At 65.8% G+C, this 114634-nt stretch carries 102 protein-coding genes, 1 tRNA gene, 1 pseudogene and 1 riboswitch (1 of these 105 running past the window's edge); of the genes and pseudogenes, 50 read left to right on the top strand and 54 right to left on the bottom strand.

Annotation, left to right across the window (positions count from 1 at the left end; genetic code table 11):
* Positions 1 to 82: 82 nt before the first annotated feature.
* Complete coding sequence (locus CFB39_RS01305; protein WP_089471974.1) at positions 83 to 814, bottom strand: glutathione S-transferase family protein; 732 nt, start codon at positions 812 to 814, stop codon at positions 83 to 85.
* A gap of 40 nt (positions 815 to 854) precedes the next feature.
* Between CFB39_RS01305 and CFB39_RS01300 the strand changes: the two genes are divergently transcribed.
* From CFB39_RS01300 to CFB39_RS39150, 13 genes are all read left to right on the top strand, one after another.
* Positions 855 to 1829: a LysR substrate-binding domain-containing protein gene (locus CFB39_RS01300; protein ID WP_089471973.1), complete on the top strand. Its 975-nt coding sequence runs from the start codon at positions 855 to 857 to the stop codon at positions 1827 to 1829.
* Between the two features lie 194 nt (positions 1830 to 2023).
* Complete coding sequence (locus tag CFB39_RS01295) at positions 2024 to 3364, top strand: MFS transporter (protein WP_089471972.1); 1341 nt, start codon at positions 2024 to 2026, stop codon at positions 3362 to 3364.
* A 62-nt stretch (positions 3365 to 3426) separates the two neighbouring features.
* Positions 3427 to 4824, top strand: a complete 1398-nt coding sequence (locus CFB39_RS01290; protein WP_089471971.1) for an enolase C-terminal domain-like protein — start codon at positions 3427 to 3429, stop codon at positions 4822 to 4824.
* 126 nt (positions 4825 to 4950) lie between these two features.
* Positions 4951 to 5262, top strand: coding sequence for a hypothetical protein (locus CFB39_RS01285; protein WP_089455411.1), 312 nt, complete (start codon positions 4951 to 4953; stop codon positions 5260 to 5262).
* A gap of 673 nt (positions 5263 to 5935) precedes the next feature.
* On the top strand, positions 5936 to 8626 hold the full coding sequence (locus CFB39_RS01280) for a type VI secretion system Vgr family protein (RefSeq protein WP_089471970.1): 2691 nt from the start codon (positions 5936 to 5938) through the stop codon (positions 8624 to 8626).
* A gap of 32 nt (positions 8627 to 8658) precedes the next feature.
* The gene (locus CFB39_RS01275) at positions 8659 to 10605 is read left to right on the top strand and encodes a triacylglycerol lipase (protein WP_089471969.1); all 1947 of its coding nucleotides are present in this window, start codon (positions 8659 to 8661) and stop codon (positions 10603 to 10605) included.
* A gap of 77 nt (positions 10606 to 10682) precedes the next feature.
* Entirely contained in the window at positions 10683 to 11642 is a 960-nt protein-coding gene (locus tag CFB39_RS01270; protein WP_179257633.1) for a T6SS immunity protein Tli4 family protein, read from the top strand.
* Between the two features lie 13 nt (positions 11643 to 11655).
* On the top strand, positions 11656 to 11943 hold the full coding sequence (locus tag CFB39_RS01265) for a PAAR domain-containing protein (protein ID WP_089471967.1): 288 nt from the start codon (positions 11656 to 11658) through the stop codon (positions 11941 to 11943).
* Between the two features lie 892 nt (positions 11944 to 12835).
* Entirely contained in the window at positions 12836 to 13114 is a 279-nt protein-coding gene (locus tag CFB39_RS39160) for a hypothetical protein (protein WP_144030221.1), read from the top strand.
* Between the two features lie 313 nt (positions 13115 to 13427).
* On the top strand, positions 13428 to 13874 hold the full coding sequence (locus tag CFB39_RS01260) for a hypothetical protein (RefSeq protein WP_089471966.1): 447 nt from the start codon (positions 13428 to 13430) through the stop codon (positions 13872 to 13874).
* 13 nt (positions 13875 to 13887) lie between these two features.
* Positions 13888 to 14835, top strand: coding sequence for a helix-turn-helix domain-containing protein (locus CFB39_RS01255; RefSeq protein WP_089471965.1), 948 nt, complete (start codon positions 13888 to 13890; stop codon positions 14833 to 14835).
* Between the two features lie 152 nt (positions 14836 to 14987).
* Positions 14988 to 15203, top strand: coding sequence for a hypothetical protein (locus CFB39_RS39155; protein WP_144030220.1), 216 nt, complete (start codon positions 14988 to 14990; stop codon positions 15201 to 15203).
* Positions 15204 to 15364: 161 nt separating this feature from the next.
* Complete coding sequence (locus tag CFB39_RS39150) at positions 15365 to 15829, top strand: hypothetical protein (RefSeq protein ID WP_144030219.1); 465 nt, start codon at positions 15365 to 15367, stop codon at positions 15827 to 15829.
* Positions 15830 to 16484: 655 nt separating this feature from the next.
* Here the strand turns inward: CFB39_RS39150 and CFB39_RS39145 are convergent.
* On the bottom strand, positions 16485 to 16901 hold the full coding sequence (locus CFB39_RS39145; protein ID WP_144030218.1) for a hypothetical protein: 417 nt from the start codon (positions 16899 to 16901) through the stop codon (positions 16485 to 16487).
* Positions 16902 to 17080: 179 nt separating this feature from the next.
* Here CFB39_RS39145 and CFB39_RS01245 point away from each other — a divergent pair, with 179 nt between their 5' ends.
* The 4 genes from CFB39_RS01245 to CFB39_RS01230 all read left to right on the top strand — a co-directional run bounded on the left by CFB39_RS01245 (position 17081) and on the right by CFB39_RS01230 (position 23284).
* Positions 17081 to 17509, top strand: coding sequence for a transcriptional regulator (locus CFB39_RS01245; protein ID WP_089471963.1), 429 nt, complete (start codon positions 17081 to 17083; stop codon positions 17507 to 17509).
* Positions 17510 to 17923: 414 nt separating this feature from the next.
* Positions 17924 to 18505 (top strand): recombinase family protein, encoded by a 582-nt coding sequence (locus CFB39_RS01240; protein WP_089472001.1) that lies wholly within the window; start codon positions 17924 to 17926, stop codon positions 18503 to 18505.
* Between the two features lie 563 nt (positions 18506 to 19068).
* The gene (locus CFB39_RS01235; protein WP_089471962.1) at positions 19069 to 20715 is read left to right on the top strand and encodes a hypothetical protein; all 1647 of its coding nucleotides are present in this window, start codon (positions 19069 to 19071) and stop codon (positions 20713 to 20715) included.
* Entirely contained in the window at positions 20708 to 23284 is a 2577-nt protein-coding gene (locus CFB39_RS01230) for a hypothetical protein (protein ID WP_089471961.1), read from the top strand. Before CFB39_RS01235 ends, CFB39_RS01230 begins: the two co-directional genes overlap by 8 nt.
* 111 nt (positions 23285 to 23395) lie before the next feature.
* Here CFB39_RS01230 and CFB39_RS01225 read toward each other — a convergent pair whose 3' ends face one another.
* From CFB39_RS01225 to CFB39_RS01170, 12 genes are all read right to left on the bottom strand, one after another.
* Positions 23396 to 24112 (bottom strand): M48 family metallopeptidase, encoded by a 717-nt coding sequence (locus CFB39_RS01225; protein ID WP_179257632.1) that lies wholly within the window; start codon positions 24110 to 24112, stop codon positions 23396 to 23398.
* Positions 24112 to 27264, bottom strand: coding sequence for a type I restriction endonuclease subunit R (locus CFB39_RS01220; protein ID WP_089471959.1), 3153 nt, complete (start codon positions 27262 to 27264; stop codon positions 24112 to 24114). Before CFB39_RS01220 ends, CFB39_RS01225 begins: the two co-directional genes overlap by 1 nt.
* Before the next feature lie 32 nt (positions 27265 to 27296).
* On the bottom strand, positions 27297 to 28628 hold the full coding sequence (locus CFB39_RS01215; protein ID WP_089471958.1) for a restriction endonuclease subunit S: 1332 nt from the start codon (positions 28626 to 28628) through the stop codon (positions 27297 to 27299).
* Entirely contained in the window at positions 28619 to 31129 is a 2511-nt protein-coding gene (locus tag CFB39_RS01210) for a class I SAM-dependent DNA methyltransferase (RefSeq protein WP_089471957.1), read from the bottom strand. Before CFB39_RS01210 ends, CFB39_RS01215 begins: the two co-directional genes overlap by 10 nt.
* Positions 31130 to 31301: 172 nt before the next feature.
* Positions 31302 to 31610 (bottom strand): helix-turn-helix transcriptional regulator, encoded by a 309-nt coding sequence (locus CFB39_RS01205; protein ID WP_089472000.1) that lies wholly within the window; start codon positions 31608 to 31610, stop codon positions 31302 to 31304.
* A gap of 85 nt (positions 31611 to 31695) precedes the next feature.
* Entirely contained in the window at positions 31696 to 32715 is a 1020-nt protein-coding gene (locus tag CFB39_RS01200) for a hypothetical protein (protein ID WP_089471956.1), read from the bottom strand.
* A 375-nt stretch (positions 32716 to 33090) separates the two neighbouring features.
* Positions 33091 to 34302 carry an integrase arm-type DNA-binding domain-containing protein gene (locus CFB39_RS01195; protein WP_089471955.1) on the bottom strand — a complete coding sequence of 404 codons (1212 nt, stop codon included), beginning with the start codon at positions 34300 to 34302 and terminating at the stop codon, positions 33091 to 33093.
* A 175-nt stretch (positions 34303 to 34477) separates the two neighbouring features.
* A tRNA-Ala gene (locus tag CFB39_RS01190) sits at positions 34478 to 34553 on the bottom strand.
* A gap of 66 nt (positions 34554 to 34619) precedes the next feature.
* Positions 34620 to 34982, bottom strand: a complete 363-nt coding sequence (locus CFB39_RS01185) for a c-type cytochrome (RefSeq protein ID WP_089471954.1) — start codon at positions 34980 to 34982, stop codon at positions 34620 to 34622.
* Positions 34979 to 35779: a BON domain-containing protein gene (locus CFB39_RS01180; RefSeq protein WP_089424297.1), complete on the bottom strand. Its 801-nt coding sequence runs from the start codon at positions 35777 to 35779 to the stop codon at positions 34979 to 34981. The genes CFB39_RS01185 and CFB39_RS01180 overlap by 4 nt, the downstream gene beginning before the upstream one ends.
* Positions 35780 to 35796: 17 nt before the next feature.
* Positions 35797 to 36381, bottom strand: coding sequence for an SIS domain-containing protein (locus CFB39_RS01175; protein WP_069246887.1), 585 nt, complete (start codon positions 36379 to 36381; stop codon positions 35797 to 35799).
* A gap of 126 nt (positions 36382 to 36507) precedes the next feature.
* Positions 36508 to 36936 carry a YraN family protein gene (locus CFB39_RS01170; RefSeq protein WP_179257634.1) on the bottom strand — a complete coding sequence of 143 codons (429 nt, stop codon included), beginning with the start codon at positions 36934 to 36936 and terminating at the stop codon, positions 36508 to 36510.
* A 46-nt stretch (positions 36937 to 36982) separates the two neighbouring features.
* On the opposite strand from CFB39_RS01170, the gene rsmI reads away from it, so the two are divergent.
* Positions 36983 to 37864: a 16S rRNA (cytidine(1402)-2'-O)-methyltransferase gene (gene rsmI, locus CFB39_RS01165; RefSeq protein ID WP_089471952.1), complete on the top strand. Its 882-nt coding sequence runs from the start codon at positions 36983 to 36985 to the stop codon at positions 37862 to 37864.
* A 108-nt stretch (positions 37865 to 37972) separates the two neighbouring features.
* Here the strand turns inward: rsmI and CFB39_RS01160 are convergent, their stop codons facing one another.
* The gene (locus CFB39_RS01160; RefSeq protein WP_089424296.1) at positions 37973 to 38581 is read right to left on the bottom strand and encodes a septal ring lytic transglycosylase RlpA family protein; all 609 of its coding nucleotides are present in this window, start codon (positions 38579 to 38581) and stop codon (positions 37973 to 37975) included.
* Between the two features lie 657 nt (positions 38582 to 39238).
* Between CFB39_RS01160 and CFB39_RS01155 the strand changes: the two genes are divergently transcribed.
* The 3 genes from CFB39_RS01155 to CFB39_RS01145 all read left to right on the top strand — a co-directional run bounded on the left by CFB39_RS01155 (position 39239) and on the right by CFB39_RS01145 (position 41089).
* Positions 39239 to 39883, top strand: coding sequence for an MBL fold metallo-hydrolase (locus CFB39_RS01155; protein WP_043185095.1), 645 nt, complete (start codon positions 39239 to 39241; stop codon positions 39881 to 39883).
* On the top strand, positions 39880 to 40539 hold the full coding sequence (locus tag CFB39_RS01150; RefSeq protein ID WP_089471951.1) for an exonuclease: 660 nt from the start codon (positions 39880 to 39882) through the stop codon (positions 40537 to 40539). The genes CFB39_RS01155 and CFB39_RS01150 overlap by 4 nt, the downstream gene beginning before the upstream one ends.
* Before the next feature lie 79 nt (positions 40540 to 40618).
* Positions 40619 to 41089 (top strand): Lrp/AsnC family transcriptional regulator, encoded by a 471-nt coding sequence (locus CFB39_RS01145; protein ID WP_011882933.1) that lies wholly within the window; start codon positions 40619 to 40621, stop codon positions 41087 to 41089.
* A 48-nt stretch (positions 41090 to 41137) separates the two neighbouring features.
* On the opposite strand, the gene CFB39_RS01140 is transcribed toward CFB39_RS01145, so the two are convergent.
* The 3 genes from CFB39_RS01140 to CFB39_RS01130 all read right to left on the bottom strand — a co-directional run bounded on the left by CFB39_RS01140 (position 41138) and on the right by CFB39_RS01130 (position 43855).
* Positions 41138 to 42295 (bottom strand): cation diffusion facilitator family transporter, encoded by a 1158-nt coding sequence (locus tag CFB39_RS01140; protein ID WP_089471950.1) that lies wholly within the window; start codon positions 42293 to 42295, stop codon positions 41138 to 41140.
* Positions 42296 to 42536: 241 nt separating this feature from the next.
* Positions 42537 to 42830 (bottom strand): H-NS family nucleoid-associated regulatory protein, encoded by a 294-nt coding sequence (locus CFB39_RS01135; RefSeq protein ID WP_006491875.1) that lies wholly within the window; start codon positions 42828 to 42830, stop codon positions 42537 to 42539.
* A 365-nt stretch (positions 42831 to 43195) separates the two neighbouring features.
* The gene (locus tag CFB39_RS01130; protein WP_089471949.1) at positions 43196 to 43855 is read right to left on the bottom strand and encodes a HugZ family protein; all 660 of its coding nucleotides are present in this window, start codon (positions 43853 to 43855) and stop codon (positions 43196 to 43198) included.
* A gap of 249 nt (positions 43856 to 44104) precedes the next feature.
* Between CFB39_RS01130 and CFB39_RS01125 the strand changes: the two genes are divergently transcribed.
* Complete coding sequence (locus CFB39_RS01125) at positions 44105 to 45322, top strand: MFS transporter (RefSeq protein ID WP_179257631.1); 1218 nt, start codon at positions 44105 to 44107, stop codon at positions 45320 to 45322.
* Between the two features lie 91 nt (positions 45323 to 45413).
* Here CFB39_RS01125 and CFB39_RS01120 read toward each other — a convergent pair whose 3' ends face one another.
* Complete coding sequence (locus CFB39_RS01120) at positions 45414 to 46556, bottom strand: branched-chain amino acid ABC transporter substrate-binding protein (RefSeq protein WP_089430459.1); 1143 nt, start codon at positions 46554 to 46556, stop codon at positions 45414 to 45416.
* 416 nt (positions 46557 to 46972) lie between these two features.
* Positions 46973 to 48052 carry a nitronate monooxygenase family protein gene (locus tag CFB39_RS01115; protein WP_089471948.1) on the bottom strand — a complete coding sequence of 360 codons (1080 nt, stop codon included), beginning with the start codon at positions 48050 to 48052 and terminating at the stop codon, positions 46973 to 46975.
* A gap of 223 nt (positions 48053 to 48275) precedes the next feature.
* On the opposite strand from CFB39_RS01115, the gene CFB39_RS01110 reads away from it, so the two are divergent.
* Positions 48276 to 48968 (top strand): dienelactone hydrolase family protein, encoded by a 693-nt coding sequence (locus tag CFB39_RS01110; protein ID WP_089471947.1) that lies wholly within the window; start codon positions 48276 to 48278, stop codon positions 48966 to 48968.
* A gap of 81 nt (positions 48969 to 49049) precedes the next feature.
* Positions 49050 to 50528, top strand: a complete 1479-nt coding sequence (locus CFB39_RS01105; RefSeq protein ID WP_089471998.1) for an amidase — start codon at positions 49050 to 49052, stop codon at positions 50526 to 50528.
* An 88-nt stretch (positions 50529 to 50616) separates the two neighbouring features.
* Here the strand turns inward: CFB39_RS01105 and metF are convergent, their stop codons facing one another.
* The 9 genes from metF to CFB39_RS01060 form a co-directional block, all read right to left on the bottom strand.
* Positions 50617 to 51447, bottom strand: a complete 831-nt coding sequence (metF, locus tag CFB39_RS01100) for a methylenetetrahydrofolate reductase [NAD(P)H] (RefSeq protein ID WP_089424248.1) — start codon at positions 51445 to 51447, stop codon at positions 50617 to 50619.
* Between the two features lie 27 nt (positions 51448 to 51474).
* Positions 51475 to 51828 carry a phage holin family protein gene (locus CFB39_RS01095; RefSeq protein WP_006477367.1) on the bottom strand — a complete coding sequence of 118 codons (354 nt, stop codon included), beginning with the start codon at positions 51826 to 51828 and terminating at the stop codon, positions 51475 to 51477.
* A 162-nt stretch (positions 51829 to 51990) separates the two neighbouring features.
* A complete protein-coding gene (gene ahcY / locus CFB39_RS01090) occupies positions 51991 to 53409 on the bottom strand; it encodes an adenosylhomocysteinase (protein ID WP_069246874.1) in 1419 nt (472 codons plus the stop codon).
* Positions 53410 to 53441: 32 nt separating this feature from the next.
* Positions 53442 to 53557: riboswitch (S-adenosyl-L-homocysteine riboswitch) on the bottom strand.
* Positions 53558 to 53665: 108 nt separating this feature from the next.
* Complete coding sequence (locus tag CFB39_RS01085) at positions 53666 to 54400, bottom strand: RNA polymerase sigma factor FliA (protein ID WP_006484033.1); 735 nt, start codon at positions 54398 to 54400, stop codon at positions 53666 to 53668.
* Positions 54401 to 54422: 22 nt separating this feature from the next.
* The gene (locus tag CFB39_RS01080) at positions 54423 to 55241 is read right to left on the bottom strand and encodes a flagellar biosynthesis protein FlhG (protein ID WP_089471946.1); all 819 of its coding nucleotides are present in this window, start codon (positions 55239 to 55241) and stop codon (positions 54423 to 54425) included.
* Positions 55234 to 56973, bottom strand: a complete 1740-nt coding sequence (gene flhF, locus CFB39_RS01075) for a flagellar biosynthesis protein FlhF (protein ID WP_089471945.1) — start codon at positions 56971 to 56973, stop codon at positions 55234 to 55236. Before flhF ends, CFB39_RS01080 begins: the two co-directional genes overlap by 8 nt.
* Positions 56970 to 59069: a flagellar biosynthesis protein FlhA gene (gene flhA / locus CFB39_RS01070; protein ID WP_089471944.1), complete on the bottom strand. Its 2100-nt coding sequence runs from the start codon at positions 59067 to 59069 to the stop codon at positions 56970 to 56972. The genes flhF and flhA overlap by 4 nt, the downstream gene beginning before the upstream one ends.
* On the bottom strand, positions 59066 to 60262 hold the full coding sequence (gene flhB, locus CFB39_RS01065; RefSeq protein WP_089471943.1) for a flagellar biosynthesis protein FlhB: 1197 nt from the start codon (positions 60260 to 60262) through the stop codon (positions 59066 to 59068). Before flhB ends, flhA begins: the two co-directional genes overlap by 4 nt.
* Before the next feature lie 348 nt (positions 60263 to 60610).
* Entirely contained in the window at positions 60611 to 60991 is a 381-nt protein-coding gene (locus CFB39_RS01060; protein ID WP_089424243.1) for a DUF805 domain-containing protein, read from the bottom strand.
* Between the two features lie 176 nt (positions 60992 to 61167).
* Between CFB39_RS01060 and CFB39_RS01055 the strand changes: the two genes are divergently transcribed.
* Positions 61168 to 61776 carry a hypothetical protein gene (locus CFB39_RS01055; RefSeq protein WP_144030216.1) on the top strand — a complete coding sequence of 203 codons (609 nt, stop codon included), beginning with the start codon at positions 61168 to 61170 and terminating at the stop codon, positions 61774 to 61776.
* A gap of 82 nt (positions 61777 to 61858) precedes the next feature.
* Here the strand turns inward: CFB39_RS01055 and CFB39_RS01050 are convergent, their stop codons facing one another.
* The 16 genes and pseudogenes from CFB39_RS01050 to flhD all read right to left on the bottom strand — a co-directional run bounded on the left by CFB39_RS01050 (position 61859) and on the right by flhD (position 76835).
* Positions 61859 to 62356 carry a VOC family protein gene (locus CFB39_RS01050; protein WP_089424241.1) on the bottom strand — a complete coding sequence of 166 codons (498 nt, stop codon included), beginning with the start codon at positions 62354 to 62356 and terminating at the stop codon, positions 61859 to 61861.
* A gap of 167 nt (positions 62357 to 62523) precedes the next feature.
* Positions 62524 to 63771: a DUF3443 family protein gene (locus CFB39_RS01045; protein WP_089471941.1), complete on the bottom strand. Its 1248-nt coding sequence runs from the start codon at positions 63769 to 63771 to the stop codon at positions 62524 to 62526.
* 16 nt (positions 63772 to 63787) lie between these two features.
* Positions 63788 to 64291 carry a DUF2844 domain-containing protein gene (locus tag CFB39_RS01040; RefSeq protein ID WP_089424239.1) on the bottom strand — a complete coding sequence of 168 codons (504 nt, stop codon included), beginning with the start codon at positions 64289 to 64291 and terminating at the stop codon, positions 63788 to 63790.
* Between the two features lie 262 nt (positions 64292 to 64553).
* Positions 64554 to 65285, bottom strand: coding sequence for a protein phosphatase CheZ (gene cheZ / locus CFB39_RS01035; protein ID WP_089424238.1), 732 nt, complete (start codon positions 65283 to 65285; stop codon positions 64554 to 64556).
* 1 nt (position 65286) lies between these two features.
* Positions 65287 to 65682, bottom strand: coding sequence for a chemotaxis response regulator CheY (gene cheY, locus CFB39_RS01030; RefSeq protein ID WP_039346818.1), 396 nt, complete (start codon positions 65680 to 65682; stop codon positions 65287 to 65289).
* Positions 65683 to 65749: 67 nt separating this feature from the next.
* Complete coding sequence (locus tag CFB39_RS01025; RefSeq protein ID WP_089424237.1) at positions 65750 to 66841, bottom strand: chemotaxis response regulator protein-glutamate methylesterase; 1092 nt, start codon at positions 66839 to 66841, stop codon at positions 65750 to 65752.
* Positions 66838 to 67563: a chemoreceptor glutamine deamidase CheD gene (gene cheD / locus CFB39_RS01020; protein ID WP_089424236.1), complete on the bottom strand. Its 726-nt coding sequence runs from the start codon at positions 67561 to 67563 to the stop codon at positions 66838 to 66840. The genes CFB39_RS01025 and cheD overlap by 4 nt, the downstream gene beginning before the upstream one ends.
* Positions 67560 to 68543 carry a CheR family methyltransferase gene (locus CFB39_RS01015; protein ID WP_089471940.1) on the bottom strand — a complete coding sequence of 328 codons (984 nt, stop codon included), beginning with the start codon at positions 68541 to 68543 and terminating at the stop codon, positions 67560 to 67562. The genes cheD and CFB39_RS01015 overlap by 4 nt, the downstream gene beginning before the upstream one ends.
* 3 nt (positions 68544 to 68546) lie before the next feature.
* The gene (locus CFB39_RS01010; RefSeq protein WP_089471939.1) at positions 68547 to 70514 is read right to left on the bottom strand and encodes a methyl-accepting chemotaxis protein; all 1968 of its coding nucleotides are present in this window, start codon (positions 70512 to 70514) and stop codon (positions 68547 to 68549) included.
* Positions 70515 to 70551: 37 nt separating this feature from the next.
* Positions 70552 to 71067: a chemotaxis protein CheW gene (gene cheW / locus CFB39_RS01005; protein WP_043185043.1), complete on the bottom strand. Its 516-nt coding sequence runs from the start codon at positions 71065 to 71067 to the stop codon at positions 70552 to 70554.
* A 51-nt stretch (positions 71068 to 71118) separates the two neighbouring features.
* A pseudogene (cheA, locus tag CFB39_RS01000) lies at positions 71119 to 73364 on the bottom strand (chemotaxis protein CheA).
* A gap of 33 nt (positions 73365 to 73397) precedes the next feature.
* Positions 73398 to 73775, bottom strand: coding sequence for a response regulator (locus CFB39_RS00995; RefSeq protein WP_011350594.1), 378 nt, complete (start codon positions 73773 to 73775; stop codon positions 73398 to 73400).
* Positions 73776 to 73799: 24 nt separating this feature from the next.
* The gene (motB, locus tag CFB39_RS00990) at positions 73800 to 74825 is read right to left on the bottom strand and encodes a flagellar motor protein MotB (protein ID WP_039346832.1); all 1026 of its coding nucleotides are present in this window, start codon (positions 74823 to 74825) and stop codon (positions 73800 to 73802) included.
* A gap of 13 nt (positions 74826 to 74838) precedes the next feature.
* Positions 74839 to 75699 (bottom strand): flagellar motor stator protein MotA, encoded by an 861-nt coding sequence (motA, locus tag CFB39_RS00985; RefSeq protein ID WP_011350592.1) that lies wholly within the window; start codon positions 75697 to 75699, stop codon positions 74839 to 74841.
* Between the two features lie 168 nt (positions 75700 to 75867).
* A complete protein-coding gene (gene flhC / locus CFB39_RS00980) occupies positions 75868 to 76422 on the bottom strand; it encodes a flagellar transcriptional regulator FlhC (protein ID WP_011350591.1) in 555 nt (184 codons plus the stop codon).
* A gap of 92 nt (positions 76423 to 76514) precedes the next feature.
* Positions 76515 to 76835, bottom strand: a complete 321-nt coding sequence (flhD, locus tag CFB39_RS40680; protein WP_254600254.1) for a flagellar transcriptional regulator FlhD — start codon at positions 76833 to 76835, stop codon at positions 76515 to 76517.
* A 663-nt stretch (positions 76836 to 77498) separates the two neighbouring features.
* Between flhD and CFB39_RS00965 the strand changes: the two genes are divergently transcribed.
* The gene (locus CFB39_RS00965) at positions 77499 to 78563 is read left to right on the top strand and encodes a glycosyltransferase family 4 protein (protein ID WP_089471938.1); all 1065 of its coding nucleotides are present in this window, start codon (positions 77499 to 77501) and stop codon (positions 78561 to 78563) included.
* A gap of 105 nt (positions 78564 to 78668) precedes the next feature.
* Here CFB39_RS00965 and CFB39_RS00960 read toward each other — a convergent pair whose 3' ends face one another.
* Positions 78669 to 78965 (bottom strand): H-NS histone family protein, encoded by a 297-nt coding sequence (locus tag CFB39_RS00960; RefSeq protein WP_021162849.1) that lies wholly within the window; start codon positions 78963 to 78965, stop codon positions 78669 to 78671.
* A gap of 300 nt (positions 78966 to 79265) precedes the next feature.
* Here CFB39_RS00960 and aqpZ point away from each other — a divergent pair, with 300 nt between their 5' ends.
* On the top strand, positions 79266 to 80009 hold the full coding sequence (aqpZ, locus tag CFB39_RS00955; protein ID WP_089424232.1) for an aquaporin Z: 744 nt from the start codon (positions 79266 to 79268) through the stop codon (positions 80007 to 80009).
* 118 nt (positions 80010 to 80127) lie between these two features.
* Here the strand turns inward: aqpZ and CFB39_RS00950 are convergent, their stop codons facing one another.
* A complete protein-coding gene (locus tag CFB39_RS00950; protein WP_089460305.1) occupies positions 80128 to 80952 on the bottom strand; it encodes a Cof-type HAD-IIB family hydrolase in 825 nt (274 codons plus the stop codon).
* Between the two features lie 136 nt (positions 80953 to 81088).
* Positions 81089 to 81970 carry a BadF/BadG/BcrA/BcrD ATPase family protein gene (locus CFB39_RS00945; protein ID WP_089471937.1) on the bottom strand — a complete coding sequence of 294 codons (882 nt, stop codon included), beginning with the start codon at positions 81968 to 81970 and terminating at the stop codon, positions 81089 to 81091.
* Between the two features lie 142 nt (positions 81971 to 82112).
* Between CFB39_RS00945 and CFB39_RS00940 the strand changes: the two genes are divergently transcribed.
* Complete coding sequence (locus tag CFB39_RS00940; RefSeq protein WP_089471936.1) at positions 82113 to 82715, top strand: DNA-3-methyladenine glycosylase I; 603 nt, start codon at positions 82113 to 82115, stop codon at positions 82713 to 82715.
* Between the two features lie 129 nt (positions 82716 to 82844).
* Here CFB39_RS00940 and CFB39_RS00935 read toward each other — a convergent pair whose 3' ends face one another.
* Positions 82845 to 84080, bottom strand: a complete 1236-nt coding sequence (locus CFB39_RS00935; protein WP_089471935.1) for a PepSY domain-containing protein — start codon at positions 84078 to 84080, stop codon at positions 82845 to 82847.
* Between the two features lie 226 nt (positions 84081 to 84306).
* Between CFB39_RS00935 and CFB39_RS00925 the strand changes: the two genes are divergently transcribed.
* Entirely contained in the window at positions 84307 to 86430 is a 2124-nt protein-coding gene (locus tag CFB39_RS00925) for a TonB-dependent siderophore receptor (RefSeq protein ID WP_089471933.1), read from the top strand.
* A 165-nt stretch (positions 86431 to 86595) separates the two neighbouring features.
* On the opposite strand, the gene rpsU is transcribed toward CFB39_RS00925, so the two are convergent.
* A complete protein-coding gene (gene rpsU / locus CFB39_RS00920) occupies positions 86596 to 86808 on the bottom strand; it encodes a 30S ribosomal protein S21 (protein ID WP_006401410.1) in 213 nt (70 codons plus the stop codon).
* Between the two features lie 543 nt (positions 86809 to 87351).
* On the opposite strand from rpsU, the gene CFB39_RS00915 reads away from it, so the two are divergent.
* From CFB39_RS00915 to CFB39_RS00905, 3 genes are all read left to right on the top strand, one after another.
* The gene (locus tag CFB39_RS00915) at positions 87352 to 88170 is read left to right on the top strand and encodes a flagellin domain-containing protein (RefSeq protein WP_011350581.1); all 819 of its coding nucleotides are present in this window, start codon (positions 87352 to 87354) and stop codon (positions 88168 to 88170) included.
* A gap of 193 nt (positions 88171 to 88363) precedes the next feature.
* Positions 88364 to 89782 (top strand): flagellar filament capping protein FliD, encoded by a 1419-nt coding sequence (gene fliD / locus CFB39_RS00910; RefSeq protein ID WP_089471932.1) that lies wholly within the window; start codon positions 88364 to 88366, stop codon positions 89780 to 89782.
* Positions 89783 to 89815: 33 nt separating this feature from the next.
* The gene (locus tag CFB39_RS00905) at positions 89816 to 90112 is read left to right on the top strand and encodes a flagellar protein FliT (protein WP_069246849.1); all 297 of its coding nucleotides are present in this window, start codon (positions 89816 to 89818) and stop codon (positions 90110 to 90112) included.
* Positions 90113 to 90398: 286 nt separating this feature from the next.
* Here CFB39_RS00905 and CFB39_RS00900 read toward each other — a convergent pair whose 3' ends face one another.
* The 3 genes from CFB39_RS00900 to CFB39_RS00890 all read right to left on the bottom strand — a co-directional run bounded on the left by CFB39_RS00900 (position 90399) and on the right by CFB39_RS00890 (position 97109).
* Positions 90399 to 92885 carry a tetratricopeptide repeat protein gene (locus tag CFB39_RS00900; protein ID WP_089471931.1) on the bottom strand — a complete coding sequence of 829 codons (2487 nt, stop codon included), beginning with the start codon at positions 92883 to 92885 and terminating at the stop codon, positions 90399 to 90401.
* Positions 92882 to 95080: a glycosyltransferase family 41 protein gene (locus CFB39_RS00895; RefSeq protein ID WP_089471930.1), complete on the bottom strand. Its 2199-nt coding sequence runs from the start codon at positions 95078 to 95080 to the stop codon at positions 92882 to 92884. The genes CFB39_RS00900 and CFB39_RS00895 overlap by 4 nt, the downstream gene beginning before the upstream one ends.
* Before the next feature lie 241 nt (positions 95081 to 95321).
* Positions 95322 to 97109: a tetratricopeptide repeat protein gene (locus CFB39_RS00890; RefSeq protein WP_089471929.1), complete on the bottom strand. Its 1788-nt coding sequence runs from the start codon at positions 97107 to 97109 to the stop codon at positions 95322 to 95324.
* Positions 97110 to 97515: 406 nt separating this feature from the next.
* On the opposite strand from CFB39_RS00890, the gene CFB39_RS00885 reads away from it, so the two are divergent.
* From CFB39_RS00885 to CFB39_RS00860, 6 genes are read left to right on the top strand one after another with little or no spacing between them, the layout of a single operon-like run.
* Positions 97516 to 98301 (top strand): TylF/MycF/NovP-related O-methyltransferase, encoded by a 786-nt coding sequence (locus CFB39_RS00885; RefSeq protein ID WP_089455378.1) that lies wholly within the window; start codon positions 97516 to 97518, stop codon positions 98299 to 98301.
* Positions 98298 to 99683, top strand: coding sequence for an FAD-binding oxidoreductase (locus CFB39_RS00880; RefSeq protein WP_089471928.1), 1386 nt, complete (start codon positions 98298 to 98300; stop codon positions 99681 to 99683). The genes CFB39_RS00885 and CFB39_RS00880 overlap by 4 nt, the downstream gene beginning before the upstream one ends.
* Positions 99680 to 100402, top strand: coding sequence for a WbqC family protein (locus CFB39_RS00875; RefSeq protein WP_089471927.1), 723 nt, complete (start codon positions 99680 to 99682; stop codon positions 100400 to 100402). Before CFB39_RS00880 ends, CFB39_RS00875 begins: the two co-directional genes overlap by 4 nt.
* Positions 100403 to 100412: 10 nt before the next feature.
* Positions 100413 to 101060, top strand: a complete 648-nt coding sequence (locus tag CFB39_RS00870) for a class I SAM-dependent methyltransferase (RefSeq protein ID WP_089471997.1) — start codon at positions 100413 to 100415, stop codon at positions 101058 to 101060.
* Positions 101061 to 101119: 59 nt separating this feature from the next.
* Positions 101120 to 102277, top strand: coding sequence for a dTDP-4-amino-4,6-dideoxygalactose transaminase (gene rffA, locus CFB39_RS00865; protein ID WP_089460292.1), 1158 nt, complete (start codon positions 101120 to 101122; stop codon positions 102275 to 102277).
* A gap of 2 nt (positions 102278 to 102279) precedes the next feature.
* On the top strand, positions 102280 to 105648 hold the full coding sequence (locus tag CFB39_RS00860) for a glycosyltransferase (RefSeq protein ID WP_089471926.1): 3369 nt from the start codon (positions 102280 to 102282) through the stop codon (positions 105646 to 105648).
* A gap of 70 nt (positions 105649 to 105718) precedes the next feature.
* Here CFB39_RS00860 and CFB39_RS00855 read toward each other — a convergent pair whose 3' ends face one another.
* Positions 105719 to 107266: a TIGR04222 domain-containing membrane protein gene (locus tag CFB39_RS00855; RefSeq protein WP_089471925.1), complete on the bottom strand. Its 1548-nt coding sequence runs from the start codon at positions 107264 to 107266 to the stop codon at positions 105719 to 105721.
* 532 nt (positions 107267 to 107798) lie between these two features.
* Here CFB39_RS00855 and CFB39_RS00850 point away from each other — a divergent pair.
* The 12 genes from CFB39_RS00850 to CFB39_RS00795 all read left to right on the top strand — a co-directional run.
* On the top strand, positions 107799 to 108005 hold the full coding sequence (locus CFB39_RS00850; protein WP_089430443.1) for a tail protein X: 207 nt from the start codon (positions 107799 to 107801) through the stop codon (positions 108003 to 108005).
* 16 nt (positions 108006 to 108021) lie between these two features.
* A complete protein-coding gene (locus tag CFB39_RS00845; protein WP_069246837.1) occupies positions 108022 to 108366 on the top strand; it encodes a putative holin in 345 nt (114 codons plus the stop codon).
* Position 108367: 1 nt separating this feature from the next.
* Complete coding sequence (locus CFB39_RS00840; protein WP_089424212.1) at positions 108368 to 108634, top strand: phage holin family protein; 267 nt, start codon at positions 108368 to 108370, stop codon at positions 108632 to 108634.
* A 3-nt stretch (positions 108635 to 108637) separates the two neighbouring features.
* Positions 108638 to 109483, top strand: coding sequence for an N-acetylmuramidase family protein (locus CFB39_RS00835; protein ID WP_089471924.1), 846 nt, complete (start codon positions 108638 to 108640; stop codon positions 109481 to 109483).
* Positions 109480 to 109920 carry an Rz-like lysis system protein LysB gene (lysB, locus tag CFB39_RS40675; protein ID WP_089424210.1) on the top strand — a complete coding sequence of 147 codons (441 nt, stop codon included), beginning with the start codon at positions 109480 to 109482 and terminating at the stop codon, positions 109918 to 109920. Before CFB39_RS00835 ends, lysB begins: the two co-directional genes overlap by 4 nt.
* Positions 109808 to 110044 carry an Rz1-like lysis system protein LysC gene (lysC, locus tag CFB39_RS40575; protein WP_226207559.1) on the top strand — a complete coding sequence of 79 codons (237 nt, stop codon included), beginning with the start codon at positions 109808 to 109810 and terminating at the stop codon, positions 110042 to 110044. Before lysB ends, lysC begins: the two co-directional genes overlap by 113 nt.
* Complete coding sequence (locus CFB39_RS00820) at positions 110037 to 110486, top strand: phage tail protein (protein WP_089471923.1); 450 nt, start codon at positions 110037 to 110039, stop codon at positions 110484 to 110486. The genes lysC and CFB39_RS00820 overlap by 8 nt, the downstream gene beginning before the upstream one ends.
* Before the next feature lie 672 nt (positions 110487 to 111158).
* A complete protein-coding gene (locus CFB39_RS00815) occupies positions 111159 to 111845 on the top strand; it encodes a phage baseplate assembly protein V (RefSeq protein ID WP_089471922.1) in 687 nt (228 codons plus the stop codon).
* Entirely contained in the window at positions 111842 to 112204 is a 363-nt protein-coding gene (locus CFB39_RS00810; RefSeq protein ID WP_089471921.1) for a GPW/gp25 family protein, read from the top strand. The genes CFB39_RS00815 and CFB39_RS00810 overlap by 4 nt, the downstream gene beginning before the upstream one ends.
* On the top strand, positions 112201 to 113115 hold the full coding sequence (locus CFB39_RS00805; protein WP_089460282.1) for a baseplate J/gp47 family protein: 915 nt from the start codon (positions 112201 to 112203) through the stop codon (positions 113113 to 113115). Before CFB39_RS00810 ends, CFB39_RS00805 begins: the two co-directional genes overlap by 4 nt.
* Positions 113108 to 113650, top strand: a complete 543-nt coding sequence (locus CFB39_RS00800; protein ID WP_089471920.1) for a phage tail protein I — start codon at positions 113108 to 113110, stop codon at positions 113648 to 113650. Before CFB39_RS00805 ends, CFB39_RS00800 begins: the two co-directional genes overlap by 8 nt.
* Positions 113651 to 113656: 6 nt before the next feature.
* Positions 113657 to 114634 carry the 5' end (the start) of a phage tail protein gene (locus CFB39_RS00795; protein ID WP_089471919.1) on the top strand. Its footprint extends 1653 nt past the window's final position, so 978 of the gene's 2631 nt are visible here — the first part of the coding sequence; it begins with the start codon at positions 113657 to 113659; its stop codon lies beyond the right edge, outside the window.

Genomic DNA, 114634 nt, shown 5'->3' with positions numbered 1-114634 from the left:
CGGGTATAAATTGGATGTCAATATTATCCGGGTAAAAAATAGCATCCACGCGTTCCATCCCTTCGGGCGATCACGACGCCGGTCAGATCGTGCGGGCTGGAATCGCGATGTCGCGTGCGCTTGCCAGTGCATCGTCGACCGATACATGCCCTTCGAACGCCGACGATGCCGGCAGCGGCAGGTTTTCCTCGATCGCATGCGCGAACTGCACGCCTGCATCGTCGGCGAGCCGCGCACGCAGTGCGGCGACGCGCGGGAATGCTTCAGGCTCGAACACCGCGTGATAGTCGGCCCAGCGCGCGATCCCGGCGAAGTACGCGTCGGCCAGCGTGCGCCGTGCGCCCAGCAGCCACGGGCCTTCACCACGTTCGAGCATCGCCTCGAGCTGCCGGTGCGCCTTCAGCACCTTGCCGCGGCCGTACGCCTGCAACGCCGCTTTCTCGGCACCTTCGGTGTCGTGTTCGTACACGTACCAGAGCGCACCGAACGCGTTGAAGAACGTCGTGTTCAACCATGCCAGCATCCGGTTCAGCCGGTCGAAATCGGCGCTGCCCTGGCGGAACGCAAGGCCGCTGTCGAGCGCCTGCGCGCCGATATGGCCGAGGATCGCGAGGCTTTCGGTCAGCACGTCGCCGTTCGCGGTCACGAACGCCGGCGTCTCCGCGACGGGGTTCAGCGCGAGGAACGCGTCGCTCGTCACGAGGCCCGGCATCGTGATGCGCGACAGCCGGTACGGGCGGCCGATCCATTCGAGCGCAACGATCGAGCCGAACGAGCAGCCGGCGGGAATGCCGTAGAGAAGGATGGGAGACATCGGGAGAATCCGCAGAAGTTGAACGAGCAGTCATGCTCCCATGACGAACGATGACGCAGTAGCCGCTAAAATTGAAACCCGTCGTTTCTCCATGTGGACGCTCGAAGTGAACCTGAACGATCTCTACCTGTTCGTGCAGGCGGTCGACGCCGGCAGCATGTCGGCCGCCGCGCGCCGGCTCGACCTGCCGAAATCGACGGTCAGCAAACGCGTGGCCGAGCTCGAGCGCACGCTTGGCGCGCGGCTCGTGCATCGCACGTCGCGCAGCTTCCGGCTCACGCCGGTCGGCGCCGAATTCTTCGAACATGCCCGCGCGGCCGTGATCGAGGCCGAAAGCGCGCGCGACGCGGTGCTGCGGCAAGCCGCCGAGCCGGCCGGCGTCGTGCGGATCACGAGCTCGGTGCCGGTCGCGCAGCACATCCTCGCGCCGTGCCTGCCCGCGCTGGCGGTCGCGCACCCGAAGCTGCTGCTGCAGATTCACGCGAGCGACCGCCTCGTCGACATCGCGCAGGAAGGCTTCGACATCGCCGTGCGCAGCCATTTCGCGCCGCTGCCCGATTCCGCGCTCGTGCAACGGCCGCTCGCGGCATCGCCGATCGTCGCCGTGGCGTCACCGGCCTATCTCGCGCGTGCCGGCACACCGGACGCGCCCGCCGATCTCGCGCAGCATGACGGGCTGCAACCGGCCCAGCAGCCGTGGCGGCTGCAACGCGGCGGAGACACCGTCGACGTGACGCCGCGCCTGCGCCTGCAGGCCGACGAATCGACGCTGCTGCTGCAGGCGGCGACCGCCGGCCTCGGCATCGCATGCCTGCCCGACTGGATCGCCGGCGCGGCGCTCGCGTCCGGTGCCCTCGTGCGCGTGTTGCCCGGCTGGCGCGCCGGCACCGTCACGACGACGCTGCTGATGCCGCACCGGCGCGGCCAGTTGCCCGGCGTGCGCGCCGCCGTCGAATTTCTCGCGCAGCACGTGGCGCGCCATCACGGCGCCGCCGCGGAAGACGCATGTGTCTGAGCGATCGATTCAAATCGTGAATCGATCAAGTCAGCAATTGGCATGAAGGCGCAAATTTCGACATGACAGAATGGCCCGGACGCCCTGCCCACCGGCAGCGGCGTCCGGCCTCCGGCCGGCAGCACCCACACGAATGGCGCGCATCGACGCGCCCGCCGCCCGACGGCACCTTCCGCCCTTCGGAGGAGACAGTCATGAATCCGCTTCAAGCGCTGCCGGCGTCCGCGTCGGCAACGGCCCGGCGCACGCGCGTGCGCTGGCTGGTGCTGGCCGTCCTGTTCGCGGTCACGACGATCAACTACGCGGATCGCGCGGCGATCGCGATCGCGGGCCCGAGCCTCGCCCGCGCGCTGCACCTGAGCCACGTGCAGATGGGCTTCATCTTTTCCGCGTTCGGCTGGTCGTACGTGATCGCACAATTGCCGGGCGGCTGGCTGCTCGACCGCTACGGGTCGCGCATCGTCTATGCGTTCAGCATCTTCTTCTGGTCGCTGTTCACGCTGCTGCAGGGCGGAATCGGCTTCTTCGGCGGCGCGGCCGCGTTCGCGCTGCTGTTCGGGCTGCGCTTCCTGGTCGGCGCGGCCGAGGCGCCGTCGTTCCCGGCCAACAGCCGGATCGTGTCCGCATGGTTCCCGGCCGCCGAACGCGGCACCGCGTCGGCGATCTTCAACGCCGCGCAGTACGCGGCGACCGTCGTGTTCGCGCCGCTGATGGGCTGGCTCGTACACGCGTTCGGCTGGCAGTCGGTGTTCGCGGTGATGGGCGTACTCGGCTTCGCGTTCGTCCTGGTGTGGAACCGCACGATGTACGACCCGAAGGACCACCCGAACGTCAACCGCGCGGAGCTCGACTACCTCGCCGCAGGCGGCGCGCTCGTCAACATCGACCAGGCGACCGGCGGACGCGACGGCGGCCCGTCGATGCGCCACGTGAAGGCGCTGCTGAAGAACCGGATGCTGATCGGCGTGTACGTCGCGCAGTACTGCATCAACGCGCTCACGTATTTCTTCATCACGTGGTTTCCCGTCTACCTCGTGCAGGCGCGCGGGATGTCGATCCTCAACGCGGGGCTCGTCGCGTCGATCCCGGCCGTGTGCGGGTTCCTCGGCGGGATTCTCGGCGGCGTCGTGTCCGACGGGCTGCTCAAGCAGGGTCGCTCGCTGTCGGTCGCGCGCAAGGTGCCGATCGTGGTCGGCATGCTGCTGTCGATGTCGATGATCGTCTGCAACTACACCGATTCGCACGTGCTCGTCGTGCTGTTCATGGCGCTGTCGTTCTTCGGCAAGGGGCTCGGCGCGCTCGGCTGGGCCGTCAACGCCGACACCGCGCCGCGCCAGATCGCGGGCTTGAGCGGCGCGCTGCTCAACACGTGCGGCAACCTCTCCAGCATCACGACGCCGATCGCGATCGGCTACATCGTCGACCGCAGCGGCTCGTTCAACGGCGCGCTCGTCTACGTGGTCGCGCACGCGCTCGTCGCCGTGATCTGCTACCTGTTCGTCGTCGGCGAGATCCGCCGCGTCGAGCTTCAATGAACGGCGCGGGCCGCGCCGGCGCAGCCGGCGGCCCGTGCCCCACCGGAACCAGGAGCGAGCCGATGTCCGATTCCCGCCGTGCCGGCACCCCGCACGTCACGCGCATGCAGGTGATTCCCGTCGCCGGCCGCGACAGCATGCTGCTCAACCTGTGCGGCGCGCACGCACCGTACTTCACGCGCAACCTCGTGATCCTCGACGACAGCAGCGGACACAGTGGCGTCGGCGAAGTGCCGGGCGGCGAAGGCATCCGTCATGCGCTCGAGCGCATGACGGATCTCGTGGTCGGCCAGTCGATCGGACGCTACCAGGCGACACTCAATGCAGTGCGCGCGGCACTGTCCGGCGCGGGCGCGGGTGCGGGCCGCACGATCCGGCACGAGGTGACGTCGGCCGGCGAAGCCGCGGTGCTGCGCCAGCCGCACGAGATCAACCTGCGGCTCGACAACGTGATCACCGCGATCGAGGCCGCGCTGCTCGACCTGCTCGGCCAGCATCTCGACGTGCCGGTCGCGGCGCTGCTCGGTGAAGGGCAGCAGCGCGATGCGGTGCCGATGCTCGCGTACCTGTTCTATCTCGGTGATCGCGGCCGCACCGACCTGCCGTATCGCGACGAGGCGCAGGCGTCGGATGCATGGTTCCGGCTGCGCAACGAGGAAGCGCTCACGCCGGCCGCGATCGCGCTGCAGGCCGAGGCCGCGGTCGATCGCTACGGCTTCGCCGATTTCAAGCTGAAGGGCGGCGTGATGGCCGGCGCCGACGAGATGGAAGCGATCGCCGCGATCAAGGCGCGCTTCCCCGACGCCCGCGCGACGCTCGACCCGAACGGCGCGTGGTCGCTCGACGAGGCCGTCGCGCTGTGCCGCGGACAAGGCCACCTGCTCGCGTACGCGGAGGATCCGTGCGGGCCGGAAGGCGGCTATTCGGGCCGCGAGGTGATGGCCGAATTCCGCCGCGCGACGGGAATCCCGACCGCGACCAACATGATCGCGACCGACTGGCGGCAGATGGATCATGCGGTGCGGCTGCAGGCGGTCGACATCCCGCTCGCCGACCCGCATTTCTGGACGATGCAGGGCTCGGTGCGGCTCGCGCAGCTGTGCCGCGACTGGGGGCTCACGTGGGGCTCGCATTCGAACAACCACTTCGACGTGTCGCTCGCGATGTTCACGCATGCGGCGGCGGCCGCGCCCGGCACGATCACCGCGATCGACACGCACTGGATCTGGCAGGAAGGCGATGCGCGGCTTACATGCGAGCCGCTGAAGATCGTCGGCGGCCAGGTGGCCGTGCCGGAGCGGCCGGGGCTCGGGATCGAACTCGACATGGCGCAGGTCGAGGCCGCGCATGCGCTTTATCGGCAAGTCGGCGGCACGGCGCGCGACGACGCGGTCGCGATGCGCTATCTCGTGCCGGGGTGGACGTACGATCCGAAGCGGCCGAGTGTCGGGCGGGGGTGAGGGTGGTGGTGGGCGGCGGCGGGTAGTTGCCAAACACGGCAAACGCCCGCATCCTGCCGGCTGCCTGAATCGGCCTGCACGGCGAACGGTTCGGCTGCCCGTCCACCCGAATAAGAACCGCCCGTCATGACGTCTTCCAATCCGACACCGCGACAGCTCATCGTCTACATCCTGTATTCGGTGCTGGGCCTGCCCGCGAGCATGACCGCCGCTGGCTATGTCGCGCCGCTGATCACGCGGAACGTGTCGAACTTCGAAGGCGGCGCCGGCTACGCAACGTTGTGGTGGCTCATCCTGCTGATCTGCGCGTTCTACGCGCTGTCGTTCGTCATTTTCGCGCTGCTGCGGAAGAGAACGGTGATTCTCGCAGTCGTCACGATGGCGCTCGCCGCGTTGGCGGTGCCGACGTTCAGGCTCGCGCACGAACTGCTGACCTGACTGACCGGCCACCGGTCGACCCACCCCGCCACGTCGAGTGCGGCCCCTGGGTCCGGCCCGCCATCGCGGACCCGCAAAAAGAAAAAGGCCCGATCTTGCAAGACTGGGAGCAAATTCTTGCGAGCAGTAGGACTCACCTCTTTGCACTCCAACCGCTGAAATCAAAAGCATCTGAAAAGCGGACACCGAACAGACGGAAGCTATTCTCTGCACTTTGTCCTAGCTGCTCTGATTTCGCTGCACTTTGTGCACGTGGCACGGCGGCTACCACGGGCGGCATGTCAGAACCACTGCATACGAACTCACCTCCGTTCCATTGCCGCAACGCCCTCATGCCGACTCGCGCCCCTCCCGGAACGCAAGCGCGTCGACGAGCGCTTGCGTCGAGATCGGGGAGGTAGTCTGGGACAGGAGCCTCTCGAGGCAGTGGTTCGGATCAGCGAAATAATCCATGCAACAAGGACACCGCACACTCAGGCACGCCACACACTGGATATTGTGCGAGATCCGTCACACAAACAGGGCTGGTTTGCGCGGGCGTTTATGCCCCGGTCTGCCCCCAAATATCTGTTTCGCGCTTAACTACGCCGAATCCTTTCAATTTCTAATAATCGTCTGGAGTTTTCACCGTAAAATCGCGTGGGAAGTAAAAAACAAACCACTGAGAGGCGGTATGGGCACGCGTGACATAATCGGGGCAATAACCGGCGGATTATCGCAACAGGACCGTCTTCTAAAACTGGACACGCCGGCAGGTCAGAATGTCCTGCTGCCCCACCGCGTGACCGGACGTTCACGGATCGGCCGCGATTATCTCTTCCTGCTCGACTGCGTCTCCACGTCCAGCGATGTTCAGCTCAAAACGCTGATTTCCCAGGCCGTGACCCTCTGGATTCAGCAGGTCGATGGTTCCTATCACCCGTATCATGGCTATGTGCATACGGCCCGTCGGCTTGGAGCGGACGGTGGCCTTACAAGCTATCAGCTCGGTTTTTCCTCGTGGATGCACTTCCTGAGGTTCCGTCGCGACCAGCGGCACTGGCAGGACAAGACCGCGGACGAAATCATTGCAGACGTATTCAATGAACATCCGCAGGCGAAGGGCATGTACCGCTTTGCGCTCTCGAAGCCGTTGCCGGCACGTTCCTATTGCCGGCAGGAGGAGGCCGACTGGAACTTCGTGCACCGGCTCCTGGAGTCGGAAGGTCTATACGGTGTCTGGCAACAAGCCACCGATGGTAAATCGCATACGCTGGTGATCACCGATCGCCTCGACACGATCGAACCGTTGTCACCGGCCACAGTTGAGTTCTATCGTGCGGGCATACACAGCGAGGCCGATGCACTAACTCAATGGGCAGGGACCCGGACGCTGCAATCCGTGTTGTTGTCGACGCGCACCTTCGACTACAAAAATCCTTCGACGCCCTTCAATCCGAAAGCGACGTCGGTGCCGACGATGGCCAACCAGGGCGCGTTACCCGCGCAAGCGGAAGTCTATGAATACACCGGAGGCTACACGTATCCGGAACAGGATCGGGGCGACCATCTGTCGAAGATCCGCATGGAGGAGTGGGAGTCGCAGGCCAAACGCTTTCATGGCATCGGCGGTCTACGTGCCATCGATGCGGGTCGGCGCTTCACGCTGACCGGACATCCGGAGCACGATCATGACGCCGCGGGCCAGAACGAATTCGCGAGCATCGAGGTGGAGTGGACCATCGAGAACAACCTACCGCTCTCCGGACATGAAACGAATTTTCCCCACAGCCTGAGTCATGCGCTGACGCAGGCTCGTGCCGACGACCCCGGCCAGACGTTCGGCGTGAGCCACGCCGACGGATCGACGGGGTTTTACCGGATCGCCATCGAGGCGCAGCGCACGACAGTGCCCTACCGCAGCCCGTTCGAACATCGCAAGCCCGAAGCGAAGCTGGAATCGGCGATCGTGGCAGGCCCCAAAGGCCAGGAATGCTATACCGATGAACTGAACCGTGTGAAGGTGCTGTTCATCTGGGATCGTCTCAACGAAGGTGACGAGCGCGCCTCGTGCTGGGTGCGCATCGCGCAGTCCGACACCGGCGAGGGCTATGGCGGCGTCCACATGCCGCGCGCGGGTGAGGAACTGCTGATCGGGCATATCGGCAACGACATCGACCGCCCGATTGCGCTTCACCGCGTGTACAACGGCAAGGCAAAGCCGCAGTGGCATTCGAACGGCCTGATGTCCGGCTATCAGTCACGGGAGTATGGCGGCGGCGGTGGCTACAACCAACAGGTCATGGACGACTCGACCGGCCAGCCGCGGATGCGCGTGATGAGCAGCCACGGCATGAGCGGCCTGCATCTCGGTTACCAGATCGTCCAGAATGGCAATACCCGGGGCGCCTATGTGGGTAGTGGTTTTACGCTGCGTACCGATAACGCCGGCGCGATTCACGCGGGCGAGGGACTGTACTTCAGTACCCACTCCACCAGCGTCGATGGCCAGCCACTTGATACCAGCCAGCCACGAGAGATCCTGGCACGCGCCGATCTGCTGGTCGAGTCGCTGTCCTCTGCCAGCGCGACGGCCAGGGGCGAGGATCTGAAGCCGGGACGTGAAGCCCTCTCCGCGTTTGCGAAGGCAACCCAGCACAGCAAGGCGGGCGTGTCCAATGGCGGCAGCACGGCCGGCGGCGGGACCGGTAACGCGAACGCCTTTACCAAGCCCATCATGCTCGGATCGAGTCAGGAAAGCATGGGCTTGACCACACGCGCGTCGGCGCAGCTGGTGGCCGACGAACACCTGAATTTGGTGAGCGGCAAGGACACCTACTGGGCGGTCGGCAAATCGCTGGTGGCGGGCGTTGCGGAAAAAATCAGCATCTTCGTCCAGCGCGCCGGCATGAAGCTGATCGCCGGAAAAGGCGCGGTCGATATCCAGGCACTCAGCGATCAGCTACGCCTGCTTTCCGAACTCGGCCTCACGCTCAAGAGCAACAACGGCAGCATCGTGATCGACGCCAAGACCGAGCTGATGCTCAAGTGCGGGGGGTCGTACATCCGGATTACCGCCGAAGGCATCGAAGACGGCACCCGCGGTGCGCGTACCGTCAAGTCGGCGTCGTTCAGCCGGCAGGGGCCCAGTTCGGTGGCCGAGCACATGAACAGCCTTCCGAAGCCGGCGTTCAACGACAAATACATCTTGCGCGACCGCATCACCGGCGATCCGCTCAAGAACCATCCGTACGAGATCGTTCGTGGCGATGGCACACGCCTGAGCGGCGTCACCGACGAACTGGGCCATACGACCGAGCAGAAGAACAACGATATCGAAACCGTGATGATCCGTGCGCTGCGACCGGGCGCCAGCAAAGCCTAGGCGGCACACACAACCTCTATCAGCGAGCATCCATGAGCGAAAATCAGCCTGAGAGTCCCGGCACCCCGGGCCAGGGTTCCGGCGACGACGAGGCCGAACACGAAGTCGTCCGTCTTTCATCGCATACCGATGAAGGGGGCGACTCATATGCCCATGCCACCCTGACGCCGGCCGACGATACGCGCGCCAAGGAGACGTTGCATGACCTACGCCCCATCATCCCGGTGATCTTCATCCCCGGCGTCATGGGCTCCCCCATCGTCACCAAGGATACCGGCGACGAGGCCTTCTTTGCGCCGAACATGGACACGGTCGGTTCGATGCTCGGCGGATTTTTGTCGGTCCTCTTCGGGTGGTTTCAAAGCGCATCGTCGCGAGAGATCCGTTTCGATCCTCTCAAGGTGTCGGTGACGCCGCTCGGACCGATCAACGTGGGCGATGGCAAGACGATCACCGAAAAGGAGGCGCGGCGGCGCGGCTGGGGTTCGGTCTACCGAACCAGTTACCAGCCCGTGCTGCTGTGGCTCGAGCAACAATTGAACAACCCCATGCTGTGCGGCGAGTTGAAAGGTGCCTGGTGCGAGCCCGATCCGAAGGGCGAGACGTGGGCGCTGCATCCGGTGCTGGACACCGCGCCGACGCAATACGGTGCGTACGGAAAAGGCGAGGCGATCGCCGCGGAGTCGCCGGAGTTCAGGCGGTTCGTCAAGTTCCGCTACCGTGTCTACGCAATCGGCTACAACTGGCTGCAGTCGAACGACGATTCGGGGCGCGATGTGGTCAATGGTGTCGATTGTCCCGATCCGCAGACCAAGGGGAAGACACGACTCATGGGCATTACCGAGATCTGCAAGGAGAACGACACGGGCAAGGCCATCATCGTGACGCATTCGATGGGTGGTCTGGTGGCTCGCTTTGCCGTGTTGAACCATGGCGCGGAAGACTCGATCCACGGGGTATTTCACGGCGCACAGCCTGCCACCGGGGCGCCGCTGGCAGCTAAGCGTTACAAGACAGGTGGCGGCCCCGAAGGCGGATTGAACGGATTTATCAACGGCAGCCTGCTCGGACGCGATGCGGACGAATTCATTGCGGTGATGGCGAACGCACCCGGGCCGATGGAGCTGACACCGATGCCGGACTATAACAACGGCACGGCATGGTGGATTTTCGCTCGACCTGACGGAACGGTGCTCATGCAGTTTCCGAAGCATGGCGACGCGCTCCGCGAACTGTATCTCAATGCCGATTGGTACGGATTGCTGCCGAAGGCAGCTCAGCTCGATCCGGGCAAAGTGGTAAGGAAGCGACTCGGCAGGGACGACACCGGCGACAGTGCGCTGGTCGACAATTACGTCTCCACGATGACGCTAGTGGTCGCACGGCAAAGCCAGTTGAAGAATAAGTACCATGGCAACACGTATGTGGCATATTGCAACGGCGGGTTGGATACGCGATCTCCCGCGTCGGGCACGACGACCGAGGCTACCGACAAGGACAAGCCCACTGTCGAGCAAGGAGAGCTGACGAAGAACTTGCTGGCTTGGGGCAACGCCATCTGGACCGGCGACGTTCCGGCCGATGTGCAGGAATCCGAGCTCCGCGCCGCCGAGCTGCTGGACGATTCGGGCAAGGGCCAACTCCGCGTGCGGCTGAAAGAGCGCAACCTGAGCGTCACGTTTACGATGCAGAAGACCAACAAGATCCCCGACGTGAGCGCTACGACCGACTGGAATCGCGTGGCGAGCAAGACCGGCATCATTCGCGGTGACGGCACCGTGCCGGCATGGTCGGCTGACGCGCAGGCGCGTGGCCTGAAGCCCGATGTGCCGGGTGATCCGGCGAACGGCGTGCAGATGGCGTTCGTGCAGGCCGGATATGAGCACATGAAGAGTTACGCGCATCCCTGGACACGCTGGGCGCTCCTCTACAGTATGGTGCAGATCGTGAAGGACATCGACGTGCCGGGAGAGGCATGATGACGCGCTTCGTTCGCATACTTTTTTTGCTTGCGGGTCTGTGTGCCTGCTCCCTTGCGTTTTCCGTGGAACCAACGATGAACAATCCTCTGCTGTCCAAAGTACGTCCGTGGTGCGTCGGTCGCCTCGTGTTCGATCGCCCCGTTTCGAGCGAGATCTCGAACGAAAGCTACTTGTACCGCGGACAAAAACTCGTCACAACGCACGACGTGTCGGTGGAGACCTACGATGCCAAAGTCGCGGCGCGCGAGAAGGAACTGCGCACCAAACAGCGGGTGAATCCCGTCAATCTGGATGAGAAAACGGGGCGCGCATGGCTGGAAATGGCGTTTTCTCCGGTGCAGCACTCGCGGGTTTTCCTCTTCAACGGTGCAGTGGTGAAAGGAGTAGCTCTACCGTTCGATTCGGAAGGTTATCTGTTCGCGAACCGTACGCTCGTCCAAACAACCGGCAGGATCGGGGCGGATGCGATGAACCGAGCCGAAAGCATCTATAACGACACCTACCGCCGCATCAAGGTACGCGACAACTGGGCCGTGCCGACGGAATCGGGTTTCTGCTTCGACGGCGGGATTGTCACCGGACCGTCGACCTACACGGAAGAAGTAAGCCAGTCGTTCGCGCTCATGCCGGGCCGGCCGGCACTGCTAGTGATCAAGTTGCGCGACGCGGTGGAAGAAGATCAAGCCCAGCCGCTCACCAGTAGCCTGCCCGAGTTGCGTGCGAAACTCGATCGCATGCCCGGAAGCTATCGTATCCTGCGACAGGGCAAGCGAACGGTGGCCGGCATGGACGCCGAGGAAGTGCTGTTCGCGCTGAAGGACGGCGACGTCACGGTGTATCGCTTCTACCTGCTCGCGCCGGGGAATCCAGCCACGGTGGCGCAGCCGCACACATCGGTCGAACTGCTGCTGGGCGCGCCCGCGCGTAGCGATCTGCCGCCGGACCGATCCACCTCGCCGGTCGACGAGGCGGGGGCGCTGCAGACGTGGGACACACTGGTGAACAGCCTGCGCGCGCGACCAGGCGCGGTCTGACCGGAGCCCAACGATGCGCCGTTACGATATTGTGAAGGGTGACCTGACGACGGTCGGCGGGATCGTGCAGGGCGGCGACGCGCACGATCTGCTCGGTGGCCGCGAGCAGGCGTACGAGACCGATCCGGTCTGGTGTCCGGTCTGCAAGACCATGGGACATATCCAGTGCGAAGGTCCGCGCGTCTCCACGACCGGACCCGACGGACGGCAGGCGGCACTGAGCGATGATCTGTGTGTCTGCTTGTGTACGCCGCCGCCACGCTTGGTGCCGTCCCAGCAGACGTCGTATGTGGATGCGTAGCGTCGGCGGCGAGTTGCCGATGTCGACAGCGAATGTCGTTGTTTTTCAGCTAGGGAGTCGTGTGATGGTCAGAAAATGGACGGGAATGGTGCTGCTGCTGGCGTGGACGTTGGCTCTCTCGGGTTGCCAGTCGTTCCGGGACTGCGTGCAGGCACTGGGCGGCGGTTGCCACTAATGGAGGTCGGCTCCAGCGTAGCCACGGCGGCTGACGTGACTCCACATCAGATCCAGCAAATACTTGGCCCGAGTGGGTCATTGCAAGTCGCTCACAAACAACAAAGCCGGCTCGAGGCCGGCTTTGTACGCGAAGCATAAGGCTGCACCTTGTAAACAGAAGCATATCTTTGCAACCAGCGCAAAATCATCCTTCCTGTCTCAAGACGATCGAGCCCTTCGAATTCCGTTGGTGGAGCGGAGGAGGATCGAACATCTGGCTAGATGCCCCGAGAATGCTTGATCCATATTTTCCGATCACGCTTGGTTGCCCCCAAAGTTGCCCCCGCCTATCTCCTGCTACTCACACGCACTGGGCGAACGTGTCGGGCTAATCTCAAGTGAGCGCAAGCGCGGTGTTCTTCGCGCGGGCTTCGTAAAGCCCGAGGATTGGGGCGGCTCGGTGGTCAACGCGAACTTCTGACGTGTTCTGATCTTTCAATGCTGACGTATTTCAGGCGCACAGTGCAAGCACATGACCGCCCCATGTGCTTGCATCCAAGTCAAAGTTATGACATCCTAATTATGCATCATCTCACCGCGCCAATGGAGTGGATCACGGTGGACCCGCAATGGGTCACATCCGCACTTCCGGCGCTCAATTCCCTTGAGCATGTTTGATCGCCGGTTGATTGATTAACTGGCGGCGCTTTTGCGCCCCACCATCGGAGCGCATGAAATGGCAGTCACCTTTAACAACAACCGCGCAGGCCACGCTCACGCCGTGGCGTCAGCCCCCCGCAAACGCACCAATGGCCATACGGCACCTAAACCGCCAGCGATCTCACTAGATCAACCGGGCCGCATCCGCGTTGCCAATTTCCAGGCGTTGCTTGGCGGCATCTCGGGTAGCGCGTTCTATCAGCGTCTGAAGTTGGGCCGTATTCCCCAACCCTGTGGAAATGATGGACGTCCGTACTGGCGAACAGAGGTGGTCAAAAAATTTCTCGAAACGTAGACAGCTGGCGCAGTGTTCGTTGATTGAGTCTGTCGCTCGACGTGTTGCCGTGGTCCTCCCATAGCTGTTGAGCGCACGCACGAACACTCCGCGACAGGCCTTATCACCGAGCGCCGTTTTGGAAACCCGCAATGCAAAAGGTGTCGCCGCCTTGCGGCCCGTACACCGACACCGTCGACACAGCGTTCGTCCCGCATGCACGTTCGTCGCAGCTTACTAGAACGTGCACGTCGCGATTCGCGGACCAAGTCCGTCGGCTCCCATCAACCGAGCCAGCGATAGCTCTGAGAGCCGCTAATCAAAGGAGTGAGCAATGTTCCTTTCGGATGCACTAGCCGAACAAGTCGAACTGGTTACAACTAGCCGCCCTGTCCCGGTGGGCGGACCCTGCGTCTACTTTCTTATCGAGGGGGATGAGGTCGTCTATGTTGGCAGTTCGACCGGGTGGGCGGATGAATCGGTCGCCATGCACATGCGCAGTCGCAAAGTGTTCTCGCGCTATACCGTCATTGCTTGTGAGACGGCGGAAGCCGCCGCTGAGGCGAAGTGGCTCTACGTCATGAAGCTTCGGCCGAAGTACAACACGCAACTGGGCAAACTGCCGCCCGAATTGATCAGCCGCAACGGCTTGAAAGCACAAGGTTATCGCTGGCAAGACGTGAAAAAGGCGATGACCTTGGGCCTCATTACCCCCGTTATTGACGACGCTCGCTTAGGCACGATTTTTCGCACAAGTGAAGTTGCGGCCCTCTGCCTCTGACAGCGGACTGATCATGAGCTATCAAGCCACGGATTGGGCTCAAGGGCTGATGCTGCCACGTCGGCAAAAAGCCGTGCTTCTTTGTCTAGCCCATCACCACAACAGAAACACAGGATTGTGTTGCCCTTCGATCGCATTGATCGCTAAGGAAACGGGCAACTCCGAGCGCACTGTAAAACGAGCGCTCGCCGAACTCAAGCATACAGGGCTGATCCATTCGAAGGCGCGTCGACGAGCGGGCGAACCAATCTCGAATAGTTATCAGTTATTGATCAATGCCACCATGGCACCCACTGCCGGGCCAAAGTGCCAATATGGCACCGACCTTGGTGCCATATTGGCCCATAAACAAGGAATATCGGAACAAGGAACAGAAACAGGAACAGCTTTAAATTCCGCGAGCGAAAACCCGCTCGCCGAACCCACTCTCAAAGACACCGGGAACAGCGGACAGGCGAACCCCGAAATGACAACCGCGAAAGACGTGCTGGACAAATTCTCGCTGAAAGGCATTCAGGCGAAAGGCGCGGCGGCTCTGGTGGTGCGCTGGAAGCAGCACATGGCCGAAACCACGGGAGAGTTTCAGGGCGAACTGACGCAAAAAGAGAAGGGCCAGTTGAAGCAGTTCGGCCAGAAGATGGGCGACAAGGCGCTCGTAGCGCTCGACTACGCCATTGCGAATTGGGCAGAGTTCGCGGTGAAGACCAAGAAGGCGGCAGGGCTGCTGACGATCCCTACGAAGCCCCACACGGGCTTTCTGCTGGCGCACGTTGATGTGCTGGCGCAGATGATGTACAAGCCCGCCCAACTGTCTGTTACCACACCCAAGTCGTTTCACAAACCGGCTGCTGTAGTCCATAGTGGTGAGAAGACCCCAGACCCGGCCGACAAGCCGATGACGGAAGCCGAGAAGCAGGCCGCATACGAGAAGGCAATGGCTATTCTGAATTCCAAGAATTAGAGGGCGAACACCCCAATCAGCGGGTAACTGCGCACATGAAGACAATTCTGGACCCGGTTCGACACGATCGGCTGATCGCGAACCTCAACAACTACTATGAGACGGCGAACGTGCAGAGTAAGCTCTGCAACTGATTGCAGCGCCGATAAAACTTGGTGATCGACGTTAGGGTCGTCAAATATTGCGACGAAAAAGCAGCAATCAGGCAGACAATGGAGCCGGTCATGACTACGCAAAAACAGTGTAGCGATCCACGATCGCATCTCGACAAGTACCAGCTGACCCCGAACAAGTTCGACAATGAGCGTCTGCTCCGTCCGGACATCCCGGAAAGCAACGCCGAAACGTTCGAAAACATCTACGCCTGAGCGGACGGTGCCGGAAGACTCCCAGAGTACCCGGAGTGGTACGAGTGGCGCTGAAGAAAAAGCCATCCGGACAGTAGCAGGGTCCGCGAGTAGCCCAAGTAGTTCGCTCTCTTGCACTCAATTGCACGACCGCAACCGCACATCAAGACCGGAATATGGCAATGGAAGCGCCCACCTCCGAACTATCCAAGTTAGCATTTGAGTTCTTCTATCGCTTCTCTCGTTTCGAGTTCGCGCTAAAGGAGAATGGCTATCTGCAAAATGAAAATGAAGGTGCGAAAGCACTGCCGGGCTGGGGCAGGTTGATTGGCAGGTATCATGCCGAATTTCAATTTTCTGAAGCTGCGGCACAATTGCTGACCGCCAGCCCCAAGGAACAATACGTCGGGCACGGAAAGCAACTTGTATGGAAAAAGATTGCAATTGAACCCAACACTCCACAGCTCGCACAAGTGGTTCGCCTGCTTCAAGTAGTCCGCAACAATCTCTTCCATGGAGGAAAGCATGCTGACAGAGATTGGGCCAATCCCGATCGAACTATGTTGCTTTTGGAAAGCTGCCTAACGGTTCTATGGGAGTTAGCTGAGCTAGCAGGAATCACCCACGATTTCGAAGGCTTTTATTAGCCTGTCGCCGAGTCCCCATATGCGCAACGTCAGACAATTCAACCCACATTCGCGCTCCGTCTCCTGAACATTCGATTGGCCCGATCGACCGCGACGCCCAAGTAGACGCACACCGTCAAAATTTCTGCAATCGCCCAAGGTGTCGTTATAACTCGACTCACATACTATCAACGACTATGACGAAGAAGCGCCGAAACGTTACAAGCATCTCAAGGTTAACGATGAATACAAACACCGAGCAGAAGGCAAAGGAGAATCATGTACCGTCAGACGCTCAGGATCCATCTTTCGACCCTGCGGCCTGTGCCTTTGAAATCCTAAAGAGCGCTTTTGAGGCACGTCCTGGGAAAAGGCACCAACTCGGCTCCGATAGTGGCGACAGCTCCAGGCCTTCACGGGGTCGCCTTTTGCACTTGATTGCAAAACAGTGATCGGACAGACCGTAGCCTGGTACGGTGACGACACCGTTAACCTTGTTGTCCTGCGAAATAACAGCGCCATATTGGATGCACTCGGGTGCGCGGGAAATCGGTTCATGCAATCGAGTGCACGGGCCTTTTGACGATGGACGAACCGACCGTCAAATTCCACCGGAAAAAAGAGGCGCAGTTGCACGATCGACGGCACAGTTCATTCCGTCTCGTAACGCGGCGCTCTATCGACAATACTGCGACCAGCTTTCCGCGAGGTCACCGAGTCGGACCTCGTACGAAACATGACCATCGCGTGCGATAAAGCGGCTCAGATGATATCCGTCTCCTAGGTTTCCCCAATCCGCGCGGTAGCCAACTGTGCCACACCTGGCACCATCATGGCCCGCAAACGAAGAAACAACTTCAACGGTACCAGGCGCAATGTAACCGTAGTGCCATTCGAGCGGCGAGGTTCGCTGAATTTCGCGGACAACGTCGGCTTCGCTCATTTGCGCTGATGTGGCCAATTGCTCGGGAACTGCCGCACCCGCACTACTCGCTCCAGCACTATTCCCCTTCATAAAGATACCCAGCGCAACGGCTGCCAAAGGAACGAGCACCACTGCCAGCACAATCTTGTCGAGCGTCTTATAGTCCATAGCTCCCCCGCGGGTGCGATTGAAGCGAAGCCGAGCTTCGCCGCAAGCAGTCCTTCGTCCACAGCTTCGCGCGAAGCACATCGCAACCTCGCGCGCATGATCCCAGTTTAGAACCGTTTGGTTTACATAAACAACTGTTTAGTTTCCAGAGCAAGTTCGGCGTGCCCGAGACTTGCCGAATGCCCGATTTAGACGAAAAGAAGGAGTTTGCGGCCCGCCTCAAGCAGGCCCTGAAGCGCAGCTCGAAGCGCATCGAGACTGCGTCGGAACTGGCTATTCAATTCAACCTTCGCCACCCTGCCGAGCCGATCACTCCTCAAGCTGCTCAGAAATGGCTGATGGGGACCGCCCGGCCGACCGTAGACAAAGTCAAGACGCTTGCCACATGGCTGGATGTTTCCGAGCAGTGGCTTCGGTTCGGCGTCACCGACATGAGGCGCCCCCGCCACTCCCCGCAGCAACAGCAAGAGGAGAAGGCAGTCAAGCCAACGCCTGACGAACTCGAACTACTTGGCCGCTTGCGTCGTCTGTCCGCCTACCAGAGACAGCTCGTCGAAGGCGTGATTGAGCAATTCAGCTTGGACCGGGAAATCTGGAAGGACAATTAAGGGCGATCGCCCGGGCGGATTGAGCTGCGGCGCATGAGCGACACATGCGCCGTGGAGCGCTGCACTTGATTGCAGCGCCAATTTGACGATTGACTCTACCCACAAGCTCCGTCGCGCCAAACGCTCGTGCGAGCGTTGACCGGCGCCCATTGCAGCGGCCTTGCTTGCTTTTGTAACCAATTGCGCCTGCCGTACTTCACGCCAGTTGCCCAGGGACTCGTAACAAGTATTCGGAGCTCCGCGGTGAGTACTAATACGAACGGTTCCGGACTCATGCTCTCATCCGTTCACCAACGAGTGCGAAAACTAGGCATTGAGTTTTCGTACCCCTGTACTAATATTGAAGTAGGTTTTGGTACTCCTGGGCCGTTGCGGCGGCCGTGCAGTCAATTGCAAAACACCGTGAAGGTGATCATGAGTCGCGTTTTCGCCTACTGCCGTGTCAGCACGAACGACCAACACCCCGAAAACCAGATAGCGGAGATCAAGGCAGCAGGCTTCGATGTCGCTGCCAAGCGAACAATCAGCGAACACATTTCTGGCAGCGTGCTCGCAAACGAGCGGCCGGGTTTTCAAAAGCTGCTGGACCGCATCGAAGAGGGCGACGTGCTGGTAGTAACGAAGCTCGATCGACTGGGCCGCAGCGCCATCGACGTACAGCAGACTGTACAGAGACTCGCCGAATTGAGTGTGCGCGTTCACTGCCTAGCGCTCGGTGGAGTAGATCTAACATCTAGCGCAGGGAAGATGACAATGGGCGTCCTAACAGCCGTCGCGCAGTTCGAACGCGATTTGCTCATCGAGCGCACGCAAGCAGGCTTGCAGCGGGTGAAAGCACAAGGCCGCAAGCTAGGCCGCCCGTCGGTACTATCGGATGATCAACAGCAGAATGTACGGCAACGCCTCGCGCAGGGCGCGACGGTCTACGCGCTCGCCAGAGAGTACGGGGTAGCACGACAAGTCATCATGCGCGTGCGTGACCGCGCCGCAGCTTGAGTGCCGGTGGTGAGCCTGCAATTGATTGCATGGCAGTCCCGCTCACCCGGTAGGCGAGCCGCGGCGGCGTGGTTGACGTACCCAAGAGCTCGCGACCTAGGAAACGCCGCTGAACGGGCAACTGGGCGGTGACCCCGAACTTGCCAATTGTTGACGTCCTTCGCTGCCTGCCGACGCGGCCGGCAGTAGCTCATCCAAAGACGATCTAAATCCTTCCGTGCTCGAGCGACTCTTATCGACGATGAAGCGGTCAATGAACGAGTCGTCGACCGACTTCGACTGTATCTCGAAGCCAGCAAGGCATGGATTTCTGTCGACGCCGAAGCACCTCCGGCTGGGGAAGGGGACAGCTTGAACAGCATCAATCAAGCCGTCGTATGGCAGACGATTCGAGACGGGGTAAAACACGAGGCACGCGCGTCCATCGGTCCTTTAGAATTGACAACGTCTGCCGATAACGTAGATGAACCCGGCGAAGCGACGATTGCGCAAACAGAACGGCCCCACTGCGCATGCCAAGTCATTCTGTTCCTCAAATAAATACCACCAAGCGAGAAAGAGAATTGAAAGTCGACACCGCGTGGGTTGAACCTCCGTACTCCATCGGCGGATTGGATCACCTCGGTGCACAGGCGCCGTGCGTCCTTATCTACAGCCAGCTGTTGCCGGGTATCACGAACGTCACTGACCGGGCCCGCTACTACTCCTTCTATCCGTGGCTCATTTGGTCGCTCGCTCAACGCTTTCCGGATGACGAGGACGAGACATCGTTCGTCGAGCGCTTTCGGCGGGCCGATTGCCTGTTCACGCTGATCGCCGAACACCACGCGCAATGCACCGACAAAATTAGCGAGCGTCACGGCGCAGCGATGGTCGGTCGACAGAAGCTGGTCAGCGCGGTACAACGAGTGATCGACGGCGAGACACTGAAGCTCGTCAGGTTCACCGCCAACGACTCCGAAGACCGGTACTTCATGAATCGCATGGGTGGACTTTCGCAGTATTACGCGGGCACGCTGGCCGACTTGCGTGTGCTGGACGGCGGCAGAAAACCGTGGTTTCGATTCACCAAGGAAGTCGGCAAGCCCATTGCCGAAGCCTTTGATGCGTCGGTGCCGGCAGACCTTTTCTGGAACATCCTCGAGCGTGGTGAGGTCGCTGACGTCGACCTTCGGCAGTTGCATACGTTTTGCCCGTGTCATCTTCGAAACGCGGGATCGAGCGAGCGCGAACAACTCACCGACATCTATTTCGACCGGCAGCGTGAGTACGGCGAAGATGGCACGCAGCGCAAGCGTTCGCTGGCACTGATCCAGCGCCTCATCGACAATCTGCCGCCCGGTATCGAGTTCTCCGAATATGTATTCCGGACCGCCGTGTATGGCAACGCGCTGCCTGGCGCAACGGACTGGAGCATCCCGGCAGATCTCGCGTCCACGCGTGAGAACTGGGCCGTCTACGTCCGCAACGATCTGCTATCAGTCGCGGTTCAGACGATCTTCGCCCTTGCCTTGAACAAGTTGTCCCCGCAGACCGCGGGAGAGCGCTACGTGTCCGACACGGTCGAGGCTTTCGCAAAGGCATTCGAGGAATCGGACCACGTGGCTGGCTTCGTTGCCGACACGGGTTGTGCGACATTTGGAGCGTGGCTCTCGGACATCGAATCGGCGTTGCCGGCGCTCGGTGAGTGGTCCGCAGACGGTCACGAGATGCCGCTGTCTCAAAACATGGTGTCGTCCTGGGGGCGAGCAAGCGACGCTGCGTTGCTTGCGTCGGCCATGCGGGTGCTCGCGATCCTCGCCATTCGCGACGATTTAAATCGCCCTCCCTATGAGGGGCTCGCAATCACGCCACAAGCGCTACAGGATTACCCCATCAATCTGTATACGTTCCGGCGCAAAGCCGCGGCATGGCGTGAGATGCCGCTAGGTGACGTAGTCTACGAAGTCGTGGCGTGGTGCATGAATACGCATTTGCGCGTGTCGTTGCGCAAGCTTCATCGCACGAGTTCGGCAACGTTTCGCTTCCGTCCTTCTGAGCGCGGCTTGCAACTGACGGATGGAAACATACCGGCGCCCTCCAATACCACGCCGCGCTTTCGTCAGGCGTTACAGATTTTGATGGACATAGGTGCGGTTGTGCGCGATGACGACAAGCAGACGTCGCTGAGCGCGGAAGGCAAGCAGCTGATGGAGGCCGTCAGTGCCTGATTCGATTTCCCTTTTGAATGTCATCAAGCAAGGCGGATTCGACGCTTCGCTGATCACCTCGTTCAACGCAAGTCTGTCCTTCTACGAGGAGGTCGTGCTGCGTCGTTTGGTGGCGGCAGGCTGTCAGCAGAACATCGTATTGATGGATCACGCGCAATGCAGTTTGAGCTGGCAATCCGAAGCGACCCGCCCGAGGCTCGCAGGCACGGCGTATTCGCTCGTGCCGGTAAGCGTGTCCGGAGCGTTCCATCCGAAGGTCTGCATTTTGGCCGGCAAAAAGAAGGCGGCGGTTCTCGTCGGAAGCCACAATCTGACGCTGTCGGGCTTTGGCTACAATCGGGAGATCACGAACTGGGTACACGTGACCGACCGTACGGATCGGGAAGGCACCGCGTTGCTGGACTCGGTGTGGCAGATGGTGCGCGAATGGATCGAACTTGCACGCAAGCATGTGCCGCCGTCCTTAATCGAAGCTGTGCTTTCCTTTTCCAAAAGCGTGGCACCACTGTCGTCGCCGGGCGAGACTACGACAACCGTCGCGTTGCATCAGCGCCCGGGGGGGCCGTCGCTCATCGAGCAAATCGGGGCGCGCGTGAAAGGCGCAGTTCGCAGTATCGGGGTAACTGGTGCATTCTTCGATAGCGATCTGGCTTTCATCGCGCACCTGCACGAACGCTGGCCGCAGGCCAACGTGGTCGTCGCAATCGATCCGGAAACCGTGCATTTGCCAAGCATACGTGAGGTGCAGGCACGTTTCGTCGACTCGAGGCTTCTCTGGACGAGCACCGGCAATCGCGGCGACAAGTACTTGCATGCGAAGGTGCTTTACATTGAGCAGACGCATAGCGATGGGCACGCACTCATATCCGGAAGCGCTAACCCCAGCCGCCCCGCTTGGATGGGCAGTGGGAACAGCGCGAATGTCGAAGCGGTGGTGATGCGCATAGGCCCGGACGCACAAGCCGCGGCAGAGGCTCTGGGTTTGTGCGGCATGTTCACGTTGCCAGCGCTTTCGGCCAGCGAGCTCGCGGCCACGGCTGCACGAAGTGTCGCCGAAATGCGCGCGACCGATGGATCCGCCGAGCGCTTCTGGATAGGTGTGGCGGCAAGCCCCACCGAACTGCAAATTACGACGCAAAACCCGGCCATTGAGCTTGGCAGTGCTAGCCTGTTGAGCGACAGTCTAGGCGTGATCCAAACAAATATCGCCGTCACTCGGAAGGGAGACGTTCTGATTGTTCCCGTCTCGGTCGACATGAAGTTGGTCCGCGCATGCGACTTGTTCATGGGTAGCGAGCGCGTGGCAAGGGCGATGATCGCGCATCCGCATTTGCTAACGGCGGCGACGCAAACGTCACATCGTCAGGTTCGCGATGCACTAGGTGCATTGGACCCGTCCGGCGAGACCATTTCGGACATGCTCAAAGCGGTCGAAGATGCAATCTTCGATCCGGCCGCCGAAGAGGAAGTGCAGAACGAAGTGCGATCGCGGCGTAGATCGGCGCAAATCGGAACCGCGAATGGCGGGCGGCCCGACACATTCGAAATCAGCGTCAGCGAGCTTCGGCAGGCCCGGAAGCGTCGCCGCCTAGTCGAATCCTCCGATATCGTCACGCTGATCGACCTGCTCGCCCGCAAAATTGGCGAGGAGCTACAGACCCAGCCGAGCGTGCCTATGGACAGGTCGGGCCGAACCGAGGAAGAACAAGTCAATCAGGACGACGACCCGGAGCAATCGGACGACCCGCCGTACGTAGATGCTCAGTCCCAGGCGCTCCAAGATGCCGAGATCGCACGGCGGGTCGCCAGAAAGGTAACGAACCTCATCAACCGGATGCTCCTCAAGCTGACGAAGGCCGACCAATCCGACACCAAGGCAAGGGCGCTCGTTCAACTCATCGCCGTACTTTCGCTCGTGAAAGAGTTGGTGCGCTTCGAACGCTTACCCCGTTGGCGAATGGCGCGCGAGTTCCTCGTTCCCGAGGCCGATCGCCGTCGCTTGCTGGATGAATCCTTGCGGTGCTTGTTCAATTCCAGAACGCGGCTCATCGACACACTGGTGGACGATACGGATTCGGAAGCTGAGGAAGCAATTCAGCTTCGTGTGTTGCTGTTGTGGCTCGCATGGACTAATGGCGACAAGGTCCCAGAATCGCCGGTCAATGCGTTCGACCCAGAAGGTCAGAATGAACAGCTGCGCGCCCAAGCAATGTTCCTCGCCCTCGCCCCCCCTGTTGCCAGCGACGACAACGCAAGCGACGAACTCAGACGCTACACCGCGGCGACGCTTCGTCCCAATCCTTTGGATGCCGCTCGCGTGGACAGATGGATTCGGCTCACCAACGAGTTTGGCCGGTTCTGGAGCACAGACTTGTCCGATGCACCGCGAATCGAAGTAGGCGGTTGTTGCATCGTGGGAGATTGCAGCTATCCTCGTGTCGTCGCTGAAGTCCACGGTGAACAGGTCGGTTTCTGGGACTTCGGGTCCATTCGATCCTTCAAACAGGACTTCGTGATGGCGGTCCAGCCGGAAGCGGCGCTCGTGCCGCAGCTTGAGCGTCAGCGATAGGCCTGCAATTGATTGCATGGCAGCGGTAAGCATTGTTCACGCTGTTGTTGCTCGAGCGTAGAGCCACTAAAGTACAGCCACAGAACTTCGGACCAGGAACAGCGGACTTACTCAATGGTCCCAGTCTTCATGCCTGACAGGCAATCGGTTCAATTCACGCCGCCGCTCCTCCCACTCCGGCATGAAAGTCCGCATAAGTGCCTTGAATCGTTCGTTGTGGGTCGGCTCCAACAGATGTACGAGTTCGTGCACCACGATGTACTCCAGGCATCCGGGCGGCTTCTTGGCAAGCTCCGTGTTAAGGCGTATCGATTTGCGGGCCGGTGAACAACTCCCCCACTTCGTCTTCATGTGCCGGACATAGACGCGAGGTACATCCAGCCCAAGGACTCGGCTCCACTTGGCCACCAGTGTTGCAGCGCGAAACCTGACCTGATCCCTATACCAGCGTGCAAGCAAAGCATCCTTGGTGGCGGCGGCGGCATTCGGCCGAACGACGAGCACCAACGTTCGATGACGCAGCTCGACCGACGAGGCGGATTCCGCCTCGATCAGCTTCAGCAAATAGCGCCGCCCCCAGACGTAATGACTCTCGCGCTCCAGATACTCGCGCGGCGCTTCACGGTCCTGGCCAGCCATGTTCTCGCGTTGCACCTTGATCCACACTAGCTTGGACAGCGCGAAAACACGGACCGTGTCGAGCGCCATGTGCCGTGGCGCCGAAATACGCACCCGCCCCTTGGGCGGCAGTATCGTGAGGTGCACGTTGCGGATGTCTTTGAACACCACTTCCGCCTCGATCTCACCTAAGGTAATGCGTGACGGCATCAGTACTCCCCTTGGGCATTGACGATCACGAAAATGCGTTCGACCTGCTCGGCATCTTGCAGTAGCGCGAACAGAGCCGCCTTGATCGTGTTTTCCTTGGCGGGGTTGCCCCGCCAGCTATCGGGCCGCACCGCCTTGACGGTCTGATCAATACGCAATGCCAGCGTCAACGCGGGATTCGAGGTCTCCGCACCGTAGGATGGCGTTGGCTCTGCTATATGTTGCATGGGCTTTTCCGCCAACCAAGGCTGCAGGTTGTTGTACAGGGCGCGCCGCCCCGGCGTCGTCAGTTCGATGGGTTCGTCCTCTGCTCTGCCCGACTCCACCTGCTGCACCAGTTGAGCAATGCGCTGCAAGTATTGCTCATACTCCTCCGCCTTTTCCTTGCGTTGCTTGATGATGCTGTCCAACAGCGCCGACATGCGCTCGTAGAACGCCGGATCGTTCAAGTGCTCCTTGACGATCTTGCTTCGAACGTTGTTTTCGATCGTCTCAGCAATCGCGTCGCGGCTGCCCGCTAACTCACCCAGCTTGGCTGCGATGGCATCCGCAATACCGGTCTTGACGATCAGGTCCAGCAGACCGACACCCTCGAACGGCGAAATCTGCCGAGGCTCATCGGCCTCGATGTAGGTATCGATCAGGTGCCGCATGTCGGCCTCGTAGGGCTTCAGGTCCAGCGTCTCGCCGCTGGCCTTGCGCACAATCTCGCGCAGTCTCACGTAGTGATCCAGCAGCCCCCGTAGACGGGCGCTATCGGCTTCCGAATATCCTGCAGCGCCCAATTCATCGGCCATGCTCGCCCACGCACGCAACAACGCCACCACACCCTTGTAGAGCATTACCCGCTGCGGCTCGTGCGCCGCCAGGTCTGCAGCGATCTCAGTGTTGCCGCAGAAGTACCGAATGTGCTCCAGCTCGCCGCGGGGCGGCGGCACCGGCTCACACAACAGCGCCAACGCCTCTACCGCGTCGTCCAGTCGCTTGCGACCGGTTTCCAGCCGGGCCTTCATCATGACCTCTGGGTCGGCGCCGCCCGCGCTGTGATCCAGCTCCGAGGTGTAGACGGCAATGGCCTTCTCCACTTTCTTGAACAGGTCCTTATAGTCCACGATGTAGCCGAACTCCTTGTCATCCCCGTCCAGTCGGTTCGTGCGGCAGATGGCCTGGAACAGGCCGTGGTCCTGCATGGACTTGTCAATGTAGAGGTAGCTGCACGGCGGCGCGTCGAAGCCCGTGAGAAGTTTGTCGACTACCACCAACAGTTTCATGTTGGCCGGCTCCTTGGCGAACAGGGCCTTGGCCCATTCCTCGTACGTTTCGGTGGCGCTCATACCGGGCTTAGCTTCTACGCCCTTAAGCAGTTCGGTGTAGATGTTGAAGATGAACTGCTTGTCGCTCTCGGTGTTGGCACCGACTTCTTCGGTGGTCACATCCTTAGCGAGCGGGTTGTACGAGGTGACGATGGCGCATTTGCCCTTGAAACCGGTGCCCGCCGCATTGAAAAGCGTGAAGTACTTGCACGCCTCGTAAATGCTAGACGCCACCAAAATGGCATTGCCTCGTCCGCTGGATAGCCGAGGCTTGCCGAACTTGGTGACGCTGAAGTCGAATTTGATGTCGTCCACCACGCGCTGCATGCGCGAGCGTGAACTCAGCACTTGCTGCATGGTGCCCCACTTGGCCTTGAGCTCGTTCTTCTGCCATGGGTTCAGGTCTTCTGTCGTGGCCTCGAACCAGGCGTCGATCTTCGCAGGTGAACCCAGCCGCTGGTCGATATCGCGCGCTTCATACACCAGGTCCAACACCACCTCATCTTCCACCGCCTCGCTGAACTTGTAGGTGTGGATATAGCCGCCGAACACCTCAAGGCTGGACTGCTTGTCGGCCTTGAGCAGCGGCGTGCCGGTGAAGCCTATGAACACTGCCTCGGGCATCAGCGCCTTCATAACGCGGTGCAGCCGGCCGCTCTGCGTGCGGTGGCATTCGTCCACGAAGACGAATAGCTCGCCCACCGCCATCGCGGGTTGCGCTTCCAGTTCGTGGATAAAAGCCTCGAACTCGCGCTTGTCACGTCCACGCGCTTCCACGCCAAACTTGTGCACTAGCGAGCACAGCAAGCGCGGCGTCGGTTGTGCCAATTGCGTCATCAGATCTCGGCCGCTACGACTGCGGTGCAACTTCTCGCCGGCATCGGTGAACACCCGCTGGATCTGCTTGTCTAACTCATCGCGGTCAGTGACGATCACAACGCGTGCCTGCGGCCGGTTTTCTAGAATCCACCGCGCGAGCAGCACCATCACAATGCTCTTGCCACTGCCCTGTGTATGCCAGAGGATGCCTCCGCGCATTTCGGCCACATGTGCCTGCGCCGCCTTCACGCCGAAATATTGGTGCGCACGTGGCAGCTTCTTCACGCCGCCGTCGAACAGTACGAAATCGTGCATTAGCTCGATCAGCCGCGCCTTAGCACACATCTTAAGCAAGTACTTGTCCAGCTTGAAGCGGCTGTCGTCGGCCTCGTCTTCCTTCCATTTCAAGAACATCTTCTCCGGCGTTTCAATCGTGCCGTAGCGAAGTCCCTCGGAGTCGTTGCCCGCGAAGACGAACTGCACCGTGCTGAAGAAGTCCTGATGGAACATCGGCTGCTGGTTCGATAGGCATTGACGAATGCCATCGCCAACCGACACACGACTGCTCTTTAGCTCAAGCACACCGATGGCGATACCATTGACGTATAGCACTAGGTCGGGACGCCTTGTTCGATCGCCCTTGAGTGTCACCTCTTCTACAATCGTGAAGTCGTTCTCTTCAGGCTCCTGCCAGTCGATCAGTTGCACCGTCTGTGTCGACACACCGGCTTCGGACAGCACCTGCACCCCATAGCGCAGCAGGCCGTAAACGGCTCGGTTGTTCGCATATAGCGTGCGGTGGTGGTTGGCGGCTTCGGTCCGAAGTCGCAACAGTACTGCACTGATCTGCGCCGGCGTGGCACCGCGCTTTTCCAGCCAGGGTGACAGCAGGCCTTCTTCGATATTGCTGTTACCTACACGATCCGACCGATCACCGAGGTAGCGCCACGCAAGTTCGTCGCGAAACAGCGCCACCACGCGGTTCTGAGTGGCTCGTTCGGGTTGTCCGATCGATGTCACGGGAGGCCTCCTCGTTTTTAGCGGCAGTCGTGTCAGGTTCTGAACGGCCTTTTCCGTGTCAGACGGATACGGCCAGTCAATAACTCTTGCATCATGCCCTGCTTAAGCTTGCGAGCCTTGGAGAGCTTTGCACCTATAGCAGAGACGTCAGCATCCATATCCGTCAATGCACGAGCTATCGCCTTCTGCTCATCTTCTGTTGGTGGCAGACGAAAGGCGAATTTGACAAAATCTTTCTGATACAGATGACTGATAGTCGATCCTGCAGCTAGCTGCTCCAAAAAATCAGAAAAGACACTCGAGCACAGCAGATAGTAGAAGAACCGCGGATGAAATGCTTTTGAAATCGGTCGGATGACGAAGACACCGCTGTTAAGAGTGGCCGGCTTCGGTAACTCCGCAACGATCCCAACCTTGCCAATAGTTCCATCTTTTGTTACGAGAACATCATCCATTTGAAGCTGGATGTTCACGTCTTGCTTGTATCGTACGGCGTCTACGTGTTTGCACTCATCCCAGTTGATTTCACCATCATGAATTTCGGTTCCCGTCACCAAGAAAAAATCGCCGCTATCGAGGTACTCCTTTGTCGTCAAACCCTGCCAGCCTATCCGTGCCTTCAGACTCGCGGACTGCCCCAAGACTCTCGCCCCCCATTCTCCAGTAAAACCCGGCAGGCGCTTCCGGCCGGTGAGAAGTTCCTGCATGGCGCCTTGCTTAATCTGACGCTTCTTAGCAAGAAGCAGCGAAAGGTTTTCGATCAGGGAATTTATATCGGAGAGAGCTTCGGCGATAGCCTTTTGTTCGGCCTTCGTCGACGGAAGGGGAACAGGGAACTGTCCCAATGACGTTTTATTAATCGATGCAAGGTTCGTGGTTTGACGCCCAGCCAACATGAAGAATCGACGCGCATGCACTGAGCCCGTCCATGCGCTCAAAAACTCCGGCAATAGCTGCGATCCGCAGCGAACAACGAAAACATGGTTCTGGTGAACACAAGGCTCGAACTCGCCAGTCCAAAGCGCCCCACGCCCGAGCTTATCGAGGTCGCCCCCTTCATTCATCAACATATCGCCCGCCAAGACGGCATATCGCTTGACATCCTCCGGCCGGACCCTCAGTTGACTCATTTCCGAGAGGTCAAGATAGCCATCCTGCACGTTCGCAACACGCAGATAGTGAACGATCACGGGATTGTCTATGACAGCTCCGCTATTCTTTGCGATGCCAGTTCTAATATCGGCCAATTCATGCAGACGAGCGAGTCGCCAATCAGTTGGGAGCAGCCCGACCTCGGTGTGCCGAAAACTTTCTACGTGCTCCGGTGTTAGGCGATGGGCTGCATTCGTTTCCTTCACTTCCATGCGAACCCCATCCTCTCCAGATGCCCGCTCACCCGTGCCTCCAGCTCTACAACACGCGCATTCAATCGCGGCAACGGCGACTCGTATCGCTCGGCCAGCTCCTTGACTCGTTCTGTGAGTTGCTGGCTCAGTCGATCCATTTCACCGTGAACGGCCGCATCTATGGTGGCGAACCATTTGTCGTCCACTACCAGCCGCTGTATCTCGCCCTCGGTAAGCCTAGAGTAATGGGCGTAGGCTGCTGCATCCAACGCGGCATCAGATTCTTTCACGCGTTTTTTCAGCACTGATTCTTCGGCCGCCAGCTTTAGCCAGTCCAGTAGCACGCGCAGTTCATCTGTGACGCCATCCTCGAGTTCGCCATCAACGGCCACACCGCGCTTGCCCCGCTTTGCCGCCTTGATTTCGGTCTTCACCTCGCCCTCGAGTTCGCGCAGCCGATCTTTCACCGATCCCACGTTGATTTTGTCGAAACCGGAGAACGCGGCGTCGTCGCCTCTATGTTCTTCCTCCATCTCAGCCAGCTTAGTGCTCACGACTTCAAGTTTTGCCTGCAGCGCGTCCAGCCCCGCTTGCTCCTTGGCGAAGTAGCGCGACACGATTAGTGACTTCGGCACCAGGTCGCAGGCCCAGCCCTTGTCCTTCTGCTTGCCTTTTTTGTCTGTTTCAATCACGCGATAGGTATGCGCCTTCCAGCCTTCAGTGGCAATCAGATAGCAGTCGTCCTGCATGGTCTCCGCCCAGTAATCCATCAAATGCTGGTAGACCGCATAAGCGTCGATCAACGGTTGACCCAGATAGTGACCAAGAAGATCTTCGGAGAGTTTGGCAATCACTTGCTTGGGCTGGCAACCCGGACGCAAGGCTTTGAGCGACTTCGATTGCCGGCGACGCCAGACCGCAAAATGCGCGTTCATCATGTCAATGAAACCGGCGAATTCCGGGTGACCGTGGATGGTGGATTTGATCGCGGCCTTATCCACCCCCAGATCCAAGTACCCCGGCCTATTGGGTCTGAATAGCGCGTGTCCGAGCTGAGGGCATACAGCCCAGTAACGACTGATCAACCCATCCGGCGCGGTCACGTCGGCTTCGGGTATACCGCCGCGCAGGTGGCCTTCGATATCCTGTCGGTCATCGGGCAACTGGCTGTCGATGTAGCGTGGCAGGTTGAGGTTGTGCTCGTTCTTCTCGATCTCGTGCAAACTCACCTGCCGGGCGTAGCGTGCCACGGTCTGGCGGCGCTGGAAAGCGTCGACGATGCGGTGTATATCCCGCTCGCGCAAGCGATTCTTTGGACCATCCTTCATGAAACCCTGGCTTGCGTCGATCATGAAAATACCCGTGCCGGCAACCACACGCTCGACAGCGCGCGACTTGTCAATGACGATCACGCAGGCCGGTATTCCGGTGCCGTAGAACAGATTAGCCGGCAAGCCAATGATGGCTTCGATGTAGCCCTTGCGGATGAGCGCACGCCGGATGTCGGCCTCGGCATTGCCGCGAAACAGCACCCCATGGGGCAGGATACAAGCGCCGCGGCCGGTGCTCTTGAGCGAGCGCACGATGTGCAGGAGGTAGGCATAGTCGCCCTGCTTGGCCGGCGGCACGCCAAAAGCCGCAAAGCGTTCCCAAGGATCGTTCAGCGGGTCGATGCCGGTACTCCAGCGCTTGTCAGAGAACGGCGGGTTAGCGACAACGTAGTCGAAAACCTTGAGGCTCTCGTTGCCCGCACGACCATCACGAAACTTTGGATCAGCCAGCGTGTTGCCCTGCTTGATCTCGGCGGTCGGATTGTCATGCAAGATCATGTTCATTCGCGCCAGGCCGCTAGTGGCGGAATCCTTTTCTTGGCCATAGAGCGTGAGCTTGCTGTGTGCCGCGTCAGCCACCTTGAGCAGTAGCGAGCCCGAACCGCAGGTCGGGTCATATACGGTGGTCTCGGGCGTTGTCGCGGCTGCACCGATACCCAATACTTGAGCGATCACGCGACTCACTTCAGCCGGCGTATAGAACTGCCCCTTGCTCTTACCACTCTCCGTGGCAAAGTGCTGCATCAGGTATTCGTAGGCGTCTCCAAGGATGTCATCGCCGTCGGCGCGATTCTTAGAGAAGTCGAGCGCCCTGTTCTCGAAGATCGCCACCAAGTCGGTGAGCCGATCCACTATCTCCTTGCCCGTGCCGAGTTTCGCGGCATCGTTGAAATCCGGGAAGTCGGACAATGAGAGTTGAGCGTTGGCAGCCACCAGTGGCGCAATGATCTTCTTGTTGATCTGATCGCCGATATCGCTTTTTCCCTTCAGCGCAACCATATCGGCAAAGCTGGCGCCGGGTGGAATGGTGATCGGCTGATAGCGCTTGCCAGCATACTTGTCACTCACATACTTGATGAACAGCAACACCAATACGTAGTCTTTGTACTGGCTGGCGTCCATACCGCCACGTAGGGCGTCGCAGCTTTGCCAGAGTGATGAGTAAAGTTCAGATTTCTTAAGGGCCATTAATTGCTTTCACTGCAGAAGTGAGCGTCGGTGCGCCGCTCTCTCGGCATTAATCGTCGTGGTGGCATGCATGACATGGCACCACGTATTCACTCAGACGACACGGAGCTCGACGTATGAGGCTTGCCGCCGGCCATCTCATTCATCCCATCGGAACGCGCTTGGAAACGCCTCAGAGCTTTCCGCGCCCCCTCTGAGGCAGATTCGCATCTTGAACTTGCCTTCCCAGAGGATCGTCTTTCAGCAGAAAATCCAAGTCGCTATCCACGCCCAGAACCTGCATGACGGCTAGATACGCCCCAATCGTCACGCCCGCATTGCCCCGCTCGAGGTTACGGAGAGTGACCGCAGTCATTCCTGCCCGTTCAGCGAGATGCTTGGCAGTCAAGCGTCGCCGTAGTCGCGCCATGCGCAAACGGCCGCCGAACTGCTGGATACGTAGCTCAGCGGCTTGTCCAAGCGTGGTAACTTTTTTTGCCATGGACGAAATTATTACATACCTATTGTCGTAATAGAGTAAGAATAATATCGCTTTTAACCCCAAACTAGCGACAAACCTGCGGGACTCAACCTCCAAGATGATCCCGATGCCGCTCCTCAAGCATCGAGTCGACCTGCGCCTGGATGTGCGCATCGAGCTGATTCGCAGACGTATCGATCGCGCTGCGCAGCACTTCGCTCTGGCTCATGAATTCGCAGTACTTTTGCAGCGCCGCGTGCGGATCTTTCTCCGCAGCAAGCGAGGCAGCGCGTCGACGCCACGACGGCACCGGGTCTGTCCGGTGCGGCCACCGGTAGTGCTGCTCGATCCAGCCGACATATCCCGGCATCGACGGGCCGGGCCCCCCGTTTGCAGCAGCGAACGCCTCGCCTTGCTCCGAAAACGCGAACAGCCAGAATTGGCAGTCCAGGATCGCCTGATCCCGGGAGATCCCCATCGGCGGTGCATTGACGGCCAGAAACGTGATCTGCTCGTCAGCGCCCTCGATCGTCTTCTCCATGTCAGCACTTAAGTCATCGATCAGAGTGTCACCTTGAAGAGCGGCGACGACTTCAAGGCGCTCCCACGCGAGTTTGAAGGCGTCACGCGGAGACACGGACCGAAACGTGCCGAGGTACTTCACGGCACGGTGGGGCAAGTGGTCGGTGCTACCGCTCATGAAATACAAGGGCTCATACTGGGCTAGCACCTGACAGGCGAGCCGCCCATAGAAGAGAGCGAGCGCGTGCAGTATGCCCTCGTGACGGGCCCCGCGGTGATAGGCAGTATTGCGAAACCCGTGTAGATATTGCAGCGATTCGGCTAGCTTGTTAGTGATGAGTCCCGTGGTGCGGGCCAGCTTCACCTTGGCGTCGAAATGTGAGCCAAGCGCGGCGGCCACGAGTTTGGGATCGAAGCGGGGTCCGTCATCCGGCCGGTGAAGTTCTGCATCGAGGCGGGTGTCCTGCGCGTGCTGATGCAGCGTGAGTTCGACGACGTTATCGATCAGCATCAACGCAAAGCGATCAAAGTTCCGGTCCTTCAATGTGAGCTGGTCCAGCGCTAGGTCTAACTGATCAAGTTGATCGGCGAGAAACTGAATCACGCGCACCTCCAGAATCCGGCCGGCAACGAGCCGCCGCGTTGCTCGTCACGCTACCACAACAACTACGAGCATCGGGCTTCGTGCGCGAAGCGCCTACACAAAGCACGTGCGTGCTCAAAGACATTTGGGCCCTAAGCTGGACCGCGGCGGCTTGCACAAACACATCGCCACGTCGGTTGCTTTTGGCGCCCCTGGCCGGGCGCCGACCAATCCGTTGCAATTGAGTGCACGCACCATAGCCTGCCAATCCGGTGGGTCAAGGCGAATAGCAAGACAAATGGCTTACGCCGACTGCGCCCCCTTGATTTCCCTGGTCGCGGCGACAGAGTTTGCGAGATACCCAACGCGCCCCCGATCCCAATGCACGCCAAGGAGTCACCCCTGCACCGGCAGCGGGATAACCTGGGCCCCTTGCTTTACTCGGTCCAGGTAGTTGGCCCATTCTTGCATCATCTTCCGCCGTTCCTTGAGGAACCTTGTTCGGTTATACGCAGTGCCGAGGGAATCAGGTACCCGATGAGCCAACTGGTGCTCGATCACTTCCGGCTGGATATGCAGTTCCTCATGCAGGATAGTGCGTGCCATCGCCCGAAACCCATGCCCGGTAATTTCAGTTTTGGTGTCATATCCCATACGTCGCAATGCGGCGTTGACTGCCGCCTCACTCATCGGCTTGCGGGGATCTCGCCCTGGAAAAACATGTTCGCGCCGCCCCGTCAGGTCGTATAGTTCGCGTAGGATCGCCACTGCCTGCGTTGGCAACGGCACGAGCTGCTCTGTCTTGGTCTTGGTTACGAAATAGCGCCATTCAGCCTTATCAAGGTCGAATCCAGACCATTCGGCCCTGCGCAGCTCTCCCGGGCGCACGAACAGAAGCGGGGCCAGTTGCAAGGCGCATTTAACAACGAACGTCCCCTTGAACGCGTCAATGGCCCGGAGCAGCTCGCCTGCCCTAACCGGATCGGTGATGGCCGCGTAGTGCTCATGCTTCACCGGCGGAAGCGCACCCCTCAGGTCGCCAGAAGGATCGCGCTCCGCCCGGCCTGTCGCCACGGCATAACGGAAAATTTGCCCGCAGTTTTGCAACGCCCGGTGGGCGGTGTCTTTTGCGCCACGCTCTTCGATGCGGCGTATCACGCTCAACAACTCGGGGGCAGTAATTTCGGCAATGGGGCGTGAACCGAGCCAAGGGAACACATCCCTTTCGAGTCGCTGAATGATCTTGTCGGAGTGGCTGGCGGCCCAGCCAGGCGCGTGTCTCGCGAACCATTCACGAGCGATCACTTCGAACGAGTTGGCCGCCCGCTCCATGCTCGCCGTCTTTTGGGCTTTCTTGGCGTTGCCCGGATCCACTCCCTGCGTCAGAAGCCTTCTGGCAGCATCCCGGCGCTCCCGAGCGTCCTTCAAACCGACATCCGGGTAGACCCCTAGGGAGATGCGCTTTTCCTTCCCGCCGAAGCGATACTTCAAGCGCCACCATTTGCCCCCCGCGGGAGCGATCTCGAGATAGAGGCCACCGCCATCGAACAGGCGAATCGCTTTTTCGCCCGGCTTGGCGTTCTTGATTCTGACGTCGGTGAGGGCCATGCGGCACCTCCTGGGGGCAAGTGCCTGCGGGGGCAGGTCAGTTATCCCGAATGTTGCCCCCATCGACACCAGGATTCAAAAGGATGTCATTGGATAGTATAGGCGATAAAAAACCCCGTGAGCCTTGCTGGCTACGGGGTTTCAGGATGCAGTCGGATGACCACGAATATATTCTTGGTGGAGCGGAGGAGGATCGAACTCCCGACCTTCGCATTGCGAACGCGACGCTCTCCCAGCTGAGCTACCGCCCCAACAGTCAACCATCATACACACGCATTTCTGCGCTTGGCAATAGGGGTTGAATCGCCCCTGAAACCTTACTTTGACGGCGCGCCAGCCAGCACCCATTCGACCACCGAACGCACGTCGGCATCGCTCATGCGCGGGTGCGCGGGCATCGGAATGGCGCCCCAGACGCCCGAGCCGCCCTCCTTCACCTTCTTCGACAGCTTGGCCACGGCCTGCGGATCGGCCTTGTAGCGGGCGGCGATATCCTTGAACGACGGGCCGACGAGCTTGCGGTCGACCGCGTGGCAGCCCATGCATGCGTTGCCGCGCGCGACCTTCAGGCCGTCACCGACATCCGCATGCGCGACGCCCAGCGCGCCAATCACGAGCGCCGCGGCCGCGGCGCCCTGCACCATCCACTGTTTCATCTGCTTCATCTGCCTGTTCTTCATTGCGCCGGGGCCTTCGGGTTGCCCGGATGCACGTTCGACGAGTTCGAGATCGGTGCGGGCGGCTGCAGCGGCGCGGACTGCACCGACGCGTCGGGCACGGCGCCCACCGTCGCGGTATCCGCCGGCGCGGCGGCAGCCTGCGCGCCGGATGCGCCGCTCGCGGGCGATGCGTTCTGCAGCGCCTGCGCGTCCTGCGGCTTCACGTACTGGAACACCTTCACGACCTTCTCGACGCCCGGCACCTGGCTGGCGGCTTCCGCGCCGCGATTGCCCTCGTCGACCGTCACGAGCCCCATCAGGTAAAGGTTGCCGCGTTCGCTGACGACCTTGTAGTAGTTCGACGAGATACCCTTCGTCGCGATCAGCTCGGACTTCACGCGCCCTTCGAGGTATGAGTCGTTCGCGCGCGACGACAGCGACGACGCCGGCTCGACCGACAGCTCGTTGACGATGCCGTTCACGTTGTTGATACCGCGCACGATTTCCTCGGCGCGCTGCTTCGATGCATCGTTCGGCACTTCGCCCGTCAGCAGCACGCGGCGGTTGAACACCGTCACGTTCACGTGCGACTGGTCGGGCAGCCCGTTGTTGATCTGCGTGAGCGACTTGACCTGGATCTCGCGATCTTCCGTCTGCGCGCCGAGCGTACGGCGATCGGTCGCGATCAGCGCGCCGCCGCCGGCCGCTGCGCCCACGACCCCGAGCACACAACCTTGCAGCGACACGGCGAGGCCCGCCGTCAGCGCAGCGAGCAGCGTGGTTCTGACGAGCGTCTGTTTGACGCGGCTTTGATTCATCGACGGCTCTCCTTCGTTCAATCCTCACCCAGCAGCATCGCGTCGATGCCGTCGCACAGGCAGTGGATGGTCAGCAGATGGACTTCGTGGATGCGCGCCGCGCGAACGGCGGGCACGCTGATCGGAATATCGGTATCGGACAGCGCGGCGGCGACCGCATGGCCGTCGCCGCCCGTCAGCGCGACGACGGTCATCTCGCGCTCGTGCGCTTCGTCGATCGCCGCCAGCACGCGCGGCGACGCGCCGGCCGGATCGAGCACCAGCAGGATGTCGCCGGTCTGGCCGAGCACGCGCACCTGCTGCGCGAACAGCTGATCGGCGGACACCGCGCCCGCGAGGCCGCCCTGCGATGCATCGGTGGCCAGCGCGATCGCGGGCAGGCCCGGGCGCTCGCGCTCGAAGCCGCCGACGAGCGACACGGCGAGGTAATGCGCGGCGGCGGCCGACGGGCCGTCACCGCACGCGACGATCTTGTTGCCGTTCGCCAGCGCGGCGAACATCGCATCGACCGCGGCTGCGATCGGCAGCGACAGCGCGTCGGCCGCTTCGGCGTGAAGCGCGGCGCTGTCGCGAAAATGTTGCTGAATACGTTCGACTGACATCGATTCCTGGTGAACTGGGCGCGTGGCACGCATCGCGCGACATCGTGGGTGCGGCGAGTTTACCGTACTCCGGCACCCTCTCCGGCGGTCCGGCAAGAACTCTTTACATCTCGTCACAGCTCGCCGCTACACATCGTCGGCACGAAATGCATCGCGCAGCCACGCGAGCCGGCCGGCCTCGAACGCGACGACGTCGAAGCGGCACGCGGCGCCGGCGCCGTGCCGCGCCCAGAACTGGAGCGCGGCCGCCACCAGGCGACGCCGCTTGCGCCAGCCGACGCTCGCGGCCGCGCCGCCATGCCGGACGCTGCGCCGCGCGCGCACCTCGACGAACACGAGCATGCCGTCAGGCTCGCGCATCACGAGATCGAGCTCGCCACCGCGCATCGTCACGTTCGCCGCGACGAACCCGAGGCCGCGGCGTTCGAGAAACTGCCGCGCGCGCAGCTCGAATGCCGCGCCGACCGGTTTGGATCGCGCCGCATCCGAAAAGTTGTCGCCGGCGCGCACCAAACCGCGCCCGTCGCCCGGCCGGGCCGGCGCCGCGTGGCACAATGCCGTCCTTGTTCCGCTTGCGCCGCGATTGCGCGCATTGCCTGCCATGACTGCCCTCCTCGAACTCGCGCACACGCAGCACTACCCGGACGCCGCGCTCTACGTGGTCGCCACGCCGATCGGCAACACCGCCGACATCACGCTGCGCGCGCTGCACGTGCTCGGCCTCGCCGACCGCATCGCGGCCGAAGACACCCGCAACACGGGCCAGCTGCTCGCCCGCTACGGGATCTCGAAACCGCTCGTCGCCGTGCACGAGCACAACGAACGCGAAGCCGCGCAACGCGTGATCGAACTGCTGCGCGGCGGCGAGCGCGTGGCCTATGTATCGGACGCCGGCACGCCCGGCATCTCGGACCCCGGCGCGCGGCTCGTCGACGCGGTGCGCGCCGCCGGCTTCGCGGTGGTCCCGCTGCCGGGCGCGAGCGCGGCGGTGACCGCGCTGAGCGTGGCCGGCGACTGGGCCGGCGCGTTCACGTTCGCGGGCTTCCTGCCGCCGAAGGCGAAGCAGCGCGCGACCGCGCTGCAGGGGCTGGTATCGCACCCGTATGCGCTGGTGTTCTACGAGGCGCCGCACCGGATCGCCGAAACCGTCGCCGCACTCGCCGACGCATTCGGCCCCGCGCGCCGGCTGCTGATCGCGCGCGAGCTCACCAAGCTACACGAGCAGTTGTTCCAGGGCACCCTGGCCGAAGGACAGACCTGGCTCGCCGGCGATGCGAACCGGCAGCGCGGCGAGTTCGTGCTGGTGGTCGAAGGCGCGCCGGCGACGAGCGGCGAAACCGACGACACCGCGCACGACGCGCTGCTCAAGCTGCTGCTGGAAGAGGTGCCGGTAAAGAGCGCGGCCAGGCTCGCGGCCGCGCTGACGGGCGCGTCGCGCAACACGCTGTATGCGCGTGCGCTGGCGCTGAAGGACGAAAGCTGACGCGCGAGGCGGCCGGCACCGGGAAGCCGGCGCCGGAATCGCGCCGCGCAGGAAAGACAAAGGGCTGCCCGCGGGCAGCCCTTTTGCATGAGCGGTCGAGCCGCTGCGTTACTTCGCCGAGACCGACGCGAACATTTCGTCGCGTGCCTCGCGCGCTTCCTGCGGCGACAGCCCTTCGATCTTCACGCGGCCCGTGCCGGCGTGCACGAGGCCGATCATCTTGGCGGCCGCATACGACAGGTCGAGCACGCGACCGCGCTTGAACGGCCCGCGATCGTTGACCTTCACGACGACCCACTTGCCGGTCGACGCGTTCGTCACCTTGATGTACGACGACAGCGGCAGCGTGCGGTGTGCGGCGGTGAGTGCGTTCATGTTGAAGCGCTCGCCGTTCGCGGTGCGGCGGCCGTGGAAATCCCGCCCGTACCACGATGCGCGGCCCGTCTGGCGGAAATCGGACACATCCTTGCCGTCGATCGGCTCGGCGTCCGCCAGCGACGACTTCTTCGCGTCCTTGCTGTCGGCAGCCGGCATCGATGCCAGCGCGGAATCAAAATTCAGCTGCTTGTCGCTATCCGCCTTCGCGGCGGCGGCCGTCTTGTCGACGGCGTTCTTCTGGTTCGCGCTACCGGTGGTCTGGCTGGGTGGCACCGCGCAGCCCGTCAGCGCAAAAAACAATGCAATGGTCCCGAATCGACTCGGAAAACGTAAATTCATCGACGTGTCGCCTTCTGGTTCGGGCCGCGCCTTCATCACGCCGATTCACGGCGCGGATATGCGGCCCGGACGGCAAATGCGTGCACGCCCCGCTCGGATGCGAGCAGGCGGCTAGCATGGGCGCGGCTTTCGTCTAGGCCGCAACCGTCCTGATTAGCTTTCACGTCTGGCGCAACCTGTCCCCAACAGCCTGACCAGACCCCACATGCCGCCATCGAACATGGCTTCACGTTCGCGCGCGTCGAAACGACCGACTCACAGGAACGGCGGCACAGGCCCCATCCGGCGGCGCGGCAGCAGGGCCGCAGGCGGGCGCGCAGCACCCGGCCGGACAAGACGTGAGCACCGAATATTCGGTGCTGGATACACCGCCGGACTCCCCGGCGGCTGATGCTTGACGGTGCCTCCGACGCCCCTTTTTTAACGGGGCCGAAACACCAGCGAATTGCGTGAAATTCACGTGCAATGGGGCGCATTATACATAAACCAAAAGGTTGTCTCGAAAAGCGCCCGCCGGGGACCATTGATTCTCACTATGGCGGTAACAATCGACATGCTCCGGGAATGCCCGGAGGCGTCCACCGCGACACGCGTCGCGCGACCGGCAGGCGGCACGCGCGACCGGTACAATCGCTCCTTTTAGCCGCCGGTGCCTCCATGAAAGTCACGCTCATTCCGGTCACGCCGTTCCAGCAGAACTGCTCGCTGCTCGTCTGCGAGAAAACGGGCCGCGCCGCCGTCGTCGATCCGGGCGGCGATCTCGACCGGATCGAACAGGAAGTCGCGCGGCAGAACGTGCAGGTCGAGAAGGTGCTGCTCACGCACGGGCACATCGATCACTGCGCGGGCGCGAAGACGCTCGCGACGCATTACGGCGTGCCGATCGAGGGGCCGCAGGAAGAAGAGCGCTTCTGGATCGAGAAGCTGCCGATGCAGAGCGAGCGCTTCGGCTTTCCGGCCGCCGAAACCTTCGAGCCGGATCACTGGCTGAACGACGGCGACACCGTGCAGTTCGGCGACGAGACGCTCGAGGTCTATCACTGCCCGGGCCACACGCCCGGCCACGTCGTGTTCTTCAGCCGCGCGCATCGCGTCGCGATCGTCGGCGACGTGCTGTTCGCGGGCTCGATCGGCCGCACCGATTTTCCGCGCGGCAATCACGAGGATCTCGTCCGGTCGATCAAGGAGAAGCTGTGGCCGCTCGGCGACGATGTGACGTTCGTGCCGGGCCACGGCCCGGTGTCGACGTTCGGCGACGAGCGCCGCACCAACCCGTTCGTGTCCGATAAGGTATTCGGATGAACCAGACCGCCATCCCGGAAATCTACGTCAGCACCGATGTCGAGGCCGATGGCCCGATTCCCGGCCCGCACTCGATGCTGAGCTTCGCGTCGGCCGCCTATACCGAGGACAAGCAGCTGATCGCGACGTTCTCGGCCAATCTCGACACGCTGCCCGGCGCGCAGGCGCACCCGGTGCAGGAAGCGTGGTGGAAGACCGAGCCCGAAGCATGGGCCGCGTGCCGAAAGGACCTGCAGGCGCCCGAAGCGGCGCTGCTCGCGTACGTCGACTGGGTCGAGGCGCTGCCCGGCAAGCCGGTGTTCGTCGCAATGCCGGCCGGCTTCGACTTCACGTTCATGTTCTGGTACATGATGCGCTTCGCGGGCCGCTGCCCGTTCTCGTGGTCGGCGCTCGACATCAAGACGCTCGCGTTCGCGATGACGGGCCTGCCGTACCGCAAGGCGATCAAGCCGCGCTTTCCGAAGCACTGGTTCGACGACCATCCGCACACGCACGTCGCGCTCGACGACGCGATCGAGCAAGGCGCGCTGTTCTGCAACATGCTGGCCGACCTGCGCCGCCAGCAGGCCGCGCTCGCGGGCCTCGCGGTGTCGGACACCGATCGGTCGGAAAGCGCAGGCGCGGGACAAAATCCCACGGATCCGCGAGCAAATTAGCGAATCTCGCTCAACAACGCGACGCCAGATTGCCTTTCCTTTCCCGGCCCTCTAACATTCAGCGTGTTGTAGTTGCCGCATGGAGGCGCAGGTGACGCTCGATTCCTTTTCGCAAAAAATCCTTCGCCTGTTGCAGCTCGACGCGCGCCGCTCGGTCCAGGAAATCTCGGACCAGGTCGGCCTGTCGAGCACGCCGTGCTGGCGCCGCATCAAGGACATGGAACAGTCGGGCGTGATCCAGCGCTACACGGCGCTGCTCGATCGCGAGAAGCTCGGCCTGCACGTCTGCGCGCTCGCGCACGTGCACCTGACCCGCCACAACGAAGGTGGCGTCGAGCAGTTCGAGCGCGAGATCTCGACCTGCCCGGAAGTCACCGAGTGCTACAGCACGACCGGCGAAGCCGATTACATCCTCAAGATCGTCGCGCCGGACATCAAGGCCTACGACGTGTTCCTGCACGAACGCATCTTCAAGATCCCCGCCGTGTCGCAGGTGCGCACGAGCGTCGTGCTGCGCGAGATCAAGTTCGACACGCAACTGCCGCTGTAACGCGCCGGCGCGCGCTGGCGGCCCTCCATCCCGTGTGCCCGCGGCGGGTCACGCCTGCGCGGGCATCGTGCGCGTGAAGCCGATCCGGCGCGCGCCGAACTCGCGCTTCAGCGCGTCGGCGTCGAGCCGGCCAGCCAGCGCCGCGTCGGTCTCGTGCGGATCGCAGGCAAGCGTCACGTCGATCTCGAGCCCCGTACTCAGGTAATGCAGGTTGATGGCCGCCGCATGCAGCCCACGCTGCGCGAGCGCGGCCTCGAGCCGTGCCACGATCTCGCCGCGCGGCGGCAGCGCGAGCGCCGGACGGCGCGCCGCGTCGTTCTCGGGATCGACATGGATCAGCGCATCGAGCACGCGCGCGTCGGTCAGCACGCGCGCACGCGCGGTCTCGGCGATGTAGTGCCCTTCGGAGACGGAGATTTTCGGATCGACGAGGATGTGCGCGTCGACGAGCGCGGCATCACCCATCTTGCGCGTGCGCAAGTCGTGCACGTCGCGCACGCCCGGCGTCGCCGCGAGCAGCGCGCGGATCTCGGCCGTATCGGTCGTATCGAGTGCGCGGTCGGAGAGGTCCTGCAACGCGTCATAGCCGAACGTCCAGCCCATGCGCGCAACCATGAAGCCGACGATCGCCGCCGCGATCGGGTCGAGCAGCCGCACGCCGGCCAGGCTGCCGACGATGCCGATCGCGACGACGAGCGACGACGCGGCATCCGAACGCGCATGCCATGCGTTCGCGACGAGCATCGCCGAGCGGACGCGCCGCGCTTCGCGCAGCATGTAGCGAAACAGCGCCTCTTTCGACACGAGCACCGTCAGCGCGACGAGCAGCGCGGAAAAATGTACCGCCGGAATGTTTTCGAGATTAACGAGGCGGTCGCCGGCCCGCCAGAGCATGCCGACGCCGACCGCAATCAGGATCGCGCCGAGAAACAGCGAGGCGACGGTCTCGTAGCGGCTGTGGCCGTAATTGTGGTCGGCATCCGGCGATGCGCCGCTATGCCGATTCGCAACCAGCACGACAAAATCCGAGATCAAATCGGAAATCGAATGCACCCCGTCAGCAATCAATGCCTGCGAATGGGCAATCGCGCCGACGACGATCTGAAATGTCGCAAGCACGACATTCAGGACAATACTGACGAACGTGCTCTTGCGTGCAACCGCGTGCTTATCTGCGCTCTGCGCGTCGCCGGAAAACGTGGACATGAAATATGAGATATCGGTGAGCGATACCCGATTCTATCAAGGGCGCCCCGTGAACCCCGCCAATACCCACAAATTTCTTATTTAAATCAACCGCTTATGCGAACGGGTCGTATTTTCATTCACGCCCCATCATTACATTTTCATGACAACACCATGTGCGCGGCGAGCGCTGAAAACAAAAAAGCCGCGCTCCTTAACGGACACGCGGCTCTTTTGAAGAGCAGGCTATTTAAACGGACGTTTAAATCGCAAACTGTTCGCGATTCTTGCCGGCGATCCAGCGCGGCGGCTTGCCGCGGCCCGACCACGTCGCGCCCGTTTCCGGATCGCGGTATTTCGCGGCAACGCCTGCGCGCGGACGGCCAACCTTACCTGCCTTCGCGCGGCTGAGACCGAGTTCGGCGAGCGAAAAGCCGTAGTCGGCAATTTTCTGCTTCACGTCATTCAGCACTTCAGCGTATTCACGCGACTTTGCTTCTTCGATTTGCTTCTCCAGCTTCTCCCGCTGGGCCAGCAGGTCCTTGTAAGAAGACATAGTTTCCCTTTCTATCTGACCAATGGCGCCGGTCTGCAGCCAGCTCACCATTCATGAAATATATGTGCCTCGGATTTTCGAAGGCAGAGATTAGCACAAAAAAGATTTGATAGAAGCGGGATTCATGAAAATCCCGAGATCAATTGGAATTCACACGTGTCATTTTGACCGGCCACGGCCTTTTCTCAAATTTTTACGTTCCTACACAGAGATTAGGACATTAGCGATTGGCTATTAGGTCTATCAACATACGCAATTACCCTGCATTTGAAAAATAGAAGCTTTCATCGGACGACAGTTTTACGAAAATCGGATGGCGCGCCTCGCTAAACGGGCAAAGCGCAGACCAGCCGGCATCCGCGACGTCACGTCACATCCCGCGCGCACGCCATCAGCCGCTCGCGCCATTCGCCCGCATCGGCCAACGGCGTATCGAACGGCGTACGCACGCGGCGGCCGTCATGTCGCCAGTCGACGCCGTGGCGATCGACGCCGAGCAATTCGAGCCCGTCGCGGCGCGCAGCGCCGGCATCGTACGCGTCCCATAACGCCTGCTCCTCGTCGAACGTGAGCGGCGGCAGCGTATCGAGATGCGTGCCGTCGACCCAGCCCATGCGCCCGAACCCGCCGATATAGCGCAGCCGCTCGACGTCGAGTGCCCAGAACGTGAAATCGCCCAGCGCGAGATAGCGCGCGGCATCCGGCTCATAACGACAGTAGCGCGCGGTGACGTGCGGATCGTCGCCGAGCGGCACGAACCGGCCGAGCAGCGTCGCGCGCTCGGCGTTCAGCACGTCGCCGTCGGGCGCGTCGACGACGAGGAAGCCCGCGCGCGGATCGGCGGCCAGATTGCGCGTGTGCTCCGCGAGGCCGCTCACGAGGATCACGGGACGATGGCTTGCATCGGGTGCAAACGGGACGACCGTCGGATACGGGAAACCCTGCGGATCGCGCGAATGGGTGGCGAGCGTGCCGAGCGCGCAGCGGTGCAGCAAATGCACGGCGAGAGCGGGATCGATGTTCAAGAGGACTCCTGCGGTCGAAGGGGGGCGCGCCGGGCACGCCATGCGCTCCGATGTTACCCGCGGGCGCGGCGCGCCGTGCATCGGTCGAACGGCCAGGGCAGTCGATGCGGCCGAACGCGGGTCACTGACTAATCGCCGGATCATCGGCCGAACGGCCAACGCCCGGCACGATCGTAAGCGGTTCGATAGAATCGGACGAATCCGACGGGCGCCGCGTGCGTCCGTGCATTTCCTTTGATGAGCGTCATCGTGTCCGAATCCTCCTCCCCCGAATCGTCGTCCCCGTTCGCCGCGCCGCCCGACGTGCATCGCGTGCTGTCGCTGCCGGCCCGCCAGCGGGCCCGCGCGGCATCGATGGCGCTGTTCTTCGTCGCCGGCATGATGTTCGCGTCGTGGGGCGTGCACGTGCCGACCGTGCGCGACAAGTTCGCGCTGAGCCCCGGGCTGCTGTCGATCGCGTTGTTCGCGGTCGCCGTCGGCTCGATCGCCGCGATGCTGACCATCGCGCGCTGGATCGCGCGCGTCGGCTCGCGCACCGCGTGCCTCGCGGGCGGGCTCGTGATGTCGGCCTGCGCGGCGCTGATCCTCGTCGTGCCCGACTACCCGTTGCTGCTGGCGGTGCTCGCGCTGTTCGGCTTCTCGATGGCGACGCTCGACGTCGCGATGAACGCCGAGGCCAGCGCGGTCGAAATCGCGATCGGCAGGCCGATCATGTCGTCGCTGCACGGCATGTTCAGCATCGGCGGGATGGCCGGCGCGGCCGCCGGCGGCGCGCTGCTGTCGGCCGGCATGGCGCCGGCCGTGCATCTCGCGCTCGCGGCGGCGACCAGCGCGACGGTGCTCGTGGTCGCCAGCCCGGCCGTGCTCCCGCATGTGCCGCATCACGAACACGCGCACGGCGGCGGCAACCGCTGGCGCTCGCCGGCGTTGTGGATGCTCGGCGGCATCGCGCTCGTCGCGCTGATCGCCGAAGGCGCGATGTACGACTGGGCGACGGTCTACATGCGCGACGTCGTCGTGGCGAGCCCCGCGCTCGCCAGCGCCGCCTATGCCGCGTTCTCGGGCGGGATGGCCATCGCGCGCTTCGCGGGCGACGCCGTGCGCGCCCGCTTCGGCGCGCCGCAGCTCGTGTTCGCGAGCGCGTCGCTCGCCTGCGCGGGGATGATCGGCGCGCTGCTGCTGCCGTATTCGGCCACGGTGCTGACCGGCTTCACGCTGATGGGCCTCGGCCTCGCGAACATGATGCCGGTGCTGTTCGCGGCCGCCGCGCGCGTGAAAGGCATCCATGCGGCCGAAGGGCTCGCGCACGTGGCCGGCCTCGCGTATTTCGGCATGCTGTTCGGTCCGGTCGTGATCGGCGCCGTCGCGCAGGCGTCGAACCTGACGATCGGCCTGTCCGTCGTCGCGCTGTGCGCGGCGCTCGTCGCGGCCGTCGCGCCGAAGGTGCTCGCGCGGCTGAAGATCTGACGGGGCGCGGCACGACGCGCCGGCCCAAAAAGAAAGCGCGCATGCGGTGCCGCATGCGCGCTTTCACCCCTTCTGTTGACCGCTTGTATCGTTACATCTTCACTTCGTCGAGCAGCGACTTCTTGCCGCCCTTGTAGTTGTACAGCGAGATCACGCCGTGCTGCAGGTCGCCCTTCGAATCGAAGGTCGTCGTGCCGATCACGCCCGAGTAGTTCGTCGCCGGCATCGCCGCGAGGATCTTCGCCGGATCCGCCGAGTTCGAGCGCTTCATCGCATCGACGATGATGTACACGGCGTCATACGTGAACGGTGCGTAGATCTGGATCGGCTGGCCGAAGCGCTTCTCGTACTTCGCCTTGAACGCCGCGCCGCCCGACATCTTCTCGAGCGAAGCACCAGCTTCCGAACACACCACGTTGTCGGTCGCGTCGCCGGCCAGATCGGCCAGCTTTTCCGTGCACACGCCGTCGCCCGCGAAGATCTTCGCGCGCAGGCCGAGCTGCTTCGCCTGCTTCGCGAACGGGCCGCCGGTGGCGTCCATGCCGCCGTACATGATCGCGTCCGGATTCTCGCCCTTGATCTTGGTCAGAATCGCGCGGAAGTCGACCGCCTTGTCGTTCGTCGCGTCATGCGACATCACCTTCAGGCCGAGCGCCTTGGCCTTCTTCTCGAACTCGTTCGCGAGACCCTGGCCGTACGCGGTCGAATCGTCGACCACGGCCACGCTCTTGATGCCCTTCGAGTGCGCGTAGTTCGCGAGTGCCGGGCCCTGCTGCGCATCGGTGGCCACCACGCGGTACGTGGTCTTGAAGCCCTGCTGCGTGTAGGCCGGGTTGGTCGCCGACGGCGAGATCTGCACGATGCCCGCATCGCTGTAGATCTTCGAGGCCGGGATCGACGTGCCCGAGTTCAGGTGGCCGACCACCGCGACGACCTTGTCGTCGACGAGCTTCTGCGCAACCTGCGTGGCCTGCCGCGGGTCGGCCGCGTCGTCCTGCGGGTCGAGTTGCAGCGTGATTTTCTGGCCGCCGACCGTGAGACCCTTGGCGTTGATCTCTTCAACCGCGAGACGTGCGCCGTTTTCGTTGTCCTTGCCCAGGTGTGCAATGCCGCCCGTCAAGGGCGCGACGTGGCCGATCTTGACGACTTGATCGGCCGCTGCGTTGCCCGCAGCTGCAGCGCACAGCATCGCGGCCGCGGTGATCGGCAACAGCTTTTGCATCTTGATATTCATGTAAGTCTCCAGTTTCGGTCCCAATAAACGCCATCGCCCGGTGCCCCGCTGCCATCCCTGTGTTTGCAATCACTGGACGATTCGCCGGTTGCATCGTTCATGCACTTGGCCTCAAGCACGTGAAAACCGCCGCTTTTAGCAGCCGCCCATCCGTACTTGCGCGCAAGTGTAGGTGATCAAATTAATTTGTGGGACTTTTTTGGGGTAGTGGTAACACTACCGATATGCACGCTTTGGAATGACGACTCGAATATCGCCGCGAGCCCCGCCGGATAAGGGTTTCCGCTAATTCCTGGCGACTTTCTGAAAGGTCGTTTTAAAACAATCCGGGGGCATTTCGATTCGGTATTTTGTGCCCGTGATCATTGAATGAAACGCGCGTGACAACGCGCGTTTCGTCGTCCGACATGAACGCATCAGGCAGCCGCCGCACGCCATTCGGCATCGAGCGCGGCGACGAGCTGCGACGTCGTCAGCGCATCGCCGCGCCGCCGCGCGAGCGGCGCGCCCTGCCCGGCCCACAGCGACAGGTAGTCGCCGTCGTTCGCGCGCGCGGCGGCCTGGCGCAGCGGCTGGGTCAGCGCGTTCTGCACCGGGTACGGCGCGGCGTCGGCCACGCGTTCGCCGAGCCGGGCCATCAGCGTGTTGCGCAGCCCGCGCGCGTGGCGGCCGGTGATCGCGCGTGTGACCTGCGTCGACGTGTCGGTGCTCGCGAGCAGGCGCGCCTTCCAGTCCGCCGCGATCGCGCTTTCCGTGCAGGTGAGGAACGCGGTGCCGAGCTGTGCGCCCTGCGCGCCGAGCGCAAGCGCGGCCGCGATCCCGCGGCCGTCCATGATGCCGCCCGCGGCGAGCACGGGCAGGCCGGTCGCGTCGACCAGTTGCGGCACGAGCGCGAGCGTACCGATCAGCGCATCGTCGGCGGAACCGATGAACGTGCCGCGATGGCCGCCCGCCTCGGCGCCCTGCGCGGACAGCGCATCGGCGCCGGCCGCCTGCCAGGCGAGGCCCTCGGCCACGTGCGTCGCCGTGCCGATCACGTAGGTGCCGGCCGCCTTCAGGCGCGCGACGTCGGCCGCATCGAGCACGCCGAACGTGAAGCTCGCAACGGGCACGCGCAGCGCCACGAGCGCATCGAGCTGCGCGCGGAAGTCGGGCGCGTAGCGCGCGGGGGCGGTGCCCGGCGGCAACCCGAGCACCGCGTTCAGCGGGTCGATCGCGGCCAGTGCGCGGGCGACGGTCGCCGCGTCGGGCGCGGCGTCGGGCAGCACGAACAGGTTGATCGCGAACGGGCGATCGGTCGCCGCGCGGATGGCTTCGACTTCGGTCGCGAGGCGCTCGGGCGCGAACGCGGCGGCACCGAGACTGCCGAGCGCGCCGGCATTCGACGCGGCGGCGACCATCGCGGTCGTGGTCGCGCCGACCATCGGCGCCTGCACGAGCGGCAGGCGCAGGCCGAAGCGTTCGGAAAAGGGCGTGGAAAACAGACGGGCAGACATGGCGAATCCTTCGATGACGATGCGCGAAAGCGCTTTGTAAAGGCCGGCACATCGACTCTATCGAAGCGGCGCAGCGCCGAAAAATGAATAATCGAGATCGAAACGATCGCTGCGCGAGAAGCGGGCGCGTGCCCTGCACCGTCACACGATCGATGGCACACTAGGCCGCCCTCTTCCACCCCGGGGCGCGCATCGCGCACCCCGTTCGCCAGGAGTTCAGAACGTGACTGCCCAATGGATCGACATCCCCGCCGGTAACGACAGCTTCGGCGGCTATCTCGCGCTGCCCAAGCGCGGCAAAGGCCCTGCCGTCATCATCATCCAGGAGATCTTCGGCGTGAACGCGCACATCCGCGCGGTCGCCGACCAGTACGCGTCCGACGGCTTCGTCGCGCTCGCGCCGGACGTGTTCTGGCGCACGCAGCCGCGCGTCGAACTGACCTACGAAGGCGCGGATCGCGACAAGGGCATCGAGCTGATGAAAAAGACCGACGTGGGCCTCGCGGTCGCGGACATCGGCGCGGCCGCCGATGTGTTGCGCGCGCGCCCGGAAGTGGCCGGCAAGGTTGCCGCGATCGGCTACTGCTTCGGCGGCCAGCTCGCGTACCGCGCGGCCGCGACCGGCAAGATCGACGCGGCCGTGGCCTACTACGGCGGCGGCATCCAGAACGCGCTCGATCTGGCCGGCCAGATCAAGCAGCCGATCCTGTTCCACTACGCGGGACACGACCACGCGATCCCGCCCGAGGCCGTCGACCAGGTGAAGGCCGCCTTCGCCGGCCACGGCCAAGCGTCGTTCCACGACTATCCGGGCGCCGAGCACGGCTTCAACTGCACGGACCGTGCGTCGTACAACCAGCGCGCGTCGGCGCTCGCGCACGGCCGCACGCTGACCTTCCTCGCCGAGCACCTCTAAAAACCGCCGGCCGCGGGCCCCGCGCACCGGGCCCGCGTTATGCTGCTGTCATCGCCACGAGCCACCACGGGGATGACAGCGATGCACTCGGACTATCTCGCGCATGACGCGATCGGCCTCGCCACACTGGTACGCGAACGCAAGGCGAGCCCGCGCGAACTGCTCGACGCCGCGATCGGCCAGGCCGAAGCGGTCAACGGCGCGATCAACGCGATCGTGCTGCAGGACTACGAAGCCGCACGCCAGCGCGCGGCCGCCACACCCGACGGCGGCGCCGACGCGCCGTTCGCCGGCGTTCCCTATCTCGTGAAGGATCTCGGCGCGGCGGTCGCCGGGCTGCCGTTGTCGATGGGCAGCCGGCACTACCGGTATTTCGTGCCCGCCGACGATTCGCCGGTGATCGCGCGCAGCCGCGCGGCCGGTCTCAACGTGTTCGGCAAGACCAACACGTCGGAGATCGGCCAGATGCCGTACACGGAACCCGAACTGTTCGGCGCGTGCCGCAACCCGTGGAATCTCGATCACACGCCCGGCGGCTCGAGCGGCGGTGCGGCGGCGGCCGTCGCGGCCGGCATCGTGCCGCTCGCCCATGCATCCGACGGCGGCGGCTCGATCCGCATCCCGGCGTCGTGCTGCGGGCTGTTCGGCCTGAAGCCGAGCCGCAACCCGGTACTCGTCGACCTGCCGTCGAACGGCGAGCTGGTCGTCCAGCATGCGGTCACGCGCAGCGTGCGCGACAGCGCGCTGCTGCTCGACGTGACGACCGGCCAGACCTTGCCACCGGGCGCGCCCGGCACGTTCCTCGGCGAGCTCGACACGCCGCCCGGCCCGCTGCGGATCGGCCTCGTGCTCGACCCGATGCTCGCGCCGGCACTCGCCGACGACACGCGCGCGGCGCTCGACGACGCGGCCGCGCTGCTCGAATCGCTCGGCCACCATGTCGAGCCGGCGACGCTGCACGTCAACTACGCGCGCGCGGCCGAAACCTTCCTCACGCTATGGGCGACGATCGCCGAGGAGATGGTGCTCGGCGCGCGCGCGCTGACCGGCCGCACGCCGAAGCGCGGCGAATTCGAGGCCGCGACGTGGGCGATGGCCGTGATCGGCCGGCGCCTCGCGCGCACGCGGCTGCCGGACGTGCTCGAATGGCAGCGCCAGCTCACCGTGCAGGTGGCCGGCCTCGTGTCGCGCTACGACGCGATCCTGTGCGCATCGCTCGCGGGCCCGCCGGTGAAGATCGGCGAATTGCAGCCGACGCCGTTCGAAGCGGCGCAGATGAAGGTGCTCGCCGCGCTGCCGGTGAAGCCGCTGCTGAAGGAAATGCTCGCGAAGTCGTCGGAAAAGGCGTTCACGTGGGCCGGCTGCACCGAGCTGTTCAACCTGACCGGCCAGCCGGCGATGTCGGTGCCGCTCTACTGGAACGCGCGCGGGCTGCCGATCGGCGTACAGTTCGCCGCGCGTCATGCCGACGACGCGCTGCTGCTCCGGCTCGCCCGCCAGCTCGAACAGGCGCGGCCGTGGTTCGAGCGCCGCCCGCCGCTGATGCAGGCGCAGCGCTGACGCACGCGGCCGCGCGCCGCAAGCCATGAAAAAAAGCCCCGCCGGCACAACCGGCGGGGCTTTGACGCATGCAATCGCGTAAGCGCGCTTACATGACGAGCCGCTCACAGATCGTCCGCGTCGCGGCCGCCGTGTTCAGCGTATAGAAGTGCAGCCCCGGCACGCCCGCGTCGACCAGACGCTGGCACAGGCTCGTGACGACGTCCGCGCCGAACGCGCGGATCGACTCGCGATCGTCGCCGAAGCTCTCGAGCCGGCGCGCGACCCAGCGCGGCACTTCGGCGCCGCACATCTCGGAGAAGCGCATCAGCTGCGAGAAGTTCGTGATCGGCATGATGCCCGGCACGATCGGCACCTCCACGCCCAGCTTGCGCGCATCGTCGACGAAGCGGAAATACGCGTCGGCGTTGAAGAAGTACTGCGTGATCGCGGAATTCGCGCCGGCTTTCACCTTGCGCGCGAAATTCTCGAGATCGGCCTTCGGCGAGCGCGCCTGCGGGTGGTACTCCGGATAGCCGGCCACCTCGATGTGGAACCAGTCGCCGTGCTCGGCACGGATGAAGCTGACGAGCTCCGACGCATAGCGCAGTTCGCCGACTTCGCCCATCCCCGACGGCAGGTCGCCACGCAGCGCGACGATGTGGCGGATGCCGTACGAGCGGTACTGGTCGAGGATCGCGCGCAGGCTGTCGCGCGACGAACCGATGCACGACAGGTGCGGCGCGGCCTCGAGGCCGTCCTTCTGCATGTCGAGCACCGTATCGAGCGTGCCCTGCTGCGTCGAACCGCCAGCGCCGAACGTGCAGGACACGAATTTCGGCTTCAGCGGCAGCAGCTGCGCACGCGTGGCGCGCAGCTTCTCGACGCCTTCCGCCGTTTTCGGCGGGAAGAATTCAAACGAGAGTTCGATCGGTTTCATGATTCTGAGGGAACAGGCCCTGGGGCGTCAGCCGATGTCGCGCTGACCGAAGATCAGGGCGGACAGCAGCCACGACACGATGCTGTACAGGATCGAACCGAAGAACGCGGACCAGAACCCCGACACCTCGAAGCCCTTCAGCAGCGACGACGCGAACCAGAAGCACAACGCGTTCACGACGAGGATGAACACCCCGAGCGTGACGATCGTGACGGGCAGCGTCAGCAGGATCAGCACCGGACGGATCACCGTGTTGATCAGGCCGAGCACGACCGCGATGATCAGCGCCGTGCCGAAGCTCTTGATGTGGATCGACGGCACGAGGTAGGTGATGATCAGCAGCGCGAGCGCGTTGATGACCCAGGTGAGGATGACGCTCATGGAGTGCTCCGGTTCGGTTGTCGATCGGTACGATCAGTGGCCGCCGCCGGCTGCCGCGGGTGCCTGAAGGCGCGCCGCGGCAGCCGGCGATCCCGCGCCGTGCCGCCGTACCGGGTGCGCGCGGGTGACGCGCGCCCGGCACCGCGGCAGCGGCGCATCGGATCAGTAGCGGTAGTGGTTCGGCTTGAACGGGCCGTCCTTCTGCACGCCGATGTACGAAGCCTGCTCGTCAGACAGCACGGAGAGGTTCGCGCCGATGCGCGCGAGGTGCAGGCGCGCAACCTTTTCATCGAGGTGCTTCGGCAGCACGTACACCTTGTTCTCGTACTCGTTGCCGCGCACGAACAGCTCGATCTGCGCGAGCGTCTGGTTCGCGAACGAGTTCGACATCACGAACGACGGGTGGCCGGTCGCGCAGCCGAGGTTCACGAGGCGGCCTTCCGCCAGCAGGATCACGCGCTTGCCGTCCGGGAAGATGATGTGGTCGACCTGCGGCTTGATGTTTTCCCACTGGTACTGGCGGGTCGACGCAACGTCGATTTCCGAGTCGAAGTGGCCGATGTTGCAGACGATCGCGTTGTGGCGCATCGCCTTCATGTGATCGTGGTTGATCACGTGGTAGTTGCCGGTGGCCGTCACGAAGATGTCGGCCTTGTCGGCCGCGTATTCCATCGTCACGACGCGGTAGCCTTCCATCGCCGCCTGCAGCGCGCAGATCGGGTCGATTTCGGTGACCCACACGGTCGCGCCCAGGCCGCGCAGCGATTGCGCGCAGCCCTTGCCCACGTCGCCGTAGCCCGCGACGACCGCGACCTTGCCCGCGATCATCACGTCGGTCGCGCGCTTGATGCCGTCGACCAGCGATTCACGGCAGCCGTACAGGTTGTCGAACTTCGACTTGGTGACCGAATCGTTCACGTTGAACGCCGGGAACGGCAGGCGGCCGTCCTTTTCCATCTGGTACAGGCGGTGCACGCCGGTCGTGGTTTCTTCGGTCACGCCCTTGATGTGCGCGAGGCGCGTCGAGTACCAGGTCGGGTCCGCGTCGAGGTGCTGCGCGATCGACTTGTACAGCGCGACTTCTTCCTCGTTGGTCGGCTTCGCGATCACCGAACGGTCCTTCTCGGCCTTCGCGCCGAGGATCAGCAGCAGCGTTGCGTCGCCGCCGTCGTCCAGGATCATGTTCGCGAATTCGCCGTTCGGCCATTCGAAGATGCGGTGCGAGAACTCCCAGTATTCGTCGAGCGATTCGCCCTTGAACGCGAACACCGGCGTGCCGGCTTCGACGATCGCGGCAGCGGCGTGGTCCTGCGTCGAGAAGATGTTGCACGAGGCCCAGCGGACGTCCGCGCCGAGCGCCTTCAGCGTCTCGATCAGCACGCCCGTCTGGATCGTCATGTGCAGCGAACCGGCAATGCGCGCGCCCTTCAGCGGCTGCTGCGCCTTGTATTCGTCACGGATCTGCACGAGGCCCGGCATTTCGGTCTCGGCGATGTTCAGTTCCTTGCGGCCCCAGCCGGCCAGCGCCATGTCGGCGACGACGTAATCGTTGGAAGCTTTGGAATCGATAATGGCGTTCATCACGCCCTCCTTTCTAAAAAGTTTCTAGATTGGTGACGTGAGCGCCGTTCAGGAAGCGGGGCCGACGCGGTTGTGCCGCACGACTGCTTGGTGAAGCCTTCCGAGCCTGGCGGACGCAGGGTGGTCCGTCGCAACGCTCCTCGGAAAGCGGAGAGGATTGTAGCAAATCGGCGCGCAGAATGCGCAAGCATGCGCACACACGATGCGCATCCGGCACGCGCGCGCGGCGTCGGCGCGCGCGGCCGTCAGCAAAGGGTCAGGACTCAGCGCCGACCCACGCCTGTTCGCGCAGCCGGGCACGCAGGCGCGCGACGGCCTGGCTGTGCAGCTGGCACACGCGCGATTCGCTCACTTCGAGCACCGCGCCGATCTCGCGCAGATTCAGACCCCGTTCGTAGTACAGCGACATCAGCAGCTTCTCGCGCTCCGGCAGCCGCTCGATCGCCTCGACGAGCGCTTCGCGCAGGTGCTCGTCGAGCAGCGCCGACAGCGGATCGGCGTGATCGACGCGGTAGCGGTCGAGGAACGGCTCGTCGTCGGCCGCGCGGTCGAAATCCTCGTAGTAGATCAGCTGGCTGCCGTGCAGGTCCTGCAGCATCCCCTGGTATTCGTCGAGCGGCATGTTCAGGTGCTGCGCGATCTCGGTCTCGCTCGCCGAGCGGCCGAGATGCTGCTCGACCTGGTGCACCGCGTGCTCGACCTCGCGCGACGTCTTGCGCAGGCTGCGCGGCAGCCAGTCGTTGCTGCGCAGCTCGTCGAGCATCGCGCCGCGGATACGCTGGGTCGCGTAGGTCTCGAACTGCGCGCCCTGGTCTTCCTTGTAGCGGCCGGCCGCGTCCATCAGGCCGATCATGCCGGCCTGGATCAGGTCGTCGAGGTCGACGCTCGCCGGCATCTTCGCGACGAGCTGCAGCCCGAGGCGTCGCACGAGCGGCGCATATTGCGCGAGCACGTCGGCCTGGGACATCTTTCCTTGAGCGTTGTACATCATGGCTCTCTCCTTCCGGTGGCGCTCACGCGGCGTGTGCCGCGCCCGCCTCATACGACGGCTTGCCGCCCGCGTGCACGGCCCGGCCCGCACCCGAGCGCGGGCGCATCGGCCAGTACAGCAGGTCGGCGGCAATCTGCCGGTAGTCACGCGCGGCGGCCGACGACGGGAACGCATCGACCGCGGCACGCGTCAGCTCGCGCGCATGCTCGACGAGCGGATCGGCGCTCACGCAGCCCGCGTCGGCGATCGACACCGTCAGGTAGCGGCTCGCGACGCCCGCGAGGTTGTCGAACGCCGTCTTCGCGTCCGCGTGGCTGCCGACGTGATTGGTCAGCACGCGGAACTGCGCGAACGCGTGCGCGAAATGCAGCCGCTTCATGCACGCATACGCCTCGGTGATCGCCTGCGCGGCGACCCGCGTGACGACCAGCACGTCGTGCGCTTCGCGGGCGAGCGCCGAGAACGAACCGTCGCCGCCGAGCTGCGCGTCGACGAGGACGATGTCGGCCGGGCCGTCGATGAAATCGCTCAGCTGCGCGTCGGTGTAGCCGGTGCGCGCGAGCCGCGCCGCGGCGCACAGGCCGAAGCCGGCCGCGACCCGCGTGCGCTCGCCGTCGCGCAGCCACGCGCCCGCCAGCGTCGCGCTGGCCGAATGCACGTCGGCACGCTCGTCGACGACGAGCACATCCTTGCCGAGCGACGCGAGCGCCGCCGCCAGGTTCACGACGGTGGACGTGCAGCCGACCCCCGCCGGCCCGCCCGCCACCGCGACGATGCGTGACGCGCGCCCGGCCAGCAGGCGCCGCAGCCCTTCGGCCTGGTCGATGATTCGTTTATCCAAATCGCACCTCGTGAAGCTCGGCGGTGGAACGTGCGGTCAGTGCGGAAAGCAGCGTCGGCATGTCCTCGTCTTGCGGCACGAAGGGCGAGCCGTCACGCGGTACACAGAACGCGCTCTTCAGCAGGAATTTGGTCGACGCGACGTACAGGTTCTCCGGCACCTTCTGGCCGGTCGACACGTAATGGATCGGCAGCTTGTAGCGGATCACCGTGTCGAGCACGCCGCCGAGGTGGGTCGCCTCGTCGAGCTTCGTGAGGATGCAGCCGGCCAGGTCCGGATGCTCGCCCGCGCTGCGGTACGCCTGCACGACTTCGTTGAGCGTGTCGCCGTGGCTGGTCGCGTTGAGCAGCAGCAGGCGCTGCACCGGCGCGTTCGCCCCGTGCAGCATCGCGATCTGGTCGGACACCGCGCGGTCGCGCTGGCTCATGCCGATGGTGTCGATCAGCACGATGTGCTTGTTGCGCAGCTCGGACAGCGCGAGCGCGAGGTCGCCCGCATCCTTCACCGCGTGCACGGGCACCCCGAGGATCTTGCCGAAGATGCGCAGCTGCTCGTGGCCACCGATCCGGTAGCTGTCGGTGGTCAGCAGCGCGACCTTGCTCGCACCGAAGCGCATCACGCAGCGCGCGGCCAGCTTCGCGGTGGTGGTCGTCTTGCCGACGCCCGTGGGCCCCATCAGCGCGAACACGCCGCCGCGCTCCATCAGCGCATCTTCGCTTTCGAGCACCGGCAGGTTCGACGCGAGCACCGACTGCGCCCATTCGGCGGCCTGTTCGAAGGTCTGCGCGCCGTCGCCGGCCGGCATGTTGTCGACCAGCATCCGCACGAGCTGCGCGGAGAAGCCGGCCGCGAACAGGTGCTTCGTCAGTGCGCCATGCACGGCGCTGCGACGCTGGCGGTCGTGCCACATCAGGCTGTCGAACTGCTCTGCCATCATCCCGCGCAGTTCGCCGAGCTCCTGCATCACCGTATCGTTGACGATCCGCTCGATGCGCGACTTCACGGCGTCGGCCACCGCGGCGGCCGCGTCTGCGGACAGGCGCGTGCGCTCGGCCGCCTTCGCGGCATGCGCCGCGCTCGTGTTCGTGTCGGGGGCGCGGGGGGCGGCGGCCGGCATCCGGCGTTCGGCCTCGCGCACGATGTCGCGCGCCCAGTTGGGCGGCGTCGCGCTCGCGGCGGCCTGCGGAGCAGGCGCGCTCGCTTGCGGCGCGGCGGGCGTCGCCTGCGCACGCGCCATCAGCGCGTCGCGCTGTTGCGTCAGGCGCTTCGCGTGCTCGACGAGCCACGGCGCGGGTTCGGAGGCGGCGGCCGGTGCGGCGGCGGACGGCGCTGCCGCGGCCGGCGCTTCGTCATCGAGCGCCGAAGGTTGTGCCGTCGCCTCGTCCGCGTCGGCGCTTGCACCGAACATCGACGAGAACACGTCCGGCAACCCGCCTTCGCCTGCCGCATACGGATTGACCGTCGGGCGGGCCAGCGGCGCGCCCGGGCGCGACACGATGCCCGGCACGGCGGCGGCCGGCACCGATTCCGGCGGGCGCGACGCGGCGATGCGCGGGCGTGCCGCGGCGGGCGGGGTCACGGCGGCCAGGTCCGAATCTGCCAGGGCGACGATTTCCACGCTGCCGTCATCGAGCGTGCGGTTCGACAGCACGACCGCGTCGGCGCCGAGCGCCTCGCGCACCAGACGAAGTGCGTCGCGGCTCGTTGCGCCGGTGAATTTGCGAATGTTCAAGCGGAACCCCCGATGACGTTAACGACTTTGATCGTGCGTGTGTCCGGCACTTCGGCATACGACAGCACTTTCAATTGCGGCAGGCTGCGGCGCAGGAAACGCGCGAGCATCGCGCGCAGCGCGTGCTGCACCAGCAGCACGGGCGGCAGCCCGAGATTCTGTTGACGCAGCATCGCCTGTTGCGTGCCGGTCAGAAGGTTGTGCGCGAGGCCGGGTTCGAGGCCCGGGTTCGCGCCGGTGGCGAGCGCCTGCGACAGCACGCGCTCCAGATTCGAGTCGAGGCCCATCACCTGCATCTCGCCGGCGCCCGGATACCACTGCTGCGTGATCGCGCGGCCGAGCGACAGCCGCACGGCGGCCGTGATCTCGAACGCATCGCCGCGGCCCGCATGTTCGGACACGGCTTCGAGGATCGTGCGCATGTCGCGGATCGGCACGCCTTCCTCGAGCAGGTTCTGCAGCACCTTCTGCAGCGTCGTCAGCGAGATCGTCTTCGGCACGAGGTCCTCGACGAGCGACGGCGCATCCTTGCCGGTGCGCTCGATGAGCGACTGCACTTCCTGGCGGCCGAGCAGCTCGGCCGCGTGCTGGACGACCAGATGGTTCAGGTGCGTCGCGACGACCGTGCTCGCGTCGACCACCGTGTAGCCGTACACCTGCGCCTGCTCGCGCATCGCGACGTCGATCCACACGGCCGGCAGCCCGAACGCGGGATCCTGCGTGGCGGCGCCCGGCAGCGCGGCCGTCACCTGGCCGGGGTTGATCGCGAGCCACTGGCCCGGGAACACTTCGCCGACCCCGATCTCGACGCCCTTCAGCGCGATCCGGTACGCGTTCGGCCGCAGCTCGAGGTTGTCGCGGATATGGATCACCGGCGGCAGGAAGCCGATTTCCTGCGCGAATTTCTTGCGGATGCTCTTGATGCGCTTGAGCAGTTCGCCGTCGCTGTTCTTGTCGACGAGCGGGATCAGGCGATAACCGACTTCCAGCCCGAGCGGGTCGATCAGCTGCACGTCGTCCCAGGTCGCCTCGTGGCTGTCCGACGGCAGCACCGCGGGCGGCGCGATGTCGGTCAGGTCGCCGGCCGCCTTGCGGGCCGCCGCGCGCTTGGTCTGCGTGCGGGCCAGCCAGATCGCGCCGCCGCCGAGTGCGAGGAACGCGAAGTGCGGCATGCCGGGGATCAGCCCCATCAGCACGATGATCGCGCCGGTGATGTTCAGCACGCGCGGGTTCGTGAACAGCTGGCCGGTGATCTGCGTGCCGATGTCCTCGTCGGTCGCGACGCGCGACACGATCACGCCGGCCGCGGTCGAGATCACCAGCGACGGGATCTGCGCGACGAGGCCGTCGCCGATCGTCAGCAGCGTGTAGTTCGTGCCGGCGGCCGCGAACGTCATGTCGTGCTGGACCATCCCGACGATCAGCCCGCCGATCACGTTGATCGCCATGATGATCAGGCCGGCGATCGCGTCGCCGCGCACGAACTTCGACGCGCCGTCCATCGACCCGTAGAACTCGGCTTCCTGCGACACGGCCAGGCGGCGCTTGCGTGCCTGCTCTTCGTTGATGAGGCCCGCGTTCAGGTCGGCGTCGATCGCCATCTGCTTGCCGGGCATCGCGTCGAGCGTGAAGCGCGCGGACACTTCGGCGATCCGCCCCGCGCCCTTCGTGATCACCATGAAGTTGATGATCATCAGGATCACGAACACGACGATGCCGACCGCGAAGTTGCCGCCGACCAGGAAGTGGCCAAACGCCTCGATCACCTGGCCGGCCGCGTCCGGGCCCGTGTGGCCTTCGAGCAGCACGACGCGCGTCGAGGCGACGTTCAGCGACAGGCGCAGGAGCGTGGAGAACAGCAGCACGCTCGGGAACGCCGCGAAGTCGAGCGGCTTCATCGTGTACATGCTGACGAGCAGCACCATCACGGACAGCGCGATGTTGAACGTGAACAGCAGATCCAGCAGCATCGGCGGCAGCGGCAGGATCATCATCCCCAAAATCATGCAGATGAGGATCGGGCCCGCGAGTGCGCGCAGGTTCGTGCCCGCGAACGGGTTCGGGCGCTTCGCGAACAGGCCGGTCGGGGTGCTCATGCCGTACCTCCCTTGCCGAGCGCGTCTTCCTGCTCTTCGCGCTCTTCTTCAGCGGACACCGACGCGCCCTTGTCGAGGTCGGCCGGCACCTCCAGATCGACCGGCATCGCCGGGAACGCGCCGCCTTCCGAACGGAAGCGCTTGAGCTGGTAGACCCACGCGAGCACTTCGGCGACGGCCGAGTACAGCGAGCCGGGAATCTCGCGTTCGAGTTCGACGTTGTGATACAGCGCACGCGCGAGCGGCGGCGCTTCGAGCAGCGGCACGTTGTGTTCGGCCGCGAGTTCGCGGATGCGCGCGGCGACGAGGTTCACGCCCTTCGCGACGACCTTCGGCGCGCGCATCTCGCCGTCCGTGTATTGCAGCGCGACGGCGAAGTGCGTCGGGTTCGTCACGACCACGTCGGCCTTCGGCACGGCCGCCATCATCCGGCGGCGCGCGATCGCACGCTGCTGCTGGCGGATCCGCCCCTTCACGTGCGGATCGCCTTCGTTCTCGCGATGCTCGCGCTTCACTTCTTCCTTCGTCATGCGCAACTTCTTGTTGTACTGCCAGATTTGGTAAGGCACATCGAGTGCGGCGACCACCAGCATCCCGGCGACCGTCGTGCCGCAGCACACGGCGATCAGGTGCAGCGCATCGGGCAGCGCCACGCGCAGCGGCTGCGTCGCGAGGGCGAGCAGCTCGTCCTTGCTGCGCCAGATCGCGATGCTGCCGATGCCGCCGACGACCAGCGTCTTCGCGAACGACATCCCGAGCTGGATCGGCCCCTGGATCGAGAAGATCCGGCCGAGGCCCGAGATCGGGTTCAGGCGGTCGAACTTCAGCTCGAACGTCTTCGACGAGATCAGCCAGCCGCCGAGCGCCATCGGCGCGAGCAGCGCGGCAACGCCGGTGAGCGCGAGGATCGGCAGCAGCGCGGCGAAGCCTTCGAGGCTCGCGCTGCCGGCCGCCGACAGCATCCGGCTCGTGTCGAACGCGGTCGCACGATCGAACGTGAACGCGCCGCGCAGCATCGCCTGCAGATGCCCGCCCGACGGGCCCGCGAGCAGCCACGTGCCGTAGAACCCGGCCGCGAGCAGCGCGAACGAAGCCAGCTCGCGCGAACGCGCGACCTGCCCCTCCTCACGCGCCTTCTCGAGGCGCCTGGGAGTGGCGGCTTCGGTCTTGTCGAGATCGCTCTCGTCTGCCACGGGGCCTCCAGTCGGGTACGGCGGAATGCCGCTTTCCAGTGACACCGATTATTCATGGAGGCGTCAAACGCCGATCGGTCGAGCAAAGCCGGGAAAGGGGGGTATTTCGGGGAATCGGGCGAGCCGGTGCGAACGGGGCCGGACGGGGGACGGAACGGGGTGCGGCGCGGCGGTAAAACGTGCCGGCGGGGGCGATGGCGGGGGCCGGCGCCGGGCGGAGCGGCGACGGCGTGAAGCGGGGAAAAAAGCGCGGAAACGGTGAAGCAGTGCAGCGGTGCAGCGGTGCAGCGGATGCGACGCGAAATCGGGCCCCGACGCGGCGGCGTCGCGCGTCGGGGCCGGCGTCGGTCAGGCCGCCACGATCGGGTCCGCGCCGAAGCGGTTCGGACCTTCGGTGCCGCGCGTGCACGTCCATACCAGCAGCAGGATGCCGCCGACGACCGGAATCAGCGCGAGCAGCAGGAACCAGCCCGAGCGGCCCGTATCGTGCAGGCGGCGGACGCTGACCGCGAGGCCCGGAATGATCAGCGCCAGCGAGACCAGGGCGAGCACGGCGAGCAGCAGCAGCGTGATCAGGCCGCCGTCGCGGCCGGCCGCGCCGATGATCTGCGCGGCGATCGACAGCACCGTGGTCAACAGCACGAAATACCAGTATTCGGCACGACGCGCACGGCCTTCGAATGTCGCGTATTTATTGAGTACGGCACGAACGGCTTCGGAAAAATTCATTTTATTACCCTCCTGTTTTATATAGACGACCCCGGAAACAACGCCGGCATTATATGTTTGAATTTAGACGGGCTCCATCTCTTTTCACATACCGGGTAGTGCGCGGACCGGCCGACCCGCCGGCCCGCACGGTGCGGGAATGGCTGCAATAGCGGAATCCGGCGCCATCGACTTGCATGCCGCGTCATTTTAATAATCTTGAAGACCTGACAGAAACGACAGCCCCGGATAATCCAGCATTTGATTACATCCGAATGAAATCGAGTGCGATCGATAATCGGCAGCGAGTGTGCCGCATTCGATTAACCGGCCGCCATTACGCGGGCGTGCAAAGCGCGCTACGCTTCGCCCTGACTCGCCGATTCCGATCGAACCGCACCATGCTCCGTCATCCGCTCGTTCCGTTGCTGTCGCTTGCCTGCGCGCTGAGCGCCGGCTGCGCGGGCACGCCGGCCCTGCCGCCCGGCGCGCAGGCGCCTGACGCGCCGCATCCCGGCACGATCGCCCTGCGCGATGCATGGAACGGATCGACGCAAACCCTGCGCGCGCGGGATTTCCCCGCGAGCGTCACCTTCCGCTGCGTCGACACGCACGGCGAGCCGGCGGAACGCGCCCGCGCGGCCTGGTGCGTGCCGGTCGTCGAAATCGAATCGGTTCCGGTCGATGCCGCCGGGCGCCCGGTGGCGCCGGCCGACGCCGTCCGGATCGAAAGCACCGCGTACGGGCCCGGCCACCGCTTCCTCGACCACACGCGCCTGATGCGCGACGGCCGGCCGCCAGCCTAGCGCCCGTTCCGGCCGCTCACGGGGCTTGCGCGGCCCCTGGCGCCGGTTCGCCGGTTCACGCCTGCAACCCGCCACCCGGCCCCTAGCCCGCCGCCGCCCGCTGCAACGCGTCGAGATCGAGCTTCTTCATCGTCATCACCTGCGCCATCACGCGCTCCGCGCGCGCCGGATCGCCCGTCATCAGCTCGCTCATCTGCGCCGGCACGACCTGCCACGACACGCCGAAGCGGTCGCGCAGCCAGCCGCACTGCTGCGCACGCTCGTCGCCGCCTTCCGACAGGCGCGCCCAGTAGCGGTCGATTTCGTCCTGGTCCCGGCAGTTGACGACGAACGACACGGCCGGCGTGATCTGGAACACGGGGCCGCCGTTCAGCGCGACGAAGGCCTGCCCGTCGAGCTCGAACGCGACGGTCATCACCGCACCCTCCGCGCTGCCGGACGCGTGCGCGCCGGCCTTGCCGTAGCGCGCGACGTGCACGATGCGCGCGTTGTCGAACACCGATACGTAGAAACCGGCGGCCGCCTCGGCGTCGCGGTCGAACCACAGGAACGGCGTGATGCGTTGTATGCGCGGGTTCATGGCGCTGCCTCCTCGATGTCGTGCCGGCATGGGTGCCGGTATTACATCGTAGGCGCTGTGCCAGCGCGCCGCGGCGCACCGGTCGGACCCGTCGTGCCGCGCACGGCCGCCGAATAAAAAAGGGGGCGATCGCTCGCCCCCTGGGTCCTGCGTGTCGCCGTGCCGCGTCAGAACGCGACGAAAGGCGCCGCGCCGCCGCTCGCGGTCTTGTCCATCCCGAAGTAGATCGTCCGGTTGTAGAAGTGCGGCATGCCGATGTCGAGCCAGCTGGACGAGCCGAACGGGCCCGCGATGTCGTCGAACGCGAACGTCGACGGGTTCGAGAACAGCGAGTCCGCGTTCACGACGGGCATCGTCACCGTGCCGCTCACGCCGTTCTGGCCGGTCAGCGTCGCCGAATTGCTGGTCGTCGTCGACGGGCAGTAGAACTGCGTGTTCTTCGGGCAGGTCGGCAACGTGCCCGACGTATCGTTGAAGAAGTACGCATTCGAACCCGTATCGAAGAACGCGGTCACGTTGCGCCCCTGGAACGTCGCGCTGACGTCGCCCGTCGTGGTCGACGTCATCACGGTCTTCCCGGTCAGGTCGGGCAGGCCGAACGTCAGCGTGCCGGTGGCGCTGGCCTGCCCGCTGTCCGAAATTTTCGACATGCTCACGCTCACCCCGCTGCTGTCGGCGAAGCGATGCACCGGGTTGGCGACCTGCTGCGCCACCGGCACGAGCGCGACCGTGCAGTTGGCGTTGTTGCCGTTCGGGCACGCGTAATAGTTGTTGTTCGTCGACGTCGACGTCGCGCAGGTCGTGCCGCAGTCGACCGGCGCCGGCCCGATGCCGAGGATCCCGTTCGCGCCGAGCGCGCTCGCCGAGTTGGCCGACGCGCCGCCGTTCGTGCACGAGCTCGGCACGTTGGTCGTGCCGAGGTCGCCGATGATCTGCACGGGCAGCGAACTCGCCTGCTCGGAGCCGATCGACAGGTCGACCGTGCGCACCGACCCCCACGTATAGCTCGACACGAACTTGCCGCACTCGGCGACCGGCGCGCCGCCGCTCGTCACCTGCGGGAGGCTGCCGAGCACGCCCGACACGGCGCTGCCGACGAGCCGCAACCCGTAGGACGCGGTATCGACGAGCACGTTGTTGACCACCTGGCAGTTCGACGTGCCCGGCGCGCAGACCTTCAGGCTGACGGTCGGGATGTTGATCACGTTCGCGACGCCGGCGCTGACGGTGATGACGGCCGTGTTCCCGGAATTGCCGTCCGAGCCGCCGTTGCCGTTGTTGCCGCCGTTGCCGTTGTTGCCCGAGCTGCTGCCGCCGCCGCCGTCTCCGCCGCCGCATGCCGTCACGAGGACGGCCGTTGCCGCCGCAAGGCCCAGCACGCCGAGCCAGCGCTTGAATGTACGAGGAATTCTCAAGATCGCTCTCCCGCTGTCACTGGATGTCGGTGCCGGTCAGGCCGGCAGGCAGCGCCGCCGGCAGCCACGCCTGGCCCGAGAAGGCGCCCATGTGGCCGCCTGTCCGGATCACGAGGCCGCTGGTGTCGACGGACACGGGCGCGCGCCAGCCGCGCGCCTGGTGCGCCGCCTGGACGCCTGCGGTGTACTGCGGGAAATAGCTGCCGAGCAGCGACGCGAGATCCGGCATCGTCGGCCCTTGCCATGCGAGGCCGAACACGCTGCCGGCGGCCGACGTGTATTCGTGGATGACGGTGCCCGATCCGAGCGTGATCTCGCGGACGGTATAGGCGGCCGTGCTCGTCTGCATGCCGTCTGCCGAACGCATCGCGCGCTGCAGTGCGCGCACGGTTGCGGCCCGATCGTCCGCCGGCGGCGACATCGGCGCGCCGCCCAGTTCAGCGTATGCGTGGACGCTCCACAGCACACCCATTGCAGCCGTCGCGTGCGCGACGGCCCAGCCCAAGCGTTTCAGCTTCACGTTCCCCCCCAAGGGACTGGCTTCGTCGACGGCGGTGCGGCCATCGCGTCCGCGCCACCAGCCAACATATGAAATCGTACGATTGACGCTACGTTGCTGCTGACGCGTAGTATGCCTGCTGAGTGTGTCGAAGTGTCAATTTGACGCAGGATCGCGCTGCGCCACGCGGGGGCCGCGTGCGCGGTGAAGCAGTGCGGGGGACGGTGTGACGCGGGCATCGGGCGCCGCTGCGAGACGCGGCGCGCCGATGCCCGCGGCAGGGTCAGAAGCCCAGGCTGGCGAGCAGGTCGTCCACCTGCCCCTGGTCCTGGACCACGTCGGTCTTGCCTTCCGGCGCGATCTGCGGGCCGTTCAGCAGCGACTCGGGGCTGCCGGTCGGGCTGATCTGCTCGGCCGCGAGCAAAGCCGCGGTGGCCGCGAATTGCTCGCGCCGCTCGGGCGCGATGTTCTCGACGAGCACCGTGAGGAGCTGCTGCTCGATCAGGTAGACCATGTCCATGATCTTCTTGATCACCTGCCCGGTCAGGTCCTGGAAATCCTGCGCGAGCATGATCTCGAGCAGTTGCGCGCGGGTGGCCGAAGCCGATTCGGGCAGCGTGCGCAGGAACGTGCGCGTATCGTCCATCAGCTCGCGCACTTCCGCGTGCTCGATCGGTGCCGCGTACCACTGCGCCCAGCGCGCATCGAGCGCCTCGGCCTCGTTCTGGATGCGCTCCTGCATCGGCTTCGCGACCTCGATCGCGTTCAGCACGCGCACGGCGGCCTGCTCGGTCATCGTCGCGACGTAGCGCAGCCGGTCGCGCGCATCGGGCACGGCTTCCGCCGCCCGCTCGACATGCTTGTCGAGCCCGAGCTCGCGCATCGAATCGCGCAGCGTGCGCGTGACATGGCCGATGCGCGCGAGGATGCGGTCGCTCGCGAAATCGGCGCCTTCGGCCTGGCCGTCGGCGCTGAACCCGGCGCCGGTCAGCGCGGCATGGATCGGCTCGTTCACGTCAGCTCCCGGTCTTCGCCATCTTGTCGATGATCTTGTTCAGCTTCTCGTCGAGCGTCGCGGCCGTGAACGGTTTCACGACGTAGCCGCTCGCGCCGGCCTGCGCGGCCGCGATGATGTTCTCCTTCTTCGACTCGGCCGTGACCATCAGCACCGGCAGGTGCGTGAGCGTCGCGTCCGCGCGGATTTCCTTCAGCATCGCGAGGCCGTCGAGGTTCGGCATGTTCCAGTCGGAGATCACGAAGTCGAAACCGCCGCCGCGCAGCCGCGCCAGGCCGGCCGCGCCGTCCTCGGCCTCGTCGACGTTCGAATAGCCCAGTTCCTTGAGCAGGTTGCGGACGATCCGGCGCATCGTCGGGAAATCGTCCACCACCAGGATTTTCATGCTCTTGTCCATCGTCGTTCCTTTCCAGATTCGTTTCCGTCGGGACGCGTATCGTGGCACGCGCCCCGTGACATTCCATTCAAACGCGCTGCACGCGGTCGCCCATCGTCGCCAGGCGCGCCATCACGCGACGGCTCATCTCGGCGAGCGGCACGATCTCGTCCGCGCCGCCGAGCGCGATCGCCTCGCGCGGCATCCCGAACACGATGCAGCTTGCTTCATCCTGCGCGAACGTGTGAGCGCCCGCGCGTTTCATTTCCAGCAGGCCGGCCGCGCCGTCGCGGCCCATCCCGGTCAGGATCACCCCGAGCGCGTTCTTGCCCGCGTGCGTCGCCGCCGAGCGGAACAGCACGTCGACCGACGGGCGGTGCCGGTTCACCGGCGGCTCGTCCGACAGTTGCGCAATATAGTTCGCCCCGCTTCTCGCAAGCAACAGGTGCGCGTGGCCCGGCGCAATATACGCATGGCCCGGCAGCACGCGCTCGCCGTGCTCGGCTTCCTTCACCGCGATCCGGCACAGGCCGTTCAGCCGTTGCGCGAACGACTTCGTGAAGCCCGGCGGCATGTGCTGCGCGATCAGCACGGCCGGCGCATCCGGCGGCAGCGGCGTCAGCACTTCGCGAATCGCCTCGGTGCCGCCCGTCGACGCGCCGATGATGATCAGCTTCTCGGTACTGACGAGCGGGTTGTTGATCATCGGCGCGGCCGGGTGGCTGTCCGTCGCGCGCGCGGCGGCCTGCGGCTGCGGCGCCTGGCGCACGCGCGCCCGCGACGCCGCGCGGATCTTGTCGGCGAGCTTTTCCGCGTAGTCGAGCATCCCGTCGCGAATCCCGACGCGCGGCTTCGTGACGAAATCGACCGCGCCGAGTTCGAGCGCACGCAGCGTGATTTCCGAGCCGCGCTCGGTCAGCGACGACACCATCACGACCGGCATCGGCCGCAGGCGCATCAGCTTCTCGAGGAAGTCGAGCCCGTCCATGCGCGGCATTTCGACGTCGAGCGTGAGCACGTCGGGGTTGTGCTGCTTGATGAGCTCGCGCGCGACGAGCGGATCGGGCGCGGTCGCGCACACCGTCATGTCGGGCTGGCTGTTGATGATCTCGGTCATCAGGCTGCGGATCAGCGCCGAATCGTCGACGCACAACACTTTGATCTTCTGCACTGCGGTCATGCCTCCTGCTTTCTTGATAGGTTCGCCGCCCGCACGCCGCCGGCCGGCGCCGCGCTGCGCGCGCCGAACAGCTCGATGCGCGGGCGCGCCGGCTGCGGCGGGGCCGGACGCTTGGCCGCGAACAGCTCGACCTGCGGACGCGGCCGTGCGGCGCGGGCGCGATCGGCCTCGCGGGCGAGCGCGGCTTCGCGCTCGGTGACGCCCGGCACCTGCAGCCGCAGCTTCTTCACCGCCGCGCGCCCCGTGGCCGCCATGAACGCGACCTTGCGCGGGTGCACGCCCTGCAGGTCTTCCGCCGTGATGCGGATGCGTTCGAGCGCGAGGTAGCGGCGCACGAAATCCGCGTTGCGGTCGCCGATGTTGATCGTCGTCATCCCGGCCAGCACGGCGGCGCCCCCGAACACCTTCGCCTCGAAGCGTTCGCGGCGCCCGCCGGCCTTGATCATCTCGTTGATCAGCACTTCCATCGCATACGCGCCGTAGCGCATCGATTCGGACGCGGCCGCGCCCGGATCGGCGCCGTCGTCGGGCAGCATGAAGTGGTTCATCCCGCCGATGCCCGCGTACGGATCGTGCAGGCACGCGGCGACGCACGAGCCGAGCACGGTCATCAGCACCATGTCCTCGGACGTCGTGTAGAACTCGTTCGGCAGCAGCTTCACGCCGGGACGGCCGAAGTGGTTGTCGAAGTAGCGATTGGTGGCGATCGGCAAGGCGCTCATCCGCGCTCTCCCAGAGCGGATGCGGCGCCCGCGGCATGCATGCGCGCGGGAGCCTGCATCGCGCTCGCCTGCGCGCCCCGCGGCCGCGCGCCCTGGGCGGCGTCGCGGGTCAGTTCGTACACCGTCTGCCCGCGCAGCCGGAACGCCTGCGTGACATACGTGAAGTTCTCCGAATGGCCGGCGAACAGCAGCCCGCCCGGCTTCACGAGCGGCTCGAAGCGCGACAGCACCTGCCCCTGCGTCGGCTTGTCGAAATAGATCATCACGTTGCGGCAGAAGATCGCGTCGAACGGCTTCGCGATCCCGTAATCCGCATCGGTCAGGTTCAGCTGCTCGAAGCGGATCATCGCGCGCAGCTCGGGGCGCACCTTCACGCGGCCGGCCTGCGCGCCCGTGCCCTTCAGGAAGAAGCGCTTCAGCCGCTCCGGCGCCAGGTGCTTGACCTGGTCGTACGTGTAGATGCCGGCCTCCGCCTTCGCGAGCACCTGCGTGTCGAGGTCGGTCGCGAGGATCGACGCACCGCGCGCGGCCGATTCGCCGAGCGCCTCGATCAGCGTGATCGCGATCGAGTAAGGCTCCTCGCCGGTCGACGCCGCCGAGCACCAGACCGAGACCGGCGCCGGCCGCCCCTTCACGAAATCCGACAGGATCGGGAAATGGTGGGCCTCGCGGAAGAACGCGGTCAGGTTCGTCGTCAGCGCATTGGTGAACGCTTCCCACTCGAGCGGATCGTCTTCCTGCTCGAGCAGGTCGAGGTAGTCGCGGAACGTGTCGAGGCCGCGTGCCCGCAAGCGGCGCGCGAGACGGCTGTACGCCATGTCGCGCTTGTGCTCGGACAGCGAGATTCCCGCGCGTTGATGGATCAGCGCGCGAATGCGTGCGAAATCCGCGCTGGTGAACGCGAAGTCGCGCCCCGGCTCGCCCGCGCGAGGCGAGGCATCCGGTACATCGGGTCGAAACGGCGCGCGCGCGTGCGGCATGGTTTAGAAGGTCTCCCAATCGTCGTCGGACGTGCCGGCCGTGGCCGCCGCCGGCTTCTCGCCGTTCAGCGCCGGGCGCACGAGCGCGGGCTTCGCGGCCGGCTTGTCGGCCGGTGCGGCGGTTTTCGCGAGACGCGGCCCGTAGCCGCCCGCGGCCGTGCCGCGGGAAGCCGGTGCATCCTTGTGCGCGTGCGCGCCCGATTCGGCCGCACGCTTCGTTTCATGGCCCGCACCCGATGCAGCCGCGGCGGCGGCACGCGGCGCCGGCGCGGCGCGCCGTGCCGGTTGTGCGGCAGCCTGCGGAGCCGGCAGCGCGGCGACCGGCGCCGCGTCGAAACGCGGCTCCGACGTCAGCGCCGGCGCGGACTCATGCGCGACCGGCCGCGCGACACCGCGCGACGGCGCGAGCACGATGCCGCCCGCCACGCGCCAGCCCGACACGATCGCCTTCATCTGGCGCGTCTGCTCCTCGAGCGACGCCGCCGCGGCGGCCGCCTGCTCGACGAGCGCCGCGTTCTGCTGCGTGACCGAATCCATCTGGCCGACCGCGCGGTTGACCTGCTCGATGCCGGTCGACTGCTCGTCCGACGCGGCGCTGATCTCGCCCATGATGTCGGTCACGCGGCGCACGGCCTGCACGATCTCGTCCATCGTCGAGCCCGCGCGCGACACGAGCGCCGACCCGCTTTCGACCTTCTCGGCCGAATCGCCGATCAGCTGCTTGATTTCCTTCGCCGCGCTCGCGCTGCGCTGCGCGAGCGAGCGCACCTCGCCCGCGACCACCGCGAAGCCGCGGCCCTGTTCGCCCGCACGCGCGGCTTCGACCGCCGCGTTCAGCGCGAGGATGTTGGTCTGGAACGCGATGCCTTCGATCGTGCCGATGATGTCGACGACCTTGCCCGAGCTTGCCGCGATGTCCTGCATCGTCGACACGACCTGGCCGACCACCTCGCCGCCCTGCGTCGCGATGTCCGATGCGTTCACCGCGAGCTGGCTGGCCTGCCGCGCGTTTTCCGCGTTCTGCCGCACGGTGCCCGTCAGCTGCTCCATGCTCGACGCGGTTTCCTGCAGCGATGCGGCCTGCTCCTCGGTGCGCTGCGACAGGTCGGTGTTGCCGGTCGAGATCTCGCGCGCGCCGACGTCGATCGACTCGGTACCGCGATGCACGGCCTGCACCATCGTCGTGACGGCGTCCTGCATCCGCTTGATGCCGCCGAACAGGCGGCCGATCTCGTTGGTGCTGAACACGTTGACCGGCTGCGTGAGGTCGCCGCCGGCGATGCGCTCGAAGTGCGCGATCGCGTCTTCCAGCGGCTGCACGATCAGCCCGCGCAGCGCGAAGCGGATCGCGATCACGACGACGAACGCGATCGCGATGCCCGCCGCGATCAACCCGATCATCAGCGAGATCTGCGATTGCGTCGTGGCCTGGCGATCTTCCGCGCGCTTTTGCAGCGACGCGACCACGGCCGCCGCGGCCTGGTCGTACGCGACGAACATCGGGCTGATCTTGGTATCGGCGACCGCGTGGTACGCGGCCATGTCGCCCGCGCGCGCAGCCGCGAACTCGGGCTCGACGCCTTCCTTCACGATCGTCGCGTAGCGGGCGGCCAGGTCGTCGACGAGCGCCTGCTCGATACCGAGCTTCGGCGTCGCCTGGAACGCCTGCCAGTTCTGGTTCGACTTCGCATACAGCTCCTGCGCGCGGTCGAGCACCTTGGCCGCTTCGGCCGTGTTGCCGGCTTCCGTCAACGAGCGGAAGCGGTCGAGCGACACGCGTGCGCGCAGCAGGTACGACGACGTATCGTCGAGCGAGTGGATCGCCGGCAGGTCGACGTGGGCGATCGCGTCGAGCGAGCGGCTTGCGTGATTCAGCGCGACCAGGCCGAGCCCGCCGACGGCTGCGGCCAGCGCCACGAGGATGAGTCCGACCGCCGTGAGCGTCGTGCGGATCGACCAGTTTTGCAACATTGCAGATTCTCCCGAAATTCCTGCGCGCGCGGCGCGCTTACCCGCCGAGCGTCTCGATCAGCGCCATTTCACGGCTCGACATCAGCTTCTCGATGTCCATCAGGATCAGCATGCGGCCGTCGACCGTGCCGAGGCCCGTCAGGTACTCGGTCGTCAGCGTCGCGCCGAATTCCGGCGCCGGCATGATCTGGTCGGTCTGCAGCGTCAGCACGTCCGACACGCCGTCGACCACCATCCCGACCACGCGATGCGCGACGTTCAGGATGATCACGACGGTCTGGTGGTCGTACTCGACGCGGCCGAGATGGAACTTGATCCGCATGTCGACGATCGGCACGATGATCCCGCGCAGGTTGATCACGCCCTTGATGAACTCCGGCGCGTTCGCGATGCGCGTGACGCTGTCGTAGCCGCGGATTTCCTGCACCTTCAGGATGTCGATCCCGTATTCCTCGTCGCCGAGCGTGAACACGAGGAATTCCTGGCCCGTCGCGTCGCCTTGTTCCGCGTCGCGGCGGCTCGTCGCCGCGTTCGCCGCGGCCGGATTGATCATTTGGACTTCAGCAGACACGTTTGCCCCCAATCGGTTGAATGGCGAGTGACATCAGAACATCGCGAGCTCGGCGCCGGCACGGGCGCCGTGCATCGCACGGGTTTCGCGGTTCAGCGCCGCGACGTCGACGATCAGCGCGACGCTGCCGTCGCCGAGGATGGTCGCCGCCGAGATGCCGTGCACCTTGCGGTAATTGGTTTCGAGGTTCTTCACGACCACCTGCTGCTGGCCGACCAGCTCGTCGATCAGCATCGCGAAGCGGCGCCCCTCGGTTTCCATGATCGTGACGATCCCTTGCGTCGGGTCGGTGCGCGCGTCGTCGACCGAGAACACCTCGTGCAGCGCGACCAGCGGCAGGTATTCGCCGCGCACGCGCACCACGCGCTCGCCGTTGCCGACCGTGTAGATGTCGTCGTTCGACGGCTGCAGCGACTCCATCACGAAGTTCAGCGGCAGGATGAAGATCTCGTTGCCGACCTTCACCGACATCCCGTCGAGGATCGCGAGCGTGAGCGGCAGCACGATCCGCGTGGTCGTGCCGCGGCCGGCCACCGACGTGATTTCCACGTGGCCGCCCATCGACTGGATGTTGCGCTTCACGACGTCCATCCCGACGCCGCGGCCCGACACGTCGGTCACCGTCTCGGCGGTCGAGAAGCCCGGCGCGAAGATCAGCTGCCAGACTTCGTCGTCGCTGATGTTGTCGGACACCTGCATGCCCTGTTTCGCGGCCTTCGCGAGGATCCGCTCGCGGTTCAGGCCCGCGCCGTCGTCGCTCACCTCGATCACGATGTTGCCGCCGTGATGCGCGGCCGACAGCACCAGCTGGCCCACGGCATCCTTGCCGGCGGCCACGCGCTTGTCGACCGTCTCGATCCCGTGGTCGAGGCTGTTGCGCACGAGGTGGGTCAGCGGATCGATGATCCGTTCGATCAGGCTCTTGTCGAGCTCGGTCGCCTGGCCGAACGTGACGAGCTCGACCTGCTTGCCGAGCTTGCCGGCAAGGTCGCGCACGAGACGCGGGAAGCGGCTGAACACATAGTCCATCGGCATCATGCGGATCGACATCACCGCTTCCTGCAGGTCGCGCGCGTTGCGCTCGAGCTGCGCCATCCCGTTGAACAGACGGTCGTGCAGCGCCGGATCGAACGCGCTCGCGGTTTCCGCGAGCATCGCCTGCGTGATCACGAGCTCGCCGACCAGGTTGATCAGCTGGTCGACCTTCTCGACACCGACGCGGATCGAGCTGCCTTCGGCGCCCGAGGCCGCGGCGGCGGCCGGGCGGGCGCGCTTGTCGTCGTGATGCGCGGCGGCCTGCGGCGCGTGGTCGGCGTGCGCCGCCGGCTGGGCCGGCTGCGGCGCTTGCGCGGCGGCGGCCGATCTGGTGCGGCCGGTGCCGATGCCGCCGGTTGCGGTGCCGCGGCCTGCGGCGCGAATACCTCGGCGCGCGCCGGTTGCGCGGCGGCGGCCGGTTCCGCGGCCGGCACCGCGGCGTCCTGCGCGGCCGCCGGTGCGGCCGGCGCCGTGCCGCGCCCGACGCGGATCTGGCTTTCGTCGATCACGAAGCAGCACACGGCGACGATGTCGTCGGACGGCACGTCCGATTCGACCCACAGCGTCAGGTCGGCGCCCACTTCCTCGCGGCCGACGATCCGGCCGAGGTTGCCGAGTTCTTCGGTGAGCAGTTCGCGATCCTTCGCATCGACGCCCACGAGCGTGATCTTCAGGTGCGGGCCGCCTTCGCCTGCGTCGCCCGCCGGATGCGCGGCCGCGACGGCCTGCTCGATCACGTGGTCGGGCACGCGATCGTCGCCGGCAGCCGGTTCCACGGCCGGCGCAGCCGGTGCGACGACAGCCGCGACCGGCGCCGCGGGCGCCACGGCGGCGACAGCCGGCGCGGCCGCGCCGCTCTCGGCCTTCAGCCGTTCGAGCTTCGCGCAGATCGTCGCGGCGGCGGCCGCGTCCGGTTCGGCGCTCGCGCGGTAGTCGACGAGCTGGTCGGACAGCACGTCCTTGGTCTCCAGGAACGCGTCGACCATTTCCTTGGTCAGCGTCAGCTCATGGTTGCGGGCGCGGTCGAGCAGCGATTCGAGAATGTGCGTCGTATCGGTCAGCGCGGAAAAGCCGAACGTCGCCGCGCCGCCCTTGATCGAATGCGCGGCGCGGAAGATCGCGGCCAGATCCTCGGGGTCGGGCGAGCCGACGTCGAGGTTCAGCAGCAGCTGCTCCATCTGTGCGAGCAGCTCGTCCGCTTCGTCGAAAAATGTCTGGTAGAACTGAGTGATGTCGAGAGTCATGCCCGGTCCCGGGTTGAATGCGTCGCGTGAATGTCAGGAGGCGGCCGGCTCGGACAGCGTCGCGACCAGGTCGACCAGCACGGCGGGGTCGATCGGCTTCTCGATCCAGCCGGTCGCGCCCGCGTCGCGTGCGGCGTCCTTGAACGCGTCGCTGCCTTCGGTCGTCAGCACGAGGATCGGCGTTTCCGTATAGGCGGTCAGCTTGCGCAGCGCGGCGATCACTTCCAGCCCGCTCTTGCGCGGCATGTTCTGGTCGGTCAGCACCAGGTCGTACGGCACGGTGGCCGCCAGGTCGAAGCCGGCCTCGCCGTCCGGCGCCACCGTCACGTCGTAGCCGGCCTGCATCAGCGTTGCCTGCAGCAGCGCACGCATGGTCGCGGAGTCGTCGATGGCGAGAATGGTTCGGATCATGTCTGTCTCGGAATCTCGTAAACGTCAGGGTTTCGGCACGGCGACGGCGGACGCCGCGAGCGCCGGGCGCACGGCCGGCGCCGGGGCCAGCTGCTGCGCGAGCTGCTGCGAGCCGGCCGCATCGGCCGACAGCGTCGTGGTCGTCGCATCGTCGCGCATCAGCGCCTCTTCGGATTTGCGGTTCAGCACGATCACGCTGATCCGGCGGTTTTCCGGATCGAGCGGGTCGGCCTTGTTCAGGTTCTGGGTCGACGCGAGGCCGAGCACGCGCAGCACTTTCGCCTCGCCCATGCCGCCCGCGATCAGCTCGCGGCGCGACGCGTTCGCGCGGTCGGCCGACAGCTCCCAGTTGCTGTAGCCGCCCTCGCCGCCCGCGTACGGCACGGCGTCGGTGTGGCCCTGGACGATGATCCGGTTCGGCACGTCGTTCAGCGTCTTGCCGATCTCGCGCAGGATGTCGCGCATGTACGGCTCGACGTGGTCGCTCGACATCGCGAACATCGGCCGCTTCTGCGAATCGACGATCTCGATGCGCAGCCCCATCAGCGTGGAATCGATGCGGATCTGCTGCTTGAACTGGCGCAGCGTCGGGTTGGCCTCGATCGCGGCCATCAGCTTGATCTGCAGGTCGTGCAGGCGCGCCTGCTCGAGCCGGTCCTGCGCGGCCTGCGCGTTCTGCGCCTGCGAGCGGGAATGCTCGTCGCCCATCTTCGCGAGACGTTCGGCGAGCTGCGTGGTGCCGTCGGTGCGGCGCAGCGTGCCGGCGTCGACGCTCGACAGGTCGCGGCCGCCGCCGTTGATGATGCTGGAATCCTGCGAGCTGCGGTCGCCGCTGCCGAACAGCGCGGCCTTCAGCGGCGTGTTGAAGTATTCGGCGATCCCCTTCAGCTGCACCGGCGTGACCGAGCTCAGCAGCCACATCAGCAGGAAGAACGCCATCATCGCGGTCATGAAGTCCGCGTACGCGAGCTTCCATGCGCCGCCGTGGTGGCCCTTCTTCGCCGGGGCCACCCGCTTGACGACGATTGCGCGATCCTTGCTCTTGCTCATTGGGCGCTCCGCGTCACTTCGCCTTCACGCGGCGCACATGTTCTTCGAGCTCGGAGAACGACGGGCGCTCGGTCGAGAACAGCACCTTGCGGCCGAACTCGACCGCAATCGCCGGCGCATAGCCGTTCAGCGTCGCGAGGATCGTCACCTTGATGCACTGGAACATCTTGGTCGACTCGGCGACGCGCTGCTCCGCGAGGCTCGCGAGCGGCCCGATCAGCCCGTACGACAGCAGGATCCCGAGGAACGTGCCGACCAGCGCCTGCGCGATCATCGCGCCGAGCACCGCGGGCGGCTTGTCGGCCGACGCCATCGTGTGCACGACGCCCATCACGGCCGCGACGATACCGAATGCCGGCATCGCGTCGCCGACGCGCATCAGCGCATGCGCGGGGCCTTCGCCTTCCGCGTGGTGCGTCTCGATCTCCTCGTCCATCAGGCTCTCGATCTCGAACGCGTTCATGTTGCCGCCCACCATCAGGCGCAGGTAGTCGGTCAGGAATTCGACGATGTGATGATCGGCGAGGATCTTCGGGTATTGCGTGAAGATCGGGCTCTTTTCCGGATCGTCGATGTCGGCCTCGAGCGTGAGCGTGCCTTCCTTGCGTGCCTTCGCGAGCAGCACGTAAAGAAGCGCCATCAGCTCCATGTAGACATCCTTCGTGTATTTCGAGCCCTTGAAGAGCGTCGGCAGCACGCGCAGCGTGGCCTTGATGGTCTTGCCGCCGTTGCCGAGGATGAACGCGCCGACACCGGCACCCACGATCATCAGGATCTCGACCGGCTGGATCAAGGCGCCCAGATGCCCGCCTGCCAGCGCATAACCGCCGAAGACGGACAACAGCGTCACGAGTGTTCCCACGATAATCAGCACTGCCTGTCCCTCACGAATGACCGGCGGGGAGACCGCCGTTAAACAGGTTTACGGCAGTCGGCAGGAAAACTTTCGCGGGCGGCCAGGCGGCGGCCCGACGGTGTTTACCAGCAATTCGCAGACGATTCGCGCCACCCGGCGCGGCCTGAGCGCCCCACCCGGCGCTGCTCAGGCCGCGGCAGCGGCCAGTTCGGCGCGCGCGGCGGCGGCCTTGCGGGTCTTGCCCGCGCGCGACGGCGGCTGGCAGAGGCCGCAGACGAAACCTTGATGCGGATCATGCGCATGCGCGACGAAGTGACCGCCGCAGCGCGTGCACGGGGTCATCTGCAGCATCCCCGAATCGAAGAAGCGCACGAGCGTCCACGCGCGCGTGAGGCTCAGCGCGGCCTCGTCGCCGGACAGGTTCACGTGCTCCTGATAGAGCCGGTACGCCTTCACGATCGACTGGATCGGCTCGCAGCGGCCGTGGTCCTGCATGAACCGGTAGATGTTGTAGAACAGCGACGAGTGGATGTTCGGCTGCCACGTCATGAACCAGTCGGTCGAGAACGGCAGCATCCCCTTCGGCGGCGACACGCCCTTCAGTTCCTTGTACAGCTTGATCAGACGGTCCCGCGACAGGCTCGTCTCCGCTTCCAGCAGCTGCAGCCGGGCGCCCAGTTCGATCAGTTCGATGGCGAGGGTGATTTCCTTCACCTCGATCACGACGCTTTTGCTTGCCATGGTGATAACCGTCCGCTTGACGTTATTCGGATGGATGGCCAATACGCTGCCCACCGGCGCGGCACGCCGGGACAAACGCAAGGCGGGATGGATCAGCGGACGCCTTCGACCTGCTGCCCGGCCATCAGGATGGCCGAGTGGGCGTGCGCGACGACATCGCTGCGGCCCTTGTCGGCGAGCGACGAGAGCAGCGCGTGATCATCGAAGCGGAAGCGGCACAGCATCTGGTTCGACGCGGCCAGCTTCACGGTCTGTGCGAGCGTGAGGCTGGCGAGCACGTCGGCGAGTTCCTGGGAAATGCCCATGCGGAACATGCCCATCGCTTTGTCTTCCCGCAGCAGGCGTTGCGCGAGGAGGAGGTACGACAGGTTGACCTCTTTGATCTCACTGAGCATTTCGCTGGTAGCGCTCATGATTCCCCCGTTAAAGAGCTTTGCTTTGGCCATTCGTGTTATGAAAACGTTTGCTCGATCAGGGCGCTCTTGGCGCTCAGTCGGCTCGTTTATAGTCTTACAGGGCGAATTTTGGCCAAACGGCATGTGCGCCGGTATCAGCGAAGTGGCGTATGCCGCGCAGGATTTGTCTGTAAACCGTGTAGGAATTTTTCCGACAAAGCGAATTGAAAGGCTCAATCGGGAAAGCGGCTGGCAGCGCGGATTCGGCTGTGATGGGTCCGATGGCCTCCGTGCAGTCCTGGAAGGCTTGCCGGCAAGGCTGCCGGCAATCGGATCGGTAAAAATTATAGTGCTTTTTCACGAAGACGCAACAATAGTTGCGTCTATCTCTATTTCTGTTTCCGCACCCTTTTTATCGGGGTTTTCGCGTATTTCATCGTGTAACAAGCCTTAAGTGTTTGAAAAAACACTCGAACCCCTCAGGGCGATATCGATAATGGACTCCAATGGGCGGCGGCGCGAGCCGTGCCGGCCCGCCCCGCAGCTTGCCGTCCGAAGCCCCGCGCACCCCGCCCAGGGCACGGCCACGTACCGCCCACCGCGTACGCCGGCGAGTTCCGCAACCTTGCACGGGATCCGCATCGGCGCCACCGCGCCCCGGGTCGAAACAGGAGAACATCCATGCGAATTGCCCAGATCGCGCCGCTTTACGAAGCCGTTCCGCCGAAACTCTACGGCGGCACCGAGCGTGTCGTGTCCTACCTCACCGAGGCGCTCGTCGATCTCGGCCATGACGTGACCCTGTTCGCCAGCGGCGACTCCGTCACGTCGGCCCGACTCGAGGCGGCCTGGCCGCGCGCACTGCGGCTCGACCCGTCGATCCGCGATTCGATGGCGCCCCATATGCGGCTCCTCGAAAAGGTCGCCCGGGTCGCGCACGAATTCGACGTGCTGCACTTCCACCTCGACTACCTGCCGTTCCCGCTGATGTCGCGCCTCGACACGCCGTACGTGACGACGCTGCACGGCCGCCTCGACCTGCCGGAACTGCAGCCGGTGTTCGATGCGTTCCCGGATTCGCCGGTCGTGTCGATCTCGAACAACCAGCGCAAGCCGTTGCCGCAGGCCGCGTGGGCCGGCACCGTGTATCACGGGCTGCCCGACACGCTGCTCACGCCGCAACCGGGCGTGAAGCCCGAATACCTCGCGTTCCTCGGCCGGATCTGCCCGGAAAAGCGCGTCGACACCGCGATCCGGATCGCCGCGCAAAGCGGGCTGCCGCTGAAGATCGCCGCGAAGGTCGACAAGGCCGACGCCGACTACTTCAAGGAAGTGATCGAGCCGCTGCTCGACCAGGCGCACGTCGAATTCATCGGCGAGATCAACGAGGCGCAGAAGCCCGCGTTCCTGTCCGGCGCGAAGGCGCTGCTGTTCCCGATCGACTGGCCGGAGCCGTTCGGCCTGGTGATGATCGAGGCGATGGCCTGCGGCACGCCGGTCGTCGCGTTCAACCGCGGCTCGGTGCCCGAAGTGATCGAGGACGGCGTGACCGGCTTCATCGTCGAGGACGTGCAGGGCGCGGTCGGCGCGCTGCACCGGATCGACAGCCTGTCGCGCACCGCCATCCGCGAACGTTTCGATACGCGCTTCAGCTCGAAGGCCATGGCGCAGCGATATGTCGAAACTTACGAATCGCTTTGCACGGGAGCCCGTCAACCGGCATTGCGCCGGGTCGCCGGCGCCTGACACGGAATGCCGCAAGGAAATATGCCGTAATCCAATCCGCGCCGAAATTGGCGCGGATAACAAAAGAGCCGCATCTCGATGCGGCTCTTTTGTTTGGGCTTTCGGTCATTCGATGAGGAAACGATCGCGGTTTTTACCGACGATCCAATTCGGCGGCTTGCCGCGCCCGCTCCAGGTCGCGCCCGACTTCGGATCGCGGTATTTCGGGGGCAGCGGCGCCTTCTTCGGCGGACGCCCGCGCTTCGCTCGCTCCGCGAAGCCCAGATCCTGGGCAGTCAGCCCATATTCGGCAATCTTTTGCTGGACTTCCGCAATCACCGCCGCCACTTCCTGGCGGCGCACATCGTCCGCCTGGGCTTGCAGATCGGCGATCTGCGCCTTGAGCTTCGCGTATTGAGACATTTTTTGACTCCCCTTTTCGATGATGCGGCCCCGGCGAATCCGGCCGGGACACCAACATCCGTTACGCCATCCGCACTGCCGCCCTGCCCTTTGAAATGAATGCTGTCATCTTTAACCGATTCGGCTATATCGAGAATGCGGACTTATTCTAATAAAAGGCATTCGTCAGCTATTCAAATTTAACAATCGTTGACCCTCCCCGACCCGATTCATTTCCTATAATCCAGACCAATTCCGGGTGACGGTTTAAATCCGTCGCGTCGTCCGGTTGTCTTCAATCCACTTGAACGAGGTCCTTACATGAATCTTTCTCAGCGTCTCGCTGCAGAGGTATTCGGCACGTTCTGGCTGGTGCTCGGCGGGTGCGGAAGCGCCGTGCTGGCCGCCGCCTTTCCGGGCCTCGGCATCGGCTTTGCCGGCGTCGCACTTGCCTTCGGCCTGACCGTGCTGACGATGGCATTCGCAATTGGCCACATTTCGGGCTGCCACCTGAATCCGGCGGTGAGCGTCGGGCTGACGGTCGCCGGCCGCTTCCCCGCACGCGATCTCGTGCCGTACATCGTCGCGCAGGTGGTCGGCGCGACGCTCGGCGCATTCGTGCTGTACCTGATCGCGACCGGCAAACCGGGCTTCGACGTCGTCGGCAGCGGCTTCGCGACGAACGGCTTCGGCGAGCGCTCGCCCGGCCACTACGCACTCAGTTCGGCGTTCATTTGCGAAGTCGTGATGACGGGCTTCTTCCTGTTCGTGATCCTGGGCGCCACCGACAAGCGCGGCGTGCCGGCCGGCTTTGCGCCGATCGCGATCGGCCTGTGCCTGACGCTGATCCACCTGATCTCGATTCCGGTCACCAACACGTCGGTGAACCCGGCCCGCTCGACCGGCCCCGCGCTGTTCGTGGGCGGCGATGCGATCGGTCAGCTCTGGCTGTTCTGGGTGGCACCGATCATCGGCGCGGTACTCGCCGGGATCATCTATCCGCTGGTCGCGGGGCGTGACGACGCGGTCGACCTGCTGCCGGCATCGGCTCGCACAAGCGAATAAAACACTACGGGGTCAAGCGAGCAGAGCAGCGAGCCTCACGCTGTCGAAGAAGATCGAGGCAAGTCATTTCGACGGGCGCCACTGGCGCCCGTTTTTCATTTCCGCGCCGGCAGCGCGCTCAGGAGGCGGCGACGTTGTCTTCGAGCGAGAACAGCGTGCGCAGGTGGCGGGCGACGCCCGCATCGAAGTTGTTGCCGATCCGCGGGATGTGCGGGAGCCGCGCGACCAGGTCGGGATTCGCGTTGTTCATCATGAACGCGTGGCCGGCGGTTTCGAGCAGGTCGATATCGTTCATGTTGTCGCCGAACGCGATGCAGTGGCCGGTGTCGACGCCGAGCCGTGCGAGCACCGAGCGCAACGCGCGGCCCTTCGACACGTTCGCGGTCATCACCTCGAGGCAGTCGGGCAGCGAGTACGTGACGTACAGCGCATCGCCGAAGCGCACGCGCATCTGCTCGGCGACGACCGCCAGATCGGCCGGATCGCCGATGTACAGCACCTTCGCGATATCCGCGCCGTCATGCGCGGGCATGTCGATCACGTCGTAGCGGAAGCCCGAATCCTGGTGGAATTCGAGCAGGTGCGGCGCATCGCGGTCGATCAGCCAGCCCTGGTCGGTGAACAGGTTGACGATTACGCGGCCATGCGCGCCGACGACATCGGGCTGCACGAGGCCGCGGACGATCGCCGGATCGATGTCCTGCGCGTGGATCGTCGTGTCGTCCGGCGCATGCACGCGCGCGCCGTTCGACGTGATCAGGTACGGCCGGATGCCGAGCACGTCGCGAATGCCGGCGACGTCCGCGTAATGGCGCCCGGTGGCGATCACGAACTGCAGGCCGTCGCGGTCGAGCCGGCGGACGGTGTCGATCGTGTATGGATCGAGCTGGTGGTCGCTGTTCAGCAGGGTACCGTCGAGATCGGTGGCGATGACTTTGTACATGGGACGGAAGAATGGCGCTCAGGGCTCTGCGGAACGGCCATTCTAACGTCGAGCCCGGTTGCCCGCCGGACGGTTCCCGGCCGATTGCCGCCCGCGGCGCGGTTGCAGTGTGCTTTCCGCCCGCCTCGACACGCCGTCAGCGCCCTTCCGCCGCCTGCAACGCCTGCAGCGCGAGCCGCAGCGCGCCGTGCGCGGAATCGTCGAGCGGGGCGCGCAGCCGGACGGCATGGCGCGCCGGCACGGCCGGTGCGAGGGCGTCCGCCAATCCGCCGCACAGCGCGACCGGCAGCGCGTGCTGCGGATCGAGCGCGTCGATCATCTTGCCGATCTCGTCGCCCGCCTGCGCGATCAGCGCGGCCGCGACCGGATGCGCACGATGCGCGAACACGATCGGCGCAAGCCGCGCGTAGACCGTCTGGTTCGCATCGCACGACCACTGGACGAGCGCGTCGCGATCCTGCGCGCCCGTTTCCGCGAGCAGCGCGGTGGCGAACGCATCGCGCGGCACGCGGCCGTCGAGCGCCTGCTGCGCATACGCGAGCGCGCGCACGCCGAGCCATGCGCCGCTCGCCTCGTCGCCGGACGGGAAGCCGAAGCCGCCCGCGATCCGGCACGCGCCGGCCGCATCGAGCGCCGCGGCGATGCTGCCGGTGCCGAGCGCGACGATCAGCCCCGGCGCGCCGCCGTGCGCGCCGACGACGGTCGTATACGCGTCGCTCTCGACCGCGAGCGCGCCGAGCGGTGCCTGCGCGCGGAACGCGGCCAGCCACGCCGCATTGTTGACGCCCGCGAGCCCGCAGCCGAGCGCGCACTGCGACCAGTCGAATGCATGACCGGCCTGGGTGAATGCATCCGCGCAGGCCGCGCCGATCGACGCCCACGCGCGCTCGATGCCGAGCCCGAGCCCCGACGGGCCGCCGCGCCCCTGCGCGAGCTCGCGCCCGTGCCGGTCGGCCAGCACCGCGCGCGTGCCCGTGCCGCCGCCGTCGATGCCGATCGCAAAAAGTAATGCCGCCATGCCTTCATCCCGCTGATTCGAACAGGCGCCAAGCTTAACCGGATCGGCGCCGCGCGCCCATCTGCCGTTCGGCCGGCTGTTCCGTGAAAAGGGCTTCCGCTATGCTGACGCGATCGAATCGATACGAAAAGCGAGGCAGACGATGTCGCAGCGGTGCAACTGGGTGAAGACGGAAGCGGATGCTCACTATCACGATACCGAGTGGGGCGTGCCGTCGCACGACGATCGCCACCTGTTCGAAATGCTGATTCTGGAAGGCGCGCAGGCCGGGTTGTCGTGGTCGACGATCCTGAACAAGCGCGCGGGCTATCGCGAAGCCTTTGCGGATTTCGACGTCGATGCCGTCGCACGCTTCACGCCGAAACGCATCGAGAAGCTGCTGGAGAATCCCGGGATCGTGCGCAACCGCGCGAAGGTCGAATCGGCGGTCACCAATGCGCGCGCCGTGCAGCGCATCCGCGAAGAGCACGGGTCGCTCGCCGCGTTCCTGTGGTCGTTCGTCGGCGACACGCCGGTCCAGAACGCGTGGCAGTCGTACCGCGACGCGCCCGCGTCGACCGAACAGTCCGACGCACTCAGCAAGGCGCTGAAGGCGTACGGCTGCAAGTTCGTCGGTTCGACGATCTGCTATGCGCTGATGCAGGCCACCGGTATGGTCAACGATCACGAGGTCGGCTGCCCGTGCCACGCGCAATGCGCGGCGCTCGGCGGCAAGTCGCACGCACGCCGGCGCAAGGCGGGCTGACGGCACGAGGCGGGCCGACGGCGCGGGCAGCTGCCGGTCGCCCGCCGGTCCCCGCGGCCCAGCGCCGGTTGCGCCGCCCGCTCACCGCTCACCGCTCACGAAGCGCTGCGCTGCGCGGCGCGCCACCCCTCACCTTGCGGCGCGCGATGACGCCGGCGCAACCGAGCGCATGCTGCGCGCGGCCCGCACGCGGGCGCTGCGCTTCTTCACCCAGATGCAGATGCCCGTCACGCTCAGCATCGCGATGACGATACCGAGCGTGCTCACCGCCGCACGCCCCGCGACGCCGGCGATCCGCCCCGAGTGCAGCGGAAACTGCGCCTGCATGAACAGGTCGCCGGCCGAGCCACGGCCCGGCACCTGGGCGGCGACGGGCTTGCCGGTCACGGCGTCCCAGTAAAGCCACGCATTGCCGAGCCCGACGTCGCCGTGATCGTTGCCGGGCGTGAAGAACCCGACCGCATAGGCATTCATCGCCGGCGCGAACAGCAGCGCGCCGGGCGGTGCGGCGAAACCCGCGTCGCGCCCGGCCGCGCGCGCGATCTCGACGATCCGCTCGCGCGGCAGCACCGTGCTGCCCGGCGCGGCGGGCGGGAAGTGTTCGGGATTCGTGTACGGCGTCTCGGCCAGCGGCGACACCAGCGATACCAGCGGCCGCACGACGGGCACGGCGAGATTCATCGAGATCGACGTGACCGCGACGACCAGCAGCAGCCCCCACACCCACACGCCGCCCGAGCGGTGCAGGTCGAACACCAGCGGATAGCCGCCGCGGCGCACGCGGAACGCGAACGACTTGCGCCAGCTCTTCGGATTCGGAAACGCGAGCACGAGCGCGATCAGGCAGTCGATCGCCCACACGATGCCGACGACGCCCATCACCCAGAACCCGAAGTTGATCCCGCCGTACACGGGCAGGAACAGCGAATAGTGCAGCCGGTAGATGAACGGCATCAGGTCGAGCCGCGCGACCGACAGCGCGCCCCATTCGCGGCGGCCCTGCACCGCGCCCGTCGCGGGATCGACGGCGATCTGGCTGAAGCCGAGCGCGTACGGCTGGCCCGTTGCCGGGTCGGTGCGCGGCATCACGCCCGCCTGCAGTGTGTGGCCCGGCTCGATCGCGAGCGGCAGATAGGTCACCTGCACGCGCGGGTCAGCGGCCTCGATGCGCGTCGCGATCGCGAGCGGATCAAGCGGCGCCGCATCGCTGCGGGCGGTGTAGAAGTCCGGGTTCAGTGCCGCGTCGAGCTCGTGATCCCACGCGATCAGCGCGCCGGTAAGGCCCGCGACGAACAGGAACAGCGCGATCGCGAGGCCGAACCAGCGATGCAGGCGGACGAGAAACGGTCGCAGGAACGCGTTCATCGCGCGCCCTGGGAAGGGAAAGCGGGCCAGCACGAGCGGCCCCGGTTCAACGGGATGCAGGTCATTTGCGGTCAGGCGCCGCGCACGAGCCGGCCGGCCGCCGCTGGCGAGGCCGGATGCCCTTGCACGCGGCATGGAATTGTTGCGCGTTCGACGGGTTTTGATACGATGCGCAACATTTTATCGCAATGCGAATGATTCTTACTTGCATTTTTACTTACCCGTCATGACCGTCAGCCTCGCCCATCCTCCTGCCCGCCCACGTCGTGTGGCCGCCGCCCTTGCCTGCCTTGCCGCGTCGCTCGCGCACGCGGACGATTCGCCCGGCGGCGCCACGGCGTTGCCGGCCATCAACGTCACCGCTGCGCATGACTCGCCGCAGCACCTGACCGACACGCTCTCCACCGGTGCGCTCGGCACGCGCCGCCAGCTCGACACGCCGTTCTCGACGACGATCGTCACGTCGGAGGAGCTCGAGGCACGCCAGCCGTACAAGCTCGGCGACGTGTTCGCGAACGACGCCTCGGTGTCCGACAACAGCGGCGCGTACAGCGCATGGGCCAGCTACATGACCGTGCGCGGCATGCAGCTCGACTGGCAGAACGGCTACAAGATCGACGGGCTGCCGTTCGTCACGTACGGGATCACGATGCCGTACGAACAGCTCGACCGCGTCGAGCTGCTGAAGGGGCTCGGCGGGTTCCTGTACGGCTTCGTGACGCCCGGCGGCGTCGTCAACTACGTGACGAAGCAGCCGGGCGTCGAGCCCGTGCGCAGCGTCGACGTCGGCTACCGGAGCACCAACGTGTGGACCGAGCACGTCGATCTCGGCCAGCGCTTCGGGCCGAACGGCATGTTCGGCGCGCGGCTGAACGCGACGCACGAGGAAGGCAAGACGTACAACGACGGCAACATCCGCCGTGACAGCGTTTCGCTCGCGCTGCAGGCGAACCTGACGCGCGACCTGTCGGTGACGTTCGGCGCGCTGTACCAGGACCGCCGCACGACGGGCCAGACGCCGTCGATCTTCACCGGCAGCTACCCGGGCGGCGCGCTGCCCGCGACGATCAGCGGCGGCACGACGAACCTCGGCGGCAAGGACCAGTACCTGAACACGAACCTGCAGCTCTACACGGCCGGGCTGCAATACCAGCTCGCGCCCGACTGGCAGCTCGACGTCGCGTACAGCTACAGCAAGGCGACGCGCCGCCGCAACGAAAGCACGCTGTACCTGCAGGACGCGGCCGGCAACTACACCGACAGCCGCTACGTCGGGATGGAGGATCACCGCTTCAGCCAGTGGCGCGCGATGGTCGAGGGCAAGGTGCGCACGGGCCCGTTCAGCCACCAGATCGTGCTCGGCGCGTCGTGGCAGAAGCAGGCGAACGACTATTCGGCGAACAGCGTGTTCGTGCCGCTCGGCGCCGGCAACCTGTATGCGCCGAACCCATACCGCTACGACAGCCCGCACGGCTTCATCCAGTACCGCACGAGCGAGATCGTGCAGAAATCGCTGTTCGCGAGCGACACCGTGCAGCTCACCGAGCGGTGGTCGGTGCTCGCCGGCGTGCGCTACATGAACTACGAGCAGCGCTCGTTCCAGGCGAGCGGCGCCGAGGATCCCGGCTACCGCCAGAACGGCGTGGTCACGCCGACGTTCGCGGTGATGTTCAAGCTCGCGCCGACCACGACCGCTTACGCGAGCTACGCCGAATCGCTCGAGCCCGGCAGCCGCGTGAACGACGTCTACGCGAACGCCGGCCAGGTGCTCAAGCCGCTGCGCAGCAAGCAATACGAGCTGGGGATCAAGAGCGAGCACGCGCGCTGGAGCGCGACGGCCGCGCTGTTCCGCATCCAGCGCAGCGCCGAATATGCGAACGCCGCGAACGTCTACGTGCAGGACGGCGAATCGATCATCCAGGGGATCGAGTTCGGTGCGCGCGCGAAATTCGGCGCACGCTGGAACGCAGGCGTCGACGCGATGCTGCTCGACGCGTGGTACGCGAACGGGATCGGCAACAACGGCAACCGTGTCGCGGGCGCGCCACGTTTCGTGCTCGCGGGCGACCTCGGCTACGCGGTGCCGGGCGTGCCGGGGCTGACGCTCGGCGTCGACGCGAAATTCACCGGCGCGACGCCGCTGCGCGCGGCCGGCGGCCTCGACGCGCCGGGCTTTCTGGTCGTCAACGCGGGCGCGCGCTACCTGACGCGGGTCGGCCGCCACGACGTGACGCTGCGCGCGTCGATCGACAACGTGCTGAACCGCCGATACTGGGAATACCAGTACGCGGACTACGTGAAGCCGGGCGATCCGCGCACGGTGAGCCTGAGCGCGAAGATCGACTTCTGAACGGCGGGCCGGCGGCCGCAAACCGCCGGCCGCCGGCCGCCAGCCATTGGCCGGAACGGCCGCCCCGCCACAGCATCGGGATTTTCCCGGCCCCCAAAAGCAAAACGGCGGAGCGGCTTCTTTCGAAGCACGCTCCGCCGTTTCGCGGCGAACCGTAAGACGCTCTTAGTGGAGCTTCTTCGGCAGCATCTGGCTGCGCAGGCGCTTGTGCAGGCGCTTGACGGCTGCTGCCTTCTTGCGCTTGCGGACTGCGGTCGGCTTTTCGTAGGACTGGCGTTCGCGCAGTTCAGCGATCAGGCCATTTTTTTCGATAGCACGGCGAAAGCGGCGAATCGCCACTTCGAACGGCTCGTTTTCTTTCAGAAGAATCGTCGTCATGTCGTTCCTAAATTGCTTAAACGGTCAAAAACGTAGCGGCCAAGCGCCACGCACCGGCCATCCGAGCGTCCCCACAAACAGGCGAAACGAGCGGAAATACGGCCTCGGAGGCCGGAAAAGAGAGGCGGAAAGCACCGCGAGTACGCTTCACAACCGCGTGCAGCGCCGCGTTTGACTGCCAGCAGACATGCCGAAAACGGCAGAGGCGTGACAGAAATCTCAATTCAGCCCGCCATCATAGCAGAGAATCACAGACAAAACTACCCTTTTGCATCTCCCGGTTCGTCGCTCCGCGTGGCGCGGCCGCTCGCCCCGTCGAACGGGGCCGGGTGCCGCGCCTGTCCGCGGCCCGGCCGGCCAAGCCGGGCGGGCCTTTCGGCCGACAACCCTCCTTCCGTCCCGAATTTACCCAAACATCCCTCTAAAGTTTTCGCCGGGTGCCGCCGTCAACCAGGAAAGGCGGGCAGCGCCAGTCGCGAAAAAGCGCAACGCCGAAATCAGAACCTGTCTGTATCCCAGGCATTTTCCAAAACGAGGAAGCAAATGCTGAACATCAACACCAACATCCTTTCGCTGACGACGCAGACGAATCTGTCGGGCTCGCAAAGCGCACTGTCGCAAGCAATCAACCGCCTGTCGTCGGGCAAGCGCATCAACACCGCTGCTGACGATGCAGCAGGCCTGGCGATCTCGACGTCGCAAACGGCGGCAATCAATGCGCTGACGCAAGGTGTTGCAAACGCGAACAACGGCATCTCGATGATCCAGACCGCCAACGGCGCGCTGCAATCGACGGTCGACAACCTGCAGCGTATCCGTACGCTGGCGCAACAAGCCGGCGACGGCTCGCTGGATTCGAGCGCTCGCGCGAACCTGCAAGCTGAAGTGACGACGCGTCTCGGCGAAATCGACCGTGTCGCATCGCAAACGACGTTCAACAGCCAGACCATCCTGGGCGGCACCGGCAGCGTCACGTTCCAGATCGGCGCAGCAGCGAACCAGGTCGTTACCGTCGACTTCGGCACGGCGAACTGGAACAGCACGGGCATGAGCGTGAACACCCTGAGCGTCGCCACCCAGTCGGGCGCGCAATCGGCGATCACGGCGATCGACGCGGCACTGAAGCAAGTCAACACGTTCCAGGCAACGCTGGGCGCAGCACAGAACACGTTCCAGGCTGCGATCTCGACGACGCAAACCCAGGCAACCAACATGACCGCCGCTCGCTCGCAGATCACCGACGCGGACTTCGCGACGGAAACGGCGAACCTGAGCAAGGCGCAAGTGCTGCAACAAGCTGGTATCTCGGTTCTGGCGCAAGCGAACTCGCTGCCGCAGCAAGTCCTGAAGCTCCTCGGCTAATCGAGCAGCACCCGCGGCGGGCCACGCGCCCGCCCGCCTCCGGGCCCGGCGGCGTCGCCATGCGATGCATCGCGACGCCGCCGACACCGCCCGGATCAGAATTCTCCAGGGAGGCACGCCTCCCTCTTTGCATTGAACCGCGGCGCCCCGCCGCATCGCGCACGTTGGTTGCGCGGACGACCGGAGCAACGGCATGGCCACCACGACCCCCGTCAGCAGCACGGACATCAGCAGCATCCTGGCGAATGCAGGTCAATCGATCATCAGCGGCGCGACCAATTCGTCGCTCGACGTCAATACGCTCGTCACGACGCTGGTGAACGCGAAGACGGCCGGGCAATTGCAGACCCTGCAGACCCGGCAGACGAACGACAATACGCAGTTGTCCGCGATCGGCCAGCTGAAGGGTGCGCTGTCCGCGCTGCAGACCGCGCTCACCGGCCTCTCGGACGGCACCGCGCTCGGCAGCCTGGCCGCGACGGCGAGCGGCACGGGCATCGCGACGACGATCAAGAGCGGCAGCGGCGCGGTGGCCGGTTCGTATTCGGTCAATGTCACGCAGCTCGCGACCGCCAACAAGCTGTCGTCGGCCGGCGTGACGTCGGCGGACACGATCTCGGCCGGCTCGCTGAGCATCACGTTCGGCAGCAACCCCGCGTTCAACGTCAACGTGGCGGCCGGCGCGTCGCTGTCCGACATCGCGTCGTCGATCAACTCCGCGTCCGGCAATGCCGGCGTCACCGCATCGGTCATCACCGGTTCGGACGGCCAGCATCTCGTGATGCAGTCGAACGCCACCGGCGCGGCCAACACGATCTCGATCACGGGCACGGGCGTCAACTCGAAACTGACGTCGGGGTACACGACGGTCACGCCGGCGGCCGACGCGAAGCTGACGATCGACGGCACGCCGGTGTCGAGCGCGTCGAACAACGTGTCGGGCGCGCTGACGGGCGTCACGCTGGCGCTGTCGCAGGCCGCTGTCGGCACGACGCAAACCGTCACGCTGTCGCAGGACACGGCCGCGGCGACGACCGCGATCACCAATTTCGCGACCGCGTATACCAACTTCGTGAATACCGCGAAATCGCTGACGAGCTACGACCCGACGGCGAAGACCGCCGGCCCGCTGCTCGGCGACGCGATGATGAACACGATCAGGAGCACGCTCGCGACGACGCTCAGCAGCGGCGTCACGACGGGCGGCACGACCTATGCGCTCGGCAGCATCGGCATCAACGTGGACTCGACCGGCGCGATGTCGGTCGACACCGCCGCGCTGACCACCGCGCTCAAGTCGAACAGTTCCGCGGTGACGGCGATCTTCAACCAGACGAACGGCATCGCCCAGGCGCTCAATGCGAACATCAACTCGTACACGCAGACGTCCGGCCTGATCGACCAGCGCACCACCGCGATCAATGCCGACCTGACGAGCGTGCAGAATCAGGCCACGCAACTGCAGACCTACTCGAACCAGCTGACCACGCAATACACCGCGCAGTTCACCGCGCTGAACACGCTGATGGCGCAGATGGCGAACAACACCCGCTACCTGACCCAGCTGTTCGGCGGCCAGAACAGCGCCGGCGCGATGGCCACCAACAAGTAAGCCTTCGCCACACCGCCCCTTCGGAGCCGAACCATGACGAACGACACCCTGTCCCGCGCCTTCGACCTGACCCGTGCCATGCAGTCGGCGGCCGACGCACGCGACTGGGTGCGCGTCGCGGCCCTCGTCGACGAACGCTCGCCGCTGCTGATGAACCTGTCCGGCGAGCAGACCCCGGACGTGCTGGACCAGGTGCGGCAGATCATGGCGATCGACGCGTCGATCACGGAGCATGCGCAGACGGACCGTGACCGCCTGGCTGCGGAATTTGCGCAGTCCCAGGAGCGGATCAAGGCCGCGAGCCAGTACCAGAAGGCCGGCATGCTGTGACCGGCCGGGCGTCTCGCCCATCGCGCAGGTCGAATTAAAAGACGCCGCCAGTCGAGCGGACCGTTGTCGCCGTACCGTCGAGCCGCTTCAATGCGGCTTTTTTTTCGCCGGCGGGCAGGAGCACGAGCCGGATCGCGCCGGCTACGCCCGCATCGCCCGCATCGCCCGCATCGCCCGCATCGCACGCATCGCCCGCGTCGCCCGCTCGACGGCCGAGCCGATCATCTCGGGCGGCCGGGCCGACGATGCGCGAGCGCGGCTGCCAGCCGTGGCGCGATCCCGCTCGTCACGCGTCCGGGGTCGCCGTCTCACCGGACGCGTAGCAGGCCCACATGCCGTGCAGCGCGTCCTCCAGGTTGCGCGCGAAGCGCGACGCGTCGCACAGCGGCGACGCGAGCAATTGCGCGCGCAGCGTTGCCCGCAACGTCGCCAGCCGGTCGCGATCGCGTGCGAACGCGACGGCCTTCGTCAGGTACGCCTCCTCGTCCGTCGCGATCCACTCGCCCATGCCCGCCGCGTGCAGCACGCTTTCGCAAATGTGCGTGACGAACCGGCCGCCCTTCATCCCGAGCACCGGCACGCCCATCCACAGCGCTTCGGCCGTGGTCGTGCCGCCCGGGTACGGGAACGGGCTCAGCGCGATGTCGATGCGGTTATACGCGGCGAAGTACTCCGCACGCGGTGAACCGCCTTCGAGAATCAGCCGATCCGCGCCGATGCCCTGCCGCGCGAAGCGGTCGAGCGTCGCCTGGTTCACGTCGTCGGCGCCGAGCTCATGAGCCTTCAGCAGCAGGCGCGCGTCCGGCAGCGCGTGCAGGATGCGCGACCACAGCGCGACGACCTCGTCGCTGATCTTGACCAGCTTGCCGAAGCAGCCGAACGTGACGCCGCCATGAGCCGCCATCGGCAGCGGGCCGACCGCGACATCGTACGGCGGCGGCGTGAAGCACAGGTAGCTGTCCGGCAGCCGCCACGGCCGTTCGGTGAAGTGATGCGCCTCGTCGTCGGGTAGCGTATGCGCATCGCCGATGAAATAGTCGATCGCGCGGCAACCGGTCGTCGCGAAGAAACCGAGCCAGCTCGCCTGCACCGGCGCGGGCTTGTGTCCGAAGATCGGCAGGCCGCTCCAGTCGGTATGGCCTGCCATGTCGATCAGGATGTCGATGCCGTCGTCGCGAATCCGTTTCGCGGCCTCCTCGCGGCCCAGGCTGACCACCTTCTTCCAGCTCACGAAGTTCGGCTTGAGCCGCGCGGTCACGTCGTCCTCGCCGATGAACGTCACATACGCATGTGGCTCGATGCGCGACCGGTCGATCCGCGCGAGCACGCTTTCAAGGAAGATGCCGACCGGATGCTGCCGCAGGTCGCCAGACACGAAGCCGACGCGCAGCGGCCGCCCTTGCGCCTGCGCGACGCGCTGCGCGCGGTCGTGCTCGAACGGAAGCGCATCGCGCTCGAGATGTTCGCCGTAGCGGCGCGCTTCAGCGACCCACTCCTGCGGCTCGAACGCGGGCGAACTCGACATGTTGAACAGCATCCGCGAGTACGCGCGATGCAGGTCGAACCGGATTGCCGTGCGGAATGCGTCCAGCGCGCCGGCGAGATCGCCTTTCGCCCACAGGATGTCGCCGAGCGTCATCTGGAGCTTCAGCGGATCGATGCCGAGTTCCCGCGCGATCTCCGTGTGCTTCATCGCCTCGTCGAGCTTCTCGAGCCGCAACAGCGCGGCGGCGAGGTTCTGATGGGCGTCGGCATCGTCGGGGTTCAGGTCGATCGCGTGCCGGTAGCTCAGTTCCGCCGCCGCCAGCCGGTTGAGGTTGTGATACGCGTAGCCGAGGAAATTGTACGCATCGGCCAGTTCGGGATCGAGCTCGATCGCGTGCCGGCACGCCTGCACAGCCTGCCCGTATTCGCCCTGCTGGTTGCGCAGGTCGCCGAGCCAGGCCCACGCCCGCGCATGCGCGGGATCGATCGCGATCGCCCGCTCGAGCAGTTCGACCGCCTTGCCGAACTCGCTCATGCGCTGCAGCAGCCTGGCCAGTACGCAGTGCGCGTCCGCGTCGCCCGGATCGAGCCCCTCGCGCGCATGGTCGACCGCACCCCGCAGGTCACCTGCCGCGCGCAGCGTCGCGCTCAGCCCCTGGTGCGCGACGCGGAAGCCCGGTTGCAGCGCGATGGCGCGACGATAGGCCTCCGCGGCATCGTCGAATTTCTCCTGCGCATGCAGCGCGTTGCCGAGATTGCAGTACGCATCCGCGTATTGCGGCTGGTGTGCGACCGCCTTGGCGTAGCTCGCCGCCGCCGCCTCGTGCTCGCCCAGGTCCTGCAGCGCGTTGCCGAGATTGTTGTACGCCTGCGCGTAACCGGGACGCAGCTCGATCGCGCGCGCGCAGCTCTGCATCGCAGCCGTCGGCTCGCGCGCGTCGCGCAACGCGTTGCCGAGGTTGTTGTGCGCCTCCGGATAGTCCGGCCGCAACCCCACCGCGCGCCGGTAGTGCGCGATCGCGTCGTCGAGCCGGCCGCTTTCGCGCAGCATGTTGCCCAGGTTGTTGAAGTACGACGCGTCCGGCCGCGCGACGAGCGATTGCTCCATCAGCGCGATGCCCGCGTCATACTGCTTCAGCTGGCACGCCAGCAGCCCGAGGAAATGCAGCGCATCCGGCTGGCCCGGCTGCGCGGTGAGGATCGCGTCGTACAGCGTCTTCGCTTCCGCGAGACGCCCCGCCTGGTGATGCGCCAGCGCGGACTGCAGCGTGTCGTGAATATCGTTCATGCTTTGTGTTCCGAGTTCGTATAGCGTTGCCACATGCCGATGAACGCCGCTTCGAGATGCGCCGCGAACCGGCGCGCGTCGCACAGCGGCGACGCGAGCAGCTGCGCGCGCAGCCCGGGGCGCAGCGTCGCGAGCCGCTCGCGGTCGCGCACCGCCGCGATCGCCTTCGCGACGTAGGCGTCCTCGCCGTCAGCGACCCATTCGCCCATGCCCGCCGCGTGCAGCACGCTTTCGCAGATGTGCGTGACAAAGCGCCCGCCCTTCATGCCGAGCACCGGCACACCCATCCACAGCGCTTCCGCGGTGGTCGTGCCGCCCGGGTACGGGAACGGGCTCAGCGCGACGTCGATGCGGTGATAGGCGCCGAAGTATTCCGCGCGCGGCGAACCGCCCTCGAGGATCAGCCGGCTCGCGTCGATGCCATGCCGCGCGAAGCGTGCGGCGGTCGCGTCGCGCACGCCCTCGCGGTCGAGTTCGTGCGCCTTGAGCAGCAGCCGCGCGTCCGGCAGCGCGTGCAGGATGCGCGACCACGCGCGCACGACGTCGTCGCCGACCTTCACGAGCTGGCCGAAGCAACCGAACGTCGGATGGCCGCGCGCCGCCATCGGCAGCGGGCCGACCTCGACGTCGCAGGCCGGCGGCGTGAAGCACAGGAAGCTGTCCGGCAGCCGCCATGGCTTCTCGACGAAGTGATGCGCTTCGGCGTCCGGCAGCGTGTAGCGGTCGCCGATGAAGTAGTCGATCGCGTCGCAGCCGGTCGACGCGAAAAAGCCGAGCCAGCTCGCCTGCACCGGCGCGGGTTTCCAGCCGAACACGGCCAGCCCGCTCGACTGCGTATGGCCCGCGAGGTCGACGAGGACGTCGATTTCGTCGTCGTGAATCATCCGCGCGGCCGCCTCCGGACCCAGCGCGGCGATCGAGCGCCAGCCGCTCGCATGCGGCTTCAGTTTCGCGGTGATCGCGTCCTCCTCGTCCGTGGTCACGTACACGCGCAGGTCGATGCGCGTGCGCTCGAGGTGCGCGAGCACGCTTTCCAGGAAGATGCCGACCGGATGCAGGCGCAGGTCGCCGGACACGAAGCCGACGCGCAGCGGCCGCCCCTGCGCGCGCGCGGCCCGCTCGCGCGGATCGTGCGCATGGCGCGTCGAACGCGCGGCCAGGTGCCGGCCGTAGCGCCGCGCGTCGGCCAGGTAGTCGGCGGGGGTCACGCAAGCGGATGCCGCCGCGCTGAACAGCAGCCGGTTCAGCACGGTCGCCGCGACGTCGTCGGCGTCGTCGCGCACCAGCGCAAGCGCATCGCGATACGCGTGGACCGCGGCATCGACGTTGCCCTGCGCGCGCAGGATGTCGCCGAGATTGACGTGCATCAACACGGCCGGCGAGCCGGCCTGCAACGCCTGCCGGCAATACACGAGCGCCTCGTCGAGCCGCTGCAGCTTCAGCAGCACGACGGACAGGTTGTGGCACGCGCCGGCGTCCGCCGGATTCAGCGTGACGGCCGTGCGATGGCTGGCCTGCGCCGCGTCGAGCCGGTCCAGTCCGTGATACGCGTTGCCCGCGTGGTTGTGCGCTTCGGCGAGGGTCGGCGCGAGCCGGATCGCGTCCTGCGCATGCGCGAGCGCTTCCGCGCAGCGCAGCTGCTTGTGACGCACGGCGCTCAGGTTCGCATGGGCCATCGCCATCGACGGGTCCAGCTCGATCGCGCGGCCGTAGTGCGTGGCGGCGCCGTCGAGATCGCCCAGATCCTGCAGCGCGTTGCCGAGGTTGTTGTACGCCTGCGCATAGCCGGGCCGCAGCTCGATCGCGCGCGCGCAGCTCTGCATCGCAGCCGCCGGCTCGTGCGCGTCGCGCAACGCGTTGCCGAGGTTGTTGTGCGCCTCCGGATAGTCCGGCCGCAGCGCCACCGCGCGACGATAGTGCGCGATCGCGTCGTCTAGCCGGCCGTTTTCGCGCAGCATGTTGCCCAGGTTGTTGAAGTACGACGCGTCCGGCCGCGCGACGAGCGATTGCTCCATCAGTGCGAGCCCCGCGTCGTACTGCTTCAGCTGGCACGCCAGCAACCCGAGGAAATGCAGCGCATCCGGCTGGCCCGGCTGCGCGGTGAGGATCGCGTCGTACAGCGTCTTCGCTTCCGCGAGACGCCCCGCCTGGTGATGCGCGAGCGCCGTCTGCAATGCCTGTCCTGTTCCGTCCATCTCGTCTGCTCTGCTCAATAGCGATGCGGTTCGCGTCCGAAGTCGATCAGCCTGCGGCCGTGCCCGATCATCACGGCCGACGCCGCCATCCCGTCGCGTGCCATCCCGACGACGGTGTCGCGCACGCGCCACCGGCCGGAATGACGATCACGTCGGCCGGCGCGGTGTTCAGCGCGAGGGGCGCCATGTTCCGCTTGCCGCCGGCGTGGAAATGCCCACGCACGTCACGTCGTGAACGGCCTCACACGGTTGCGCCCGCCGCGGCTTCGACGTGCTGCGCCCACATGCCGTGCAGTGCGTCCTCGAAGTGGCGCGCGAAGCGGGGCGCGTCGCACAGTGGTGACGCGAGCACCTGCGCGCGCAGCGTCGTGCGCAGCGCCGCCAGCTCGGCAGGCTGGCCGACCTGCGCGACGGCCTTCGCGACATACGCGTCGTCGTCGTCCGCGATCCACTCGGGCAGCCGCGCCGAATGCAGCAGGCTCTCGGCGATGTGCGACAGGAAGCGCTCGCCGCGCCGGCACAGAACGGGCACGCCCATCCACAGCGCTTCGGCGGTCGTCGTGCCGCCCGGATACGGGAACGGGCTCAGCATCAGGTCGACGCGCCGGTACGTGGCCAGGTATTCGGCGCGCGGCGAGCGGCCTTCGAGGATCAGGCGCCGCGCGTCGATGCCGTGCGCCGCGAAGCGCGCGGCAAGCGCCTGCTGCTCGCGCGGATCGTCGAGATGCTCCGCTTTCACGAACAGCTTCGCGCCCGCGACCGATTGCAGCACGCGCGACCAGACCGCGACGACGTGCTCGGTGATCTTCGCGAGCTTGCCGAAATAGCCGAAGGTCGGATGGCCGTTCGCGAGCATCGGCAGCGCGCCGACGTCGACAGGCTCGGCCGGCGGCGTGAAGCACAGATAGCTGTCCGGCAGATGCCACGGCCGCTCGGTGAAATGCGCGGCCTCGGCGGGCGGCAGCACGTGACGGTCGCCGATCACGTAGTCGATCGCGCGCACGCCGGTGCTCGCGAAATAACCGGGCCAGCTCGCCTGCAGCGGCGCCGGCTTCCACGCGAACAGCGGCAGGCGGTTGTAGACCGTGTGACCCGCCGCGTCGAGCAGCACGTCGATGCGGTCCGCGCGAACACGCGCGGCCGCCGCTGCGTCGCTCAGGCCGGCAATGGAGGTCCACGTCGCGAAGGCCGGCTTGAGTCGGGCGGTCACGTCGTCCTCGACGTCGCGCGTCGGGTACGCATGCATCTCGATCCGGTTCGGGTCGAGATGCTTCAGCATGCTCTCGATGAAATAGCCGACCGGATGCGCCTTCAGGTCGCCCGACACGATGCCGACCTTGAGCGGCCGCCCGGCGCGGGCGGTCAGGTCGACGAGCCAGTCCGTCCACGGCGTCGCGCCCCGCGTGACGACTTCGTCGTAGCGCGCGGCCTCGGCGAGATAGGCGTCGTGGTCGAACGCTTCGCTGCAGTGACTCGCGAACAGCAGGTTGCTGCGCGGCTCCGGCAGTTCGGGGCGCAGCGCGACCGCGTGCCGGTAAGCCTCGAGTGCGGCCGGAATCTCGTTCAGGTCGAACAGCGCATTCGCAAGGTTGTTGTAGGCCTGGCCGTTGTCCGGCTTCAGCGCGATGGCCTGGCAGAACGCATCGACGGCCGCGCGGGCGTCGCCGGCGAGCCGCAGCGCGTTGCCGAGGTTGTTGTACGCATCGACGTAGTCGGGTCGCAGCTCGATGGCGAGACGAAAGCACTCGGCGGCGGCGGCGTGACGGTTGTCAGCCTGCATCACGTTGCCGAGGTTGTAGTAGTACATCGCGTCCGGCCTGATCTCGATCGCCGCCATGATCAGGTCGGATGCCTCCCGATAGCGCCCGTGCTGATGACCGATCAGGCCGAGGAGGTGAAGCGCGTCCGCGTGCCGGGGATCGGTGTCGAGGATCTGCCGGTACAGCGTCTCGGCCTCTTCCAGCCGGTCGGCCTGATGGTGCGCCAGCGCCTGTTCGATCGTGGCGGCGGCGGGGGAGGTGGGCATCATGAGCTAAGTCGTCCTGGTAGCCAATACGGGATTCGAATCGCGGCCGGCACCCCTGCGCCGGCGCACGCCTTCGCCCGCGGACGCACGCACCGACGGTCTCCGACGTGTCCGAATTCTCCTCGCGCACGCCGCGTTCCAATCTGGCGAGCAGGTGCTGGAATTGGTCGCTATTCCCGCGACTGCAAGCCGCACCCGCGGGCGCGCCGAATGCGCGCCGGACACCCGCGTATCCATCGAAATGCGGGGTGAAACCACCCGCTAATCCGACATTCGATCCTGGCGGCGCTCGCTAGACTTGATCGTAGAAAGATGTCCGACCTGCGACGTTCGGACGGTTGCGCATTCCGATGCCACCGCGCCGACACGTGCTCGTCCGGCCACACCCTTTGTGCCTGGAGCCCTGTGTATGCACGAATCAGCGATCATCACCAACGCAGATGGCGATCAGCTCGCGGCGCGCCGCGAACTGTTCGACCTGATGCAGACCTACCCCGCGACGCGCGAGGAACTGGAACGGTCGCTCGGCCTGTTCGTGCGCGGCTCGCTCCTCGCACGCATTCTCGCGACCTTCGAGATTTATCAAAAAATCGTGCCGCTGCCGGGCGCGATCCTCGATCTCGGCACGTGGCGCGGGCAGACCGCCGTGCTGTGCGAGAACTTCCGCGCGATTCTCGAGCCGCTGAACTTCCAGCGCCGCATCCACGCATTCGATACGTTCACGGGCTACACGGGCTTCGCCGAGCACGACACGCGCGATCGCAAGCTGTTCTCCGACGGCACGTACTCGCTGTCCGGCGAGTACGCCGACCTGCTGCGCAAGCTGCTGAACCTGCACGAGCGCAGCAACGCGATGGGGCACGTGCATGACAAGCACCACGTGTGGGAAGGCGACTGCCGCGACACGCTGGCGGCGTTCGGCGAAGCGCATCCCGGCGAGATGGTCGCGCTCGCGTGGTTCGACCTGAACGTGATCGAGCCGACCCGGCACGCGTTCGACGCGGTGATGGAGCGGCTGGTGCCCGGCGGCATCGTCGCGTTCTGGCAGCTCACCCGCGGCGGCCAGCTGCCGGCGGAAGGCATCCATTACCTGCGCGACCTGCTCGGCAACCGTCCGCACCAGATCCACAAGGCGGCGGCCTATCCGTCGCTGTGCTACCTGTCATTCCCCGAGGGTGGAGGCACACGCAAATGAAAATCGCGATCCTCGGCAACGGCATTCTCGGCCTGATGACGGCCCGTGCATGGCAGCGGGCGGACCCGGGCGTCGAGCTCGTGGTCGTCGGCCACGCGCATCGGCCCGGCTCGGCCACGCGCGCCGCGGCGGCGATGCTCAATTCGTTCACCGAGCTGGAAGGCGATTCGCTCGGCACGCCGATCGACCGCTTCAAGTTCGAGCTGAGCCGCGGCGCGACGGCGGCCTGGCCCGCCGTATTCGCTGAAATCTGCACGCCGGCGCGCGCGATCGCGCACGGCTTCGGCACCTTCGTGCTGAACAACGCGGCGACCGACGCGCTCGACGACGAGAACTTCGCGGCCATGCAGCGGTTCTGCCGTGAATTCGAGGAGCCGTGCGAGGCGGTCGATCCGTCAGGGATCCCGAACTATCATCCGGACCCGCGCTATCGCGCGCTGAAGGCGGTCTTCCTGAAACGCGAAGGCTGGGTCAATCCGAAACAGTTTCTCGACGCGCTGACCGAGTCGGTCGCGCAAGCCGGCAACGTGCGCTTCATCGACGCCGAGGTCGAGCGGCTCGACACCGCGGCCGGACGCGTCACCGGGGCGCGCCTGTCCGATGGCAGCGTGCTCGGCGCGGACCGCTTCATCCTCTGCAACGGCGCCAACGTGACGCGCGTGCTGCAGGCGAGCCTGCCCGATCTGCCGGTGCAGCGGATGTTCTACGGCATCGGCATGTCGATCGAACTGCAGAGCACGGAGAACGTGCACACGCACTGCGTGCGCACGACCAACCGCGGCCTCGCGTGCGGCGTGTATTCGGCACCGCACGGGCCTGACCGGACCCTCGTCGGCGCCAGCAACTACATCAGCCCGGTGCCGCACGAGCACGGCCACGCCGGCAGCGCGTACACGCTGCTGAAGTCGGCGATGGACCAGATCAACACCCGCTTCTCGCGCGCGAGCCTGGTCAACGTCAACGTCGGCTGGCGGCCGACGACGTCCGACCTGTATCCGCTGTTCGGCGAAACCAGCGTGCGCGACCTGTGGATTCTCGGCGGCACCAAGCGCGACGGCTTCCACCTGTCGCCGGTGCTGAGCCGTGATCTCGTCGCGGCGATGCGCGGCGAGCCGATCGATCCACGCTACGCGGAACTCGCGCCCGAACGCAAGCTGATCCGCAACATGACGCGCGAGGCCGCGATCGCGAAGACGGTACGCCATCAGATCAATGCCGCGTACCAGCACGACTTCGTGCCGGCGCGCAACCGCATGGTCGAACAGCTCCAGAACGCGATCCGCGCGGACCTGGAGGCGCTGCACGACAAGCTGGGCGCAACGGACTGGGGCATTCCGCCCGAGCTCGTCGACATGTACCGGTACGGCCACATTCCGGCATGAGCGGTGCGACCATGAACCGCGACGCGAAGCGGGTGGCGATCGTCCAGTCCAACTACATTCCGTGGAAGGGCTACTTCGACCTGATCGCCGCCAGCGACGAGTTCATCCTCTACGACGACGCGCAGTACACGCGCCGCGACTGGCGCAACCGCAACCAGATCAAGACGCCGCAGGGCGTGCAATGGCTGAGCGTGCCGGTGAAGGTGAAGGGCAAGTATCACCAGTCGATCCGCGAAACCGAGATCGACGGCGCCGACTGGGCGCCGCTGCACTGGAAGGCCCTGCAGCAGAACTACGCACGCGCGCCGCACTTCGCGCGCTATGCGGACGAGCTCGAAGCGCTGTACACCGGCCGAACCTACGGGATGCTGAGCGAGCTGAATGCCGCGATGCTGACGTGGGTCCTCCGGCAACTGGAGATCGGCACGCGCGTGTCGTCGACGTCGGACTATGCGCTGCACGGCGATCGCACCGAGAAGCTGCTGAACCTGTGCGTGCAGGCGGGCGCGACCGAGTACCTGTCCGGCCCGGCCGCGCGCAGCTACCTCGACGAGAACCTGTTCGCCGATGCAGGCATCGCGGTGCGCTGGTTCGACTATCCGGCCTATCCCGAGTATCCGCAGCAGTGGGGCGACTTCGTCCACGGCGTGACGGTGCTCGACGTGCTGTTCAATTGCGGTCCCGAAGCGCGCCGGTACGCGCTGACCTCGAAAGACTGAGGTGATGCCCATGAGCGAATCCCGGCATGCGAGCCTGCTGGAAGAAGTGGCCGCGTACTACAGCGCGCGGCTGGCGGAGCACGGCGCGACCGCGCGCGGCGTCGACTGGAACGGCGAAACCGGCCAGTTCCTGCGCTTCGAACAACTGACGAAAATCCTGCCCGCGTCCGGCGGCCACTCGGTGAACGACATCGGCTGCGGCTACGGCGCGCTGGTCGATTTCCTGAAGGCGCGCGCGCTGCCCGACGGCTTCGCGTATGCGGGCTACGACATCTCGTCCGACATGGTCGACGCCGCGCGGCAGCGCTACCGCGACGACGCGAACGTCGCGTTTCATGTCGGCGCGGTGCCGCAGGCCGCGTCGGACTACGGGATCGCATCCGGCATCTTCAACGTCAGGCGCGGTCACGACGACGACGCGTGGCTCGACTACATCCACGCGACGCTCGACACGCTGCACGCGACGAGCCGACTGGGCTTCGCGTTCAACTGCCTGACGTCGTATTCCGATCCGCCGTTCATGCGCCCGGACCTCCTGTACTACGCGGACCCGTGCGCGCTGTTCGATCGCTGCAAGCGCCGCTATTCGCGCCACGTCGCGCTGCTGCACGACTACGGCCTGTACGAATTCACGATTCTCGTCCGCAAGGACATTTGAGCGGCGCCGCGCGCGAGCCGCGCGGCCGGACGTCCCACCCCTTGACGCGGAGCCTGACCATGTTCGGCCCACCCAACCTCGACTGCATTCCGTTCGGCCGCCCGTTCGTGGTCGGCAAGGAGCTCTACTACATCGCGAAAGCGGTCGAGCAGGGCGGCCTCGCCGGCGACCAGGCGTTCACGAAGCTCTGCCACCGCTGGCTGGAAGCGCGCATCGGCTGCCAGCGCGCGCTGCTCACGCACTCGTGCACGGCCGCGCTCGAGATGGCCGCGATCCTCGCCGACGTGCAGCCCGGCGACGAAGTGATCATGCCGTCCTACACGTTCGTGTCGACCGCCAACGCGTTCGTGCTGCGCGGCGCGACGCCGGTGTTCGTCGACATCCGCCGCGACACGCTGAACCTTGACGAGACGCAGATCGCCGCCGCGATCACCCGGCGCACGCGCGCGATCGTGCCGGTGCACTACGCGGGCGTCGCCTGCGACATGGACGTGATCGGGCAGCTCGCGGCGGACCACGACCTGTGGGTGATCGAGGACGCCGCCCAGGCGCTGCAGTCGACGTGGAACGGCAAGCCGCTCGGCAGCCTCGGCCACCTCGCGTGCCTCAGCTTCCACGAGACCAAGAACGTGATCTCGGGCGAAGGCGGCGCGCTGCTGGTCAACGACCCGCGCCTCGTCGAGCGCGCGGAGATCATCCGCGAGAAGGGCACCAACCGCAGCCAGTTCTTCCGCGGGCAGGTGGACAAGTACACCTGGGTCGACGTCGGCTCGTCGTTCCTGCCGGGCGAGCTGATCGCGGCGTTCCTGTACGCGCAGTTCGAGCACGCGGACGTGATCACCGCGCAGCGGCGCGCGACCGTGCAGCGCTACCAGGACGCGCTGCAGCCGCTGCACGCGGACGGGCTGATCGAGCTGCCCGCGATTTCGCTCGCCGAGCGCGGCAACGGCCACATGTTCTATTTCCTCGCACGCGACCTCGCCGAACGCACCGCGCTGCTGCAGCAGATCCGCGCGGTGGGCGTGAACGCGGTGTTCCACTACGTGCCGCTGCACAGTTCGCCGGCCGGCCAGCGCTACGGGCGCTGCGGATCCGGCATGGCGGTGACGGACCTCGTCGCCGACCGGCTCGTCCGGCTACCGCTGTACCACGACATGACCGAAGCCGAACAGGATCGCATCCTCGACGTGGTCTTCGATTTCTACCGCACCCGATAACGATGACGACTCCCACACCTGGCGTGGCGCACGGCGGTTCGCGCATCTTTACGCGACTCGACCACCCGTACTACATCCTCGCGCCGAATTTCCGGCAAACCTCCGGCGGGATCCGCGCGATGCACTACCTGTGCCACGTGCTGAACCAACTCGGCCACGAAGCGTACGTCTGCACGGCGGTCGTGCATCCCGAGCTGCGCACACCGCCGCTGACCAACGACATCGCACAGATGCATGCCCGCGCGAACCGCAGCCCGATCGTCGTCTACCCGGACGTCGTCACCGGCAACCCGCTCAACGCGCGCTGCGTCGTGCGCTACCTGCTGGCCGAGCCCGGCCGCATCAACGGCGAACCGATCAGCCTGCAGCCGGACGACCTCATCTTCACGTTCGGGCCGTCGCTGGTGCCCGAGGAATGGCAGGCGGACCTGCTGCGCATACCGCTGGTCGACACGCGCATCTTCAACAGCGACGGTGTCGACGACGCCCGCCGCAACGGCACGGCCGTCTTCATCAATCGCCACCTGCGGCGCGGCGGCACGCTGCATCCGGTCACCGCCGAGTCGATCGAAATCTCGACCCGCGTGCCGGAACGTTCGGCGCACGAACTCGCGGCGCTGTTCCGACAGGTCGAGTGCGTGTACACGTACGAATGGTCCACCGCCGTGTTCGAAGCGCTGCTGTGTGGCTGCCCGGTCGTGTGCATCATGAATGACGCGTCGCTGTCGGAGCCGACCCGGTGGGTGATGGACGGCAAGGGCATCGCGTGGGGGCTCGACGAACACGAGATCGCCCACGCGAAGGCCACCGTTCACGAAGCGCGCAGCGTCTACCTGAAGGAAGAGGAGACGTTCTGGCAGCAGTTGCAGCACTTCGTCGAGCGGACCCAGGCGCACGCGGACACGCTGGATGCGCAGGCCGTCGCGACGGGCGCCGCCGCCCAGGGACAGCCCGCGGCCGCGCCGCGCTCGTGCATCGCGGTCGTCACCGCCGAACCGGCCGACCATGCGCGCACCAGCCTGCGCTTCGCGCAGCCGTTCGCGCGGCTGGACCGCGAATGGGCGCTGACGTTCCCGGTCACGCCAGCCGGCATCGATCCCGACGCGCTGCAGCGCGCGAACCTGATCGTGCTGCAGGGCGACACGCCGGGCCTGCTGTCCGCCGCCACGCTGGAACACCTGTTCTCGCTCGGCAAGCCGGTCGTCCTCGACATCGACGTGCCGCTCGACACGCTGCTCGCCGACCTCCCCGGCGCGGCCGACAACGCGCGCCGCAAGGCGGGCATCCGCAGCGCCGTGCAGCATGCGCATGCGATCGTCGTGCCGTCGGAAGCGCTGGTGCGGGAGTACCGTCATGTCAATGCCTCGGTGCACGCGCTGCCGACCGGCGTCGATCTCGAGCGTCTGCACCGCGCGGCGCCCGGCGTGCGCGACCACGTGAATCTCGCGGTTTCCGGCACCGGGCTCGACGGCACGCGTCTCGAGCAGGTCCGCCACGCGCTGGCCGAGCTCCGCCGGCGGTTTCCGGGGAAGCTCCGGGTGTCGTTCGTCGGCGCGGCGCTGCCGGCCGGCTGGGACCGCGAACCGGACGTCACGCTGATCGCGGAGCCTGCCCCTTACGACCGCTACGCCGACGCGCTGAAGCGCGCGGACCTCGACATCGCGCTGGTCGCGGCGCCGGTCACGTTGCGCGACGATGCGCCGCCGCGCGCATGGCTCGAATGCTCGGCGGCCGGCGCGGCCACGGTGCTCGTCGCCACGCCGGCGCAAGGCGGCCCGGTTGTCCACGGCAGCACGGCCTGGCTCGTCGCCGACACCGCCGACGCGTGGGTCGACGCGATCGCGCACCTGATCGAGCATCCGCACACCCGCGCGCAACTCGCCGCGGCCGCGCAGGATGCGATCCGCGCGCAGCACGACATCGGCCGCAACGCCGCCCGCCACGGTGCGCTGTACGCGCGGCTGCTGGCGGAGAACCGGACGCTCGCGCCCGTCGCCGCAACTGCGGACGCCGCACCGCGCGGCAAGCGCATGGTCGTGTATTCGATCGATCCGGACGCATGCGCGTCGTCGCGCATTCGCCTCACGCTGCCGTTCGGTCTGCTGAGCGATGAATGGGAACTCGTCCCGGGCTTCCGGGACGGCCAGCTCGACAGCAGCGTGCTGGCCACGGCCGACGCCATCCTGCTGCACCGGCTGGCGCCCGGCATGCTGACGGGCAACGACCTGTATACGATCTTCAAGCATGAAAAGCCGGTGATCTACGAGACCGACGACCTGCTGACCGACCTGCCGGCCGCGCATCCGCTCGCCGCGCAAGGCGGGATGGCCCGCGCGGGGATCGAGCTCGTGCTGCGCAACGCGGACGCCGTGATCGTATCCACGCCGTTCATCGCCAGCCGCTACCGGCTGTCGCACCCGCGCGTTCACGTGCTGCCCGACAGCGTGGACTTCGACCGGTTCTACCGCCCCGTGACGGCGCGCGGCGACGACTGCGTGACGATCGGCATCGCCGGCGCGTCGCTGCGCGCCGACAACTTCGCGCTCGTCGACGCGGCGCTACACGCGATCTGCGCGCGCCATCCCGGCAAGGTCCGGGTGAGTTTCGTCGGCGCGGACGTCCCGCCGGGCTGGGCCGGCCACCCGGCCGCCGGGTGCGAGCCCGAGCTTCACGACTACGACGCGCACGCGCAACGCCTGCCGGAACGGCGCTGGGACATCGCGCTGCTGCCGCTCGCCGACCACGACTACAACGCCGGCACGAGCACGATCCAGTGGCAGGAATACGCGGCGGCCGGCATCGCGTCGATCGTCAGCAACCGGCCCGCCTATCGCTTCGCGCTGCACGACGGCTGCGACGGCCTGCTGGTCCCGGATGCGCCGCAGGCCTGGGTCGACGCGCTCGAGCGGCTGATCGCGCACCCGGCGCTGCGCCGCGGGCTCGCGCGCACGGCGCAGGCGAAGGTCCGCAAGCATCACGCGCTGCAGCAGGCGCTGCCGCGCTATCGCCATGTGTATCAGCAATGCATCGACAAAGGCGCGATCGGCAACCTGCCCGCCCGCCCCGATGCGCCGATCCCCGGCGCGCTGATCCTGGACGCCGAGGGCGACCTCGACCAGGTCCGGCTGAGCCTGCAGGACATCGCACGGCGGCCGGAACAGGATCTGCTGGCGGTCGTGGTGACCACGTCGCAGGCGCCGCTGCCCGAATGGACCGACAAGGTGCGCTACCTGCACGCGCCCGCGCACGAGTACACGGCCACCGTCGAGCAGCTCTGCGCACTGCCGGCGTTCGACTGGACGCTGATCGTCGAGGCAGGCGACGGGCGTGCCGCGCAGGCACGCACGCCCGCCGATGCCATGATCGCGTAAGTCTGTGCGCGCCGTGCCGCCTGCCTGACGCTGGCGGCCAGGCGCGCGATCCCTGCAGCGCGCGCTGTGCTCAGGTGCTCGAACAGCCGCCGCAACTGCTCGAGCTGCATGAGCTCGACGAACTGCACGAGCTGGAACTGCTGCTGTCTCCGGCGCCCGAGTCGAACGAACCGCTCGACCCGCCGGTTTGCACGGCAACGGGCGGCGGCGCCATCAGCACGTTCGAATGCGCGGCCCACACGGTGCCGGCGAGCGCGCCGGCGCCGAATAGCGCGGCCGTCCACAAGAGCCCGTCCGGCGTCGCGCGGTCGCCCCGGCGTTGCTCGCGGTGCGCGTCGAGCGCCGCCTCGCCGCCGCGCGTCATGCCGCCGCACCCGAAGCCGGGCAGGCGTTCGACCATGAAGTGGTACGCGACCATGAACGCCGCCATGACAATCATCAGCAACAGCACGGGCCGGCCGCGGCTCAGGCCGACCGCGAGCTTCGCCGCGCCCGCGCCGAACACGAGCAGCAGGATCGCGCGCGCGGCCATCCGCGTCGCCCGCATCTCGCCCGGCGCCCAGAGCCAGCCTTTGCGCTGCAACGCCGCGGCGCAGTCGGCTTCGCGCCACGCGAGACGCTGACGAAACGCGTGGCAGCTCGTCTCGCCGCCGGGTTGCCGCCTCAGCCATTCCCAGTCGGCGCCATACACGCCTGCGTGTCGCGGATCGTCGATCCGCACCCGCGCGTCGTGGCCCTTGCTCATCCGCAGCTCGATCGCACCGGCATGCGCAAGCGACAGCATCACGACCTGCGCCATCCGCGCACCGCCGCCCGCGAGATACGCCGCTTCCTCCGCGCTCAGGTCGGGCGACGATTCGGGGGCGCGCGTTCCCCACACCCGGTGGCGGTATTCGATCCACTGCAGGCCGGCGATCAGCAGCAGCGCGGCGGTGCAGAGCGGCACGTAGAACAACCCGAGAAAGTCCGGCCCCGAGAAGTCCAGCACATTGAGATCGCTCGCGCTCGCGCAGGTCGCCGCGACGCTGATCGCCGCCGTCGGCCACGCGAACTTCGCGAAGCGCCGCCAACGTCGCGGGCGCGCGGCGGGCGCGCTCGACGGGCCGTCGCGCAGTGCTGCGCGCTGCACCGGGGCGTCGGCGGGCACGGCCGGCTCGGCGACGGGGCGCGGCCAGATCGCTTCGGGCGGCTCGCAGCCGAACAGCCGGCGATAGCTGTCGAGCGTGTCGCGATAGCGCTGCGCGTATACGGCGGCTTCGTCCGGCGCGCCCGTGCCGGGCATGTGATGCAGCCGCGCGCGCAGCACGCCGGCGCAGAAGACGTCCCAGTATTCGAGCGTGTACTGCAGGTGGAAATGCCACGCGGCATCGACCGCGACCGACGGCGTGACCGGATGGCCGGCCGCCTGCGCGAGGAACGCGAAGCGCTTGTATTCGTCGATCACGGCCAGCGCATGCGCATGCGACCAGCCTTCGGCTTCGGCAAGGCGCCGGCTGTACGGCAGCGGCGCGGTCGGATCGTCGGGGGAATAGGCGTGCAGACGCGCGAGCAATGCCTGCTGCGCATCGGTCAGCGCGCGGGCATCGACTGCGGTCGGGGTAGACAGGATGTCAGCCATCGGAAGTCGGCGCGATGCGCGGACGGCCGCCGCGATCGTCGCTTGGAGTGGTCGTTGCAGGGGATTCTCGCATGACGGTGCGGCGGCAGGCGCACGCCGTGCATCGGCAACCCCTGCCTTCGGAGTTTTACCTACGCGCCCCCCGCCCTTGCCCGGCAAGGGCTCGACACGCGTCGCACGGCGCAAAACCAAGGCTGCACAAGGTCAATCAAGGCCGCCCCGGCTCACGCCAGCTGCATTCCGGCTGCACGGCGCACGCCGCACCCGCCCGCGACGCGCCCATCAAGCGCCGATCGAACACCCGCACGGAAAGCGTAAGGCCCGATGCCCGTCGCGACACGCGCCGCGCTGCGTCTCCGCACAGGCCACGCATGCGTGTCGTTGAACGCCGCCCGGCGAAGCTCGACCATGGGAACCCTCTCCACTGCCTCACCGCCCGGGACCTCGCCATGGCAAGCAGCACGACATCGACAAGCCTCCACCACGCGCCGGCCGGCGACTGCGTCGCGTTCCCGCATCAGGAGCGCCGGCCATGATCGTGCGCACCCTGCAGGGCGACACCGTCGACGCGCTGTGCTGGCGCCATTACGGCCGCACGGACGGCACCGTCGAAACCGTGCTCGAAGCCAACACCGGGCTCGCCGGCCTCGGCGTCGTGCTGCCGGCCGGCACGCCCGTCCATCTGCCGCCGCTCGACACCGCCACGCGCGCCCGGCCGTTGCTGCAACTGTTTGACTGACCCTGGAATCGCCTGCATGGCCGAACCGAACCTCACCACCGCCGCGATGCTGTCCGCCGCGATCGGCGTCGCCGGGCTCGCACCCGGCATCGACGGCAACGCGCTGATCGGCGCGTTCACGGGCGCCGCGCTCGTGGTCGTCACGTCGAAGGAAATCGGCGTCGCACGGCGCGCCGCGTACCTGCTGATCTCGCTCGTGATGGGCTATCTCGCCGCGCCGGAAATCGTCGGCGCCACGCCGATCCATTCGACGGGCGTCGCCGCGTTCTTCGCGGCCGCGCTCGTCATCGCCGTCACGCTGCAACTCATCGAACGGGTCAAGACGCTGGACCTGCTCGCGCTGTTCCGCAAGGGGGGATGACATGCCGCTCCCGCTCGTGCTGATCGCGCTCTGCGCCCACGTCGCCGTGCTCGTGCGCGTGCTCACCTACCGGCGCAACGGCGCGCGGCACCGGCATCGCGCGTCCTGGTTCGCGTGGATCGTCGTGGCGGTCGCCGGCGGCGCATCGATCGAATTGCTGCTGCATGCCGGCTCCGTCGGCTTCTTCGAAGCGGCTACCGCCGTCCTGCTGGCGATGTCCGTCTGCGGCACGCGCGGCAACGTCGCCCGCCTGCTCAGGAGTGAATGAATCATGAAGACCCGCCGCCTCGGCGACCACGGCGACGACGTCGGCCTGCTGCAACGCCGGCTGATCCGCGCCGGCTATCCGGTGCAGGTCACGCATCTCTACGACGCGGCGACCGAAGCCGCCGTGATCGCGCTGCAACGGAACACCGGCCTCGTCGACGACGGCATCGCCGGCCCGAAGACCTGCGCCGCGCTGGCCACCGGCCGGCGCGATCCGACCCACCTCGCGCTCGCCGATCTCGAACGCGCCGCACGCACGCTCGACGTGCCGCTCGCGTGCATTCGCGCGGTCAACGAAGTCGAGTCGCGCGGCGCCGGGTTCCTGCCCGACGGCCGGCCCGTGATCCTGTTCGAACGCCATGTGTTCTGGAAGCGGCTGCAGGCACGCGGCATCGATCTCGCACCGTTCGCGGCGCGCCAGCCGGACATCGTGTCGCGCACGCGCGGCGGCTATCGCGGCGGCGCCGCGGAATACACGCGCCTCGCGACGGCCGAGTCGATCGATGCCGGCGCCGCGTGGGAATCCGCGAGCTGGGGCGCGTTCCAGGTGATGGGCTATCACTGGGCGCGCCTCGGCTATGCCGGCATCGACGAATTCGTCGCGTGCATGGAAAGCGGCGAAGCCCGGCATCTCGACGCCTTCGTCCGTTACATCGCGGCCGACGACGCGCTGCGCCGCGCACTCCGCGACCGCCAGTGGGCCGCATTCGCACGCGCATACAACGGCCCCGACTACGCGGCGAACCTCTACGACGTGAAGCTCGCGCGCGCCTATGACCGCTATGCGTCGCAACCGGCCGCGTCGACGCCGGGCGGATCCGCATCGACCGGCGCCCCGTCCGCCGCATGAACGGGCTCGCCGCGAAATTCGCCGCCTGCGTCGCCGCGCTTGCCGCGTGCGCCGTCGCGGCGCTGGTCGTGCATGCGCTGCGCGCCGACCTGGGCGCCACGCGGCAGCAACTCGTCGAGGCACGACAGGCGCTCGCCGGGCGCGACGACGTCATCGCGCGCATGCGGCAGGACACCGCCGAGCGCGCCCGACAGCAGGCCCGGCTCGACCGCTCGCAGGCCGCGATCGCGTCGAAGCTCGACGCCACCCGACTTGAAAACCGGAGATTGACCGATGAAAACGCCGCGCTTCGCGCCTGGGCTGGCACTCGTCTGCCTGACGACGTTGTCCGCCTGCAAGCCAATCCCGCTCTCACCGGCGCCGACGCTTACGTCGAATACGTGCCAGGCGGTGAGCCCCTGCACGCTGCCGATGCTCGCGCCCCGCACCAACGGTGAGCTCGATGCCGCGCTCACGCTCGCGAAGGCGGCCTGGGCGACCTGCGCGGCGCAAGTCGACATGATCGCGGCATGCCAGGCCGGCACGCCCGCAACCCGCCACGGAGCGCATCCGCATGATTAAGCCAGACAGCCTGCGGCAGGCGCTCGTCGCCGCCATCCCGTCACTCGGGACCGAACCGCGTGCGCTGACCGTGCTCGTCGAGCAAGGATCGATTGCGACCACCGGCACGCTGACGCCGTCGTTCGAATACCGGTACACGGCCCACGTGCTCGCGACGAATTTCTCCGGCGACACCGATCCGGTGTTCGTCGCGGTCGTCGAATGGGTCCGCAAGAACCAGCCGGATCTCGTGACGAATCCCGCCGCGCGCACGAGCGGCATCACCTTCGAGGTCGGCGTTCGCGACCCGGCGGCAGTCGACCTGTCGATCCGGCTGGCGCTGACGGAAAGCGTCAACGTCGCAACCGGGCCGGACGGCCGGCACGTGATCACCCACGTCGACGACACGCTGGTCGATCCGGCCAATACGCTCACCTGGGTCGCGCTGCCGCAGATCAGGTAAGCCCGGCGGGCGGCAGCTCGTCTTCCTGCACGCGGCATCGATGCCGCGTGCTATCGAACGACCGCCGTGCACCGTGCGTGCACAGTGTTCTGCAGCGTTCATTCACCAGGTAAGCCCGGCGGGCGGCCGCCCGTCTTCCTGCATGCGGCATCGACGCCGCGCGCTATCGAACGAACACCGTGCACCGTGCGTGCACAGTGTTCCGCTGCGTTCACTGCCGCAACGGCTGCGCGTCGCTACCGGACATCTCGTCTCGCCCTCTTCGTTTCGCGCGCCGTGGCGAACTTGCATGTCGCGATCGCAACGCCGATCGCCTGCTCGTGCATCGCCCTCGAATCGACCGGCATCGGCGACGCGCGCCGCGTCGACGTCGTCGCCCGTGGCAACACCTCCATGCGCGCCCCATCCTCGTGTCCCGCCGCACAACACCCCTCTGCATCTCGTCGCCACGCAACCCGTCGCACCTCCGCCCAGCCGCCGCGGCGACGTCGCTCCGCTCACGCATTCCAGCCTCGCCACCCCATCGCCAGGGCGCACGACGCCATCCTCACGCCAACCGGTGATGCGATTTTCGACGCGCGCGTTCGTGCCGGCATCCGGTGCGCGCTGTCCTCGTCGCGACGACACAGGCCATCGCTCGCGCCCCGGCTGCCCGACCGTCACCATGGCTGCATGGACGCAAATGAAATTCAACGGCAGGCACGCAACGCGGTGCGCAAGGGAACGATCCTCGCGGTCGACCATGCGGCCGCGTTGTGCCGCGTCTCGGTCGGCGACGCCGACTCCGACGGCAGCGGCCTGCAGACCAACTGGATTCCGTGGGTCGCCGGTACCGCCGGCGGCACGCGCGAGTGGCTGCCGCCGACGCCGGGCGAACAGGTCGTGCTGCTCTGCCCGATGGGCGATCCGGCGCAGGGCGTCGCGCTGCGCGGCGTGTATTCGAATGCCGCGCCGGCCCCTGCCTCGAGCCCGGACACCCACGCACGCGTCTACCCCGACGGCGCGAGCATCACGTACGACCACGCCGCCCATGCGCTCACGGCGGAGCTGCCCGCCGGCGCGACCGTGCGCATCATCGCGCCGGGCTCGGTCGTCGTGCAGACCCGCGACGCCACGGTGAAGGCCGAGCGCATCACGTTCGACGCGCCGCAGACGACCTGCACCGGCGCGATGACGGTCAAGGGCCCGTTCGCGTTCGAATCGGGCATGACCGGCACCGGCGGCGCCGGCGGCGGCGCCACGATGCAGATCGACGGCGCGGCCACCTTCACCCGCGAAGTGACATCCCAGGGCATCAGCCTCCCGCATCACACGCATCGCGAACAAGGCGATGGACAACTCGTGAGCGCACCGCAATGAAAGGCATGAACGCGAACACCGGCCGCTCGATCTCGGGCCTGGACCACTTCTACCAGTCGATCGGCAGGATCGTGACGACGCCGCTCGCGTCGTGCGTGAAACGCCGCACGTTCGGCTCCGAGCTGCCCGACCTGATCGACGCACCCGGCAACGGCACCGTGCGCACCCGGCTGTACGCGGCCGTCGCGACGGCGCTCATGCGCTGGGAGCCGCGCCTGACGCTCACCCGCGTCGTGCTCGCCGCCGACGACGCGAATGCGGCCGCCGGGTCGGTCTATCTCGACATCGAAGGCTGGACCGGCGAGAACGGCACGGCCGTGTCGACCCGCGTGCCGATGACGAACGGGAGCCCCGCATGAGCGTGACGCCGATCGACCTCTCGCAGCTGCCGTCACCCGACGTCGTCGAAACGATCGACTACGAAACCCTGCTTGCCGCGCGCAAGGCCCGCTTCGTGTCGCTCTACCCGGCCGACGAGCAGGCCGAGATCGCCGCGACGCTCGCGCTCGAATCGGAGCCGGTCGTGAAGCTGCTCCAGGAGAACGCGTACCGCGAGATCGTGCTGCGGCAGCGCGTAAACGACGCCGCGCGCGCCGTGATGCTGGCCTATGCGGTCGGCACGGACCTCGATCATCTCGCCGCGCTGTTCGGCATCCGGCGCCTGACGATCACGCCCGCCGATCCGGAACACGACGTCGCGGCGGTCATGGAAAGCGATACCGACCTGCGCGCCCGCACGCAGCTCGCGCCGCAGAGCCTGTCCGTCGCCGGCCCCGAAGGCGCGTACGTTTCGCACGCACGCAACGCGGACGGACGCGTGCTCGACGCGTCGGCGGTCAGCCCGGCGCCGTGCGAAGTGCTCGTCTCGGTGCTGGCGCGCGATGGCGACGGCACGGCGGACCCGGCGCTGATCGCCGCGGTGGCAGCCGCGCTGCAGGCCGATGACGTGCGGCCGCTCACCGACAAGGTCACGGTGCGCGGCGCGGAAATCCTGCGCTACCAGGTGCGCGCGCGGCTCGTGTTCTTTGCGGGCCCGGATCGCGCGGTGGCGCTCGCGGAAGCCAACCGCGCGATGAAGAAGTACACCGAATCCATGCATCGCCTGGGAATGGAGGTCACGCTCGACGGGATCTATGCGGCCGCCCGTGCGGCCGGCGTGCAGAAGGTGATCCTCGAAAGCCCGCTCGCCGGCCTGCCGGCGACGAAGCAGCAGGCGCCGTATTGCACCGGAATCGAGCTGATCGACGGCGGGGTGTACAGCAATGAATGACGTCCTCCCGCCGAACGCGACGCGGCTCGAGCGCCGGCTCGCCGCGACGAACGCGCGCATCGACGACGTGCCGACGCCGCTCGCGACGCTGATGAATCCGGACGCGATCCGGTCCGACCTGCTGCCGTGGCTCGCGTGGCACCTCGGCGTCGATGCGTGGAAGGACTACTGGCCCGAGTACGTGAAGCGCGCCCGGGTCGGCCAGGCGATTCCGATCGCCCGCCGCAAGGGCACCGCCGCCGCGGTGCGCGAAGTCGTCGCGGCCTTCGGCGGAAACATCGTCCTGCGTGAATGGTTCGAGCAGCGCCCGCCGGGCCAGCCCGGCACGTTCGACCTCGTGATGACCGTCAGCGGCCAGGAAGGCCAGCCGCCGACCGCCGAATACGTCGCCGACATCCTCACGGAAATCGACCGGACCAAGCCGGTACGGGCGCACTACACGTTCACGCAGGGCTTCGAGATGCGGGGCCGACAACCGGTCGGCGCCGCCGCGCGCGTGGCGGCCTATCGCCGCCTGAACCTCACCGACTACTGATCGCACATGGCAACCCAGATCATCATCACCGACGCCGGCCGTGCCGCGCTCGTCGCCGCCGGCAACGGCGGCACGAACGCCCACCAGGTCGTGGAAATCGGCCTGGCGAACGCGCCGTTCGTCGCCGACAAGGGGCTCACGAAGCTGCCGAACGAGCTGAAGCGGATCAAGTCCTTCGGCGGCGCCAACGTCGCGCCGGACACGATTCATACGACGCTGAAGGACGACACCGCGGACCAGTACTCGCTGTACGGGTTCGGCCTCTATCTCGAGAACGGCGTGCTGCTGGCCAGCTATGGCCAGGCGACGCCGATCATGGAGAAGTCGCCGGCCGCGATGCTGCTGCTGTCGTCCGACCTGCAGTTCGCGACGATCGACGCGACGAAACTCGTGTTCGGCGACGCGTCGTTCCTCAATCCGCCGGCGACTACCGAGCGGCAAGGCGTGGTCGAGCTGGCGACGCAGGCGGAAGTGAACGCGGGTGCGGACGATGCGCGCGCAGTGACGCCGAAAACCGCGGCGTCGAGATATGCGGCGCTGACCGGGGCGAAGTTCACCGGGCCGGTCGTGACTGAATTCGATGCGGGTCCCGACACGGCGCATGTCACGATTCGCCCCCCATCGGGCAAGAGTGGGCGTGAAGGCCGCATGCGCCTGTATGGCACGTTCAGCGGTACCAGTACCGATACCGGGTCGCGCCTCGTCGCGACGATGCGCTCGGGTTTCGACAACGGCGCATGGGGGCGCGAATACGTCGACCTGTGGCTCAACCGTGCGGTCAACGACAACGAGAACGACGCGAATCAGGCGCTCGCCCTGCGCATCGCGTACGGTGGCCGTGTGCTGATCGGGATGACGAGCGACGACGGCACGAACAGTCTGCAGGTCAACAATGGTCTCGCCGTGGCGCGCTACGGATCCGCACAACGTGTGGCGCTATCGGCCGGCGTGCTGAACGCGGTGAACTCGTATTCGTATCCTGCG

The sequence above is a fragment of the Burkholderia sp. AU6039 genome (assembly GCF_002223365.1).
Lineage (GTDB): Bacteria > Pseudomonadota > Gammaproteobacteria > Burkholderiales > Burkholderiaceae > Burkholderia.
Note: the sequence above shows the minus strand (reverse complement) of the source record. Positions and strands in the feature narration are given on the sequence as shown.

Excerpts from the sequence above, each read along its gene's own strand:
- CFB39_RS01285 (WP_089455411.1), top strand. The coding sequence starts at position 4,951 with ATGACGTCTTCCAATCCGACACCGCGACAGCTCATCGTCTACATCCTG.
- motB (WP_039346832.1), bottom strand. The coding sequence starts at position 74,825 with ATGAGCAAGAGCAAGGATCGCGCAATCGTCGTCAAGCGGGTGGCCCCG.
- CFB39_RS01120 (WP_089430459.1), bottom strand. The coding sequence starts at position 46,556 with ATGAATATCAAGATGCAAAAGCTGTTGCCGATCACCGCGGCCGCGATG.
- rffA (WP_089460292.1), top strand. The coding sequence starts at position 101,120 with ATGTTCGGCCCACCCAACCTCGACTGCATTCCGTTCGGCCGCCCGTTC.
- CFB39_RS39160 (WP_144030221.1), top strand. The coding sequence starts at position 12,836 with ATGGCAGTCACCTTTAACAACAACCGCGCAGGCCACGCTCACGCCGTG.
- CFB39_RS01010 (WP_089471939.1), bottom strand. The coding sequence starts at position 70,514 with ATGTTGCAAAACTGGTCGATCCGCACGACGCTCACGGCGGTCGGACTC.
- CFB39_RS01280 (WP_089471970.1), top strand. The coding sequence starts at position 5,936 with ATGGGCACGCGTGACATAATCGGGGCAATAACCGGCGGATTATCGCAA.
- CFB39_RS00875 (WP_089471927.1), top strand. The coding sequence starts at position 99,680 with ATGAGCGGTGCGACCATGAACCGCGACGCGAAGCGGGTGGCGATCGTC.
- CFB39_RS01210 (WP_089471957.1), bottom strand. The coding sequence starts at position 31,129 with ATGGCCCTTAAGAAATCTGAACTTTACTCATCACTCTGGCAAAGCTGC.
- CFB39_RS01055 (WP_144030216.1), top strand. The coding sequence starts at position 61,168 with ATGCCGCGTCATTTTAATAATCTTGAAGACCTGACAGAAACGACAGCC.
- CFB39_RS01135 (WP_006491875.1), bottom strand. The coding sequence starts at position 42,830 with ATGTCTTCTTACAAGGACCTGCTGGCCCAGCGGGAGAAGCTGGAGAAG.
- CFB39_RS00815 (WP_089471922.1), top strand. The coding sequence starts at position 111,159 with ATGGACGCAAATGAAATTCAACGGCAGGCACGCAACGCGGTGCGCAAG.
- aqpZ (WP_089424232.1), top strand. The coding sequence starts at position 79,266 with ATGAATCTTTCTCAGCGTCTCGCTGCAGAGGTATTCGGCACGTTCTGG.
- CFB39_RS00945 (WP_089471937.1), bottom strand. The coding sequence starts at position 81,970 with ATGGCGGCATTACTTTTTGCGATCGGCATCGACGGCGGCGGCACGGGC.
- CFB39_RS01150 (WP_089471951.1), top strand. The coding sequence starts at position 39,880 with ATGAACCAGACCGCCATCCCGGAAATCTACGTCAGCACCGATGTCGAG.
- CFB39_RS01205 (WP_089472000.1), bottom strand. The coding sequence starts at position 31,610 with ATGGCAAAAAAAGTTACCACGCTTGGACAAGCCGCTGAGCTACGTATC.
- CFB39_RS01050 (WP_089424241.1), bottom strand. The coding sequence starts at position 62,356 with ATGAACCCGCGCATACAACGCATCACGCCGTTCCTGTGGTTCGACCGC.
- CFB39_RS00965 (WP_089471938.1), top strand. The coding sequence starts at position 77,499 with ATGCGAATTGCCCAGATCGCGCCGCTTTACGAAGCCGTTCCGCCGAAA.
- CFB39_RS01265 (WP_089471967.1), top strand. The coding sequence starts at position 11,656 with ATGCGCCGTTACGATATTGTGAAGGGTGACCTGACGACGGTCGGCGGG.
- CFB39_RS01115 (WP_089471948.1), bottom strand. The coding sequence starts at position 48,052 with ATGTCTGCCCGTCTGTTTTCCACGCCCTTTTCCGAACGCTTCGGCCTG.
- CFB39_RS01300 (WP_089471973.1), top strand. The coding sequence starts at position 855 with ATGACGAACGATGACGCAGTAGCCGCTAAAATTGAAACCCGTCGTTTC.
- CFB39_RS01185 (WP_089471954.1), bottom strand. The coding sequence starts at position 34,982 with ATGAAGAACAGGCAGATGAAGCAGATGAAACAGTGGATGGTGCAGGGC.
- CFB39_RS01245 (WP_089471963.1), top strand. The coding sequence starts at position 17,081 with ATGCCCGATTTAGACGAAAAGAAGGAGTTTGCGGCCCGCCTCAAGCAG.
- CFB39_RS01270 (WP_179257633.1), top strand. The coding sequence starts at position 10,683 with ATGAACAATCCTCTGCTGTCCAAAGTACGTCCGTGGTGCGTCGGTCGC.
- CFB39_RS00845 (WP_069246837.1), top strand. The coding sequence starts at position 108,022 with ATGGCCGAACCGAACCTCACCACCGCCGCGATGCTGTCCGCCGCGATC.
- CFB39_RS01260 (WP_089471966.1), top strand. The coding sequence starts at position 13,428 with ATGTTCCTTTCGGATGCACTAGCCGAACAAGTCGAACTGGTTACAACT.
- CFB39_RS00905 (WP_069246849.1), top strand. The coding sequence starts at position 89,816 with ATGACGAACGACACCCTGTCCCGCGCCTTCGACCTGACCCGTGCCATG.
- flhA (WP_089471944.1), bottom strand. The coding sequence starts at position 59,069 with ATGAGCACCCCGACCGGCCTGTTCGCGAAGCGCCCGAACCCGTTCGCG.
- CFB39_RS00925 (WP_089471933.1), top strand. The coding sequence starts at position 84,307 with ATGACCGTCAGCCTCGCCCATCCTCCTGCCCGCCCACGTCGTGTGGCC.
- flhC (WP_011350591.1), bottom strand. The coding sequence starts at position 76,422 with ATGGCAAGCAAAAGCGTCGTGATCGAGGTGAAGGAAATCACCCTCGCC.
- CFB39_RS00895 (WP_089471930.1), bottom strand. The coding sequence starts at position 95,080 with ATGGACGGAACAGGACAGGCATTGCAGACGGCGCTCGCGCATCACCAG.
- CFB39_RS00805 (WP_089460282.1), top strand. The coding sequence starts at position 112,201 with ATGAGCGTGACGCCGATCGACCTCTCGCAGCTGCCGTCACCCGACGTC.
- CFB39_RS00870 (WP_089471997.1), top strand. The coding sequence starts at position 100,413 with ATGAGCGAATCCCGGCATGCGAGCCTGCTGGAAGAAGTGGCCGCGTAC.
- ahcY (WP_069246874.1), bottom strand. The coding sequence starts at position 53,409 with ATGAACGCCATTATCGATTCCAAAGCTTCCAACGATTACGTCGTCGCC.
- CFB39_RS00940 (WP_089471936.1), top strand. The coding sequence starts at position 82,113 with ATGTCGCAGCGGTGCAACTGGGTGAAGACGGAAGCGGATGCTCACTAT.
- CFB39_RS00900 (WP_089471931.1), bottom strand. The coding sequence starts at position 92,885 with ATGAACGATATTCACGACACGCTGCAGTCCGCGCTGGCGCATCACCAG.
- metF (WP_089424248.1), bottom strand. The coding sequence starts at position 51,447 with ATGAAACCGATCGAACTCTCGTTTGAATTCTTCCCGCCGAAAACGGCG.
- CFB39_RS00850 (WP_089430443.1), top strand. The coding sequence starts at position 107,799 with ATGATCGTGCGCACCCTGCAGGGCGACACCGTCGACGCGCTGTGCTGG.
- CFB39_RS01140 (WP_089471950.1), bottom strand. The coding sequence starts at position 42,295 with ATGTCCACGTTTTCCGGCGACGCGCAGAGCGCAGATAAGCACGCGGTT.
- CFB39_RS01240 (WP_089472001.1), top strand. The coding sequence starts at position 17,924 with ATGAGTCGCGTTTTCGCCTACTGCCGTGTCAGCACGAACGACCAACAC.
- CFB39_RS01015 (WP_089471940.1), bottom strand. The coding sequence starts at position 68,543 with ATGCCGCACGCGCGCGCGCCGTTTCGACCCGATGTACCGGATGCCTCG.
- CFB39_RS01060 (WP_089424243.1), bottom strand. The coding sequence starts at position 60,991 with ATGAATTTTTCCGAAGCCGTTCGTGCCGTACTCAATAAATACGCGACA.
- CFB39_RS00860 (WP_089471926.1), top strand. The coding sequence starts at position 102,280 with ATGACGACTCCCACACCTGGCGTGGCGCACGGCGGTTCGCGCATCTTT.
- CFB39_RS01275 (WP_089471969.1), top strand. The coding sequence starts at position 8,659 with ATGAGCGAAAATCAGCCTGAGAGTCCCGGCACCCCGGGCCAGGGTTCC.
- flhD (WP_254600254.1), bottom strand. The coding sequence starts at position 76,835 with ATGAGCGCTACCAGCGAAATGCTCAGTGAGATCAAAGAGGTCAACCTG.
- CFB39_RS01160 (WP_089424296.1), bottom strand. The coding sequence starts at position 38,581 with ATGAATTTACGTTTTCCGAGTCGATTCGGGACCATTGCATTGTTTTTT.
- CFB39_RS01225 (WP_179257632.1), bottom strand. The coding sequence starts at position 24,112 with ATGCCGTCACGCATTACCTTAGGTGAGATCGAGGCGGAAGTGGTGTTC.
- CFB39_RS00960 (WP_021162849.1), bottom strand. The coding sequence starts at position 78,965 with ATGTCTCAATACGCGAAGCTCAAGGCGCAGATCGCCGATCTGCAAGCC.
- CFB39_RS01145 (WP_011882933.1), top strand. The coding sequence starts at position 40,619 with ATGGAGGCGCAGGTGACGCTCGATTCCTTTTCGCAAAAAATCCTTCGC.
- cheD (WP_089424236.1), bottom strand. The coding sequence starts at position 67,563 with ATGAGCGCCTTGCCGATCGCCACCAATCGCTACTTCGACAACCACTTC.
- CFB39_RS00810 (WP_089471921.1), top strand. The coding sequence starts at position 111,842 with ATGAAAGGCATGAACGCGAACACCGGCCGCTCGATCTCGGGCCTGGAC.
- CFB39_RS00880 (WP_089471928.1), top strand. The coding sequence starts at position 98,298 with ATGAAAATCGCGATCCTCGGCAACGGCATTCTCGGCCTGATGACGGCC.
- CFB39_RS01175 (WP_069246887.1), bottom strand. The coding sequence starts at position 36,381 with ATGTCAGTCGAACGTATTCAGCAACATTTTCGCGACAGCGCCGCGCTT.
- CFB39_RS00890 (WP_089471929.1), bottom strand. The coding sequence starts at position 97,109 with ATGATGCCCACCTCCCCCGCCGCCGCCACGATCGAACAGGCGCTGGCG.
- CFB39_RS39145 (WP_144030218.1), bottom strand. The coding sequence starts at position 16,901 with ATGGACTATAAGACGCTCGACAAGATTGTGCTGGCAGTGGTGCTCGTT.
- CFB39_RS00995 (WP_011350594.1), bottom strand. The coding sequence starts at position 73,775 with ATGATCCGAACCATTCTCGCCATCGACGACTCCGCGACCATGCGTGCG.
- lysB (WP_089424210.1), top strand. The coding sequence starts at position 109,480 with ATGAACGGGCTCGCCGCGAAATTCGCCGCCTGCGTCGCCGCGCTTGCC.
- rsmI (WP_089471952.1), top strand. The coding sequence starts at position 36,983 with ATGACTGCCCTCCTCGAACTCGCGCACACGCAGCACTACCCGGACGCC.
- CFB39_RS00935 (WP_089471935.1), bottom strand. The coding sequence starts at position 84,080 with ATGAACGCGTTCCTGCGACCGTTTCTCGTCCGCCTGCATCGCTGGTTC.
- CFB39_RS01025 (WP_089424237.1), bottom strand. The coding sequence starts at position 66,841 with ATGACCGCAGTGCAGAAGATCAAAGTGTTGTGCGTCGACGATTCGGCG.
- CFB39_RS00840 (WP_089424212.1), top strand. The coding sequence starts at position 108,368 with ATGCCGCTCCCGCTCGTGCTGATCGCGCTCTGCGCCCACGTCGCCGTG.
- CFB39_RS01105 (WP_089471998.1), top strand. The coding sequence starts at position 49,050 with ATGCACTCGGACTATCTCGCGCATGACGCGATCGGCCTCGCCACACTG.
- CFB39_RS01195 (WP_089471955.1), bottom strand. The coding sequence starts at position 34,302 with ATGGCCCTCACCGACGTCAGAATCAAGAACGCCAAGCCGGGCGAAAAA.
- CFB39_RS00885 (WP_089455378.1), top strand. The coding sequence starts at position 97,516 with ATGCACGAATCAGCGATCATCACCAACGCAGATGGCGATCAGCTCGCG.
- CFB39_RS01295 (WP_089471972.1), top strand. The coding sequence starts at position 2,024 with ATGAATCCGCTTCAAGCGCTGCCGGCGTCCGCGTCGGCAACGGCCCGG.
- CFB39_RS01180 (WP_089424297.1), bottom strand. The coding sequence starts at position 35,779 with ATGAATCAAAGCCGCGTCAAACAGACGCTCGTCAGAACCACGCTGCTC.
- CFB39_RS01215 (WP_089471958.1), bottom strand. The coding sequence starts at position 28,628 with ATGGAAGTGAAGGAAACGAATGCAGCCCATCGCCTAACACCGGAGCAC.
- cheW (WP_043185043.1), bottom strand. The coding sequence starts at position 71,067 with ATGATCAATCCGGCCGCGGCGAACGCGGCGACGAGCCGCCGCGACGCG.
- cheY (WP_039346818.1), bottom strand. The coding sequence starts at position 65,682 with ATGGACAAGAGCATGAAAATCCTGGTGGTGGACGATTTCCCGACGATG.
- CFB39_RS00950 (WP_089460305.1), bottom strand. The coding sequence starts at position 80,952 with ATGTACAAAGTCATCGCCACCGATCTCGACGGTACCCTGCTGAACAGC.
- CFB39_RS01085 (WP_006484033.1), bottom strand. The coding sequence starts at position 54,400 with ATGATGTACAACGCTCAAGGAAAGATGTCCCAGGCCGACGTGCTCGCG.
- CFB39_RS01155 (WP_043185095.1), top strand. The coding sequence starts at position 39,239 with ATGAAAGTCACGCTCATTCCGGTCACGCCGTTCCAGCAGAACTGCTCG.
- CFB39_RS00800 (WP_089471920.1), top strand. The coding sequence starts at position 113,108 with ATGAATGACGTCCTCCCGCCGAACGCGACGCGGCTCGAGCGCCGGCTC.
- CFB39_RS00835 (WP_089471924.1), top strand. The coding sequence starts at position 108,638 with ATGAAGACCCGCCGCCTCGGCGACCACGGCGACGACGTCGGCCTGCTG.
- CFB39_RS01255 (WP_089471965.1), top strand. The coding sequence starts at position 13,888 with ATGAGCTATCAAGCCACGGATTGGGCTCAAGGGCTGATGCTGCCACGT.
- rpsU (WP_006401410.1), bottom strand. The coding sequence starts at position 86,808 with ATGACGACGATTCTTCTGAAAGAAAACGAGCCGTTCGAAGTGGCGATT.
- CFB39_RS00915 (WP_011350581.1), top strand. The coding sequence starts at position 87,352 with ATGCTGAACATCAACACCAACATCCTTTCGCTGACGACGCAGACGAAT.
- CFB39_RS00820 (WP_089471923.1), top strand. The coding sequence starts at position 110,037 with ATGATTAAGCCAGACAGCCTGCGGCAGGCGCTCGTCGCCGCCATCCCG.
- CFB39_RS00855 (WP_089471925.1), bottom strand. The coding sequence starts at position 107,266 with ATGGCTGACATCCTGTCTACCCCGACCGCAGTCGATGCCCGCGCGCTG.
- fliD (WP_089471932.1), top strand. The coding sequence starts at position 88,364 with ATGGCCACCACGACCCCCGTCAGCAGCACGGACATCAGCAGCATCCTG.
- CFB39_RS39150 (WP_144030219.1), top strand. The coding sequence starts at position 15,365 with ATGGAAGCGCCCACCTCCGAACTATCCAAGTTAGCATTTGAGTTCTTC.
- CFB39_RS01095 (WP_006477367.1), bottom strand. The coding sequence starts at position 51,828 with ATGAGCGTCATCCTCACCTGGGTCATCAACGCGCTCGCGCTGCTGATC.
- CFB39_RS01305 (WP_089471974.1), bottom strand. The coding sequence starts at position 814 with ATGTCTCCCATCCTTCTCTACGGCATTCCCGCCGGCTGCTCGTTCGGC.
- CFB39_RS01290 (WP_089471971.1), top strand. The coding sequence starts at position 3,427 with ATGTCCGATTCCCGCCGTGCCGGCACCCCGCACGTCACGCGCATGCAG.